Raw genomic sequence first — 112,046 nt, forward strand, 5'->3', positions numbered from 1 at the left:
TGGCGCGACGCGCTGCTTGCCGACTTGGCCTATGAGGCGGAACGCCTGCCCGGGCGGCGGCTCGCGTCGATCTTCTTCGGCGGCGGCACCCCCTCGCTGATGCCGCCGGCAACCGTCGCCGCCATCATCGAAGCGGCGACGAGCGCCTGGCCGGCCGAGCCCGGCATCGAGATCACGCTGGAGGCGAACCCCTCGTCGGTGGAGGCAGCCCGCTTCGCGGACCTCGCCGCGGCCGGCGTCAACCGCGTGTCGCTGGGGCTCCAGGCGCTGGACGACGAGGCGCTCGCCTTTCTCGGCCGCGCGCACGGCGTGGACGAGGGCCTCGCCGCGCTCGCGACCGCACAGCGCCATTTCGGGCGGGTGAGCTTCGACCTCATCTATGCGCGGCCGGGCCAGAGCCTTGGGGAGTGGGAGGCGGAGCTGGACCGCGCGCTCGGCTTCAGGACCGAGCACCTGTCGCTCTACCAGCTGACGATCGAGCCGGGCACGCGCTTCGCCACGCTCGCGGCCAAGGGCGCGCTGACGCTGCCGGACGAGGACTTGGCGGCGGACCTGTGGGAGACCACCCAGGCACGCACAGCTGCCGCCGGGCTACCGCTCTACGAGGTGTCGAACCACGCGCGGCCGGGGGCGGAGAGCCGCCACAACCTCACCTACTGGCGCTACCGCGACTATGCGGGCGTCGGCCCCGGCGCCCACGGGCGCCGCGAGGGCATCGCGACCTTCCGCCGCAAGAAGCCGGAGAACTGGCTGTCCGCGGTCGCGCGCAACGGCCACGGGGCCGAGAGCGAAGTCGCGCTCGCCCCGGCCGAGCGCGTGACGGAGGCGCTGGTGATGGGGCTGCGCATGCGCGAGGGCATCGACCTGGCCCGCGTCGCGGCGCTGGGCGGAACGACCATCGACCAAGTGGTCGACCTGAAGGCGGTCGAACGCCTCGCAACCCAGGGCCTAGTGTCGCACGACGGCGACCGGCTGGCGCTCACCCCCGCAGGCATGCCGCTGCTCGATGCGGTGCTGCGGGAAGTGGCGCGGGGCTAGCTACCGCCACCCCGTACCCCGGCAAAGGCCGGGGCCCAGGTGGGAAGGTGGTCGTGATGTTCGGGACCCGTTCCACCTGCCCCGCAACTGGGCCCCGGGCTGCGCCGGGGTACCCAGCTTCCGCAGGCCTACTCGAACGAACGCGGCGCCGGAGAAACCGTGGCGGTGGTGCCGCCCCGCACTTCCTGCACCTCCAGCGCGCGCTCGGCGATGCCGTCGCGGCCGAAGCGGAAGGCGCCGTCGAGGCCGGCAAAGCCACCGCTGTCGGTCAGCTTGGCCTCGGGGAAGCGGTCGCCCACCTTCCACTCGCGCGCGATGCGGATGGTGAGCAGCACCGAGTCGTAGCCCAGACTCGACAGGCGGTACGGCGCGGTGCCGAAGCGCGCCCGGTACTTGGTGGCGTACTGGCGATAGAGCCCGTCGGAGACGCTCGCGAACCAGGCGCCGTTGAGCGCCGCGTTGCTGCCCACCGCGGAATCGGTGTTCCACAGCTCCGTGCCCAGTACCCGCGCGGTTGCCGCCTCGCGGCGCAGCAGCGGCACCGCGGTCGCGGCCGTGCCGGCGGCATCGGCGATCAGCACCGCCTGATAGGGCGAGTTCTTGGGCAGGCGGGTGACCGCGGCGGCGATGCCGCCGTTGCCGCGGTTGTAGGTCTGGAGCGACACGACCTGCCCGCCCGCGCTCTCGACCGCGCGCAGGAAGGCGGTGGAGGCGCGCTGGCCATAGACGCCGGTCGGCACCAGCCCTGCAAAGCTGGTGATGCCGGTCTGCTTGGCATAGTCGACGACGCGGCTGATCGACTGCGACGGCGAATAGCCCATCACATAGGCACCGTTGCCCGCGACGGTGATGTCGTTGGAATAGCTCAGCACCGGCACGCCCGCGCGCTTGGCGATCGGCGCCACCGCGCGCACGTCCTCGGACAGGAGCGGCCCCAGGATCAGGCGATTGCCCTCCGCAAGCGCGCGCTGCGCCGCCGCCGCCGCGCCGGTCGCGGTGTCATAGGTGGTGATCCGCACCTGCTCGCTGCGCGAATCGAGCAGCGCGAGCTGGGTGGCGTTGGCGAGGCTCTGGCCCACGCCCGCATTGGGGCCGGTGAGCGGCACCAGCAGCGCGACGCGGTGGCGCTGCTTGTCCTCCGGGATCCCCGGCTGGACCGTTTCCGGGCCGGTGCCCTGCGTCGGCTGCTCCTTGGGCGGCGGCGGCGCGCGGTCCGGCACACCCCGCGGTACCAGCGTCTGGCACCCCGCCAGCAGCAGCGCTCCCGCGACGGCCGCCGTGCGGATCAATCGACGCGTCCATTGCGGTACGGTTGCCGCCTCTGCCATGACATTCCCCTGATGAACGCACCACTATCCCCCGGCCTCTACATCGTCGCGACCCCGATCGGCAATCTCGGCGACCTTTCCCCCCGCGCGGCGGCGGTCTTGTCCTCCGCCGACGTGATCGCGGTGGAGGACAGCCGCGTCACCGCCGGCCTGCTCCGCCACATCGGCACCAAGCGGCCGATGGTGCCGTATCACGATCACAACGCCGAAGGCGTCCGGCCCGGCCTGGTCGCGCGCATGGGGCACGAGGCGGTCGCCTTGGTGTCCGACGCGGGCACGCCGCTGATCTCCGACCCCGGCTACAAGCTGGTGCGCGATGCCCGCGCGGCAGGCCATCTGGTGGTGACGGTGCCGGGACCGTGCGCCGCCATCTCCGCGCTGACGCTCGCGGGGCTGCCGACCGACCGCTTCTTCTACCTCGGCTTCCTGCCGCCCAAGCAGCATGCCCGTGCCGAGGCGATCGCCGAGATCGCGGCGGTGCGCGCGACGCTCGTGCTCTACGAAAGCGGCCCGCGCCTCGCCGCAACCCTCGCGGCCCTCGCCGAGGGGCTCGGCGACCGCGAAGCCGCGGTCGCGCGCGAGATCACCAAGAAGTTCGAGGAATGCGTGACCGGCACGCTCTCCCAGCTCGCCGAACGCTATGCCGAGGCCCCGCCCAAGGGGGAGATCGTGATCGTCGTCGCACCCCCCGGCGAGGCACCCCCGGCCGACGCGGACACCGCCGATGCCGCGCTTCTCGAAGCCCTCGGCCGCCTCCCCGTCTCCAAGGCTGCGGGCGAGGTCGCCAAGAAGCTCGGGCTCGACCGCAAGCTACTCTACGCGCGGGCGATGGAACTGAAGGGCCAATGAGGGACCGCCGCGCGGCCGAGGCGCAGGGCCGCGCGGGCGAGCGCTGGGCCGCCTGGTACCTGCGGCTAAAGGGCTGGCGGATTCTTGACCGGCGGGTCCGCACGCGCGCCGGCGAGATCGACCTGGTCGCCCGACGCGGATCGGTGGTGGCGTTCGTGGAGGTCAAGGCGCGCGGGAACGCAGCGGCACTCGACCTCGCCATCGACGAGCGGCGGTTGCAGCGCGTGGCGGCGGCCGCAGAGATGCTGATGCCCCGCTATGCCGGGCCGGGCGACGATATCCGCATCGACGTGGTGCTGGTCGCGCGCGGGGTGCCGGTGCGGCATATCGAGAACGCGTGGATCGGGTGAGGTGCCTCCCCCTCTTCGTCCCACAACAACCCGTTTGTCTCGAGTAGGGATCGAGCTTGTCGAGAGCCCGTATCGAGAGAGCCACAACGACCGACCTCTCGATACGCCGTCTCGACAAGCTCGACGGCTACTCGAGGCGAACGGGATTTGTGGCGGTCGCTCGCGAGAAGCAGTCGGACCCGTGACAATCCCCGCCCCCGCGCCTACCTCCCGCGGGCAACAAGGAGTTCCCGCATGCCGCTGACCGTCGCCGTCCAGATGGATCCGCTCCATTCGATCAACATCGCAGGCGACTCGAGCTTCGCGCTGATGCTGGCGGCACAGGCGCGCGGGCATCGGCTTTTCCACTATGCGGCAGAGGACCTGAACTACCAGGCCGGCCGCGTCTGGACGCGCGCGCATCCGGTCACGGTGCAGCGTGTCGAGGGCAACCACTTCAGCTTCGGCGATCCGGTGAAGCTCGACCTGGGCGAAGACACGGACGTGGTGCTGATGCGCCAGGACCCGCCCTTCGACCTCGGCTACATCACCGCCACTCACCTGCTCGACCGCATCACCGATCGCACGCTGGTGGTGAACGATCCCGCCAACGTCCGCAACGCGCCCGAAAAGCTGTGGGTGCTCGACTATGCGCACTTCATGCCGCCGACGCTGGTCACGCGATCGGTCGAGGAAGCGCGGCTGTTCCTCGCCGAGCATCGCTCGATCGTGGTGAAGCCGCTCCACGGCAACGGCGGCAAGGCGATCTTCAAGATCGACGAAGACGGGCAGAACCTCTCCTCGCTGATCGAGGTGTTCAACACCGCCTATCGCGAGCCGCACATGGTGCAGGCCTTCCTCGCGGAGATCGTGGAAGGCGACAAGCGCATCGTGCTGGTGGACGGCGAGGTGGCAGGCGCGATCAACCGCATGCCGGGCGAAGGCGAGATCCGCTCCAACCTGGCGGTCGGCGGGTCGGCGGCGAAGACCGAACTCACGGAGCGCGAGCGCGAAATCTGCGCGGAACTCGGCCCGGAGCTCCGGCGCCGCGGGCTGCTATTCGTCGGCATCGACGTGATCGGCGGCAAGTGGCTGACCGAGATCAACGTCACCTCCCCCACCGGCATCGTCGCGATCGACCGCTTCAACGGCACCGACACCGGCGCGATGATCTGGGACGCGATCGAGCGGCGGGTAGCGGAACGCGGCTGAGCTTGGCCCCCGCCCCGCGTTCCGCGCGTTAGCCGCGCCATGACCGACTTCATCCTCGATGCGATCGCCTGGGGCGGGTACCTCGGCATCGCCCTCTTGATGGCGCTGGAAAACGTCGTCCCGCCGGTTCCGTCCGAAGTGATCATGGGGCTGGGCGGCATGGCCGTCGCACGCGGCACCATGTCGATGGCGCCGCTGGTGCTGTGGGGCACGGTCGGATCGGTTGCGGGCAACTACTTCTGGTACGCGCTCGGCCGGCGCTTCGGCTACCTCGGCCTCAAGCCCTTCGTCGACCGCTGGGGCCGCTGGCTGACGCTGGAGTGGGAGGATGTGGAGAAGCTCCAGCGCTTCTTTTATTCACGCGGCGCCTGGGTGGTGTTCGTGTTCCGCTTCCTGCCCACCTTCCGCACCATGGTGTCGCTGCCCGCCGGCATGGCCTGCATGCCGCACTGGCGCTTCATCCTGGCGACCTTCACCGGCAGCGCGATCTGGAACGCGGTGCTCGCCTGGGCCGGGCTCTACTTCGGCTCCAACTTTCGCGAGCTGGAGCAATATGTCGGCCCAGTGACCATCGCCCTCTCCGTCATCATCGTGGTCGGCTATGTCTATCGCGTCGTCACCTGGAAGCCCCGCGCCGAGCGGTGATGCTCCTTCCCGTGTTCCCGCACAGGCGGGAACCCAGGGCCGAGCAAGCCACGGCTGGCCGTAACCATCGTCCCGTGCGCATCAACCTTTTCCGTTCATCTCGAGTAGGGATCGAGCTTGTCGAGAGCCCGTATCGAGAGAGCCGCAACAACCGGTCTCTCGATACGCCGTCTCGACAAGCTCGACGGCACCTCGAGACGAACGGCGAGGTGACGGATGAGACGTTCGCGCACGATCACGCCCGCGGGTGGGCGTTGCGATAGACGTCGAGCAGATGCGCGGCATCCACCGCCGTATAGACCTGGGTCGAACTCAGGCTCGCGTGTCCCAGCAGTTCCTGCAGCGCGCGCAGGTCCGCGCCGCGGCCGAGCAGATGGGTGGCAAAGCTGTGCCGCAGCGCATGCGGCGTCGTGCGGTCGCCCAGCCCCAGCCGCACCCGCGCCGCCCGCACCGACCGGCGCACGACGCCTGCCGCCAGCGGGCCCCCTTTGGCGCCGCGGAACAGCTCGGCATCGCGCGCCGTGCCCCAGGGGTTGAGCCGTACATAGGCGTCGATCGCGTCGCGCACCGGCGGCAGCAGCGGCACCATCCGAGTCTTGGCGCGCTTGCCGGTGACGGCGATCGCCTCGCCCAGCGGCAGCACCGCCCCGGTCAGCCCCAGCGCCTCGCCGATGCGCAGCCCGGCACCGTACAGCAGCAGCAGCACCGCCCAGTCCCGCGCGGCGATCCACGGCTCGGCCGCGTCCTCCGACACGTCCTCTGCCAGGGCGATCGCCTCGTCGGGCGAGATCGGGCGCGGCACGCCCTTTTTCACGCGCGGCCCCTTCACCCGCGGCAGCGACGCGCCCTCCCCGCCCACCCAGGCGAGAAAACCGCGCACCGCCGACAGCTCGCGCGCGGCCGAGGCGTTGCCCAGCCCCTCGCCCCGGCGATGCGCCAGGAAGGCACGCAGGTCGGTCGCGGAGAGCGCCTTCAGCTCCGCCTCGCCGACCGGCCCGCCCAGGTGGCCCCGCAGGAACGCCAGCAGCCGCTCGGCCGTCGCCTGGTACGCGCGCACCGTATGCGCAGAGCGGCGGCGATCCCGCGCCAGGTGGCGACCGTAGCGCAGCGGCAGCGGCTCGATGCCCGTCTCTTCCCCCGCTTCCACCTGCCAACCCCCAAGAAAAGTTACGGAAAATCAACTCCGCCGCGCTAGCCGTGGCGAATGCCGGAGCGTTTGTACAATGCTGCGCGCGAAATCGCGATCTCGCCGGCGGAGCTCCAGACGCTGCTTGCCGCAGCGCCGGACGCCGCCTTCGAAATGGTCGCGAAGGTCGCCCGGGAACTGATCGCCGCCCCCATCGCTGCGGTGAACCTGATCGAGGGCGACCGCTTCTGGGTAAAGGCAGGCTATGGCATGCCGAAACAGCCGCTGCCCCGCGCCGAGGCGTTCTGCGACGTGACGGTCGACAGCGATGCCCCGCTGGTGGTGGACGACGCGACGACCGACCCGCGCTTCCGCAGCCTGGCGGTGGTGACCGCGGCCGATCCGGTCCGCTTCTATGCCGGGGTGCCGCTGCACGTCACGGATCGCGTGCGCCAGGTGACGGAGGCGGTCGGCACGCTGTGCATCATGGACGTGATCCCGCGCTCGCTGCCGCCCGGCGCGCTCGCCGTCCTGCGCCAGCTCGGCGACATCCTCGAAAAGGTGATCGAGGCGGAGGTGGCGACGGCAGGCGCCGTGGCGATCGCCCGCACCGCCGCGGAACAGAGCCTGCAACTGCGCCGTCATGACCTGACCTTCCGCCAGGCCGAACGCCTCGCCCGCATCGGCTCCTGGTGGTTCTCGCTGGAAACCGACGAGACCCTGTGGTCGGAAGGCATGTACCGGATCTACGAGCTGCCGGCGAACACCGCCCTCTCCGTGGACGAGGCGATCGGCTTCTTCAGCGGCATCAGCCGGCCGGACCTGGCGGCCTTGGTCGAGAAGACGACGCAGACGGGCGAGCCGTTCACGCTGGAACTGGATTTCGTCACCGCCAAGGGCAACCACCGGCGCGTCCGATCGATCGCGCATGTCGAGTTCGAGGAGGGGCGCGCCACCGGCGTCAGCGGGGTGATGCAGGACATCACCGAGCATTGGCTGCTGGAGGAAAAGCTCCGCCGCTCTGCCGACACCGATTCCCTGACCGGCATCGCCAACCGGAGCGCGTTCAACCGTGCCCTGTCCGAAGCGATCGAGCGCGCGCGCAGCACCCAGGTGCCGTTTGCCCTGATGCTGATCGACCTGGACGAGTTCAAGGGGATCAACGACACCCATGGCCATGTCGTCGGCGACGACATGCTGCGCGCGGTCGGCGCACGCCTGCGCGATCCGATGCTGGGCGACAGCCTCGCCGCATGGCTCGGCGGCGACGAGTTCGCGCTGATCGTGACCGATCCGGCTCTCTATGCGGATCTGCCGGGCGTCGCCGGGCGGCTGCTGGAACAGCTGCGCCAGCCGGTGGAGACCGCGGCGGGCGTGCTGCCGATCTCCGCCACCATCGGCTATGCCCGATTCGAGGACTGCCCCGAAACCGCCCGTGGCTTCATCCATTGCGCCGACAAGGCGCTCTACGAGGCCAAGCGCGAGCGGCGCGGCTCCGCCCGCGGCTATCGCACCTTCGGCCGCCGCGGCAGCGACCAGCCGGCGGGCTGACGCACCGGCGATTCCCAATCGCGGGCAGCGTCCCTATCTAGGGACCCTCCATGACTTCCTCCCGCGTCCGTGTCCTTGTCCTCAACGCCGCCCTCGGCCCCCTCGACTATCGCGTGCCGCACGGCATGACGGTCGAGCCGGGCTCGATCGTGATCGCGCCGCTCGGCCCCCGTCAGCTGCTGGCGGTGGTTTGGGAGCCGGAGCGGCTGCCCTGCGAGGAAGTGGGCGACAATCGCCTGCGCCCGCTGCTGGGGGTGGTGGACGCGCCGCCGATCCCGGCGCCCCTGCGGCGGCTGATCGAGTGGACCGCCGACTATTATCTCGCGGCCCCCGCCTCGGTGCTGCGCATGGCGCTGTCCTCCACCTCTGCGCTGGAGGGGGCGAAGCTCGCCACCGAGTATCGCGCCACCGGCCAGGTGCCGGACCGGCTCACCCCGCAGCGCCAGCAGGCGCTGGAGCGGATCGGCGACCGCCAGGGGCTGGTGCGCGAGCTCGCCACCATGGCCGACGTGTCGGAGGCGGTGGTGCGCGGGCTGGTGAAGGCCGGCGCGATCGAGGCGGTGAGCGTCGACATCGACGTGCCCTATCCGATTCCCGACCCGGCGTACGGCGTGCCGGTGCTGTCCGAACAGCAGGCCGAGGTCGCGGGCGTGCTGTGCGACGCGGTCGCGACCCAGCCGTTCCGGCCCTTCCTGCTCGACGGCGTCACTGGCTCCGGCAAGACCGAGGTCTATTTCGAGGCGATCGCCGCCGCCATCGCTGCGGGCAAGCAGAGCCTGGTGCTCCTGCCCGAAATCGCGCTCACCGAACCCTTCCTCAAGCGCTTCCACGCCCGCTTCGGCTGCGAGCCGGTGGCGTGGCATTCGGACCTGCGTTCCACCCAGCGGCGGCGTGCGTGGCGAGCGATCGCCACCGGCCAGGCGCTGGTGACGGTGGGCGCCCGCTCGGCGCTGTTCCTGCCCTATGCCAATCTGGGGCTGATCGTCGTCGACGAGGCGCACGAGACCAGCTTCAAGCAGGAGGAAGGCGTCCACTATCACGCGCGCGACGTGGCGGTGATGCGCGGGCTGTTCGAACGCTGCCCGGTGGTGCTCGCCTCCGCCACCCCCGCGATCGAGACGCGTCACCAGGTCGCACTCGGCCGCTATACGGAGCTCAAGCTCCCCGGCCGCTACGGCAAGGCGGAGCTGCCGGCGATCGAGCCGATCGACCTGATCGAGGAGCCGCCGATCCGCGGCCGCTGGATCGCGCCCAAGCTGGTCAACGCGATCGACGAGACGCTGGCCCGCGGCGAGCAGACGCTCTTGTTCCTCAACCGGCGCGGCTACGCGCCGCTGACCCTGTGCCGGTCGTGCGGGCATCGCTTCCAATGCCCCAACTGCACCGCCTGGATGGTCGAGCACCGGCTGATCCACCGATTGTCCTGCCACCACTGCGGCCACATGATCCCGACCCCGCGCAAGTGCCCGGAGTGCGACGCGGAAGATGCGCTGGTCGCCTGCGGCCCCGGCGTGGAGCGCATCGCCGACGAGGCCGCCGCGCTGTTCCCGGACGCGCGCATCGCCATCGTCACCTCCGACACGCTCTGGTCCCCCGCCAAGGCCGCCGAGTTCGTCAACCGGATGGAGGCGGGTGATATCGACCTGGTGGTCGGCACACAGCTGGTGACCAAGGGCTATCACTTCCCCAACCTGACGCTGGTCGGCGTGATCGACGCGGACCTGGGCCTCGCCGGCGGCGACCTGCGCGCGGCCGAGCGCACCTTCCAGCAGATCATGCAGGTCGCCGGGCGCGCCGGGCGCGGCGAGAAGCCGGGACACGTCTTCATCCAGACGACCGCCCCCGACGCGGCGGTGATGCGCGCTTTGGTGTCGGGCGATGCCGAGAGCTTCTACGCCGCCGAGACCGAGGCGCGGCAGGAGGCGGAGGTACCGCCCTTCGGCCGCTATGCCGCGATCATCGTCTCGTCGGAGGACAAGGACGCCGCCAATGACGCCGCCCGCCGCATCGGCCGCGCCGCGCCCGAGGTGGAGGGCATGCACGTCTTCGGCCCCGCCCCCGCCCCATTGGCGATGCTGCGCGGCCGCCACCGCTTCCGCCTGCTGGTCCATGCCCGCCGACAGCTCGACGTGCAGGACGTGATCCGCGACTGGCTGGGCAGCGTCGAATGGTCGAGCAAGGTGCGCGTCGCGGTGGACGTGGACCCGTATAACTTCCTCTAGGAGCGCCCCTGCCCCGTCACGACGACGATCAGGTCGTGACGCGGACTGACGGCAAGCGCTCCTTGAAGACTCCCCTCCCTGCAAGGGAGGGGCTGGGGGTGGGTGCGAGCACAAGCGAGCCTCGACGCTCGAAACAAAAGCGACGGCCGAGGCATCGAGCCTCGTCCGCCGCTGGACCCACCCCCGCCCCCTCCCTTGCAGGGAGGGGAGTCAAGGTTGGCTATCGATGACCCCGGGCGTCTGGCACTTGATCCAACACTATGGTCCGTAGGCTCACGACCCAGGAGGATGGCGACCGGAAGGCCGCGCCATGCCCCCCCACACCCCGCTTGAACCCCGCCGCGCTTTCCCCGAAACAGGCGCCGGTTTCTTCTGGGGGCAAGGCCGCGTGGCGCGACTGCTGTTGATGCTGGGATTTCTGGTCGCGTGGGCAGTCCCCGCGCAGGCCGACGATATTTCCGCCGCCGGCCGGGGCGTAGTCCGCGTCGTCACCATCGCCGTGGTCGACGATGAGGTCGTGGGCTTCGGCCACGGCAGCGGCTTTGCCGTCGGCCCCGACCGGATCGTCACCAACGCGCATGTGGTCGAACTCGCCGGCCGCTACGAGGGCAATGTCGTGATCGGCGTCGTGCCCTCCGAAGGCGACAAGTCCTACCAGGGCCGGCTGATCGCCCTCGACCAGGAACGCGACTTGGCGCTGATCGAGGTGCAGGGCCTGAAGCTGCCGCCGCTCGCGCTCTACAACGGCCCGATCGGCGAGGGCGAGGCGACGGTCGCGCTCGGCTATCCCGGCAACGTCGACTTGGCGACCGCGCAGTCCGCCTCCGACTATATCCTGCCGCTGTCGCCCGTGCGCTCGGAGGGCGTGTTCTCCGGCCTGCGCCGCCTCGGCACCACCGGCGTGCTGCTCCACACCGCCAGCATCGCGCGCGGCAATTCGGGCGGCCCGCTGCTCGATCGCTGCGGCCGCGTGCTGGGCGTCAACTCGGCGCTGACCCGCGGCGACGACGGCGACGCGAGCTTCGGCTTCGCGATCGCCGGCAGCGAACTCGCCGGCTTCCTGCGCGAGGCCGGGCAGTCGGCAACGTTGGTCGGCACCAACTGCATCAGCATGGAGGAACTGCTGGCGCAGGATCGCGCCGCCGCCGCCGATGCCGCACAGCAGGACGCCGCCCGCGCCCGCACCGCCGCCGAACGCGCCGCCGCCGAACGCGCGATCGCGATCGAAAGCGCCCGCGAACGCAACGAGGCCACGCGCGAGAACTTCATGGCCGGCGCCGCAGTGCTGCTCGTCCTGGCGGGGCTCGCCGCGGGGGGCGCGGGGCTGATGGCGACGCGCGGCAAGCGGCGTGAGGCGATCTGGGCCGGGGCCGGCGGCGGCGTGCTGCTGCTGGGCGCGGTCGTGCTGTTCCTGGTCCGCCCGTCCTTCGACCCGGATTCGGTGCCAGAGCCGACCAAAACGACGAGCGCCGCCAACGGCCTTACCGGCAAGCTCCTGTGCACGCTGGTGCCGGAGCGCAGCCGCGTCACCGTCTCCGCCACGCCTGAAGTGGCGATGGACTGGCAGGCGAACGGCTGCATGAACGGCCGCACCCAATATGCCGAGGCGCCGAACAGCGGCTGGGAGCGCATCCTGGTGCCCGACGACGAGCAGACCGTCTCGGTGCTCCGCTACGAGCCGGCGACCGGCACCTACATCAACACCCGCTACATGCTGGGCGCCGATCGCATGGCGGAGGCGCGGCGGCTGCGCGAGGGCGTCGCGCTGAAGCAGTGCGCCGGCGAGAGCGCGGGCCGCGCCAATCTGGCGACGCAACAGGCGGCGATCCGCGGCGCGCTGCCGCCGCTGCCCAACGAGCGCCTGGTCTATCAATGCCATCCGGCACGGGGGACGAACTGATGCTGCGCAACCTGACGCTCACCACCACGCTGCTCCTCGCGAGCGTCGCGCTTCCGGCACAGGATGCGCCGCCGCTCGCCATCCCCGTCGCCGCCGCACCCTCGCTCGGGACCACCAACGCCGGCCGGCTGCTGGTGTTCGCCACGGCCGCAGAGCCCGGCGCCAAGCCCGAGGAGGCGATCGACGTCTCCCCCTTCTCCCCCAACGCCACCTATGTCGCGGCGCGCGAGGTGAGCGACCTCCGCCCCGGCACCCCGGCGCTGGTGGACACCAACACCGACGCCTATCCCGCCGCCTTCTCCACCCTGCCGCCCGGCACCTACCGGGTGCAGGCGCTGCTCGATCGCGACCATAGCTACAACTACAGCGGCCGCGATGGCGGCGACCTCTTGTCCCCGGTGGTGACGGTGACGCTGCCCGGCCCCGTGCCGACGCTGCTGCTCGACCATGTCGAGCCCGCAGCCGACGACACGGCGATGCTCGCCCGCCTCCCCGCCGAACGCCGCAAGCCGCTGGAGGCGGCGCTCGCGCGGGTTGAGCCGGTCGAGGTGCACAGCCCGCTCCTCACCCGCTTCTGGGGCCGGCCGACCAGCATCCAGGGCTGGGTGGCGCTCCCGCCCGGCTATGCCGAGGGCAAGACGACCTACCCCACCGTCTATTCGGACGGCGGCTTCGGCAGCACGCTGGCGTCCGCGCGGATGAGCGCTGCGAGCATGACGGCGATGATGGCCAAGGGCGACGCCCCGCCGATGATCTGGGTCTATCTCGACCATCACATCGCCACCGGCACCCATGAGTTCGCCGATTCGGTGAACAACGGCCCCGTCGGCCAGGCGCTGGTGGAAGAGGTGATCCCGGCGCTCGAGCAACGCTACTGGATGGATGCGCGGCCGAGCGGCCGGTTCCTGACCGGGCACAGCTCCGGCGGCTGGTCGACGCTGTGGCTGCAGGTCGCCTACCCGAAGACGTTCGGCGGCAGCTGGCCGACTGCGCCGGACCCGGCCGACTTCCACGACTTCACCAACGTGAACCTCTACGAAGACGCCAATTTCTATGCCGGCGCCGATGGCAAGGACCATCCGCTGGTGCGCAAGGACGGCAAGGTCGTCGCCACCCTGCGCCAGTTTGGACGGCTGGAGCAGGTGCTCGGCCCCTATGGCGGCCAGTTCGCGAGCTTCGAATGGGTGTTCTCGCCCAAGGGCGCGGACGGGCGCCCGCTGCCGGTGTTCGACCGCGCGACCGGCGCGATCGACAAGCAGGTCGTCGCCTATTGGCGCGACCATTATGACGTCGCGCACATCGTCGCGCGCGACTGGCAGACGCTGAAGCCGGACTTGGACGGCAAGATCCACCTGACGGTGGGCACCGCCGACACCTTCTATCTCGACGGCCCTGCCCGCCGGCTGAAGGCGGTGCTCGACGGGCTGGGCGCGAAGTCCTCGTTCCGCTTCGTGCCCGGCAAGGACCACGGCAATCTCTATGAGGCGGACGGCGACCGCGCCGCCCTCACCAAGCAGATCGCGCGCGAAATGTATGCCGTCGCCAGGCCCGACCGTGCCCAGCGCTGAGGACGGCATCCGCTTCCACGCAGGCGAGCTCGACTCCGCGGACGTCCAGGCGCTGCTCGCGGCCCATCTCGCGGGCATGCACGCGCAGTCCCCGCCCGGCTCCGTGCACGCCCTCCCTCTGGAGGGGCTGCGGCGAGCGGACGTGACCTTCTTCTCCGCGCGCGACGCGGACGGGCAGCTGCTCGGCGTCGGCGCGCTGCGCGAACTCGATGCCGGCCACGGCGAGATCAAGTCGATGCGCACCGTCGACGGCGTCCGCAACCGCGGTGTCGGCGCTGCGGTGCTCGGCCAACTCCTCCGCGTCGCCCGCGAGCGCGGCTACACGCGGGTGAGCCTGGAGACCGGGACGCCCGAGGGCTTCGCGCCCGCACGCCGGCTCTACGAACGGCACGGCTTCACCCGTTGCCCGCCGTTCGCCGACTATCGCGAGGACCCGTTCAGCTGCTGCATGACGCTGGAACTGAACGGGCCCGCCGCCTGACTCACCCGCCGTTGGCGCGAAACAGCTCCAGCGTGCGCTCTCGGGCGAGCTTAGCCGCTTCCGGGGAATAATCGTCGCGCCGGTCGGAGTTGAAGCCGTGACCGGCGTCATAGATGTAGATCGCCGCGTTCGCCGGCTCGGCCGCGGCCAGCGCCTCGACGCCCTCGACCGGGATGCCGTGGTCGTGGCGGCCGAAGTGGGCGATCGTCGGCACCTTGGGCGCTTCCTTCGATTCGGGCACCAGCCGGCCGTAATAGCTCGACACCGCCGCCAGCCCTTCGACCCGCGCCGCCGCAAGCCACGCGACCGACCCGCCGTAGCAATAGCCGACGGCGAACACCGGCCCCTTGGGGCGGAGCGCGTCGACGCACACCTGCACGTCCGCGACCGAGGTCTCGATCGGATGGATGTCGCGCGACAGCTCGATGCCGCGCTGCAGCCCCTCCCCACCATAGGCTGCCTCGAAACCGGGTGCTTCGCGGTCGAACAGCGCGGGTGCCAGCACCTCATAGCCGTCCGCGGCAAAGCCCTCGCATAGGTCGCGGATATGGTCGGTGATGCCGAAGATCTCCTGCACCAGCACGAGGCCACCGCGCCGCTCGCCCTGGGGCTCGGCGTGATAGACCCCGATCTCGGCGCCGTCCGCCATCGTCATCCGGATCATGCTGCCATTCATCTGTCATTTCCTCTGGCTAGGGATCGCCCCGCAGGCTTTTCTTGTCAGGCGGGGCCGGATCGGTCCACCGCTGCCGTTTCTTTGGGCATCCGCGCAACGGAAACGGGCGCGTGACTTGCATCCTGAGCCCCCCTTTGCTAACCGCGCGCCAGCCATTCAGGGGGGCGTTTATCCGGCACTGCCCTGTTCCCCATGGCATAAGCGCCTTCTTGGACAAGTTGGGATAGGGATCGCGTGGAGACTTCCGGCGGCAATATAAGCGGTGGCATCCAGGCGAGCCTGGCAGGCCGCTACGCGACCGCGCTCTTCGAACTGGCGCGCGACGACCAGTCGATCGCGACGGTCGAACAGAGCCTGGGCGGCGTGCGCCAGGCGCTGAACGAATCGGACGAATTCCGCGCGCTGGTCGCGAGCCCGCTGGTGGCGCGCGACGCCGCGACCAAGGCGATCGAGGCGGTGGCGGATTCGATCGGCGTCGATCCCACCACCAAGCGCTTCCTGGGCGTGCTCGCCCAGAACCGCCGGTTGAAGGAACTGCCCGCGGTGATCCGCGCGTTCCGGGCGCTGGCGGCAAACCATCGCGGCGAGGTGACCGCAGAGGTCGCCTCCGCCCACACGCTTACCGACGATCAGGTCGATGCGCTGAAGCAGCAGCTTCGTGCCCGCGTCGGCCGCGACGTCTCCGTCGACCTGAAGGTCGATCCCTCGCTCCTGGGCGGGCTGGTCGTGAAGATCGGCAGCCTGATGATCGACAGCTCGATCAAGACCCGTCTGAACACTCTCGCGCACGCGATGAAAGGCTGAACATGGATATCCGCGCCGCAGAAATCTCCAAGGTCATCCGCGACCAGATCGCGTCGTTCGGCACCGAGGCACAGGTCTCCGAGACCGGCACCGTGCTGTCGGTCGGCGACGGCATCGCGCGCATCTACGGCCTGGACAACGTCCAGGCGGGTGAGATGGTCGAGTTCGCCAACGGCATCCAGGGCATGGCGCTCAACCTCGAAGCCGACAACGTCGGCGTCGTGATCTTCGGCTCGGACGCCGAAATCCGCGAGGGCGACACCGTCCGCCGCACCGGCACCATCGTGGACGTGCCGGTCGGCAAGGGCCTGCTCGGCCGCGTGGTCGACGGCCTCGGCAACCCGATCGACGGCAAGGGCCCGATCGTCGCCGAGAAGCGCAGCCGCGTCGAGGTGAAGGCACCGGGCATCATCCCGCGCCAGTCGGTCAGCGAGCCGATGCAGTCGGGCCTGAAGGCCATCGACGCCCTCGTGCCGGTCGGCCGCGGCCAGCGCGAGCTGATCATCGGTGACCGCCAGACCGGCAAGTCGGCCGTCGCGATCGACACCTTCATCAACCAGAAGGAAGTCAACAAGGGCACCGACGAGTCGAAGAAGCTCTACTGCGTCTATGTCGCGGTGGGCCAGAAGCGCTCGACCGTGGCGCAGCTCGTCCGCACGCTCGAAGAGAATGGCGCGATGGAATATTCCATCGTCATCGCCGCGACCGCGTCCGAGCCGGCCCCGCTCCAGTTCCTCGCCCCCTACACGGGCGCCGCGATGGGCGAGTATTTCCGCGACAACGGCATGCACGCGCTGATCGTGTTCGACGATCTGTCGAAGCAGGCCGTCGCCTATCGCCAGATGTCGCTGCTGCTGCGCCGCCCGCCGGGCCGCGAAGCCTATCCCGGCGACGTGTTCTACCTGCACAGCCGCCTGCTCGAGCGCGCGGCCAAGATGTCGGACGCGATGGGCGGCGGTTCGCTGACCGCGCTGCCGATCATCGAGACGCAGGCGGGCGACGTGTCGGCCTATATCCCGACCAACGTGATCTCGATCACCGACGGCCAGATCTTCCTCGAGACCGACCTGTTCTTCGCGGGCATCCGTCCGGCGATCAACGTCGGCCTCTCGGTCAGCCGCGTCGGCTCGGCCGCGCAGACCAAGGCGATGAAGAAGGTCGCGGGCTCGATCAAGCTCGAGCTGGCGCAGTATCGCGAGATGGCCGCGTTCGCGCAGTTCGGCTCGGACCTCGACGCCTCGACCCAGAAGCTGCTCAACCGCGGCGCGCGCCTGACGGAACTGCTCAAGCAGGCCCAGTTCTCGCCGATGCCGTTCGAGGAGCAGGTCGCCTCGATCTTCGCCGGCACCCAGGGCTATCTGGACACCGTGCCGGTCGGCGACGTCGTCCGCTTCGAGCAGGCGATGCTGTCGGACCTGCGCGCCAACCACTCGGGCGTGCTCGCCAAGATCCGCGACACCAAGGATCTGGGCGACGAGGCGAAGTCGGGCCTGAAGGCAGCGCTCGACAGCTTCGCCAAGACGTTCGCGTAAGACGCAGTGTCGTACCCCGTCTTCGCCGAAATTCCGGTAAAGCCGGAGTATCTCGATGACGCGATCGCCGCTGTGCGCGGCATCGTGTCGGAGACGCTTGCCGAGGACGGGTGCGAACAGTTCCTCCTGCATCGTGCAGCGGACGGATCGGCTCGCCTGTTCATCTACGAACGCTGGCGTGATCGCGCCGCGTTCGAGTTTCACCATGCTCAGCCGTACACGCTGTCCGTCTACAAGTCCTATGAGACTTGGCTGGCGGGTCCGGTTACGATCACTGAGTTGACGGACGCAAACTGACCCATGGCTTCGCTCAAAGCACTCAAGGTTCGGATCAACTCGGTCAAATCGACCCAGAAGATCACCAAGGCGATGAAGATGGTCGCCGCCGCCAAGCTGCGCCGTGCGCAGGAGGCGGCCGAGGCCGGCCGCCCCTATGCCGAGCGGCTCGAGGCGGTGGTGTCGAGCCTCGCCTCGCGCGTCGCAATCGGTGAGGGCAGCCCCAAGCTGCTCGCCGGGACCGGCCGCGACCAGGTGCACCTGTTCGTCGTCGCCACCTCCGACAAGGGGCTGGCCGGCGCGTTCAACAGCAACATCGCCCGCCTCGCCCGTCGCCGCGCGCTGGAGCTCCAGGCCCAGGGCAAGACGGTCAAGTTCTACACCATCGGCCGCAAGGGCCGCGCGGTGCTCGCCCGCCAGTTCCGCGACGGCTTCATCCACGCGATCGAGCCGGGCGATCTCGGCAAGCTCGGCTTTGCGGACGCGCGCGGCTATGCCGACGACCTGATCGCCCGCTATGAGGCCGGCGAGTTCGACGTCGCGCACCTGTTCTACGCGACCTTCAAGTCGGTGCTGACGCAGGAGCCGACCGAGCAGCAGCTGATCCCCGTGGCGATCCCCGCCGCGACGGAAGCGACCGGCGCCGCCGATGCGGTGGTCGAGTATGAGCCCGACGAGGAACACATCCTCGCCGATCTGCTCCCGTCCAACGTCGCGGTGCAGCTGTTCCGCGCGATGCGCGAGAATGCCGCGTCCGAGCAGGGCTCCAAGATGACCGCGATGGACAACGCCACGCGCAACGCAGGTGACCTGATCAAGCGCCTGTCGATCCAGTACAACCGTGCCCGCCAAGCCGCGATCACGACCGAGCTGGTCGAGATCATTTCCGGCGCGGAAGCGCTCTAAGTTCCGAAGGCAAGGAAGAAACAATGGCCACCGCCGCAGAGACTTTCGCCCCCGTGGCGACCACCAACAACGTCGGCCGCATCAGCCAGGTGATCGGCGCGGTCGTCGACGTGAGCTTCGACGGCGCGCTGCCGGCGATCCTCTCCGCACTGGAGACGGACAACAACGGCAACCGCCTGGTGCTGGAAGTCGCCCAGCACCTGGGTGAGAACACCGTCCGCACGATCGCGATGGACGCGACCGACGGCCTGACCCGCGGCCAGACCGTGACCGACACCGGCTCGCAGATCCGCGTGCCCGTCGGCCCGAAGACGCTCGGCCGCATCCTCAACGTCATCGGCGAGCCGATCGACGAGCGTGGCCCGGTCAACGCCGAGGTCACCGCGCCGATCCACGCCAAGGCGCCCGAGTTCGTCGAGCAGTCGACCGAGAGCGCGATCCTGGTCACCGGCATCAAGGTCATCGACCTGCTCGCGCCCTACGCCAAGGGCGGCAAGATCGGCCTGTTCGGCGGCGCGGGCGTCGGCAAGACCGTGCTCATCCAGGAGTTGATCAACAACATCGCCAAGGGCCATGGCGGCACCTCGGTGTTCGCAGGCGTCGGCGAGCGTACCCGTGAGGGCAACGACCTCTACCACGAGTTCCTGGACGCAGGCGTCATCGCCAAGGACGCGGACGGCAACCCGACGTCCGAGGGTTCGAAGGTCGCGCTGGTCTATGGCCAGATGAACGAGCCGCCGGGCGCCCGCGCACGCGTCGCGCTGTCGGGCCTGACCATCGCGGAATATTTCCGCGACCAGGAAGGCCAGGACGTGCTGTTCTTCGTCGACAACATCTTCCGCTTCACCCAGGCGGGCGCGGAAGTGTCGGCACTGCTGGGCCGCATTCCGTCGGCGGTGGGCTACCAGCCGACCCTGTCGACCGACATGGGCGCCCTCCAGGAGCGCATCACCTCGACCAACAAGGGCTCGATCACCTCGGTGCAGGCCGTGTACGTCCCCGCGGACGATCTTACCGACCCGGCGCCGGCGACCTCGTTCGCCCACCTGGACGCGACCACCGTGCTCAACCGCGCGATCTCGGAACTCGGCATCTATCCGGCGGTGGACCCGCTGGACTCGACCAGCCGCGTGCTCGAGCCGCGCGTCGTCGGCCAGGAGCATTACGAGACCGCCCGCGCCGTCCAGGCGATCCTGCAGAAGTACAAGTCGCTGCAGGACATCATCGCGATCCTGGGCATGGACGAGCTGTCGGAAGAGGATAAGCTGACGGTCGCCCGCGCCCGCAAGATCCAGCGCTTCCTGTCGCAGCCGTTCCACGTCGCAGAGGTGTTCACCGGCATCCCGGGCGCCTTCGTGCAGATCGAAGACACGATCCGCTCGTTCAAGGCGGTCGTGAACGGCGAGTACGACCATCTGCCGGAAGCGGCCTTCTACATGGTCGGCGGCATCGACGACGTGGTCGCCAAGGCCGCGAAGATGGCGCAGGACGCGTAAAGCAACCCACCCCTCCCCTTCAGGGGAGGGGCTTAGGATGAAAAGATGCTGCACTTCGAACTCGTCACCCCCGAAAAGCTCGTCCGCTCGGAGGAGGTCCACATGGTGGTGGTGCCCGGCACCGAGGGCGACTTCGGCGTGCTGGAGGGGCATGCCCCCTTCATGTCGACGATCCGCGAGGGTGCGCTCCAGATCTTCCGCACCGCCGGTGGCGAGCCGGAGACGCTGGCGATCCACGGCGGCTTCGCCGAGGTCAACGACCGCGGCCTGACCGTGCTGGCCGAGCGCGCCGGCTGATCGATCGCTTCCGAAGGTCGGATAGCGGCCCGCCCTGCCCCGGTTCTTCCGGCGGCGCGGCGGGCCGGTTTCGTTTCGGGCCGCCCGCCCGAACCGGCATTAGGCAATTGTCAAAGCTTGCGCGTTATCCTGACGGTACCGGGAAATCCCCGAGGTTGAGGACGTAGCAAGTGAGTGCATTCGGTCGACGCAATCATCTCGGCGCTCCTGCCGGGCGCCCGCAGTTCGGCGTCGCCCGCCCCATGCAGGGGGAAAGCACCCTCGCCCGTCCCGCCGATACTGATGGCGCCGGCCAGTTCCCGCCCATCGCCGACATCCCCCTGCCCGGCAGCGAATCGACCCCGCTTGCCGCGCCGCCCATCGACATGCCGAGCGTCCACGCCGACGCTATGCAGCGCCTGGCCGACCGTCAGGCCGCGTCCGGAGAGGCCGGCACCAGCCGGGTCGAGGGCTTCGAAAGCTCGATCCACCGCATCAAGGAACAGGTGCTTCCGCGCCTGCTGGAGCGCGTCGACCCGGAAGCGGCCGCGACCCTCAGCAAGGACGAGCTGGCCGAGGAATTCCGCCCGATCATCGGCGAGGTGCTGGCCGAGCTGAAGCTCACCCTCAACCGCCGCGAGCAGTTCGCGCTGGAAAAGGTGCTGGTCGACGAGCTGCTCGGTCTGGGCCCGCTCGAGGAGCTGCTGGCCGACCCCGCGATCAGCGACATCATGGTCAACGGCCCCGACCAGACGTTCGTTGAGCGCAAGGGCAAGCTGGAGCTCGCCAACATCGCCTTCCGCGACGAGGAGCATCTGTTCCAGATCGCGCAGCGCATCTGCAACTCGGTCGGCCGCCGCGTCGACCAGACCACGCCGCTCGCCGACGCCCGCCTGAAGGACGGCAGCCGCGTCAACGTGATCGTGCCGCCGCTCAGCCTCAAGGGCACGGCGATCTCGATCCGCAAGTTCTCGGCCAAGCCGATCACGCTCGACATGATGGCCGGCTTCGGCTCGATGAGCCCGAAGATGGCGACCGCGCTCAAGATCGCGGGTGCCAGCCGCTTCAACATCGTCATCTCGGGCGGCACCGGCTCGGGCAAGACGACGATGCTCAATGCGCTCTCGAAGATGATCGACCCGGGCGAGCGCGTGCTGACGATCGAGGACGCGGCCGAGCTTCGCCTGCAGCAGCCGCACTGGCTGCCGCTGGAAACCCGCCCGCCCAACCTGGAGGGTCAGGGCGAGATCACGATTCGCGACCTGGTGAAGAACGCGCTGCGTATGCGTCCGGACCGCATCATCCTGGGCGAAATCCGCGGCGCCGAGTGTTTCGACCTGCTCGCCGCCATGAACACCGGCCACGACGGCTCGATGGCGACGCTCCACTCCAACTCCCCGCGCGAATGCCTGGCGCGTATGGAGAACATGGTGATGATGTCGGACATCAAGGTGCCCAAGGAAGCGATCAGCCGTCAGATCGCCGACTCGGTCGACCTGATCGTCCAGGTGAAGCGCCTGCGCGACGGCTCCCGCCGCGTCACCAACATCACCGAGGTGATCGGCATGGAAGGCCCGGTGATCGTGACCCAGGAGCTGTTCAAGTTCGAATATCTGGACGAATCCGCCGACGGCAAGATCATCGGCGAGTATCGCTCCATGGGTCTGCGCCCCTACACGCTCGACAAGGCCAAGCAGTACGGGTTCGACCAGGCGCTGCTGGAGGCCTGCCTCTAGGCGGCGGGCTGGCGCGACTCGCGGAGGCTTCCTAGGCTGCCGCGATGCGCATCGCGCTCGCCCTCCTGGCCGCGGCCCTGGCCGTGTCCCCCGTCCCCGCCGCCCAGGCGCCCCGCACGGCCGCGGAGACGCTGGCGAAGGACAGCGCCGAGCGCTGGGTACCGTTCGAACTCACCCCCGCCAACCACATCCGCTTCGCGATGAAGATCGAGGGGCGGCCGGCGAGCGCCCTGCTCGACACCGGCGTCACCCACTCGATCCTGGACACCGGCTTCGCCCGCACCGCCCGGCTGAAGACCGAGGCGCGGGGCACCGCGGCCGCGATCGGCGGCGACCTGCCGCTCAGCTGGGCAAAGGTCGCGCGGCTGTCGCTGGGCGGGCTGCGCAGCACCGAGCGGCCGATGGCGCTCCTCGACCTGTCGCAGGTGCAGACTGGCGACGGCCGTCCGGTGGATGCGCTGATCGGCGCCGACCTGCTCGGCCCCCATGCGATCGACATCGATTTCGCGAGCCGCCGCTTCCGCCTGCTGCCGAGTGGCGCCGCGCCTTTCCCCGGCGACCGCGCGCCGCTGTCGCGCAACCCCGAGGGGCTCTATGTGACCCAGGCCCGGCTCGGTCGCGCGTCGCTCCGCCCGGTGATGATCGACACCGGCGACGGCACCAGCGTCAGCGTCACGCGCGCCCAATGGCGGACCGCCCGCCTGCCCCAGCGCCCGCTCACCTCCACCATCTCCTATGGCCTCGCCGGCCCAGTCGAGGCGGGCCTCACCGTCACCGACGCGCTGCGACTCGGCGACGCCCCCGCGGCCGAGGTCGAGCTGCGGATCGAGGGCAAGGACTTCGCCGATCGCACCGGCATCCCCAGCCGCATCGGCGTGGGTTTCCTCCAGCGCTTCCGCGTCCTGCTAGACCCAGGCGCCGGCCACCTCGCTCTGGCCCCGATCGAGGGCACCGCCGCCGGCCCGCCCCGCTCCACCAGCGGGCTCCTGCTCGGCTATGAACACAACCGGCTGAGCGTCCTCCACGTCATGCGCGGCAGCCCCGCGGCCCGGGCGGGCTGGCGCCGGGGCGAGGAGATCTGCCAGGTCGACGGCGCCCCCATCCGCGAAACCGCCCCCGGCGCCGCCGATCTCGCCTGGGCCGCCGACACCCCCGGCCGCAAGCTCCGCCTAGGCCTCTGCGACGGCACCGACCGAACCCTCACGCTGGCGAAGTTCTACTAGGTGGGCGGAAGCGCCCGCCTGCCCTTCGACACTCAATCACTGCCGAGCGAACGAAGAAGCCCGGTCACCCGCCCGCCCCCCACCTCCGTCATCCCGGCCAAGGCCGGGATCCATCGAGCCCCACGCGCACGCGGCGAGATGGACCCCAGCATCTCCCTGAGGTGACGAAAGTAAACGACCGGCGGCTGGAAGCGCCCAAAGTCAGTCGTTCAGGCCAGCACTCATGTCGCCCGAAGCGGTCAGTCGTTCATTTCCGCGCTTCGTATGCTTCCAGTAGCGGCCACAGGCTCGCGGAGTCCGCGCGCTGCTCAACCGCGTTGCGAAGAGCGTAGAACTCATCGTCACTCTTGATGTGGCCCCGGCGAACTACGCGCTGCACCAGCTTAGAGAACCTTGCGCGCACTTCCGACAGTGTTGGTAAGCCCAATTGCGAAAGCTCGTGGTTGCACGCGGTCACGTCGCTGGCAGACCAGTCACTAGTGAACTCCACAAGGTCGCCAATCGCCATACCTAGGCCGCCGCGCGCCTTGGCGGGGGTCTTCACCGCCATTCTATCAAGCACGGCTACGGGGTGAGTATCCCGGGTGAGAAAGTCCGAGGGAAAAACCTTGGGGACCATGTGGCTGAACCAGGATCGCAGGCGCGCGTATTCGGAGGGGTCAATCCGCATAGCCGTTATGCTGACAGCGTCGAGCCTTTGCCGCAACGGCAGCTTTCCACGCGTCGAGCGCGCTAAGCGGCTGGACTGCTTCCCACCCACGTTCGGACGCCGCGCTCTCAACGCACGGCCAGGCGTTTCACCACCTCAAGAACCCTCCGCCGCCCCTTCACATGCCGCCAGGGCAACCGCCGCTAACTGGTCCGCGTGGGGCTCGTCGGAAGGCTCCGCCCAGATGCGCAGACCGGCGATCAGGGACGGGTGCGCGCAGAGTGCGGCTGCCTCCAGCATCGGGATCACCACAGACTTCCCGCGCAGGCCCTGCTGCACGAGCGGAAGTGCCAGCGGCACATCGCGCAGGGCGATCCCCAGCACCGCCTCGCCGCGGACCACCTCGTCCGCATCTTCCGCAGCGCAAAGCAGGGCCTCGCGCACTTCCGAACCGTCGACTGCCTCCTGAGCAAGCAGGAAGGTCGCCCAATCCCGGTTCGACGGGTCTGCGTCCTGCGTCATCGCGATCAGCTGGCGCAGGTTCGCATCGGCCCACTCGCTTCCGGAGAGCGGCACCTCCTCGGCGACGATGGCCTTGAGGAAGTCCGATTCGGGCTCATACCGGGTGCTCACCCCGTGAGCGCGAGCGCGCCCAGGATGACCGCGCACAGGATTGCGGCCATCTGGATGCCGGGCCAGGGCATCACCCCCACCCGGTCCAGGTCGGCGCGGCGCGCACGTCGCGCGTCGGCGACCCCGCTGGCCACCGCCACTGCCGCCAGCGCGGCCGCTCCGCTCCAAAGTCCCACTTGCATCCGCCGCGCTTAGCCGCACAACATCCCCGCGTCACCTTTTGGAAGGTCGTTCCGATGCGCCCGATGCTGCCGATCCTCGCCCTTACCGCCGCGGCGGTTCCCCTGGCGGCAACCGCCGTCGCCCGCCCTGAGACGCCCAAGCAGGCGCTTGCCGCCGCGATCGCCGCGCCCACGCGCACGCCCGCCAACGTCGCGCGCGACAAGTATCGCCACCCGGCAGAGACGCTCGCCTTCTTCGGCGTGAAGCCTTCCGACACGGTGGTGGAGGTCTGGCCGGGCGGCGGCTGGTACACCGAGATCCTCGCCCCCTATCTGGCGCGCACCGGCACCTATTATGCCGCCGCCCCGCTGCCGAACGGCGCCAAGGGCGTGCAGGCGCTCCAGGCGAAGGACGCCGCGCGCTATGCCAAGGTGCGGATCGCAGGCTTACCGGCCAAACCCGGCGACGCGACCGTGCCCGACGGCAGCGCCGACGTGGTGCTCACTTTCCGCAACGTCCACAACTGGCGCTTCGGCGGCGCGGACCAGGCGCAGGCGATGTTCGACGCCATGTTCCGCATGCTGAAGCCCGGCGGCACGCTGGGCGTGGTCGAGCACCGCCTGCCCGAGGCGCGCGACGGCGCCGCCGAGGAGAAGAGCGGCTACATGAAGGAAAGCTCGGTGATCGGCTTCGCCACCAAGGCGGGGTTCAAGCTGGCCGGCCGGTCGGAGGTGAACGCCAACCCGCGCGACACCGCCGATTGGCCGCAGGGCGTGTGGACGCTGCCGCCGAGCTATCGGCTGGGCGACACCGATCGCGCCAAATATGCCGCGATCGGCGAGAGCGACCGCATGACGCTGCGCTTCGTCAAGCCGCGGTAACCCTCAGAGCTGCACAAGCGCCACATACTGCCGTCCCCCCGCGCAGGCGGGGGGGTCCAGGGCCGCGCAGAACAACCGCTCGCGGTGGCTGGGACCCTGGACTCCTGCCTTCGCAGGAGCACGGCGGAGCCCCGGGGCCGGCCGCCTGACGCGCCGCACCCCCGGGGCCCCCCGCTCACTTGGCCAGCTTGTCGACCTTTTCCTGCAAGCGGGCGAGTTCTGCGCGCAGCGCCTGCATCTCGCCCTCGCCGCCCTCGTTCGCGGTAGGCGCCGGGACGCTGCTGTCGTTGGCGGCCCCGGTCTTGAACGCCGCGGTCGCCGCCTCGAACATCGCCATGTTGCGCTTGGCGATCTCGGCGAAGGGCGTGTTGGCGAACGGCGAATTGGCGAACGCGCCCTCCACCGCCGACTTGAACTGCTCCTGGTTGCGGCGGAAGCTGTCCATCGACGCTTCCAGATAGCCCGGCACCATCGCCTGCATCGAATCGCCATAGAGCGCGATCAGCTGGCGCAGGAAGCTCACCGGCAGCATCGTCTGCCCGCGGCTTTCCTCCTCCATGATGATCTGGGTGAGGACATTGTGGGTGATGTCGTCGTCCGACTTGGCGTCGACCACCTTGAAGTCGCGACCCTCGCGAGTCATCGCCGCGAGATGGTCCAGCGTGATGTAGGACGAAGTCTCGGTATTGTAGAGACGCCGGTTGGCGTATTTCTTGATGATGACGGGCCCGCCATCCGACACAGTCTTTTTCATGCAGAACCCCTGAAATGTCTGACTCGACAATATCACCCTTTTCTGCCGCGCTGCAACGCGGGCCGCGTCCGCTGCCGCTCTTCCTGGAAATGCTGCAGTCGGAGACGGCGGACGCCCCGGATCGCCGCGCCGCAGCACTGGCGGGCCTCCGCGCGTTCCAGCAGGCGCCGCGCCCCCCGCGTCCGCCGGCGCCTGCGGTGCTGGCACGGTGCGGACGGGCGACGCTGCACGATTACGGCCAGGGTGCCGCGCCCGGCCGGCCGGTGGTGTTCGTCCCCTCGCTCATCAACCCGCCCTTCGTGCTGGATCTCGCGCCGGACAATTCGCTGCTGCGCTGGCTGGCGGGCCAGGGGATGCGCCCGCTGCTGGTCGACTGGGGCACGCCCGCGCCCGCCGATCGCGACCAGGACATCGACGCGCATGTGACCGGGCTGCTGCTGCCGCTGCTCGATGCGCTGCCCGAGCCGCCGGTGCTGGTCGGCTATTGCCTGGGCGGCACGCTTGCGCTCGCGGCCGCCACGCTCCGGCCGGTGGCGGGGATCGCGCTGATCGCCGCGCCCTGGCACTTCGCCGGCTTCGGCACCGGCGCGCGCGCGCGCATCGCCGCGCTGTGGCAGGCGGTCGAGCCGACCTGCGCGGCGCTCGGGCTGGTGCCGATGGAGGTGCTGCAATCCGGCTTCTGGCGGCTCGACCCCGCCCGTACCGTCGCCAAGTTCGAGGCGTTCGGCACGCTCGATCCCGGCAGCGCCAAGGCGCAGGCCTTTGTCGCGCTGGAAGACTGGGCCAATGCGGGGGCACCGCTCACCTATGCGGCCGGGCGCCAGCTGTTCGAGGGCTTCTTCGGCGACGACCTGCCCGGCAGCGGCCGCTGGCAGCCGGGCGGCCGCCCGGTCGCGCCCGGCGCGCTCGCCTGCCCGGCGATCGACTTCGTGGCGCAGGGCGACCGCATCGTGCCCGCACGAAGCGCCGCCGGCCTGCCCGACCACCACCCCGTCGCCGCGGGCCATGTCGGCATGGTGGTGGGCAGCCGCGCGCCCGCGCTGCTCTGGCAGCCACTCGCCGACTGGATAAGCCGGGTTCCCGCGACTAGATAGGCGCAAAGCGCCGCGCGAGGGCGGCCGCACTGAGAGGATTTTGCCGCATGACCGAGATCGTGATCGCCGCCGCCAAGCGAACCCCGGTCGGCAGCTTCCTGGGCGCGTTCGCCACCACGCCCGCCCACGAACTCGGCCGTCAGGCGATCGAGGCCGCGCTCGCGCAGGCCGGCGTCGCGCCGGAAGACGTGTCGGAGGTGATCCTGGGCCAGGTGCTCACCGCCGCGCAGGGGCAGAACCCCGCACGCCAGGCGTCGATGGCCGCCGGCATCCCCAAGGAAGTGCCCGCCTGGGGCGTGAACCAGGTCTGCGGCTCGGGTCTGCGCACCGTTGCCCTCGCCTATCAGGCGATCCTGACCGGCGACGCCTCGATCGTGGTCGCGGGCGGCCAGGAGAGCATGTCCCTGTCCGCCCACGCCCAGGCGCTGCGTGCCGGCTCCAAGATGGGCGACGTCGCGCTGGTCGACACCATGATCAAGGACGGCCTGACCGACGTCTTCAACGGCTATCACATGGGTATCACCGCCGAGAATCTGGCCGCGCAGTACGAAGTCAGCCGCCAGGATCAGGACACATTCGCCGTCCGCTCGCAGAACCTGGCCGAACAGGCGCGCAGCGAGGGCCGGTTCAAGGACGAGATCGCCCCGGTGACGGTGAAGGGCCGCAAGGGCGACACCATCGTCGCCGACGACGAATATATCCGTGCCGGCGCCACGCTGGATGCGGTGTCGGGCCTGCGCCCGGCGTTCAAGAAGGACGGCACCGTCACCGCCGGCAACGCCAGCGGCATCAACGACGGCGCCGCAGCCCTGGTGGTGATGTCCGCCGACGAGGCGAAGCGCCGCGGCATCACGCCGCTCGCGACGATTCGCAGCTGGGCCTCCGCCGGCGTCGACCCGTCGATCATGGGCATCGGCCCCGTCCCCGCATCGCGTCGCGCGCTCGAAAAGGCGGGCTGGACCGTCGAGGACCTCGACCTGATCGAGGCGAACGAGGCGTTCGCGGCGCAGGCGCTCGCCGTCGGCAAGGACATGGGCTGGGACGCGGACAAGGTGAACGTGAACGGCGGCGCGATCGCGATCGGCCACCCGATCGGCGCCTCGGGCGCGCGCGTGCTCACCACGCTGCTCTACGCGATGCAGACTCGTGACGCGAAGAAGGGACTCGCCACCCTGTGCATCGGCGGCGGCATGGGCATCGCGATGTGCGTCGAGCGACCGTAGTCGCTTGGCGTAAATAACACGATCATCGCCGGCAATAGTCTTTTGTTACAAGAATGTTGCCGGTGCGACACACAGCGCGCCGTTAATCGCACGTACAGACAGGCAAGCCTTGCCAAGGCGGCCGGTGTTCCCTTTGCTCTCCCCAATCTGGCACTTCAGCTAGAGACCATGGGGCATGTAAATGAACATCTGCAGATTACTCTCCGCAACCGCGCTTGCGTCGCTGAGCGTTGCGGTGCCGGGGATTGCATGGGCGCAGGACGCGTCGGAAAACCCGGCTGGCATCGCCGGTCCTAGCGAGAGCACTCAGGAAGAGGCTCCTGCAGAGGGGCAGTCGATCATCGTCACTGGGTCTCGTATCGCGTCGCCGAACCTGCAATCGGTCACCCCGATCCTGAGCGTGACCGCTGAAGAACTGCGTCAGACGGGCCAGGTCTCGATCGGCGACACGCTGAACGACCTGCCGGCGCTCAACAGCACCTTCAGCCAGTCAAACTCGACCCGCTTCCTGGGCACGGCCGGCCTGAGCCTGCTCGACCTGCGCGGCCTCGGCACGGTGCGCACGCTGACCCTGGTAAACGGGCGCCGTCACGTCGGAAGCGACATTCTCAGCAACGCCACCTCGGTGGACGTCAACACCATTCCGTCGGACCTGATCGAGCGCGTCGACACGGTCACCGGGGGCAACTCGGCGATTTACGGTTCCGACGCGATCGCGGGCGTCGTCAACTTTGTCCTCAAGAACGACTATGAGGGCCTCGGCCTCCGCGCCCAAGGCGGCATCAGCGAGCACGGCGACGCCGGCGCCTACTCGGCCAGCCTGGTTGCCGGCAAGAACTTCGCCGAAGGTCGCGGCAACATCGCCGTAAACCTTGAATATGCGCGTCAGAACGACTTCTACGCCTCGGATCGCAAGTCCTACCGCACGGTCAACTCGTTCCTGACGGTGGACACCGATCCTGCCGGTTCGATCAATGGCAGCGACGGCATTCCCGATCGCATTCTCTATCGCGATGTGCGATCGACTGCGGTCTCGAGTGGTGGCCTGATCCTGTTCGGTCCGGGCGGCAACAATCGTTGCGGAACCGATCCGTTGGGCGTGGGCTATACCTGCTCCTATTTCTTCCAGCCCGATGGCAGCCTTGTTCCTCAGACGGGCGCACGCGCGGGCCTGGCACCGAATGGTTCGTTCGTTGGCGGTAACGGCGAAACCCTGCGGGAAGGCAAGCTGGTCCAGTTGCTGCCGCAGCTCGATCGTTATGCAGCCAACCTGATCGGTCACTTCGACGTTTCGGATGCGTTCATCCCCTTCATCGAAGCCAAGTACGTCCGCACCAACGTGGTCGGCACGGGCACCAGCGGCCCCGCTTTCTACCAGGGCAACACGATCGACGGCTTCTACGAGCGCCCGCGCCTCGACAATCCGTATCTGTCGGCATCGGCACGGGCCACGGTGACGGAGCAGCTTCTGCTCGGCGGTACCAACCCGTACACGCGCGCGCCGCTCACGGATGCCGAACGCGCGGCCATCGCCGACGGTTCGTTCCGCTTCGCGGTTCGTCGCAACTTGATGGATCTCGGCAACCGCACTGAGGAGTCGCGGCGCGAGACCTATCGCTTCGTCGGCGGCTTCCGCGGCACCTTCAACGATGACTGGAACTATGAAGTCTCGGCCAACTATGGCGAGTTCAAGGAGCGCACGCGGGTTCTGGGCAACCTGAACACCCAGCGCTTCCTGCTGGCCGCGGATGCGGTTCGTGATCCGGCAACCGGCAACATCGTCTGCGGCTCGCAGCTCGACCCGACCCGGGCGTACGACGACTTCGGTGGCAACCCCGACGTTTTGGCGGCGGACATCGCGGCTTGCCAGCCGCTTAACCCGTTCGGCGCTGGTAACATCTCCCAGGCGGCGCGCGACTACATGGTGAGCGACACCACCTCGGTAGGTAAGATCACGCAGTTCGTCGGTTCTGCGTTCCTTTCGGGTGACTCCAGCCAGTGGTTCGAACTGCCGGGTGGCCCGGTCGGCTTCGCCGTCGGTGCCGAATACCGCCGCGAAACCGCGAGCTTCCGTGCGGATCCCCTCGTCCAGGCGGGCTACACCTTCTACAACGCGCTCACGCCCTATGACTTCCCCGACTATGAGGTGAAGGAAGCCTATGGCGAGCTTCGCTTGCCGCTTCTGCGGGACCTGCCGCTGGTTCGCGACCTGACGATCTCCGCATCGGGCCGCGTCAGCGATTACAGCCGCGGATCGGCCGGAACGGTGTTCGCGTACAGCGTCGGCGGCGAATGGTCGCCGATCGACGACGTGCGTTTCCGCGCGAACTACTCGCGCTCGGTGCGTGCTCCGAACCTGACCGAACTCTACTCGTCGGTCGGCCAGAATTTCGCCCCGGGCTTCGTCGACCCCTGCTCCGCCCGCAACATCGCGACCGGTTCCGAGAACCGTGCAGCGAACTGCGCCGCAGCCGGACGCCCCGCCAACTATGACTATGTCTACCAGTCCTCGCTGGACTTCCTGAGCGGCGGCAACCCCAACCTCAAGGAAGAGACCTCCGACAGCTACACCTATGGTGTCGTGGTCCAGCCGACCTTCGCGCGAGGCCTTTCGCTGTCGGTCGACTACTACAACATCAAGGTCAACGACGTGATCACGTCGCCGTCGGCCCAGCAGATCGCGAATGCCTGCTACGACGCATCGGATCTGGACAACCAATTCTGCGGCCTGATCCAGCGCGCGGGTCCTGACGGCGGTCCGAACGGCGAAATCCCGTTCCAGATCCTGGAAGGCACGCTCCAGGCGACCCTGCTGAACTATGCGGCTCTGCAGGTCCGCGGCATCGATACCGAGATCGCGTATCGCACCCGGTTCGGCGAGAACAACTCGGTCGGCGCGAGGTTCGTCTGGACTCACCAGCTTGAGAACAGCGAGTTCCTGGATCCGACCGACCCGGGTCGCGCAAACCGCTTGCTGAGCGAGCTCGGTTATCCGAAGGACGCGTTCAACTTCGACCTGGATCTCAGCTTCGATAAGTTCTTTGTGAACTATCAGGCACGCTATCTGGGCAAGATGACGTTCGGCGCGTACGAGGACACGAACTCGCTGCAGGGTCGCCCCCCGCAGAACGAGGACTATGCGACCGTAGTCAACTATCCGGACGTGGTTTACATGGACGTCCGCCTCGGCCTCAACGTGACCGAGGAGTCCATGTTCTACTTCGGCGTCGACAACTTCACCGATCGCCTGCCGCCGCTCTATGCGACCGGCACTGCGGAAGGCAGCGGCATCTACAACAACCGCGGTCGCTACTTCTACGCGGGCGTGTCGGCAAGGTTCTGATCTTGTCACATTGTTGAATGCGGGGGAGCCGGTAGGAAACTACCGGCTCCTTTGCTATTCATGAATGATGACGAAGGTCGAACCGCATCCAGCGCACATCGACAGGTTGCTCGAGGCGGGGCGCACGGGAGAGGCGATCGCCGCCACGGAACGTGCCGCCGCCAGCGGTGACAAGGAGGCGCTGTTTCGGCTCGCGCTGTGGCACCTGATCGGGGAGATCCTTCCCCGCGATCTTGCCAGGGCGCGCCAGCTTCTCCGCAAGGCGCGCGAAGCGGGGCATGTCGAGGCCGCGCACATGGAGATCGCGCTCACCGTCACCGGGAGCGGCGCGCAGGCCGACTGGAGCACCGGATGCATGCTCCTGCAGAAGCTCTCCAGTATCGACGCAGCGGCCGCGCACCAGGCGCAGCTTCTGACCGCAATGCGCCTGGACGCGTTCGGTGTGCCGAAAACGCTTCCGAAAGCAGAAGTGCTTTCGGCCAGCCCCAGGGTGACCCTCTTTCGCGACTTCCTTACGGAGGCCGAATGCGCGCACATCGCGGCGACAAGCGCGCCGCTTCTGGAACCCTCGCTCGTCGTCGACCCTGCGAGCGGCCGCCAGATGCCGCACCCGATCCGCACGTCCGATGGCGCCTTGATCGGGCCGACGCGGGAGGATCCGGTCATCAGAGCCATCAATCTGCGGATCGCGGCCATCAGTCAGACCGACGTCGCGCAGGGCGAGGCGCTAACGATCCTTCGATATCGGCCGGGCCAGCAGTATCGCCTGCATCTCGACACGCTACCGCACACGCGTAACCAGCGTGTAAAAACGGTGCTGGTCTATCTCAACGGCGGTTTCGCAGGAGGGGAGACCCAGTTTCCCTCGATCGGCCTGACCGTGGCGCCCCGTGGAGGCGATGCGCTGGTCTTCGACAACGTTACCGAGGACGGACGACCCGACGTCCGTACCAAACACGCTGGCCTGCCGGTCCGAGCGGGAGCCAAATGGCTGGCGACCCGCTGGATCAGGGCGCGTTCCTTCGATCCGTGGCGCGGCCCCGAAGTCCCGCTATAGCCACTCGCGCGCGTACCGCTTCCCCATCCCGGTCAGCAGTTCATATTGCGACCGGCCGGATGCCGCCGCGGCGCGTTCCAGCGCATAGTCGATCGTCAGCCAGTCGCCCTCGGCGACGTCTGCGCCCGTCACATCGACGATCAGCAGGTCCATCGACACCCGCCCGCGCACCGGGCAGGCGGTGTCGCCCGCGAACACCGTCCCCGTGTCCGAGAACCCGCGGCCGTATCCGTCGGCATAGCCGATGTTGAGCACCGCCAGTTCCTGGTCGGCCGGCGCCACATAGGTCGCGTTGTAGCCCGCCGCCTCGCCGGCCCGCATGCGCCGCCGCTGGAGCACCTGCGCCTCCGGATACACCACCTGCCGGATCACGCCCTCGGCCGCCGGGCACGGAATGCCGCCATAGAGCGCCAGGCCCGGCCGGGTCAGGTCGAAGCGATAGTCGCCGCCCAGGAAGATGCCCGCGCTGTTGGCAAGGCTATAGCGCCTGGCCGGCACCCGCGCCGCGACTGCGGCGAAGCGCACGCGCTGCTCCGCGTTCATCGGGTGGTCTTCGTCCGCGCAGGCGAGGTGGCTGACGAGCGTCTCGATCTCCAGGCCCTCGAACACCGCGCCCGGCACATCCCAGCGCACGCCCAGCCGGTTCATGCCGGTGTCCACCATCACGTCGCACGGCCCACCGCCGCTGTCGCGCCAGCGCGCGATCTGGCGCTCCGTGTTGAGCACCGGCCGCACATGCGGCCAGCGGCGTGCCCCGGCGAGGTCCTCCTCGCGCAGGCCGTGCAGCACCGACACCGCGGGCGCGACGTCGGCGATCACCTCCGCCTCTGCCCAGGTGGCGACGAAGAAGTCGCGGCAGCCCGCCTCGGCCAGCCGGCGCACCACCTCGCGCGAACCCAGGCCATAGCCGTCGGCCTTTACGGCGGCTCCGCAGGCGGCCGGGCCGCTGCGCTCGGCAAGGGCCTGCCAGTTGTGGACGAGCGCGGCGCCATCGAGCCGCAGGCGAAGAGGGGCATCGGTCACGCGACGCGGCCTAGCGCCTGGGCCGCCGGGCGTCGAGGGCAGCCCGCCCCACCTGCTTGCGTTTACGCAAAGCAGCGTTGCGGCGGCTGCGCTTGCGCTGCAGTGCAGCATCACCCATTTGCGCGACAATGGCTTCCTCCCCTTCTGCTTCCACGCGCGGCGTCGCGCTGGTGCACCTCGCCCTCGCCACCGGCGGCTTCGCGATCGGCACGACCGAGTTCGCGGCCATGAGCCTGGTGCCGCTGTTCGCCCCCGGCCTCGGCATCACCGAGCCGGTCGCCGGCCACGTCATCAGCGCCTATGCGCTGGGCGTGGTGGTCGGCGCGCCGCTCGTTGCCGTCCTCGGCGCGCGCATGTCGCGCTTCGCGCTGCTGATCGCGCTGATGGGCTCGTTCGCGCTGTTCAACGGGCTGAGCGCACTGGCGCCCACCTATGGCTGGATGCTGGTCTTCCGCTTCCTGAGCGGCCTGCCGCACGGCGCCTATTTCGGCGCGGCCTCGCTGGTCGCGGCCTCGCTGGTGCCCTCGGAGAAGCGCACCCAGGCGGTCGGGCGCGTGATGCTGGGACTGACGGTCGCCACCATCCTGGGCGTGCCGGCCGCAAATGCGCTCGGGCAGACGGTCGGCTGGCGCTGGGGCTTCGGCGTGGTCGCGGTGCTGGCGCTCGGCACCGTCGCACTGCTGGTGGCGCTCGCCCCGCGCGACAAGGCAGATCGCACCGCCAGCCCGCTTGCCGAGTTGCGCGCGCTTGCCCGCCCGCAAGTGTGGCTGACGCTCGGCATCGGCGCGGTCGGGTTCGGCGGCATGTTCTGCGTCTACACCTATGTCGCCTCCACCCTGCTGGAGGTGACGCGCGTCTCCGCCGCGACGGTGCCGGTGGTGCTGGCGGTGTTCGGCACCGGCATGACCGCGGGCAATTTGATCGTGCCGCGCTTCGCCGATCGCGCGCTGATGCCGACGGTCGCTTTCACGCTGCTGTGGAGCGCCGCCATGCTGGCGCTCTACACCTTTGCCGCTGCGTCCTTGTGGACGATCGTCCCGTGCGTGTTCCTGATCGGCCTGGGTGGTGCGCTCGGCACCGTGCTGCAGACCCGGCTGATGGACGTGGCGGGCGAGGCGCAGAGCCTGGCCGCAGCCCTCAACCACTCGGCGCTCAACCTCGCCAACGCGATTGGGCCCTGGGTGGGTGGCATGGCGATCGCCGCCGGCTGGGGCTGGGAGTCGACCGGCGCGATCGGCGCGGTGCTGGCGCTCGCCGGCCTGCCGATTTGGGCGGTCTCGGTGGCGCTGGAGCGCAAGCGCACGGCGGTGTTGCAGCCGGCCTAAGCGTACTCCCGCGCAGGCGGGACCTCTGCGAAACCACGGACCGTGCTCCTGCGAAGGCAGGAGCCCAGGGTTCCAGGCACCGCAAGTCGTTGGTCTGCTTGGCCCTGGATTCCTGCCTGCGCAGGAATACGGGTGTGACCAAAGAACGGCGGCCGCTGTCTCGCAAGTCAGGCGCAGGCGGGAGTCCAAGGCCACAGACGCCATCGCCTGCGGCTCCTGGGCTCCCGCCTTCGCGGGAGCACGGTTCCGAGCGGCGACGTCAGTCCAGGTTCGGCCGCAGCCAGCGCTCCGCCTGTTCGACGCTCACCCCGCGGCGCCGGGCATAATCCTCCAGCTGGTCCCGCCCGATGCGGGCCACCCCGAAATACTGGCTGTCCGGGTGGCCGAAGTAGAAGCCGGACACCGCCGCGGTCGGCAGCATGGCGAAGCTCTCCGTCAGCACCAGCCCGGCGCGTTCGCCGGCGTTCAGCATGTCGAACAGCATCGGCTTCAGGCTGTGCTCCGGGCACGCCGGATAGCCCGGCGCCGGGCGGATGCCGCGATACTGCTCGCGCACCAGCGCCTCGTTGGTCAGCTGCTCGTCGGGCGCATAGCCCCACAGGGTCGTGCGGACATGCTGGTGCAGCCGCTCGGCAAATGCCTCGGCCAGGCGATCCGCCAGCGCCTTCAGCAGGATGTCGTTGTAATCGTCGTGCGCCGCCTTGAAGCGGGCAATGTGCGGGTCGATGCCGTGGATGCCGACCGCAAAGCCGCCAAACCAGTCGCCGGCCGGATCTATGAAGTCGGCCAGGCACATGTTCGCCCGCCCTTCGCGCTTGGCGATCTGCTGGCGCAGCATCGGCAGGCGCACGCTCGCCTCGTTGGCCGGATTGAGGTCCGGCGTGTGCAGGTCGGCCGGGAAGTGCGCGCCGTCCGGGCTCACCTGGTCGTCGCTATGGCGGGTGCGCACCACGATGTCGTCGCCGTCGCGGTGGCACGGCCACAGGCCCGCGACGCCGCGGGCGGTCAGCCACTTCTCGGCGATGATGGTGTCGAGCATCTTCTGCGCGTCTTCGTAGAGGCCGCGCGCGCTTTCCCCCACGATCTCGTCGTCGAGGATCGCCGGGAAATTGCCGGCCAGTTCCCAGGCGCGGAAGAACGGCGTCCAGTCGATGTAGCCGCGCAGGTCGGTGAGATCCCAGTCGTCGAACTGGTGGATGCCGGGCTGCGCAGGAGCCGCGGGCTTCTGCGCGAAGTCGGCGACGAAGCCGGCGGCGCGGGCGTCGGCGATCGGCAGCAGCGCGCTCTGCCCCTTGCCCTCGCGCGCGGCGCGGACGGCGGCATAGTCGGCCGCGACCTTCTCGACATAATCGTCGCGCTGGGTGTCGCTCACCAGCGTCGTCGCCACGCCCACCGCCCGGCTGGCGTCGAGCACATGCACCACCGGCCCGTCATAGGCGGGCGCAATGCGCAGCGCCGTGTGCACCTTCGACGTGGTCGCGCCGCCGATCAGCAGCGGCATCACCATCTTGGCGCGCTTCATCTCCTCGGCCACCGTCACCATCTCGTCGAGCGAGGGGGTGATGAGGCCCGACAGGCCGATCATGTCGGCGTCGTTCTCGTTCGCCGCCTCCAGGATCTTCGACCACGGCACCATCACGCCCAGGTCGACCACCTCGAAGCCGTTGCACTGGAGCACCACGCCGACGATGTTCTTGCCGATGTCGTGGACGTCGCCCTTAACGGTCGCCATCACGACCTTGCCCTTGCCCTTCGAACCCGGTTCCTTGGCGGCCTCGATGAACGGCAGCAGGTGCGCCACCGCCTTCTTCATCACGCGGGCGGACTTCACCACCTGCGGCAGGAACATCTTGCCCGATCCGAACAGGTCGCCGACCACGTTCATGCCGTCCATCAGCGGACCCTCGATCACCTCGATCGGCCGTGCGAACAGCTGGCGCGCCTCTTCGGTGTCGTCGACGACATGCGCGTCGATGCCCTTCACCAGCGCATGTTCCAGCCGCTTGGCGACCTCCCAGCTGCGCCACTCCGCCGCCTGCTTCTCCGCCACCGCATCGGTGCCGCGGAAGCGCTCGGCAAGCGCCACCAGCCGCTCGCCCGCATCCGGATCGCGGTTGAGGATCACGTCCTCGCATGCCGTGCGCAGCTCCGGCTCGATCTGGTCGTAGACCTCGAGCTGGCCTGCGTTGACGATCGCCATGTCCATGCCGGCCGGGATCGCGTGGTAGAGGAACACGGAGTGCATCGCCTTGCGCACCGGCTCGTTGCCGCGGAACGAGAAGGAGAGGTTCGACAGGCCGCCCGAGATATGGACGTGTGGGCAGCGCGCCTTGATCTCGCGGCACGCCTCGATGAAGTCGACGCCGTAGTTGTTGTGCTCCTCGATGCCCGTCGCCACCGCGAAGACGTTGGGATCGAAGATGATGTCCTCAGGGGGGAAGCCGATGCCGACCAGCAGCTTGTAGGCGCGCTCGCAGATCTCGACCTTGCGGTCCTTGGTGTCCGCCTGGCCGACCTCGTCGAACGCCATCACCACCACGGCGGCGCCATAGGCCATGCACTTGCGGGCGTGCTCGAGGAAGAGCTCTTCCCCTTCCTTCATGCTGATCGAGTTCACGATCGGCTTTCCGGACACGCACTTCAGCCCCGCCTCGATCACGTCCCACTTCGAGCTGTCGACCATCACCGGGATGCGGGCGATGTCCGGCTCGGCCTGGATCAGCTTCAGGAAGGTCGTCATGGCGTGGTGCGCGTCGAGCAGCCCCTCGTCCATGTTGACGTCCAGCACCTGCGCGCCGGCCTCCACCTGCTGGAGCGCGACCTCGATCGCGGCAGCATAGTCGCCGTTCATGATCAGCTTCTTGAAGCGCGCGGAGCCGGTAACGTTGGTGCGCTCGCCGATGTTGACGAAGCTGGTGGAGGAGGCGGTGGCGTTCATCTGTCTTCTTCTTGATCCTCCCCGGTACGGGGAGGGGGACCAGCGAAGCTGGTGGAGGGGGGTTGCCGCAGGGAGCCCGCTCGCGGAGAGCCCCCTCCACCACGCCCTTCGGGCGCGGTCCCCCTCCCCGTTCCGGGGAGGATTAGCGTTACGCTGCCATGGTGAACGGCTCGAGCCCGGCAAGCCGCGTCCGCACTTCCGGGGTCGGGATCTTGCGCGGCGGCAGTTCGCGCACCGCCTCGGCAATCGCCTGGATGTGTGCGGGGGTCGACCCACAGCAACCGCCCAGCACATTGACCTGGCCGTTCTCCGCCCAGTCGCGCACCAGCCCGGCGGTCGTCTCCGGCGCCTCGTCATAGGCGCCGAGCTCGTTGGGGAGGCCGGCGTTGGGATAGACCATGATCAGCGTGTCGCAGATCTGCGACAGCGTCTTCACATGCGGCCGCAGCTGCTCCGCCCCAAACGAGCAATTGAGCCCGATGGTGAGCGGCCGCGCATGGCGCACCGCATGCCAGAACGCCTCGACCGTATGCCCCGACAGGTTACGGCCCGACAGGTCGGTCAGCGTCATCGACAGCATGATCGGCAGGTCGCGGCCAAGCGCATTGCCCGCCTCGATCGCCGCCATGATCCCCGCCTTGGCGTTCAACGTATCGAACACCGTCTCAATCAGCACGAAGTCCGCGCCGCCCTCGACCAGCGCGTCGATCTGCTCGCGATACACGTCCTTCAGGTAATCGAAGTCGATCTCGCGGAAGCCGGGATCGTTGACGTCGGGGCTCAGCGACAGCGTCTTGTTGGTCGGCCCGATCGCGCCGGCGACGAAGCGCGGGCGGCCATCCTTGGCCTGGAACTCGTCGGCGATGCGGCGCGCGAGCTTCGCGCTCTCGACATTGATCTCGCGCACCAGATGCTCGGCGCCATAATCGGCCTGGCTGATCCGGTTGGCGGAGAAGGTGTTGGTCTCGGCGATGTCGGCCCCGGCCTCGAAATAGGCGCGATGGATCGACTCCGGCACCTCGGGCTTGGTCAGCGCCAGGATGTCGTTATTGCCCTTCTGGTCATGGCTGAGGCCGAGGGTGCCGGCATAATCGGCTTCCGACAGCTTCCAGTTCTGGATCTCGGTCCCGAACGCGCCGTCGGTGATCAGCACGCGCTTGGCGGCCTCGGCCAGCAGGGTTTCGCGGGGAGTCATGCCTTCAACCTTCTCTCGTCGCCCTGAACCTGGTTCGGGGCCCATCTATCCGCACGTGTCGCCGTCGCCTGCTGCACGATGGATGCCGAAACAACTTCGGCATGCCGTGCGAAGCGGCGAAGCGCCTTACGCCGCCACCGCGCCCGCCGCCTTGTTCGGCCGCAGCCCGAGCAGGTGGCAGATCGCATAGCTCAGTTCGGCGCGGTTGAGCGTGTAGAAGTGGAAGTGGCGCACGTCGCCGGCATAGAGCCGGCGGCACATCTCCGCCGCGATCGTCGCCGCCACCAGCTGGCGCGAGGCGGGATGGTCGTCCAGCCCCTCGAACAGCCGGTCCATCCAGTCCGGAATCGCCGCCCCGCACATGCCCGCGAACTTGCGCGTCTGGGCGACGTTCGAAACGGGCAGGATCCCCGGCACGATCTCGGCCGAAATGCCCGCCGCGGTCGCGGCGTCACGGAAGCGGAAAAACGCCTCGGGCGTGAAGAAGAATTGGGTGATCGCCCGCGTCGCGCCCGCGTCGAGCTTGCGCTTCAGATTGTCCAGGTCCTCCACCTTCGTGCCCGAATCCGGATGGCACTCGGGATAGGCGGCGACCGAGATCTCGAACGGGTGCAGCTTCTTGAGGCCCGCGACCAGCTCGGCGGCATTGGCATAGCCCTCGCCATGCGCCTGGAACTTCTGGCCCGCCACCGGCGGATCGCCGCGAAGTGCCACGATGTGGCGCACGCCCGCTGCCCAATATTCCTCGGCCACCTGGTCGATCTCGTCGCGGCTCGCCTCGACACAGGTCAGGTGCGCAGCAGCCGCCAGGCTGGTCTCGCGCTGGATCCGCGCGACGGTCGCGTGGGTGCGCTCGCGCGTCGACCCGCCTGCGCCATAGGTGACGGAAACGAAGCGCGGGCCGAGCGGCTCCAGCGTGCGCACCGCCTCCCACAGCGTTTCTTCCATCTTCGCCGACTTGGGCGGGAAGAACTCGAACGACACCGCGGCGTCGCCCGCCATGTCCGCGAACAGCGGCGCATCGAGCGCGCGGCGCGCTTCCTCGAGCTGGTTCACCGAAATCGTCATGCCGCCTGCTTCTCCACCCGGGTGGCGCCGGTTTTCCGCGCCAGCCACAGCTTCACCGTCAGTTCGCCGCCTTCCAGCGTCTCCGTCTGCACGGGCGCGAGCCCGGCCGCGGCGAACCAGCCGAGCATCTGCTCGTCCGAAAATCCAAGTCGCGCATGCGCGTCGCGCGTGCGCAGGTCCTCGCGCTCGTGCGGCGCGAAATCGACGATCAGCAACCGCCCTCCGCTCGCCAGCACGCGCGCCGCTTCCGCGATCACGGCACCGGGGTGCTGCGCGAAATGCAGCACATGGTGCAGGATCGCGGCGTCCGCATCGTCGTCCGACAGCGGCAGCCGGTAGAAATCGGCCTGGCGCAGCTCCGCCTTGTCGAGCCCCTGCTCGGAGAGCTTGGCACGCGCCAGCCGCAGCATTTCCGAGCTGCGGTCGACGCCCAGCGCATGCGCCGCCTGAGGCGCGAACAGCTCCAGCATTCGGCCGGTACCGGTGCCGATGTCGACCAGCGTCCCGATCGGCTGCGCACCCAGCGCCCGCGCGCACGCTGCCTCGACCTCGCTTTCGGCCACGTGCAGCGATCGGATCGCGTCCCATTCGCCGGCATGTGCCTCGAACCAGGCGGCGGCCGCCTGCGCGCGATCGGCGCGCACCGCCGCGAGCCGCGCGGTGTCGGCCAGCGTCCAGGGATCGCCCTCGCCCGTCCAGGCATCGATCGCGGCGAGCACCGGCGCGATCCGCGCCTCCTCGCCCAGCGCCACGAACACCCAGCTGCCTTCCTTGCGCCGCTCGGCGAGGCCTGCGTCGACCAGGATCTTCACATGCCGCGACACGCGCGGCTGGCTCTGCCCCAGCACCTGCGCCAGCTCGCCCACCGACAGCTCCATCGAGCGCAGCAGCGCCACGATGCGCAGCCGGGTCGCGTCCGCAAGCGCGCGAAAGATGTCGAGGGCGGGAGCCATGCGCCGTGATATAAAGATTTCTTTATATGGGGTCAACGCCGCGCCACGGCTTGCACGCGCCCGTTGCGGCAGGGAAACAACCCTGCCCGCGGTGCGTTCGCGCCGCGGATGATTTCAGGGTCAAGGAAAGAGGAACCCCCGATGAAGAAGGCCATTCTGCTTCCGATCGCCGCCGCCGCGTTCGCACTCTCCGCCTGCAGCGACAAGGCGCAGAACGAGACCAGCGAGGCCGCCGATTCCATCGCCGCAGACGCCAACGCCACGATGGGCGAGGCCGTCGACGACGTCGAGGCGGCCAGCGACCGCGCCTTTGACGCCGCGGAGAACGGCATCGACCGCGCCGGCGCCGCGATCGGCAACGCTGCCGACGATGCGGGTCGCGCGATCGACCGTGGCACGCGCGAGACAGGCGAGCATCTGGAGCACGCCGGCAACGACCTCCAGCACTGACGCGATGCGGTTCCTCGTCCTCCTGCTCGCCCCGCTGGCGCTCGCCGGCTGCGGCGGGCCGGAGGACGCGGCGCCTGGCGCGATCCGACCGGACGAGGCGCGCGCCCTCAACGAAGCGGCCGAGATGCTCGGCCCCAACAGCGTGAGCGCCGCCGCGCTCGCCGCCGACAACCAGATGGACAGGCCATGACCCCTCGCCCCCTCGGCCCCACCGATCTCGAGACCCCGCCGCTGGTGCTGGGCGGCAACGTCTTCGGCTGGACCGCCGACAAGGACACGAGCTTCCGCGTCCTCGACGCCTTTGTGGAGCGCGGCGGGCGGATGATCGACACCGCCGACGTCTATTCCGCCTGGGTCGGCGGCCACCAGGGCGGCGAGTCCGAGACCGTGATCGGCGAGTGGCTGCGCGCCACCGGCAAGCGCGACCAGGTGCTGCTCGCGACCAAGGTCGGCATGTTGCCGGGCGAAGGCGGGGAAAAGCTCGCCCCCGCGCGGATCGCCGCTGCGGTCGAAGCGTCGCTCCAGCGGCTCGGCACCGATCGCATCGACGTCTATTTCGCCCACCAGGACGACGAGGCGGTTCCCCAGGAGGACTATCTCGCCGCCTTCGCCCGGCTGGTCGAGGCCGGCAAGGTGCGCGTCCTCGGCGCGTCCAACTTCCACGCGATGCGGCTGAAGTCGGCGATCGACATCGCCGTGCGCGAGGCGCTGCCGCTGATCCACGTGTTCCAGCCCGAATACAACCTCGTCAGCCGCCACCGCTTCGAGGGCGAGCTCCAGAACCTGTGCATCGAGCACAACATCGCGGTGACGCCCTATTACGGGCTCGCCTCGGGCTTCCTCACCGGCAAGTATCGCAGTCGCGACGACCTGTCGAAGAGCGTACGCGGCCGCGGCATGGCCGAACTGCTGGAGGGCAAGGGCGCCGCGGTGCTTTCGGCGATGGACGCGGTCGCCGCCGAGACCGGCGCCACCCTCGCCCAGATCGCGCTCGCCTGGCTCGCCGCCCAGCCCGGCGTCACCGCCCCGATCGCCAGCGCGACCAGCGTCGAGCAGGTCGAGGAACTGACCGGCTCCTGGGACCTGGACCTCAGCAAGGACCAGCTCGAGCGCCTCACCAACGCCGGCGCCTGACGGCCTCCGTAGCCAACCGCATCCCCGCGCAGGCGAGGCCTCTACGAAACCCCTGACCGTGCTCCTGCGAAGGCAGGAGCCCAGGGCCCCAAGCACCGCAAGTCGTTGGTCTGCTTGACCCTGGATTCCTGCCCGCGCAGGAATACGGGTGTGGCCAAGGGACGGCGGTGCCAATTTCGCAGTATCCCCGCACAGGCGGGGATCCAGGGCCCAGCAGAACAACGGCAGCGCCCGGGAGCCTTGCCGCCGAGGACTGCGGAGCGGGACTGGCCGGGAAATTCCAGGTCATGAACCCATCAGTGAACGCCTCTAAATCGAGCGCGGAGCCGCAGGGCAGAGCGCCTCTCCCCAACCCCACCGCGATGGAGAGAGATGGAATCGGTGCTATCCTGCCCGAATGAAGAATGCCCTCCGCTCCGTCGTCGCACATCCTCGTACCGCGGCGACCCTATTCAGCGCCCTCCTGATCGCGCAGTCCTGCCCTGCAGCCGCGACTTCCTGCGACAGGACAGCCATCGCCGCGATGTCAAATGAGGAGGCGGCCGAGACGATCCTCGACGGCAGCGTGCGGGTCGGATTCGGTTTCGTACGCGAAAGCGAAAGCGGGCCAGACATTCGACGGCAGGAGGTGGACATCGTGCTACCGCTGAAAGGGCGGGCTGGGATCGTCCTTTTGGAACCTGAATCGATTAACCGGGCCAGGAAAGTGGACGGGTTTTTTCGCTGGTTTCCGTACGGCCCGAACGAGTTTCGTCTGTTCGCCCTAGCTTCCTCGGCCGGTGGCGCCGCAGTGCCAAAGTGCCTTGCGGCAATCATCACCTCGAAGCCCGCGCCGGACCTCTACAAGGCCATCGTCGCCGCGTCGAAAAGGCAGAAGTGAGCCTAGAGGACGGCACCCGTCGGTCCGCCAGTCTACCGCTATTCGATTTCTGCCGCGTCTTCAGCATCCTGGCGGAGAGCGTCTCCGCCGCTAAGTTCGGACTGCCGTCGGGCATGCCCCGCCTCGGTGGGGCAAGCGCCGCACGGTACTAGGCGTCGCGCTTTCCTCCCCTATAATGACGCAATGGCCAGCCTACCCGACCCAAGCTCCCCATCTTCGTCCGCCGGCGCGTCGGAGCCGTTGATCACCGGCCCCGTTCCGCCGGAGCTTCAGGAGAGCGTGGCACGTCACCAGGCCCATCTTCTGGCGCTGGTGGAGAGCCTGCGGGCCGCCGGCGTGGGGGAAGAGATCATCGAGGCGAGCGTCTCGCAGCTGCTCGACAGCTACCGTAGCGAGCTCACGGCGGCGATTCGCGCCCTGGTCCGGGAGCGGTCCGGTGACTGAGCCGAAGCTGGCAGACGACGAAGGCCGGCTCGCCGCACTCGGACGGTTGCAGATCCTCGAGACGCCGCCCGAGCAGCCGTTCGAGAAGATCGTCACCCTGGTGCGGACCGTCCTTGCCGTCCCGATCGCCACCGTCTCCCTCGTCGACCGGGATCGCCAGTGGTTCAAGGCGCAGCGCGGCCTGGAGGTTCAGGAAACCGCCCGGTCGATTTCGATCTGCACGTACACGATCCAGCAGGCCGAGCCGCTCATCATCGAAGACACGCATCTCGACGCGCGCTTCGCCGGAAACCCGCTGGTGCAAGGGGGTCCGCGCATCCGCAGCTACGCGGGTGTCCCGCTCCGGACGTCGGAGGGCTATAATGTGGGCTCGCTGTGCGCGATGGACACGAAGCCGCGCCGCTTCAGCCCCGCCGACATCGCGATCCTGAGCAACTTCGCCAACATCGTCAGCGACGAGATGGAGTTGCGCCTGATTGCGAGCACGGACTTTCTGACCGGCGCCCTGAGCCGTCGGGGGTTCGAAGAACAGCTCGGCCGCGAAATCGCCCGGCACAGGCGCTATCACCGGCCGAGCTCGCTCGCGATCGTGGACATCGATCACTTCAAGACGATCAACGACAGCTTCGGACATCCTGCGGGCGATGACGTTCTGCGACAGATGGGCCAGCTGATCGCGAAGGTGCTTCGCCCGGCCGACGTCTACGGGCGTCTGGGCGGAGAGGAGTTCGGCGTGCTCCTGCCCGAGACCGGCGCGGCAGACGCCTTCGTCGCGGCGGAACGGCTGCGCGAAGCCATCCAGAACCACCGTTTCGAGATGCCGGGAGGACACCGCATCTCGGTAACCGCCAGCGTTGGCGTCGCGGAATGTGGCGAGATGGAAGAGCCCAAGGCCTGGCTCTCCCGAGCCGACAAGCATCTGTACGAGGCAAAGACGAGCGGCCGGAATTGCACCCGCATGGCGCCGTCGGACGCATCCGCACGCGCCTGATCGCTTCGGGGCGCGAGGGGCGCCGGTCCCGGCGCTCCCCTGCCTCCTGGAGACGCCCTGAGCCGGAGGCGGATGGACGGCCAGCGCTGGAACACCGAGGGTGGCTGCACGGCCGTGTGTTGATCGGACCCAGCGCCGTCCAGCGCCACATTACCGCCGCGGCTGTTCAGCAGTGCGTGCCAGCAGCCGAGGACGCTCCGGGGCACCGTCGGAGTATCGCTCGGCGGCACGGCTCCTGAGTCCGGGCATTCGGCGGAGGAGGGCGGAGGTTCTCTCCTCACTGGGATAGCCGGAAACTGGTGGAAAGCGGAACGACTGCTTCTGGATCCCAGTCGTAGGTAAGGCGACTACGCTCGAACGAGCGCGAACCCCTCTTCCATCTCCATCATGTCGCCTTCATCGCGAAGTTCTCTAGACAACTCGTTGGTAAGAACCACGCCGCTGACGGTTATCCGCGACCAGTCCGGGTAGTGCTCTTGGACGTTCCAGATAGACCGGAGTATGGCCTCATGCCCGATCTCCCTGCCTTCCGGGGTGAATATCGCGCTGCCAGCATCAAGATCGGACTGCTTCTTGAACCACCGGCGATTTTCGTCACTCTCCACGATCCAAACCGCGCCTGCTTTTTGACCTTGGAACGCGGGTTCGAAGATGATCGAGATTTCCATCCGGGCGATCTGCGCGACGGGAGGGCGGTTCGCAATGGCAGGTGTTGAGCCGGTGGAACGCCTAAATCTCTCTGCCCATTCTATGGTTGTTATAGCCAAGAGCCCAATCACTAGGCACGCGAACATCAACTTCTCTAGCGCGGGCCCGAGTTCGATCACTCTCCAATATGAGGCGGCCAGCGCTACGGTGACCAGGAGGCTCGCCAGTCCTATCACTCGCCGAGCCGAACCCATACTCCGCCCCTTCATGTTGGTTGCCGCAGTATGAGCTAGCTGAATCAACGTCCGCAAGTGGCGTTTGCAGCCGTTCCGGTTTGGGTGCCGCCGGGTAAGCCTCGGGGGGTGGGGGCTCTTGACCCGAGCTGTCTCCGGCGCCTGCGAGAGCTCGGCGTACAACGCCTCCGCGTCGGATGTTTGAACGGAAGGCAGACGTGATCCGCCCCCGGCGCTAGCGGAGGAGAAAGAACACCACCACAAGCACGAGAGCCAAGCCTGCTATCACGCGCTCGAAGGGGAGCGACACACCCTCTCGCCTCCCCTTCGACGGAGGTACGCCGCCACCATTGCGCCGCTGCAGGTCTTGCCGATGCATCTCTGCAAGGAGGATCCCGGGATCACCGTGCGGCTCCCTCCGGCCCGGCGATCCGTAAAGCAGAGGCACCTCCGTCAGGAGATCCTTCTCCAGACCCTCCGCCGCTTCCTTTCGCCTCTTCAGATCCGCGGCGAAATCCTCCGGGTTCTCGAACGATCCGTTCATGAGGTCTTGGCCCCCTGCCCTCAGGCCAGCACCGGATCCGGCAGCGCCTCGAACGCCGGCTTCGCCAGCAGATAGCCCTGCACCAGCTCGATGCCGAGCGCGCGCACCGCGTCCAGCTCGCCGCGCGTCTCGATCCCCTCGGCGATCACCGTCACGCCCAGCCTGCGGCACAGCCCCACCATCGCGTCCACGATCACCCGGCGCGGCTCGCTCGCGTCCAGGCCGCGCAGCAGCGCCATGTCGAGCTTGATGACGTCGGGCTGGAACCGCGCGAGCAGCCCGAGCCCGGCATAGCCCGCGCCGAAATCGTCCAGCGCGGTCGTGAACCCCATCTCGCGATAGCTTTCGACGATATCCAGCACATGCGCCGGATCGGCCATCTTCTCGTCCTCGGTGAACTCGAACATCAGCCGGTCGGTCGGAAGGCCGGTCGCCTGCGCGGTCCGCAGCGTCAGCTGGATGCAGGCCTTGGGCGAATAGACGGCGTTCGGCAGGAAGTTGATCGACAGCCGCGCCCCCGTCTCCAGCAGGCCAGCCGCCACTGCACCCTCGATCGCCGCCACCCGGCACTGCTGGTCAAAGGCATAGCGGTTCTCCGGCGTCACCCGCGCCAGCACGCTCGCAGCGGACTCCCCCTCGGCCCCGCGCACCAGCGCCTCATAGGCCCAGGGGCGCCCCGTGCGCAGGTCGACGATCGGCTGGAATGCCATCGAGATGGGAAAATCGAGCGCCCGTCCGTCGCGGCAGGCACCGCATCCGCGGGAAGGCGTATCGGTCATGCATCCCCAATAGCATCAAAGTGTTAGCAACTTGTGTCGGTCAGTCCCCGGCAAAGGCGAAGGGCGTCACCCCGCCCTCGCGCTCCTGGACCAGCAGCGCGTGTCCCGCCGGCGGCGCCGAGCGCTGGCCGCAGTCGCGCCGCGTGCAGGCGCGACAGCCAAGGCCGATGCCCACCGCCTCGCCGCCCAGCTCGGTGCCCCGCGCCGCCGCCCAGCCGCGCGCCTGGTCGGTCCCCAGCAGCAGCGCGATCGCATAGCGCGCGCGCACCCCCGCCACCTCGCCCACCGCCGGGTGGACGACGTGCGCCCAGCTGAACCAGCGGCTGCCGTCCTCCAGCTCGACCAGCTGGGTCACCGCCGCATCGGTGCGGGCGAACGCCTCGAACGCGCTCCACAGCGGGCAGAGCCCGGCGGCGTCCGCCACCGGCGATCCGCTCATCCCGGCAAAGCGCTTCGACACCTGCCCGGCCCGATCGATCCGCAAGAGGCAAAAGGCGAGCCCCCGTGCGCCCACCCGGCCCAGCGTGGTCAGCCGATGCGCCACCTGCTCGAACGACGTGCCAAACCGCCGCGCGAGCAGCGGCACGTCATAGCCGGTCGCCTCGCACGCGCGCAGGAATCGGGCGTAGGGCATGGTCACGGCCGCCGCGAAATAGCCCAGCAGGTGGCGGCGATAGAGCCGCTCCGCCGCCCGATCGGTAAAGCCGGCGCCGCGCACCAGCGCCTCCACCGGCACCCGCGCCTCGCCCTGCCCGATCTGCCGCGCGAGCAGCTGCAGGCGCTGCGCCGGCCCCAGCAGCTCCGACAGCTGCAACTGCCGCGCGTGAAGGTCCAGGCGATAGAGCCGGTCGGGCAGCACCTCGGCCGGCAGCACCCGCACCGAAAGCTGGTGGCGCACCCGCAGCCGCTCGGCGAGCGCGGCGCCAAGGTCCGCTGCCGACTGCCGCAGCTCGTCGGCCACGCCCTCGGCGAGTTCGTCCAGTTCGGCGAAATGGTTGCGCCACCGCTCCACTTCGCGCCGCACCAGCACCTGCGGGTCGTCCGCGGCAGGTGCGGCTCCGGGGGCACCCGCCGCGCCGCCCAGCCGGTCGAACACGCGCGCGAACGCCTCCGCCCCGCCAGGCGCGCTCGCCAGCCACTCGGCGACTTCATGGCGGTCGATCTCCAGGTCCGCGAACATCGGGTCAGCCAGCCGCCGCCGCAGCGCATCCACCCCGCCCGCCGGCTCGCCGCTGGTCAGCGTGCGCGGATCGAAGTCGAACCGCTCGGCCAGCCGCACCAGCAATGCCGCCGACAAGGGACGCTGGTTGCGCTCCACGAGGTTGAGGTAGCTGGGCGAAATGCCGAGCAGTTCGGCCATCGCCGCCTGGGTGAGCCCAGCCTGCCGCCGCACCCGACGGACCGCATGTCCCGCCAGCAGCTTGCGCTCCGCCATCCCACTCCTTCCCGGCATCGTCTGTGAAGACTTTACAGCATCACTGCTTCCGGGGCGAGCGTTTCCACTCCATGACCCCTTTTGTAGCGCGCGCGTGCTTCTGAAAGGCGCAGTCGTAGGGCAAGGAAGTCCGGCAACTTCAGGGTGCAGCTGTAAAGGACATGACAAGGTCGTGTCGCCGGCAGCGGACCTTGCCGTCCGGCACCCCGATCACCGTCTCGGCCGGGCCTAGAGCCCCGCCCACCCGTTCCTGGGGAGGAAAGGTGCCCGCCGGAGTCTCTCCGGCGGGCATTTTCATGTGTGAGGCGCGGCATGGCAGCCGCGTATCCCTGGGGCAGGAAGGCACCCAAGGCTCAGCAGAGCAACCTAGGCCACGCTTCAACAACCCTGGGCTCCTGCCTACAGGAGCACGACGAAGGGCAACGTGAGCGACCTGGCGCAGCCCCGCCATCAGCGGGAGGAGCCGCGCAACCGCGGCCCCTCCCCCGAAGGATCAGCCGTCGACCATGCCGCCGGCCGCCAGCACCGCCAGCGTCACCAGCTCGCTCGCGGTCGACGTCATCGGCGCGATCTGCACCGGCTTTTCCATGCCGATCAGCATCGGGCCGATCATGTCGTCGCCGCCCAGTTCGCGCAGCAGCTTGGCCGAGATGTTGGCCGACTGCAGACCCGGCATGATCAGCACGTTGGCCGGGCCCGACAGGCGCGCGAACGGATAGTTCGCCAGCTGGCGCGGGTTGAGCGCGACGTCGGGCGTCATCTCGCCCTCATATTCGAAGCTCACCTCGCGCTTGTCGAGCACGCCGACGGCCCCGCGAAGCTGCTCCAGCCACTTGCCCTCGGGGTTGCCGAAGTTGGCGTAGCTCAGGAACGCGACCCGCGGCTCGTGGCCCATGCGACGCGCGACCTGCGCGGTCGCTTCGGCGATGTCGGCCAGCTCCTCGGAGTTCGGACGCTCGTTGACCGTCGTGTCGGCGATGAACACCGTGTGGCTCTGCCCCACCAGCACGTGGATGCCGAACGGCGTGCGGCCTTCCTTGGGATCGATCACGCGGCGCAGCTCGCGGATCGTCTGCGCATAGGTGCGCGTGACGCCCGTGATCATCGCATCGCCCTCGCCCAGCTGCAGCAGCAGTGCGCCGAAGATGTTGCGATCCTGGTTCACCATCCGCTCGCAATCGCGACGCAGATAGCCGCGGCGCTGGAGGCGCGCGTAGAGGAAGTCGACCATCTGCGGCACCAGCGGCGAATGGCGGCTGTTGTGGACTTCGTAGGTCTCCGGGTCCGTGACACCCAGCGCGCGCAGGCGATCGTACACGTCGTCGCGGCCCACCAGCACCGGCGTGCCATAACCGCCCTCGCGGAAGTTGATCGCGGCGCGCAGCACCACCTCTTCCTCGCCCTCGGCAAAGATGACGCGCTTCGGGTGCGCCTTGGCGCCCTCATAGGCGAGGCTGAGCACCGAGGTGGTCGGATTGAGCCGGCCGCGCAGCGTGTGGCGATAGGCGTCCATGTCCAGGATCGGCTTGGTCGCCACGCCCGACTCCATCGCCGCCTGGGCGACGGCGGCGGGCACCAGCTCCATCAGCCGCGGATCGAACGGCGCCGGGATGATGTATTCCGGGCCGAAGCTGTGCTTGACGCCATAGGCGGCCGCGACTTCCTCGGGCACCTGCTGGCGCGCGAGCTTGGCGATCGCCTTTGCGGCGGCGACCTTCATCGCGTCGTTGATCGTGGTCGCGCGCACGTCGAGCGCGCCGCGGAAGATGAACGGGAAGCCCAGCACGTTGTTGACCTGGTTCGGATAGTCCGAACGGCCGGTGGCGATGATCACGTCCGGGCGCGCGGCCTTGGCCTCGGGCGGGGTGATCTCCGGATCCGGGTTCGCCATCGCGAACACGATCGGGTTCGGCGCCATCTTCTTGAGCAGCTCGGCCGGCAGTGCGTTCGCCGCCGACAGCCCCATGAACACGTCGGCGCCGTCCAGCGCCTCGGCGAGCGTGCGCTTGTCGGTGGCGACGGCATGCGCCGACTTCCACTGGTTCATGCCGGCTTCGCGGCCCTGGTAGAGCACGCCGTCCAGGTCGACCATCAGCAGGTTTTCCTGCTTGACGCCCATCACCTTCACCAGGTCTGCGCAGGCGAGTGCGGCCGCACCCGCGCCGTTCATCACCACCTTGGTCTCGGCGATGTCGCGCTTGGTCAGGTACAGCGCGTTGATCAGGCCAGCGGCGGCGATGATGGCGGTGCCGTGCTGGTCGTCATGGAACACCGGGATGTTCATGCGTTCGCGCAGGGTCTGCTCGATGATGAAGCATTCCGGGGACTTGATGTCCTCCAGGTTGATGCCGCCAAAGGTCGGCTCCATCAGCTCGACCGCGTCGATGAAGCGATCGACGTCCTCGGTCTTCAGCTCGATGTCGATCGAATCGACGTCGGCGAAGCGCTTGAACAGCACCGACTTGCCTTCCATCACCGGCTTGGACGCGAGCGCGCCCAGGTTGCCGAGGCCAAGGATCGCGGTGCCGTTGGAGATCACCGCGACCAGGTTGCCCTTGGCGGTATAGTCATAGGCGGTGGCAGGGTCGGCCGCGATCGCGCGCACCGGCACGGCGACGCCCGGCGAATAGGCGAGCGCCAAGTCGCGCTGCGTCGACATCGGCTTCGACGCGATGATCTCGATCTTTCCCGGGCGCCCCTCCGAATGGAACAGCAGCGCCTCGCGCTCGGAGAATTGGACGTTCGATTCTTCTGCCATCTGCAACCTTCCCGCACTGATGGCTCTGCCCTTAGGACGCATCCTCGCCTCCGTCACCCCACCGCAGCGGGCATGACGCCGGTCGCTTCTTCGGCTACCCACGCGCGCATGCCTGCCGTTCCAGCCCCGACCCCGATGATGGCGCAATATCTCGCGCTCAAGGCCGAAGCCGCCGACTGCCTGCTGTTCTACCGCATGGGCGACTTTTTTGAACTGTTTCACGACGACGCTAAAATCGCTGCGGCCGTGCTCGACATCGCGCTCACCGCGCGCGGCGAGCATGAGGGCGCCAAGATCCCGATGTGCGGCGTGCCGATCCATGCCGCCGAGGGGTACCTGGCGCGGCTGATCAAGGCCGGGCACCGTGTCGCCATCGCCGAGCAGGTCGAGACGCCCGAGGAAGCCAAGAAACGCGGCGGCTCCAAGGCGCTGGTCGCGCGCGCGATCGTGCGCGTGGTCACCGCCGGCACGCTAACCGAGGAAGCGCTGCTCGACGCGCGCGCCGCCAACTGGTGTGTGGCGGTGGGCGAGGCGGGCGGCGAGGTCGCGATCGCCGCCGCCGACGTCTCCACCGGCCGCTTCGAGCTGATCGAGACGGACGCGCATGCGCTCGCCGCCACCATCGCCCGGCTCGCCCCTGCCGAGGTGGTCGCCTCCGAGTCTTCCGCCTTTGCCGAGATCGCAACCAGTCTGCGTCCCCGGATCGACTTCGACAGCGCCGCCGGGGAGGCGCGGCTGAAGGCGCTGTTCGGGGTCGCCACACTCGACGGCTTCGGCAGCTTCGGCCGCGCCGGGCTCGCCGCGGCCGGCGGGCTGGTCGCCTATCTCGACCATACCGCGCGCGGCAGCCTCCCCTTCCTCCGCCCGCCCCTGGTGTCGCGCAACGACCAGTGCATGGCCGTCGACGCCGCCACCCGCGAGAGCCTGGAGCTCACCCGCACCACCTCCGGCACCCGCAGCGGCAGCCTGCTCGACGCCGTGGACCGCACCGTCACGGGTGCCGGCGCACGCCTGCTCGGTGCCGACATCGCCGCGCCGCTGATGGACCGTGCCGCAATCGAGGCGCGGCTCGACGCCGTCACCCGCTTCCACGACGATCCCGGCCTGCGCGACGGCGTGCGCTCCGCCCTGCGCGCGCTTCCCGACGTTGGCCGCGCGCTCGGCCGCATCGCCGCCGGCCGCGGCTCCCCGCGCGACCTGGGGCAGCTGCGCGACGGCCTGGACGGTGCCCGCACGCTCGGCGACCGCCTCGAACAGCTCGCCGACGCGCCGCCGCTGCTTGGCCGGCTGGTGCCGGCGCTGCGCGGCCACGGTGCGCTGGTCGAGCTGCTCACCCGCGCGCTCGTCCCTTCACCGCCGATCGACGCCGCCAACGGCGGCTATATCGCCGAAGGCTATGACGCCGCCCTCGACGATCTGCGCGCCACCGGCGCCGGCGGCCGCCGCGCCATCGCCGCGCTGGAGGCGGAGTTCCGCACCCGCACCGGCGTCAACGCGCTCAAGATCCGCCACAACGGCGTGCTCGGCTATCATATCGAGGTGCCGGCCCGCGCCGCCGACGCGCTGATGAAGGCCGACAGCGGCTTCACCCACCGCCAGACGCTCGCCGGCTGCGTGCGCTTCAACGCGCCCGAACTCCATGACGTGGCATTGAAGGTCACCCAGGCGGGCGCCCATGCGCTCGCCGCCGAGGCCGCACATCTGGAGGAACTGACCGGCCAGGTGCTTGCAACCCGCGAGGCGATCGCCGCCACTGCCGACGCCCTCGCCCGCATCGACGTCGCCGCCGGCCTCGCCGAGCGCGCGGCCGAGGGCGGCTGGGCACGCCCCGACCTGGTCGACCACGCCTGCCTGGAGATCGAGGGCGGCCGCCACCCGGTGGTCGAAGCCGCCGTCGCCAAGGCCGGCGGCCGCTTCGTTGCCAACGACTGCCGCCTGTCGGAGGACAATCGCCTGTGGCTGGTGACCGGCCCCAACATGGGCGGCAAGTCGACCTTCCTGCGCCAGAACGCGCTGATCGCAGTGCTGGCCCAGGCGGGCAGCTACGTCCCCGCCACCCGCGCCACGCTCGGCCTGGTCGACCGGCTGTTCAGCCGCGTCGGCGCCTCGGACAATCTCGCGCGCGGCCGCTCTACCTTCATGGTCGAGATGGTCGAGACCGCCGCCATTCTGGCGCAGGCGACCCCGCGCAGCTTCGTGATCCTGGATGAAGTCGGCCGCGGCACCTCCACCTACGACGGCCTCGCCATCGCCTGGGCGGTGGTGGAGGCGATCCACGAGGACAACCGCTGCCGCTGCCTGTTCGCGACCCATTATCACGAGCTCACCCGCCTGGCGGAACGCTGCGAGGCGCTGAGCCTGCACCACGTGCGTGCGCGCGAGTGGAAGGGGGACCTTGTGCTCCTCCACGAACTGGGCGAGGGCCCGGCCGACCGCAGCTACGGCCTGGCGGTGGCCCGGCTCGCGGGGCTTCCGCCCGCCACGGTCGCCCGCGCGAAAGCGGTGCTCGCCAAGCTCGAGGCGGGTCGCCAGAAGACCGGCGGGCTTGCCGCCGGGCTCGACGACCTGCCGCTGTTCGCCGCCTTCCAACCGGCCGAGGAGGAAAAGCCCGATGCGCTGCGCAGCGAACTCGCCACGCTGGACCTCGACTCCCTCACCCCGCGCGCAGCGCTCGACGCGCTCTACCGGCTGAAGGATCTCGCCCGCGCCTAGCGGGCGGTCAGGGCCGCCCCAGCGCCGCGATCGCGCGCGGCCGGAGGCGCTCCACCGCCGCCGCATGGATGCCGGGCGCGGTCGCCAGCACGCCGAACGCCTGCGCGCGCGGCGTGTTGAAGCGCAGCGGCTTGCCGAGCGAGTCGGTCACGGTCGCGCCGGCCTCGCGCAGCAGCAGCACCGCCGCGGCCACGTCCCATTCATTGCCCCAGCGGAAGGTCGCGAGCAGGTCCGCCTCGCCCGCCGCCACCATCGCCATGCGCAGCGCGATCGAATTGGGCTTGGCCACGGCCACGAGGTCGCGGTCCGCCTTGGGCAGCGCGTCCACCGGCGTGCGCGCGCCCGCGATCCGGGCGATGTCGCTCGCCGTCAGCCGCACGCCGTTGCGCCACGCGCCCTCGCCCGCCGCCGCGCGCCAGCGCTCGTGCCGCGCCGGGGCATCGAGCACGCCCAGCACCGGCTGCCCATCCTCCACCAGCGCCACCGACACCGACCAGCCCGGCCGCCCGCGGATATAGTCGCGGGTGCCGTCGATCGGATCGACGATCCACACCCGCCGCTTGGCAAGCCGGACGGGATCGTCGGCCGATTCCTCCGACAGCCAGCCCGCGTCCGGCAGCAGCGCGCTCAGCCGCTCGCGCAGCAGCGCGTCCACCGCCAGGTCGATCTCGCACACCGGGTTCCCCGGCGCCTTTTCCCAGCGCTCGAAGTCGGTCGCCGCGCGCCCATGCGCCAGCGTCGCCGCTTCGGCAGCGATCGCCGCCAGTTCGTCGAGCAGCGTGTCAGCCACCCGCCACCGTCATCCCGTCGATCCGGATCGTCGGCACGTTCACGCCATAGCGGAATTCCAGGTCGCTCGCCGGCACCAGGCCCGCGAACATCTGGCGCAGGTTGCCCGCGATGGTGATCTCCGCGACCGGGCGGGTGATTGCGCCCTTCTCGATCAGGAAGCCGGCGGCGCCGCGGCTATAGTCGCCCGTCACGCCGTTCACGCCATGCCCGATCAGTTCGGTCACCAGCACGCCGTGCTCGATCTCGCCGATCAGCGCCTCGCGCGTGATGCGCCCCGCTTCCATGTAGAGGTTGCTGGTGCCCACGCCCGGCCCGCCGCCGATCCCGCGGGTGGCATGGCCGGTCGGCTCCAGCCCCAGCTGCCGCGCCGAGGCGCTGTCCAGCAGCCAGCTCTGCAGCACGCCGCTCTCGACGATCGCAAGCGGCGAGACCGGCAGCCCCTCGCCGTCGAACGGCCGTGAGCGCAGGCCGCGCGGCCGGTGCGGATCGTCGCGGATGGTGACGCCCGGCCCGAACACCGCCGTCCCGAGCGCCTCGCGCAGGAAGCTGGTGCCGCGGGCCACGCCCGGCCCCGCGATCGCGCCGGTCAGATGGCCGAGCAGGCTCGACCCCACCCGCGGATCGAACACCACCGGCATCGCACCCGACGCAATCCGCGCCGGATCGAGCCGCGCCACCGCACGCTCGCCCGCCAGGCGCCCGATCGCCTCCGGCGCCTCCAGCGACGCGCGATGGCGCGCGCTGTGGTGCGCATAGTCGCGCTGCATGCCCGATCCGGTACCCGCCAGCACGCTTGCCGAGACGCCGTGGCTGGTGACGGCGTAGCTGCCGGCAAAGCCGTGGCTGGTGGCCAGCGCCACCACCGCGCGGCTGGCACTCGCACTGCCGCCCTCGGAGTTGGTGACGCCAGCCACGCCGCGCGCCGCATCCTCGGCCGCCAGCGCCTGCGCCTTCAGCGCCTCGGGCGAGACCTCGCCGCCGTCGTCGAGGTCGAGCAGCGGGGCGGTGCCCTTCATCAGCCGATCGGCCGGCGCCAGCCCGGCCCAGGCGTCCTCGGGCGCCAGCCGCGCCATCGCCACCACCCGCTCGGCCACCGCGTCCAGCGCCGCGTCCGACAGGTCGGAGGTGGCGACGCTCGCCGAACGCTTGCCGACGAAGACGCGCAGGCCCAGCTCGCCGCCCTCGGATCGGCCGACGTCCTCCAGCGCGCCCAGGCGCACGGAGACGGAAAGCGCCGTGTCGGCGATCAGGATGGCGTCGGCGGCATCGGCGCCACGGGCGCGGGCTCGGTCGATCGCCTGCGCGGCACGGGCTTGCGCCTGTTCGGGGGTCAGCATGGCCGCGACTTAGGGAGCCGGGGCCCCAAGGTCAAAGCCGCGGCGGCGATTCAGGCCGCCGTCCCCACCACCAGGCAGGCCAGGAACATCAGCAGCCCCGCGTCGCGATTGCTGCGGAACCGCGCCAGCGTGTTGTGCCCGTCCTGCGGCGAAAGCGTCGCCACCTGCCACAACAGGTGCAGCGCCATTGGCAGCAGCGCCACGAGCGCGAGCGGCGTCGGGAACACCTGCCAGAAGGCGCCCGCCCAGCACAGCAGCGACACCAGGTACAGGCCTGCGACGCCGGGCCGAACCTTCGCCCCCATCGCCCGTGCCGACGAACGCACGCCCACCAGCGCATCGTCCTCCACGTCCTGCAGGGCATAGATGGTGTCGTAGCCGATCACCCAGGTGATCGATCCCGCATAGAGCAGCAGCATCGGCACGATGCTGCCGTGGGTCACCTCCACCCAGCCGACCGGCGCCGCCCAGCTGAACACGATCCCAAGCCACGCCTGCGGCCACCAGGTGATCCGTTTCATGAAGGGATAGGCAGCGACCAGCACGATGCTGGAGACGGCGACGATCGCGGCCGCCAGCCTCAGCTGCACCAGCACCAGCAGCCCGACCGCGCACAGGATCAGCAGCCAGGCCCAGGCCGCCTTCAGCGACACCGCCCCGCTCGCCAGCGGCCGGCTGCGCGTGCGCGCCACCTGCCGGTCGAGGTCGCGGTCGACGATGTCGTTGTAGACGCAGCCCGCGCCCCGCATCGCGATGCTGCCGAGCAGGAACCACGCGATCATGTCCCAGCGCGCGATCCCCTGGCCCGCCAGCGCGATCGCCCAGGCGCCGGGCCAGAACAGCAGCCACCAGCCGATCGGGCGGTCGAAGCGCGCCAGCAAGGCGAACGGCCGCAGCCCCGCCGGCAGCCGCCCGACGAGCCCGCGATGCTCGCTGTCGGGAACGATCTCGGTCGCCGCCGTCATCGCGTGCCGCCCCTCGCCTGGGGAACGTGGCGGAAGGAGCTTGAGTGCCGGCGCGGCTGCAACAGAAGAATCGGGGATGTCATGCGGCCTGCTGCCACAGATGGACGGAGCTTGGACAGCCCGTGTGCGTGGTCGCCCGGGAAACTCCCGCGCGCTTCCCGCGTTGCCCGAGCTCACCGACTACATTATTTACTGTTTACGTGCTTGAAGGCCCTGGACGGCGCCACAAAGCGAGCGCCGAATCCCAGGAGACGCAAGATCAGGTCGAACAAGCTGCTCCCCTTCAAGGGGTTCTGGCGTGCGGTCTCCGCCAGCCTGACCGCCCGCGTTCTGATGGTGGGCATGCTGCTGATCGGCCTCCTCGCGCTGGTCGGCTTCGTGGCGTTCGGCCGCGTCGTCGACCTGACGCTGGTGCGGCTCGGGTCGGGCTTTGCCGAGCGGCAGGTACTCTATGATCGGGCACGCGGCCTCGGCACGCTGCAGCGGGATGTCGCGCTTGCCGAAACGAACGCGCGTTCGGAAGCGCTCATCGGCTGGCTGCGCGACGAGGGCAATCCCGCAAAGCGCCGCGCCGCCATCGCCGAGCTGCGCCGCGTCGTGCAGCTGTCGGCGGGCGGCACCTTCTTCGTGGGCTCCGCCGCCTCGCGCCAATATTTCTACGAGGAGCCCGGCAGCCGCTATTCGGCCGACCGCCCGCGCCTCACCGTGCAGCCGGGCAACAACCGCGACCGCTGGTTCTTCGAGGCGCTGTCCCGCCCGCGCGACTGCCACCTGAACGTCGACGCGGACGATCTCGCCAAGCGCACGCGCGTGTTCGTCAACTGCGTGATCCGCTTCGAGGGCAAGGCACTGGGCGTCACCGGGACCGCCGTCGACCTTTCCTCCTTCGTGCACGAGGCGCTGGCCGACACCCAGGCCGGCGTCTCCACCTTCTTCGTCGACCACGACGGGGCCGTGCAGGCGCATCGCGATCCGAGCAAGGTCGACCGCTATTCCGACCCCAACCGCAAGCATCCGCCCACCGTCTTCGCCATGCTGAGCAACGCCGACGATCGCGCCCGGCTGCACGCGATGATGGCGGACGTCGCCTCGGGCCGCGCGTCCGCGCGGTCCAGCTTCCTGGAGATGGGCGGCGAACGCGTGCTGGTCGGCGTCGGTTATCTGAACGGGCTCGACTGGTACAATGTGACGGTCATGGACACCGATGCCATGGTGGACCGCCGCCTGTTCGGCCCGCTCGCCGCGCTGATCGTGCTGATGCTGGTGATCGGCGGCGCGCTCGCCGTCGTCCTGTTCAAGCGCGTGGTGCTCGATCCGCTCCGCCAGCTCGAGATGAGCGTGATCGAGGCGGAACGCGGCAACTTTCAACCCGCCGAGCAGCTCGACTCCGACCGCAACGACGAGATCGGGCGCCTGTCGCGCCGGTTCGCGGCAATGGCACGCGCGGTCGCCGAACACACCCGCTCGCTCGAAGCGCGGGTGCGAGAGCGGACGATCGAGCTGGAACGGCTCGCCAACCGCGATTCGGCGACCGGCGTCGCCAACCGCCGCGGCTTCGTGGCGGCGTTCGATGCGGTGCAGCGTCAGCGCGGCGCGGGCTCGGTCGGGCTGCTGCTGATCGACGTCGACCATTTCAAGCAGATCAACGACCGCTTCGGCCATGTCGCGGGCGATGCCGTGGTGGCGGAGATCGCGCACCGCATCCAGGCAGCACTCCGCCCCACGGACCTGTGCGGCCGCTGGGGAGGCGACGAATTCATCGTGCTCTTGCCCGGCCTCGGCGCTGATCCGCTGGAAACCGTCTCGGACCGGCTGGTCGCGGCCGTCTGCGCGGCGCCCGTCGTGCTGGGGGATGGCGCGCGCGTCCCGATCACGCTCAGCGTCGGCGCCTATTGCGTGACGCCCGGCGACACGATCGACACCGCGACCGATCGCGCGGACGCCGCCATGTACCAGGCGAAGAAGGAGGGGCGCGACCGCGTCATCGTCGCCGACGATTGCCCGGTGACGTGACGAAGCCGCCCGCTTCGCCTAACACCCGGTCCATGCCCGCAACCCCCGCCTGGCCGCCGCAGTCCACCCCGCGCCTGTTCCTGGAAGCGACGATCGCACCCGATGCCGCGATCCGCATCGACGGACCGCAGGCGCATTATCTGCTGTCGGTGCTGCGGGCGAAGCCGGGCGATCCGGTCAAGCTGTTCGACGACCGGACCGGCGAGTGGCTCGCGACCGTCGCCCATGCCGGCAAGCGTGACCTCACCCTCCAGGTCACCGACCTGCTGCGCCCGCGTGAGCCGGTGCCCGACCTGTGGCTCTGCGCCGCCCCGCTCAAGAAGGGGCGCATCGACTGGACGGTGGAAAAGGCGTGTGAGCTGGGCGTGGCGCGCATCGTCCCGGTGCTCACCCGCCGCACCGTGGTCGACCGGCTCAACCTCGACCGGCTGCGCGCGCATGCGATCGAGGCGGCCGAGCAGTGCGACCGCACCGCCCTTCCCGAGCTGGCCGAGCCGGTGAAGCTCGCCGCGCTGCTGCGCGACTGGCCCGCCGAGCGCGCGCTGTTCTTCGCCGACGAGACCGGCGGCGCCCCGGCGTCTGCGACCATGGCGCAGCACCGCGGCCCCGGCGCCGTGCTGATCGGGCCGGAGGGCGGCTTCGACGCGGAGGAGCGCGAGGCGATCCGCGCGCTGCCCCAGGCCTACGGCGTCACGCTCGGCCCCCGCATCCTGCGCGCGGAGACAGCGGCGGCCGCCGCGATCAGCGTCTGGATGGCCAGCGCCGGCGACTGGTAACGTACGGCATCAAAACGGCGCTGGCGCCGCACCGCGGCACCGCCTATGGGCGCAGCCCATGAGCACCAAGACCGTTTCGGACACCAGCGCAGCGGTCATCGAGACCCGCGACCAGCTGATCGGCTATTTCGCAGGCGGCGAGAAGCCCGCGGAACGCTGGCGCATCGGCACGGAGCACGAGAAGTTCGTGTTCCGCACCAGCGACCATCGCGCCCCCAGCTATGACGAGCCCGGCGGCATCCGCGACCTGCTGCTGGCGCTGACCGAGTTCGGCTGGACGCCGATCGAGGAGAACGGCAAGGTCATCGCGCTCGCCGGCAAGGACGGCACCGTCAGCCTGGAGCCCGCCGGCCAGCTCGAACTCTCGGGCGCCCCGCTCGAGAACCTGCACCAGACCTGCGGAGAGACCGGCCGCCACCTGCAACAGGTGAAGGCCGTCGGCGAGAAGCTGGGCCTGGGCTTCCTGGGTCTGGGCATGTGGCCGGACAAGACCCGTGCCGAGCTGCCGATCATGCCCAAGGGCCGCTACGCCATCATGCTCAACCACATGCCGCGCGTCGGCAGCATGGGGCTCGACATGATGCTGCGCACCTGCACCATCCAGGTGAACCTCGACTATGCTTCCGAAGCGGACATGGTGCAGAAGTTCCGCGTCGGCCTGGCGCTCCAGCCGCTCGCAACCGCACTGTTCGCGAACTCGCCGTTCACCGAAGGCAAGCCCAACGGCATGCTTTCCTATCGCAGCCACATCTGGTCGGACACCGATCCGCACCGCACCGGCATGCTGCCCTTCGTGTTCGAGGACGGCTTCGGCTACGAACGCTATGCCGACTATGCGCTCGATGTGCCGATGTACTTCGTCTACCGCGACGGCAAGTATATCGACGCGGCCGGCCTCTCCTTCCGCGACTTCCTGAAGGGTGAGCTCTCCGTCCTCCCCGGCGAGCTGCCGACGATGGACGACTGGGCCGACCATCTCTCCACCGCCTTCCCCGAAGTGCGACTCAAGACCTTCCTGGAGATGCGCGGCGCCGATGGCGGTCCCTGGGGCCGGATCTGCGCGCTCCCGGCGCTGTGGGTCGGCCTCCTCTACGACCAGGGCGCGCTCGATGCCGCCTGGGACCTCGTCAACGACTGGAGCCTGGAGACCCGCCAGGCGCTCCGCGACTCGGTGCCGCGCCTCGGCCTCGACGCGCCGCTCGGGACCAAGGGCGGCACGCTGCGCGACATCGCCCGGCAGGTGCTCGACATCGCCGGTGCCGGCCTCAAGGCGCGCGGCCGCCTCGACGCGGCCGGCGACGACGAGACCGGCTTCCTCACCCCGTTGCGCGATGTCGTGCGCGACGGCCGGGTACCCGCGCAGCAGCTGCTCGACCGCTACGGCAGCAGCTGGGACGGCGACGTCACGCGGGTGTACGACGAACTGACGTTCTGACCGCGACTTCATGACCGTTCCCGTGCTCCTGCGAAAGCAGGAGCCCAGAGCCACACAGCACAGCGCCTGTTACCCTGGGCTCCTGCGTAGGCAGGAGCACGGCACCGCTAGCCGCGCAGCCATTTGAAGAACCGCGGCACCACCCCGTGCCGCCCCATCCAGTCATAATATGCCCGGTAGTCGGGATCGGCGAGCAGGTGCCGCTCCTCGGTGCGCGCGCGCCAGTAATAGACGCCGCTCACCAGCCCCAGGATCGCGGTGTTGCGGAACGCGTCCAGCCAGTTGCCGGTCGTCACCAGCATCGGCCAGCTCACCAGCCACCAGAACAGGTTCTTCGACAGATAGGCCGGGTGGCGGCTCCAGGCGTACGGCCCGTTGGTGATGATCCCGCGATTGGTGAGGTTGGAGAAGCGCAGGCCGAACGCCACCGTCGCCCACGCATAGACGAACGTCAGCGCCACCAGCGCCGCGCCGATCGCCGCGAGGATCACCGGATGCCCCGCGAACCAGTGCGTCCACTCGGCCCCTCCCGGATGATAGTCGAGCGGGCCACCGTCGCCCATCAGCACGAACGGGGGGTAGCAGATCAGCGCCGCCGCCCAGCCGGCCGCATAGGGATTGGCCGAGCGGATGTGCGTGTCGATCGGCCGCAGCGCCAGGATATAGCCGCAGGTCGCAAACGCCACGTCCACCAGGAACATGAAGGTGATCAGCCACTGTGCCAGCGCTACGGGATCGTGCAGCACCGTGGCCGTGTCGGCGGCGACGAACTCGCGGAAGCCGCCCGGCACGATCCCCAGCATGAACGCCAGGAAGAACGCCTTCACCGCCCAGGCGCGCAGATGGTCGAAGATCGCCTCGCGCTCGATCGGCTCGTCCAGATGCATCAGCCAGGCGCCGAACGCCCAGCAGCCGTCGCGCGGCGCCACCAGGTGGCGGTCGATCCACAGCACATAGGGGATCGACAGCACGAACAGCACCGGCGCCGCATAGCCGAAGCACCACATGGCAAAGGCGAAGCCGCCGTCCCAATAGAAGCGCCCGGTCGCATAGAGCAGCGCGATCCCCACCCAGGTCGCCCACAGCCCCGCCAGCTTGGTGATGCTGACGTCCAGCGTCGCCCGCCACGGCCGCGGGTTCGCCCAGTCGATCCCGGTCGAAGGGTTGCGATGCACCTTGTCCACCAGCACCGACCAGGCGAGCATCGGCAGCCCGCAGGCGACGAGGCTCACCAGCGCCGCATAGGGCCCGTCCATGCCGTAGTGGCGCGCGATCGCGACCCAGGCGAGCAGCCCGGCCATGCCGGCGAGGCCGGTGCCCGTGCTCACCGCCGATCGCGGGCGCGGATCGGCGGCGGTCGCGGTGTCGGCAGCGGGCACGAGCGTGGAGGCCATGCCCGACCCTAGCCGCCGCACCCGGCGGATCGAAGCCGGAATCGTGTCCCGCCTTGCGACAGGCTGGACGCCCGCTGCGATATGTCGTTACACGACACCATCTCACCTCGACGAAAGGCCGTCATGTTTCGCACCCCTGCGTTCGCCGCCCTGTTGCTCGCTTCTGCCGTTCCCGCCCATGCGCAGCTGAACCCCGCCGGCAATACCCTGCCGCAGCCGGTGCCCTTCACCGACACGATCCCGGCCCCGCGCGACATCGACTATCCCGGCACCCTCCTGCTGGAGGTCGACGCGACCGACATCCAGCGCGGCATCTTCAACGTGAAGGAGACCATTCCGGTCGCCGGGGCGGGCCACATGGTGCTGCTGTTCCCGAAGTGGCTGCCGGGCGCGCACAGCCCGCGCGGTGAGATCGAGAAGCTCGCCGGCCTGGTGATCCGCGCCAATGGCAAGGTGGTGCCCTGGACCCGCGATCCGGTCGACGTGTTCGCCTTCCACATCGACGTGCCCGCCGGTACCAAGAAGCTCGACGTCAGCTTCCAGTTCCTGTCGGCGACCGCCGGTGATCAGGGCCGCATCGTCATGGCGCCCTCGATGCTGAACCTCCAGTGGAACTCGGTGAGCCTCTACCCGGCCGGCTATTTCACCCGCCGCATCCCGATCCAGGCGACCGCCAAATATCCGGCGGGCTGGAGTGCGGCGGCAGGCCTGCCGGCGACCAACAACGGCTCGATCTATTCCTACCAGCGCACCAGCTACGAAACGCTGGTCGACTCCCCCACCTTTGCCGGCAAACACTATCGCCAGTGGGCGCTGTCGCCGCGCGTCGACCTCAACGTCTTCGCCGACAGCCCTGAAGAGCTCGCCGCCACGCCCGAGCAGATCGACGCGCACAAGCGCCTCGTCGAGCAGGCGACCCGCGCGTTCGGCGCCCAGCACTACGACAAGTACGAGTTCCTGCTGGCGATCACCGATACCATGGGCGGCATCGGCCTGGAGCATCACCGCAGCTCCGAAAACGGCGTGAAGCCGGGCTATTTCACCAAGTGGAACGACGGTGCCGGCAGCCGCAACCTGCTCCCGCACGAATTCAGCCACAGCTGGGACGGCAAGTTCCGCCGTGGTGCGGACCTGTGGACGCCCGACTATCGCACGCCCATGCGCAACTCGCTGCTGTGGGTCTATGAAGGCCAGACCCAGTTCTGGGGCTATGTGCTCCAGGCACGCTCGGGCATCGTCACCAAGCAGGACACGCTGGACGCCTATGCCGCGATCGCAGCCAGCCTCGACACCCGCCGTGCGCGCGAATGGCGCCCGCTGGTGGACACCACCAACGACCCCATCATCTCGGCGCGCCGGCCCAAGGGCTGGACCAGCTGGCAGCGCTCGGAGGATTATTACAACGAGGGCCTGCTGATCTGGATGGAGGTGGACTCGATCCTCCGCCAGCAGTCGGGCGGCGCCAAGAGCATCGACGACTTCGCCCGTGCCTTCTTCGGCGTGCGCGACGGCGACTGGGGCGTCCTCACCTACACGCTGGACGACGTGGTGCAGACGCTGAACGGCATCCAGCCCTATGACTGGGCCGGCTTCCTCAACAGCCGCGTCAACGGCGTGTCGGAGCGCGCGCCGCTCGCCGGCTTCACCAACAACGGCTATCGCCTGGTCTACAGCGACCAGCCGACCCCTTATTTCGTCAACAACGACCGCACCCGCGAGCAGGCTGATCTCAGCTATTCGCTGGGCCTCGTCACCGGCAAGTCGGGCTCGGTCAACTCGGTCGCCTGGGGCAGCCCGGCGTTCGACGCGGGGCTCACCGTCGACAGCAGCATCGTCGCGGTGAACGGCGAAAGCTACAGCGCCGATCGCCTCAAGGCCGCGGTCACCGCGTCCAAGGGCAATCGCACGCCCATCCGCCTGCTGGTCAAGAACGGCGACAAGCTGCGCGAGGTGGCAATCGACTATCACGATGGCCTGCGCTATCCGCGGCTGGAAAAGACCGGACAGGGTGAGACGGGCCTCGATCGCCTGCTCGCCGCCAAGTAAAAGGGACAACACGACATGCGGATCGACATGGTGCCGGTGGGCAAGAACCCGCCGGAAGACCTGAACGTCATCATCGAGGTGCCGACCGGCGGCGAGCCGGTGAAGTATGAGTTCGACAAGGCGTCGGGTGCGCTGTTCGTCGATCGCATCCTGCACACCCCGATGCGCTATCCGGCGAACTACGGCTTCGTGCCGCACACGCTGTCGCCGGACGGCGATCCGCTCGACGCGCTGGTCGTGTCGCGCACGCCGTTCATCCCGGGCTGCGTCGTGCGCGCGCGTCCGATCGCGGTGCTGAACCTGGAAGACGAAGCCGGCGGCGACGAGAAGCTCGTCTGCGTGCCGGTGGACTCGACCTTCCCCTATTACACCAAGGTCGGCGGCCGCGCCGATCTGCCGGAGATCGTGTTCCAGCAGATCGAGCACTTCTTCACCCACTACAAGGACCTGGAGAAGCAGAAGTGGGTGCGCGTCGGCACCTGGGGCGACGCCGACGAGGCGGCACGCATCACCCTGGAGGCGATCGAGCGCTACAACGCCGCCAAGGACCGTGGCGAGGAACCGCTCGACCACGACGTGCCCGGCCGCGACTAAGCGCTGAGCGACACGTAATCCGGACCCCGTCGGCACCCAGGTGCCGGCGGGGTTCGTCGTTTCAGCGCTTGTTCTTGCGCTTCGGCTTCGGCGCCCGCGCCCCAGCCGCCAGCGCGAGCCCGGCCCACTCCCGCATCGCGTCCGCATCGTCATAGACGTCGTCGGGCGCACGCCGGTAGTTCATCGATCCGGTGGTGCCGTCGCCCTTGGCATAGGTGAAGCGCGCGCAGTCGGCCGCGTCCCAGGCCGCGTCGCTCTCGGCATCCGCCTTGAACCAGAGCCCGTCGTCGCCGGCGATCGCAAAGATGGTGCCGTCGCAATAGAGCGTCGCCCCGCCCATCATCCGCCGCGACGTGACGGTGCCGATCGGCGCCAGCGCCTCCGCCACCCATTCGATCAGCCCTGCGTCGACGCCCATGCGGCCCTCTCTCTGTATCGTGGACTCATAAAGGCTGTCCGTCCGGACGCCAGATGCGGACAACCAGCCTCGCCAGCCCCTTAACGGAAACGAAGCTCCTGGCGCTGTAACACCTGCGAGGTGAGACTCGCGACCATCACGAACTGGGCGTATGGGACCACAGTGGCGCTCGCCCTGCTTTCTGGCGGCACCATGCTGCTCGCCTCCCAGGCGCAGAACGAGGAGCGAGCGGCTGTCGCGCAGCGATATGCGCTGGATCAGGCAAGCTCGAAGGTGGCGATGCTGGAAGCCAGTCTCAGCGGCCGGGCTCGCCAGTTCGTCGTCACCGGCACCGCCGCGGATCTTGCCGCGTACGAGCGCGGCAGGAGCGAACTTCGCACGATCGAACATCGCATACGCCGCGTGCAGGATGTCGGCGCGGGTCCCGACGAGCTCCAGGCTCTCAAGGATGCCCTCGGGGTGCTCGATGACTTGCAGGACGAGCAGCAAGCCGCAGTCGCAGCGCGCCTGAAGGGGGACAAGGCCACCGCGGTCGAGATCCTGTTCAGCCCGAATTATGAGCAGGAACTGGATCGGGCAAACAGCCTGTTCGAGCGCTTTCAATATCGGTTGGACCAGCGGACCGAAACGGAAGTGGCCGGGGCCACGAAGGTCGCCAGGATCTGGCGTACCGTTTCGGAGGTCGTGCTGGCGATCACCGCACTCCTGTTCCTGTGCGTCCTCTTCTTCATCTTCAAGCGGCGGGTGCTGCACCCCGTCGTGAAGCTGAGCGATGTTGTGAAGCGACTTGCCGCACAGGACTATGCGGCCGTGCCTCCGAACCTGGAGCAGATCGACGAGATCGGCGACATGGCGCAGGCGATCGGGATCTTCCGGGACAACGGCCTGGAACGGCTGAGATTGGAAGAAGAACAGAACGCGGACCGGAACATGCGGGACCTGCTGTCCCGCATGACGCAGCGGATGCAGGCAAGCGATACTCTCGACGATCTCAAGGACGTGATCGAGCGCTTCACCCCGCAGATCGCTCTGGGATACGCCGGCAGGCTCTACATCCTCGACAAGCCGCGCCAGGCAATGGTGGAGATATGCTCCTGGCTTGACCCCGTGCATTCACGAACGGAATTTTCGCCGCTTTCCTGCTGGGCGTTGCGGCGCGGCTTGCCGCACCGGACGGGCGGCCAAAATGTCGACGTTCCTTGTGATCACCTGCAGGCCGGAGGCGACGACGAGGCAGACTTCATCTGTCTGCCACTCACGGCCCAGCGCGAGATCCTGGGCCTGCTTTACCTCGAACGTCGCGGCGATGCCCAGCAGGCGCCGACGCGATCAGACGTGTATCTGACGATGCTGGCCGAGAACATCGGCTTGGCCGTCGCCAACCTGCGCCTCAGGGATGCATTACGGGAAATGGCCATGGCGGACCCGCTCACCGGGCTCGCCAATCGGCGTCACCTGGACGCGGTGCTCGGCCTGGAGTTGGCGGCTGGGGAGCGTCCGCTGAGCTGCCTCATGATGGACGTCGATCATTTCAAGCGGATCAACGACAGCTTCGGTCACGATGCCGGAGATGCCGTGCTGCGCGAGGTGGGCGCTACCCTCAAGGGATCGAGCCGGGAGGGCGCGCTGGCCTTCCGGTTCGGGGGAGAGGAGTTCCTGCTCCTGCTGCCCGGCCTTTCGCTGGACCAGGCCCGCGAGCGGGCCGAGGAGGTCCGCGGGCGCATCGCTGCGATGCGGATCGAGCATGAGGGCAAGGACCTGGGGACAATCACCGCATCGTTCGGCGTCTCCAGCACTCCAGAGGTGTGCGGCGCCGACAAGCTCGTGCAGACGGCCGATGCAGCGCTTCTGCGAGCCAAGGCTGCCGGTCGCAACCGCGTCGTTGCAGCCGACCGGAGGCAAGAGCACGCCGTCGCCTGAGTCCCGAACAAGCGCAGGAAGAAGCAACAGCCTGACCGCAATCCGCGGCCGCTTTTCCCCCGACAGTCGCCAGGCGTACCGCCCCCGAACGTCTGATGGGGAGACTCAGGTTCGGTAGGTTCGCCGCGCCTTGAACCCGAAGCCGCGCGAATGGCAGGAAACTCCCGTAGGTGCTCTAAAGCGGCGGGCCGTAATCCACCGATCCCGGACTCTCCGCGCACAATCCGGAAGCGATCACGTCCCGGTCCACGGCCTGGAGGGTCAGCTCCCGGCCAGCCGCGCCAGCGCCTCGCCCGAAACGCGATAAATCCGCCATGGCATCGGCTCGGCGCCGAGACTCCGGTAGAAGCCGGCGGCGGCGGCGTTGGTGTCGCTCACCGCCCATTCGACCCGCGTGCACCCGCCCGCGACGCCGACCGCCGCGACATGGGCGAGCAGCGCCCGGCCCGCGCCGGAGCCGCGCGCTTCGGGCGCGACGTACAGGTCTTCCAGGTACAGCCCGTTCCAGCCGCTCCAGGTCGAATGCTTGTGAAAGAACAGCGCGGCGCCCACCGCCCGTTCGTCCTGCTCGGCGATCGCCGCCTCGACCCCGCGCTCCTCGAGCGCCCGGCGCAGCAGCGCCTCGGTCGCGACCAGCTTGTCCTCGGCGTCCTCGTGGCGCGCCAGATCGCGCACGAAGCCGAAGATCAGCCCCGCATCGTCCGGAGTGGCGGTTCGGATTGCGATCATGCGCCTGCCTCGCTCTGGGAAACCGGGGCGGCGCCGCGCACCGCCACCAGGCAGCCGCCGACGATCAGCAGCGCACCCGCGACGGTGAACGGCGACACCCGCTCGTCGAATACGAGGTAACCGAGCAGCGCCGCCCAGACAAAGGCGGTGTATTCGACCGGTGCCAGCACCTGCGCCTCCGCCCGGCCATAGGACCAGGCGAGCAGCAGCGCGGAGATCGACCCCAGGATCGCCGAGCCGACGATCGGCACCAGCTGGTCGGTCGCCGGCCACGTCGCCAGCCAGGGTGCTCCCAGCGCCAGCAGCACGCCGATCACCAGGCTGGTGAACAGCGTCACCTCCAGCGGGTCGGCGAGCTGCGCCTGCTGGCGCAGCAGGATCAGGCTATAGGCATAGAGCACCGACGCGACCACGATCGCGAGCGCGCCCAGCACCACATCCACCGAGGCGCCCGCCTGCGCCTGCCCCAGCGCGATCACCAGCACGCCCACGGCTGCCACCACCGATCCCAGGATCGCGGCACGCCGGATCCGCTCGCCCAGCAGCGCCGCCGCCAGGAACAGCGCGATCAGCGGCGACAGAAAGGTGAGCGCCACCCCCTGCGCCATCGGCACGCGCACCAGCCCCCAGAAGAACAGCAGCACCGACAGCCCCGCCGCCAGCCCGCGCAGCACGTGCAGCCGGAGCGCCTTGCGCTCGGGCCAGCGCTGCCGCCGCGCCACGAACACCGTGCCGGTGAGCAGCACGCCCGCGACCGAGCGCCACAGGACGGCGCTATACGCACCGCTCGCGATGCTCAGCCCCTTCATCAGGGCGTCCATGCACGAATAGATGGCGATGCCCGCCGATGCCGCGGCAAAGGCGACGGCGGGCGAGGTATGGGTGCGGGTCATGGCCGCGTCGATGCGCAGCAAACGCCCGCCGCGTCCAGCCGCCTACTCCGCCGCCTGCTCCAGCGCCGCGGCCTGCGCCTCGATCTCGGCGGCCTTGGCCTCGACCAGCCGGACGATGTGGTCGACCATGTCCGCGTCCTCGACATGATGGTCGGTGACGCCCGACAGATAGACCATGTGGCGGCCGTTGCCGCCGCCGGTGATGCCGATGTCGGTCTCGCGCGCCTCGCCCGGGCCGTTGACGACGCAGCCGAGCACCGACAGCGACATCGGCGTGCGGATGTGCTGCAGCCGCTCCTCCAGCTTCTGGACGGTGCGGATCACGTCGAAGCCCTGGCGCGCGCACGACGGGCACGACACGACGCGCACGCCGCGGTTGCGGATGCCCAGCGCCTTCAGGATCTCGAAGCCGACGCGCACTTCTTCCTCGGGCTCGGCCGACAGCGACACGCGGATGGTGTCGCCGATCCCGAACCACAGCAGCGATCCGATGCCGATCGAAGATTTGACCGTACCGCCGATCAGCCCGCCCGCCTCGGTGATGCCTAAGTGCAGCGGGCAGTCGGTCGCTTCGGCCAGCCCCTGATAGGCCGCGACCGCCAGGAACACGTCCGACGCCTTCACCGCGACCTTGTATTCGTGGAAGTCGTGATCCTGGAGCAGCTTGATATGGTCGAGCGCGCTTTCGACCAGCGCTTCGGGACAAGGCTCGCCGTATTTCTCCAGCAGGACCTTCTCCAGGCTGCCGGCGTTGACGCCGATCCGGATCGCGCAGCCATTGGCCTTGGCGGCGCGAACCACCTCCGCCACGCGCTCGGACGAGCCGATGTTGCCCGGGTTGATGCGCAGGCACGCGGCACCTGCGTCCGCGGCTTCCAGCGCGCGCTTGTAGTGGAAATGGATGTCCGCGACGATCGGCACCCGCGAGGCGCGCACGATCTGCTTGAGCGCCGCGGTCGATTCCACGTCGGGGCAGGACACGCGGATGATGTCGACGCCCGCTTCCTCGCACCGGCGGATCTGGTCCACGGTCGCGCGCACGTCCGGCGTCGGCGTGTTGGTCATCGTCTGCACCGTCACCGGGGCATCGCCGCCGACGGGCACGTTGCCGACCATGATCTGGCGGCTCGGACGGCGGACGATATCGCGCCAGGGGCGGACGGACATGAGGATCTTCTCGCAGAGGCTGTCGGGGCTCCCCCCATATAGACGCGCAGTGTGGCAGGCGGAAGGCGCGCCGGACGCGGTGGCATGCACCGCCCCTTCTGCTACACCGCGCGCTCCTTCTGGAGCCGCACGATGCGCCTAGCCCTGTTGATCGGAGCCCTGTTGATGTCCTCTCCCGCCGCCGCCGAGCAGAAGCCCACCTGGACGCTGGTGATCCACGGCGGCGCCGGCTCGATCGAGCGCGCGCGCATGACCCCGGAGCGCGAGGCCGCCGCCCGCGCCGGCCTCGACGCCGCGCTCGCCGCCGGCGAAGCCGTGCTCGCCAAGGGCGGCAGCGCGGTCGATGCGGTCGAAGCGGCGATCCACGTGCTGGAGGACGATCCCAGCTTCAACGCGGGCCGCGGCGCCGTCTTCACCTATGAAGGCACCAATGAGCTCGACGCCGCGATCATGGACGGCTCGACCCGTGCCGCCGGCGCCGTCGCGGGCGTCACCCGCACCCGCCACCCCGTCAGCCTCGCCCGCGCGGTGATGGACAACAGCCCGCACGTCCTCCTCGCCGGCAAGGGCGCCGACATCTTCTCGACCGAACAGGGGCTGGAGCAGGTCGACCCCAGCTGGTTCGCGACCGACGAGCGCCGCCGCCAGCTCGACGAGCTCAAGGCCAAGAAGCTCGGCTGGTTCGACGTCGACATGAAATACGGCACCGTGGGCGCGGTCGCGCGCGACCAGGCCGGCCATGTCGCCGCCGCCACCTCGACCGGCGGCGTCACCGGCAAGCGCTGGGGCCGGGTCGGCGATTCGCCGCTGATCGGCGCCGGCACCTATGCCGACGACCGCGCCTGCGCCGTCTCCGCCACCGGTGCCGGCGAGTTCTTCATCCGCGAGGGCGTCGCGCACGAGATCTGCGCCCGCATCCGCTTCAAGGGCGAGACCCTGCAAGCCGCCGCCGACACGGTGATGGCGGAAACCCTGGCGCTGGGCGGCACCGGCGGCGTCATCGTCACCGGCCCGAATGGCGAGGCGACGTGGAGCTTCAACACCCCCGGCATGTACCGCGGCAAGGTCACGTCCGGCACGAAGCGCATCGTCGCGATCTACGGCGACGAGGGCTGATCGCCCGTCCCGGCCGCCCTTGCCGCGGCGGCCGGGACGCCCACATGAAGCGGCATGGAAGCGTTCCGCAGCACCCCGGCCGAGCGCGCCCGCGGCGCCGTCGCGGCCGTGGCCGTGTCGCTGGGCCTCGGCGCCGCGCTGGTTGCGGGCCTCTCCGTCGACGTGCGCCGGCTTGCCGAGCGCGCCCCCAGCGTTTTCGGCATCCTCCCCGCCCCCGAACCCGAGCCGACCCCGCCCGTCCGCTCCCGCCCCAAGCGCGAGGTCCACGAGGCGCCCAAGCGCGCCACCGCGCCCCGGCCAGAGGGTGCCGCCTCCCCCGCCAACCTGCGCGGCAAGGCGACCGAGATCGTCGCCCCGCCGGTGCCGATCGTCCTCCAGCCGCCGCCGCTGGTCACCGCCGAGATCGCCGGCACCGGCAGCCAGGCGAACACCGGCGCCGCCCCGATCAGGGGCCCCGGCACCGGCAGCGGCGGCGTGGGGAACGGCACCGGCAGCGGCGCGGGCGGGGATGGCGACGGCGGCGGCGGTGGTGGCGCAGGCGAGACCCCGCCCCGCTGGCGCCGCGGCCAGCTGCGCGATTCCGACTATCCCTCCGCCCTCACCCAAGCCGGGATCGGCGGCACGGTGGGCGTCCGCTACGTGGTCGAGACCAACGGCCGCGTCGGCCGCTGCGACGTCACCGATTCCAGCGGCAGCGCCCAGCTCGACGCGCTCACCTGCCGCCTGATCCAGCAGCGCTTCCGCTTCGATCCCTCCCGCGATGCCGAGGGCCGGCCGGTTGCCTCGACCATCGTCGAGAACCACGAATGGATCCCTGAGCCCGGCGAGGGATCGGACGAACGCTGACGGTTCGGCAAAACCGCCGAGTCCCACCCTCCCCCAGCCCTCGCGTTTCGCCTAAGGGACCGGCCATGATTCGCCGCCTCCTCTTCGCGCTCGCCCTCGTCTTCGTCGCCTCACCCGCCCAGGCCTATTGGGAATATGGGCATGAGAGCGTCGCCGCGATCGCCTATCGCAACGTCTCCCCCGCCACCCGCGCGAAGATCGACGCGCTGCTGCGCCAGCAGAAGCTGCTGGAGACGCCTACCTGCCCCGCCCGCACGGTCGAGGAGGCGAGCGTCTGGGCCGACTGCGTGAAGCCGCTGGGCGAGCGGTTCAGCTACGCCTTTTCCTGGCACTATCAGAACGTCGACGTGTGCAAGCCGTTCGATCTCAAGTCGGCCTGCAAGGACGGCAATTGCGTCTCGGCGCAGATCACCCGCGACATGAAGCTGCTCCAGGACCCCAAGGTCCCGGTCCGCGAGCGGGTGCAGGCGCTGGTGTTCCTGATCCACTTCGTCGGCGACCTGCACATGCCGCTCCACGCCGGCGACCGCGGCGATCTGGGCGGCAACCGCGTCAAGGCCCGCTACGGCATCTACGGGCCGGATCGCTTCAACCTCCACAGCGTCTGGGACGGCCCGCTCACCGAGCGCGCGGTCTCCACTCCGCCGTCGATCTTCCGCACCTACACCGCCCAGGAACGCTCGATGCTCGCCGGCGGCAGCGTCGAGGACTGGAGCCGCCAGAGCTGGGAGATCAGCCGCGACTATGCCTATGCCAGCGCCTTCGGCGGCGATGCCTGCGGGCCGGTGCCGGAAGGCCGGGTGACGCTCGACCAGGCGACCATCGACCGGCTCCTGCCCGTCGCCAAGCTTCAGGTCGAGCGCGGCGGCCTGCGCCTCGCGCGGCTGCTCGACGAGGCGCTCGGCTGAACCACCCGTCCGGATCCCGTTCCACCAACGGGCGTTCTTCTCTCCCATGGCGGCTGCCGCACCGGTGGAACGGCTGGCCGCTGTGGGCCTCGGTGGCTTCACCTTCCGTTCAGGCGGGGGGACGCCTTTGAAAGGCCCGTTTCACGGGGCTCTTCGGGCGGCGCAGGGAGCGCCGACCGGTCCTTAAAGGGAGGATGAAGATGCGTATCCGTTCCATGATTCTCTTGGCCGCAGGCGCTGCGTCGCTCGCCGCCTGTTCCAAGGACCCGCCTGTCGCCACCACCCCGCCGCCGCCGCCGGGCGCGGTTTCGGGTAGCGTCGCTGCCGATCGCGACGGCGACGGCATCATCGACGGCTATTACACCTCGGACGGCATCTATCACCCGCTCGCGCCGCCGGCGCCGCCGCCCCCGCCGCCGCCGCCGCCCACCCCGCGGGGAGAACGCGGCTGATCCGTCTCGACCGGGGGATGCGGCACTGCCGCATCCCCGCCATTCTGCTTCTGATCGCCACCGCCGGGACCGGGCTCGCCCCGACCTGGGACGCGCGCGCCTATGCCCAGGCAAAGAAATCCGCGCCCGCCCGGAAATCCGCCGCAAGGAAGCCGGCACCCAAAAAGGCGACGGCAAAGCCCGCGCCCAGCGAGCCGCAGGCGACCCCCGCCACCCGCGCCGTCGCGGTGCAGATCCGCGAGCAGGCCGGCGGCAAGGTCAAGGGCTTCTACGCCGATCGCGGCTTCTGGCCGATCTGGGCGACGAGCGGCCGGCTGGGTCCGGAGGCCGACGCCTTTGTCGACATGGTCGAGACCGCCGACCTTGATGGCCTGCGCCCCAACAGCTACGGGCCGGATGCGCTGCGCAAGGCGGTGGCCGCGGCGCGCAGCGGCGATCCCGTCGCCGTCGCCCAGGCCGAACTCGCGCTCTCTCGCGCGCTTGCCGACTATGTGGCGGACGTCCGCCGCCCGCGCGAAACGGGCATGACCTACCTCGATGACGAGGTGAAGCCCCGCAAGCTCAAGGCCGAGAACGTGCTGCGCGCGGCCGTCCTCACCAAGTCGTTCGCAAGCTACATCCGCGACATGGGCTGGATGAGCCCGCACTACGTGCGCCTGCGCACGCTGCTGGCGACCCCGGGCCTGTCCCCGGACGACCGCGCGCGCCTGCGCATCAACCTCGATCGCGCGCGCCTGCTGCCCGGCGCCTGGACGCGCCATATCGTCGTCGATGCCGCGTCGGCACGCCTCTATTTCTACCAGGGCGGCAAGCAGGTCGGCACCATGCGCGTCGTCGTCGGCACGCCGCAGACGCAGACGCCGATGCTCGCCGGCATGGTCCGCTACGCGATCCTCAACCCCTATTGGAACGTGCCGACCGACCTCGTCCAAAAGAAGATCGCGCCCAAGGTGCTCGCCGGCCAGTCGCTCACCGCCATGCGGTTCGAGGCGCTGTCCGACTGGAGCGAGAACGCCACCAGGCTCGATCCCAAGGCGATCGACTGGCACGCCGTTGCCGCCGGCCAGCAGGAAGTGCGCGTGCGCCAACTGCCCGGCCCCGCCAACTCGATGGGCCGCGTCAAGTTCATGTTCCCCAACGACCTCGGCATCTACCTGCACGACACCAACGAGAAGGCGCTGATGAAGAAGCCCGCCCGGCACTTCAGCAACGGCTGCGTGCGGCTGGAGGATGCGCCGACGCTGGGCAAATGGCTGCTCGGCAAGCCGATCACCACCGTCGCCAAGAAGCCGGAACAGGCCGCCCCCCTGCCCCAGGCGGTGCCCGTCTACCTCACCTATTTCACCGCCACCGCCGCCCCCAGGGGCGTCGCCTTCCTCCCCGACGTCTACGGCCGCGAGACCCGCGGCTGACGGCGGAGGCGACGGGCGGGTTCGCCGCCCGCACGCCGATCGCCCGACCTGCTAATCCGCCACACCAGCCGCGCGACCCGTTAGGTCCGTGGCAACTTCCGCCTGCCATCCCTTCGCCATGAGCAATCGCTTCCCTCATTTGCGGCAGGCGCAGGCCGATCGCGGCTCCTTTGGCTCGCGCCGCGCCTCGGCACGTCGGTCCGGCTACCCGGCGGTCGTCGCCCTGGGGTGTGTTCTGGTATTCGCCGCGACCTGGATCGCCACCCCAAACCTACAGCGGTTGTGGGCACAGACCTCCACACCCAAGCCGCCTGCGGTGAAGGCGACAGTGCAGGACCCCGAAGCGGCCGAGCGCTCCGTCTACTTCAGCGGCTGCAGCGAGGCGCGCGCCGCAGGCGCCGCGCCCATACACCGCGGCTCCCCCGGCTATCGCCCGGAGATGGACGGGGACGGCGATGGGGTCGCCTGTGAAAACTACAGCGGATTCCGCGGCAGCGAAGGCGGCTACAGGCTCCCCCGCCTCCGCCGCCGCCACTGATCCGCAAGCCCCGCTTTCCGAAACGAGGACGCCGCCCCACAGCCCCCGCAAGTCTTCGTTGACGCTTTCTCCGTACAGCACGTCCGCTCTTGAAGGCGCGATGGGCAGAACGGGAGCGCGGCTTGCGGCGCAGCGGCGATATCGGACGAGTTTGGGAAACACGGGGAGCGTGCGCTCGCGCACTCGGCTCCAGGCCAACGCTCCTGCTGCTCGCGATCCTTGCGGCCGCGGCGTTGCTGCGCCTCGGCACCGCCGATCATTCCCTATGGTATGACGAGCTCGCCTCCGTCGAGTTCGCCCGCCAGCCCATCCATCGCCTGTGGAGCGCGTGGATGGTGCGGGAAACCAACCCACCGTTGTTCTACTCGCTCTTGGCGGGAAGCATGGCCCTGTTCGGGGACAGCGACATTGCGCTCCGGCTGCTGCCGATCGCCATCGGCCTCACGGGGATCTGGGCGGCGTTTCTGCTCGGCCGCACGCTGGATGGCCCACGCGCGGCGCTGCTGGCCGCGATGCTGCTCGCGCTCTCGGCCCAGCATGTCGATTTCAGCCAGCAAGTCCGGGCATATGGCCTGGCGCACACGGCAGTGCTCTTCGCCTGCCTCGGCATGGTGCTCTACCTTCGGCGCCGCTCCACCGCGGGGCTGGTCCTCTACGCGGCAGCTACGCTTACGGCCCTGTACGCGCATACCACGCTGGCGCTCTTCGCCGGGCTTGCGGCCGTCACCATGCTCTGGCTGCTCCGGGACGACCGCCGCGCGCAGCGGGACTGGCTCGTGGCGAATGCCGGCGTGCTCGCGCTGTGGAGCTGGTGGGCGGCGATCACGCTTCGCCAGCTCGCCATGCCCGTCACCAACATCGCCTGGATCGCAGCGCCCTCCTTCCGCGAAGCGATCGACATGACGGCGGTCGCGTATCTGCCGATGTACCTGCGCGCAGCGGGTCCGGTCGGCACTGCCCAGCTCCTCGGGCTCTTCGCAGGGCTGGGCGCCTGGGTGGTGCGGGCACGCCGGCCCGACCTCACGCTCCTCGCGGTGCTGGTCGCCGGCGCACCGCTGCTGCTGTTCGCCATCACCCAGCGCGTCCCGATCTTCCTGCCGCGCACCTTGAGCTGGGCAAGCAGCCCGGCGCTGGTCCTGCTCTCGGTCGCGGTCGTCCAGATCCGGTCGCGCCTGGTCGCCGCAGCGACCGTGGCGGTATTGCTCGCCTCCAGCGCGATCGGGCTCGCGGCTTGGCTGCCGGACCGGGAGCGCGATCAATGGCGCCAGACGGCTGCCGCAGTCGAGCGCCTGCATCCCCTGCCGGTGTTCGCAGGCGACGACGCCGTGGCGCTGGCGATGCTGAAATACCGCGCCTCGCCGGCTTCGGGCTTCACCCCCATCGTGGTCCAGGCGCCGTGGCGGGAGCGCTGGGCCGCGGGCCTCTACTCCGGCCCGCATCTCTCACCGGCGGCAGCACGGCGGCTGATCCGGATGCGCGGCTGTGCGGTCGCGATCGGCTGGGGGCCGATGTATCCGCCGATCCTGGAGGGCGCCGCCACGCAACGCATCGGCCCGCCGGATCGCCAGCCGGAGGTGCTGCTCGTGCAGTTCCCCGGCGGCCGTGGATGTTCCCGCTGATCCCCTGACGGCGGTGCAGCGCCGGGCTTAGCCCAGCGCCGACTTCAGCTTGGCGAAGAAGCCCTGGCTCTCGGGGCATTCCTCGCCCGTCTCGGTCTCGCGGAATGCTTCCAGGAGCTCGCGCTGCTTGGCCGACAGCCGCGTCGGCGTCTCCACCTCGACGCGCACCACCAGGTCGCCGAAGCCGCGGCCCTGCAGCACCGGCATGCCGGCCCCGCGCTGGCGCAGCTCGCGGCCGGACTGGATGCCGGCCGGGATGCGGATCGTGCGCACGTCGCCGTCGAGCCCCGGGATCTCGATCTCGCCGCCCAGCGCCGCGGTCGTGAAGCTGATCGGTGCGCGCGCGTAGAGCGTCGTGCCCTCGCGCTCGAACAGCGGGTGCCGCTTCACGTGCATGAAGATGTAGAGGTCGCCCGCCGGCGCCCCGCGTGCGCCCGCCTCGCCCTCGCCGGTCAGGCGGATGCGCGTGCCCTCGTCGACGCCCGGCGGCACGTTGACCGACAGCGTCTTGGTCTGCTCCACCCGGCCCTCGCCGTGGCAGGCCGGGCACGGATCGCTGATCACCTGGCCCGCGCCATGGCAGGTCGGGCAGGCGCGCTCGACCACGAAGAAGCCCTGCTGCGCGCGCACCTTGCCGTGGCCGGCGCAGGTCGTGCAGGTCTTGGCGCTCGTCCCGGGCTTGGCACCCGTGCCGCCGCAGGGGGCGCAGGCGCTGGACACGTCGACCGTGATCTCGGTCGCCTTGCCATGGAACGCCTCGTCGAGCGTGATCTCCATGTCGTAGCGCAGGTCGGCACCCCGGCGCGGTCCCGCACGCCCGCCGCCGCGGCCGCCCATGAACTCGCCGAACACGCTTTCGAAGATGTCGGAAAAGCCGCCGAAGTCCTGCGGGCCGGCGCCGCCGCCCCCGCCCTGGCGGAACGCGGCATGGCCATAGCGGTCGTAGGCCGCGCGCTTCTGCGGGTCCTTCAGCACCTCATAGGCTTCGGACACGGCCTTGAACTTGGCCTCCGAATCCTTGCACCCGGCGTTGCGGTCCGGGTGATACTGCATCGCGAGCTTGCGATAGGCGGACTTGAGCGTCGCGCCATCGGCGGTGCGCTCGCATCCGAGCAGTTCGTAATAGTCGACTTCGGTGCTCATGCCGCTTCCATCTGCCGCCGCTCGCAGCACCCGGGGGTGTGCATCGCGTCGGCCGTCCCCCGGGCGCAGGCCGCGGTCCAGGGCCACCCGCGGCGCCGTGTGTTGCTCTCGTCCCCAGCTCGCGCCGGCTCCGAATCAAACGCCGGGTCGCCCCCTGCCCCTCCGCTCCCGAAGGACCGGCGGAAGCGGAGACGACCCGGCAGCGTCTTACTTCTTGCTGTCGTCGACTTCGGAGAATTCCGCGTCGACCACATCGTCGTCCTGAGCGGCAGCACCGCCCTCGGCACCCGGCGAAGCCTCGGCCTGCTGCTGCTTCTCGTAGATCGCCTGGCCCAGCTTCATCGCGACCTGGGCGAGCTCCTGCGCCTTGGTGGTCATCTGGTCGGCGTCGCCGCTTTCCACTGCCGCCTTGGTCTCGGCGATCTTGCCCTCGATCTCGCTCTTCAGGCTCGCGTCGACCTTGTCGCCATTGTCGGCCAGCTGGCGCTCGGTGGTGTGCACCAGGCTCTCGGCGTTGTTCTTCGCCTCGGCCGCCGCACGGCGCTTCTTGTCCTCCTCGGCGAACTGCTCGGCGTCGCGCACCATCTGGTCGATGTCGCTGTCCGAGAGACCACCCGAAGCCTGGATGCGGATCTGCTGCTCCTTGCCCGTGCCCTTGTCCTTGGCAGAGACGTTGACGATGCCGTTCGCGTCGATGTCGAAAGTGACCTCGATCTGCGGCACGCCGCGCGGCGCCGGCGGAATGCCGACCAGGTCGAACTGGCCCAGCATCTTGTTGTCCGCCGCCATCTCGCGCTCGCCCTGGAACACGCGGATGGTGACCGCCTGCTGGTTGTCGTCGGCCGTCGAATAGACCTGCGACTTCTTGGTCGGGATCGTCGTGTTGCGGTCGATCATCTTGGTCATGATGCCGCCCAGCGTCTCGATGCCCAGCGACAGCGGGGTCACGTCGAGCAGCAGCACGTCCTTGACGTCACCCTGCAGCACGCCGGCCTGGATCGCGGCACCGATCGCCACGACCTCGTCCGGGTTGACGCCGGTGTGCGGCTCCTTGCCGAAGAAGTCCTTCACGACCTGGCGCACCTTGGGCATGCGGGTCATGCCGCCGACCATCACGACCTCGTCGATCGCGCTCGCCTTCACGCCCGCATCGGCCATCGCCTTGCGGCACGGCTCCAGCGTGCGCTGGATGAGATCATCGACCAGCCGCTCCAGGTCGGCGCGGTTGATCGTCTTCACCAGGTGCTTCGGCCCGTTCTGGTCCGCGGTGATGAAGGGTAGGTTGACCTCGGTCGACTGTGCCGAGGACAGCTCGATCTTCGCCTTCTCGGCCGCTTCCTTCAGCCGCTGCAGCGCCAGCTTGTCCTTGGTGAGGTCGATCCCTTCCGCCTTCTTGAACTCGTCCGCCAGGAACTGCACGACCTTGGAGTCGAAGTCCTCGCCGCCCAGGAAGGTGTCGCCGTTGGTGGCCTTCACCTCGAACACGCCGTCGCCGATCTCCAGGATCGAGATGTCGAACGTGCCGCCGCCCAGGTCATAGACCGCGATGGTCTTGTTGTTGTCCTTGTCCAGGCCATAGGCGAGCGCCGCCGCGGTCGGCTCGTTGATGATGCGCAGCACTTCCAGGCCGGCGATCTTGCCCGCGTCCTTGGTCGCCTGGCGCTGGGCGTCGTTGAAGTACGCCGGCACCGTGATCACGGCCTGCGTCACCGTCTCGCCCAGATAGCTCTCGGCGGTTTCCTTCATCTTCTGGAGCGTGAAGGCGCTGATCTGCGAAGGCGAATATTCCTCGCCGCCCGCCTTCACCCACGCGTCGCCGTTGGGGCCGCGTGCGATGCTGTAGGGCACCAGCTCGGTGTCCTTCTTGGTGACGGGATCGTCGAAGCGGCGGCCGATCAGGCGCTTCACCGCAAAGATCGTGTTGTCGGGGTTGGTGACCGCCTGGCGCTTGGCCGGCTGGCCGATCAGTCGCTCCCCATCCTTGGCGAACGCGACGATCGACGGCGTGGTGCGCGCACCTTCCGCATTCTCGATCACCTTGGGGCTGCCGCCTTCCATCACTGCGACGCAGCTGTTGGTGGTGCCCAGATCGATCCCGATTACTTTAGCCATATTCCCTCGTAGGCCCCCGGCTCGTGTCAAACCATCGAAACACGCCCCCGTGACTGGGCGACGCGTCGTTACGCTGGGGCATATAGGTGGGGTTCCGCTTGCCGCAAGATTGCGTGGAACCTATCCGTTTCGCGAGAGTGAACCGGCCGCGCCCGCCGCCCGGCCCAAGGGGGAAACCACCATGTCCGCCACCACCGCCGCCGCCCTCGCCCGCCCCGCCCGCCTGGGCCTCCCGGCGCTCCGGCTGCCGGCCCTCCCCCGGCCGTTCCTCCCCCTCTTCGCCCTCTCCCTGCTCGCCGGCTGCGGCACCGCCGCCGAAGCCCCCGCCGAGCCCCAGGCGCAAAAGGCCTGGGTCCGCCTCCCCGCCGTCCCCGGCCGCCCGGCGGCCGGCTATCTGACGCTGGTCGGCGGCAACAAGGATGCGACGCTGGTCGCCGTCACCACGCCCGCCGCCGCCCGCACCGAGCTGCACGAGACCATGAAGATGGACGCCCCCGGCGCGCCCGACCACGCCGGCCACGAGGCGATGGCAGGCATGTCCGGCGCCACCACCATGCGCCCCGTCAAGGCGCTGCCCCTCCCCGCCGGCCAGACGGTGAAGCTTGCCCCCGGCGGCCTCCACCTGATGCTGTTCGACATGGACGCGAAGGTGGCGCCCGGCGCAAGCGTGCCGCTGCGGCTGGCGTTCGCGGACGGGCGGACGCTGGAGACGCAGGCGAAGGCGGTCGCGGCCGGGGATGCGGGGGTGGAATGAGGGGGCCACCCTCACTCTAATTCCGTTCAAGCATGTTCTTTAACGTTGCGCCCTCATCAAGCGTCAAAAAGGAAGCCGGAGCACTATCCTTCGCAGTAGTCCTTTAGCCCAGGCAGTGACCGCCAGAATAAGTATGCGGATTCGAGGGCGTCACCTCCAAGGAAAGTGGGAGGAGGAATGGCCGTACGTTGAGCAAGGGGGGTTGCTCGCACCGCGCGCTCGTAGCACTTTCGAGCGATCTGGAGAGCGAGTTTTCCCCTAAGCCAACGGAGCATCTCTTCAGGTTTGAAAGATCTAGCTCTTTTCAAGAGATCGACACGCGAGATCGGCTTTGTGATTTTAAGCGTTTTGACAGCCGTTTCCAACACACCCGTGCGACGGGGACTCTCGCGATTAGTGAGGTCGAAGAGTTTGTCGATACCAACATCGTCAAATTGAGGATGCTCACCGTTCGATCGAATCTCACACATGAACGCGCAATAGGGCCTAATGTCCTTCGCCATACTTCGAAAAAGTTGCCAGTAACGATCGACAAACGCGCGCCGATGCCCCGGCGTAAGCTGCCCCGTGGAGAACTTCGCAACATTATATTCTACAAAGTCAGGATTAACCAAGTAGGACTCGATGCTGTACCATTCAGTTTTCCAGACTCCTGGATGAACAAACCCTAGGTAATCGTCGAAGTCTTTATCGCAAAGGTATCTAAATAGCGGCGGATTAACCCAGCTGTACTCCTCAACGGCTTTTTTGAACTTTAGGAGACACGGCTTGCCCCCGCAATCGAGCAGGCGAATCTCGGGTCCGCCTAACGCCGATTTTAGGAAGTCATAATAGAATGCTCTGTCCGCCACCCCCTCAATGGCTATAAGATAATCCCATTCCTCATAGCCCGACGTGAGTATTTCCAAAAGCAAGCCATTTGTATTACTCTGCTCGGCGAGCAAATCTTCAACATAATCAGTCATCGGCAGCCACTCGCAGACGCCTCACATCGACAACACTGCTTCTAAGGTTATTATCAAATACAAAGGGGCTATGAGTGACTGACACAATGTGTGCGCAACTTTCAGTGCGAATCAAATCCGGAAGAAATCTCTTCTGCCAAGGCACTGACAAAGATAGTTCCGGCTCGTCGATCATAAGGATGAAATCGCGTTGCCCGGAGAGTAGAAGATAGGCAAATATCGAAACTATTTGTTTTTCGCCCGAGGATAGTTTGTCCAAGGGGACATCCATATCGTCGTCTGCATAACTCCTGATAACTATTTGATGGCCGTTAAGCAACGCCCGCTTGCCGGGCTTGAGATAGCTGCTGACTAGATCTACAAACAAGCGAAGCGGATGCTCACGATCTTTTACTAGCATGTGGGCAGCGAGTAGTTTTTCAACAAACATGCCAAGAAATCTGGATTCAGCCGTTGGCTGTCCACTCTGACGCTTTCTCAAATCGTCAATTCTTTTACGAAAGCTCTCCCTATCAGCAGAAGTGAAAAGCTTATCGTCCAAGCTATTTTTGAATTCTTCGAAGTCGTCGTCTGGCATTCTTCTCAAATTTGAAAGAGAGTACTTTTTTATTTTTCCAGTCACGATATCGCGAATGTACTCCTGCGACGCAGTCTCAGAAGCCAACCTTCTGTAGTCGCGAATGTCCGACGTGTAGCCGTCAACGATCTGCTGAATGTCACCCATGCCGAAACCGGCGATCTCTTTGAAACCAGCCCCGGCGCGAGGTGCCATATGCCCTTCTTCAATCCGAGTCCGGATCCGGCTTTCTATGTCTGGAAATATAGATTTGATGTCTTTTTCAATGCGACGGTACGTTGGCAGGTATAATATCTCGCCAAGGTTTAATGCCGTTACCTCCGCGTCTATTTCATAAGCTCTTCTTGTAAACCCCAGCTCGGTTTGCACGTAGCGGCGAAAACTCGCCAGCTGATCGACGGCAAAGCCACTGATAGAGGAGAGGCGCTCACGCTCCTCTCGCGTCAATGAGGTAAGCGTGGCCGGTAGGCCGCCTTGTTATTGCGGCCGGCTCTTCTGGTAGGCGAGCTTGCCAGCATGGCGGCGGATGGCGATGGCGGCGACGGCGCGCCGGGTGAAGCGTTCGTCGATGTCGTCAGGGTTGTAAGGGCCGCCATACCAGTTGCGCAGTCGGTCGTGTTCCTCGTGAGTGGGGTCGCCCATGGCGTCGAGGAACATCTCGTATCCGGGCAAGCCACCGACATCCTCGGGTGGACAGCGCCGTTCGCCGGCGACGAAGCGCGGGTATTTGACGTCAGGCTCGCCGGGGCCGACCGTTTCCACGGTGATGGTGTGCCGCCAGTCGTCGCCCATGTCGTAGGTGTAGACGAGTTCTTTCATGCCCCGGTCGAGGAGGGCGGCGAGCTTCACGTTCTTGGCGGCCGCCATGCCGCTTTCCGACCACATCGGGTCCGGCACGCCGTAGCGGTGGTCGCCGGCCTCGAAGTGCCAGAGATGACAGTTCTCCCAGCCCATCGCAGCCTGGACGACATCGTGGAGCATCTTGAGGCTGGCGGTGACCGGCACGTCGACCCGGCGCCAGATGGCGGGTTCGATGTTGTCCAGGACGAGGTGCAGGCGGGCAACGGTTTCGGCGCTCATGCCGCCAGCCTGGCAGGTTCGCGAGCCCAGTTCCACGGCATGAGCTCGTCCCAGCGGCTGGCGGGCCAGTCGTCGGCGACCCTGGCGATGACGTCGGCGATGTACGCCTGCGGGTCAACGCTGTTGGCCTTGCAGGTCTGGATGACGGTGTAGATCGCGGCGGCACGCTCGCCGCCCGCCCTGGAGCCGGCGAACAGCCAGTTGCGGCGACCAACGGCGACGCCGCGCAGGGCACGCTCGGCGATGTTGTTGTCGATCTCCAGGCGGCCGTCGTCGAGGAAGCGGCACAGTGCCGGCCAGCGTTTGGTGCCATAGGCGATGGCCTTGGCCATATCGGACTTGGGCGACAGGCGACGAAGGGCAGCGTCGAGCACCTCGCGCAAGGCGCCGACCAACGGCTTGGTTCGGTCCTGTCGCACTCGGTGCCGGACATCCGGTGGCTGGTCGCGCACCTCGGCTTCGACGGCATAGAGCGCGCCGAAGCGCTGGAGGATGTCGGTGGTCAGCGGCGTGGGGATGCGCTCGTGCAGGTCGAACACCTTGCGCCGGTAATGCGCCCAGCACGCTACCTCGGTGACACCGCTGCGGTACAGCCCGTCATAACCGGCATAGGCATCGGCCTGGAGGAAGCCGCGGAAGCCGGCGAGATGCGTCTGCGGGTGCGCGGCGGTCCGGTCGGGTGTGAAGCGATACCAGGTCGCGGGCGGCGCCGTGCTGCCGGACGCGCGGTCATCGGCCGCGTATACCCACAGCCGCCCGGTCGCGGTCTTGCCTCGGCCCGGGTCGAGCACCGGCACCGGCGTGTCGTCCGCATGGATCTTGTCTGCGGTCAAGACAGCATCACGGATACGGCTGACGACCGGGTCGAGCAGGACTGCGGCCTGCCCGGTCCAGCCGGCAAGGGTGGAGCGGTCGATGTCGAGGCCCTGCGCCGCCATCATCTCGGCCTGACGATAGAGCGGCAGATGGTGGTCGAACTTGGAAACGACGACATGCGCCAGCGTGGCGAAGGTCGCCTTGCCCCGCGCCACGGCGCTGACCGGCGCGGGTGCCTGCACGATTTTCTCGCAAGCCCGGCAGCTATATTTGGGGCGAACGTTGCGCACGACCCGCCAGTGGACCGGCATGACGTCGAGCATCTCGTGCGTATCCACGCCCAAGCGACGCAACATGCCGCCACAGTCCGGGCAGGTGCAGGCACCAGATGCCGGCTCATGGACTACTTCCTCGCGCGGCAAGTGGTCCGGCAGGCTGCGGACCGGTGCCGGTCGCGGCGCTACTTCGGGTGCCGCAGTCTCGACTGCGGAAACATCGCGCTCGGTTTCCAGCTCTTCCAGTGCCAGTTCGAGCTGCTCGACCTCGCGGCCCAGCTTCTCGGATGAGGCGCCGAACTGCATCCGCCGCAGCCAGGCAATCTGCCCGCGCAGGGTGTCGATGAGCAGGTCGCGGGCGACGAGCGCGGCATTGGCCCGGGCGAGCGAAGCCTCCAGCGCGGCGATCCGCGCGATGACATCAGCTGAGGAAACGGGCGCTTCCGACACCAGGATTGCATAGCAGATCGCATGCCGACGGGCGAGCAAAAGCCACGCGAAACCGCCGTTTTCAGCCCGCCAGTGTCGGCACGAACGTGCGCTCGGGCCGGCGCCAGTCGATGCCCTCCAGCAGCATCGACAGCTGCGCCGGCGTCAGCGTCACCGCGCCGGTCGCGGTCACCGGCCAGACGAAGCGGCCCCGGTCCAGCCGCTTCGAGAACAGGCACAGCCCCTGGCCATCGAACCACAGCAGCTTGACCAGATGACCGCGTTTGCCCCGGAACGCGAACAGCGCGCCGGAATGCGGATCCTCGCGCAGCACCTGCTGGACCAGCACCGCCAGCCCATCGAAGCCCTTGCGCATGTCGGTCACGCCGCAGGCCAGGAACACTCGCGTCGGCAACGGCGTCGGACTCACCTCAGCACCGACAGCACCCGCGCCAGCGCGCCGGCGTCCACCGAGCCGTCCACGCTCACCCGCACGCCACCCGCCAATTCGATGCAGATGAGGCCGGGCGTGGATGTCGCCGGCTGTGGTGCAGGAACCTCAGCCACACACACCTCGGCGAATGTTGGCAGCGCGGGCGCTATGCCGCCCAGCTTGCCCAGCCGCGCCTGCTTGCGCCACGTATACACCAGCCCGCTCGATATCTCGCGCCGCTCAAGAACATCGCGAACCCGGACGCCAGGCCGGAACGCCTCGGCCAGGATCTCCAGCTTCTCCTCGTCCGACCAACTCCGCCGGCCCGACACCCGGCCGACCACCTCCACGGACCCGAAAACTTCCCGCACCGCTATCGCCCTCGTCAAAGGCGACAAACATCCCAGCTACGGCAAAACGGGCAAGGCGGCCCGCAGGCCACGCTTACTCAATGAGTTCTTGTATAGAAGGTCGAGAGCACCTCGCTCTTGCACACGTGCAATGATACGATCGGAATTCATCCTCTTTGTCGGGACTGCGTCAAAGGTAAGCAGATCAGCCTTAGTTAAAGACGTCTCGCCTTTTGAATGAAAGAGTGTGAGAGTATCGAATTCAAATTCATTTAGCCGCTGCCACTGTCGACTTACGAAAAGATAAAACAGGCTCAGGAAAGTGCTCTTACCCGTCCCGTTCGGACCGACAATTATCGAGGCAGGCGGCGTTAGATCGAGACGGTAGCTCCGCGAACCGAGTATGCCAGTCGCCGCAAAGCCCCGAAGCTCCGCTCTCGGTTTTTCATCTGTCACATCCCCACCCCAAAGTTCCCTTGAAGACTACTTGTAGATGGCAGGGCAAGGCGAGCTTATGCAAGTATCATCGCAAAAAGGGCTTACCGTGAGAGGGCGAACGCAAGGAGTACAAACCTCCTTGCACTCCGCAGCGGCCGCGAAAAACAAAGGAGGTGAACCGAAGGCGAGCCGTCCTGTGACTAATCCGTTGGTTACAATGCGTCGCAGGCTTCACCATCCTGAGACAGGAAAGAACCGTATGGCACCGCCGCCCCCCCCCACCCTCGCAACCGCCGCCCCCGCTTCCTATCTCCCGCATCTGGCATCCCGCACAGAACGGAAGTAGAACGCCCTCCATGAGTCTGACCCACATCTCCGTCCGCGGCGCGCGGGAACACAACCTCAAGGGCGTCGACATCGACATCCCGCGCGATACGCTGACGGTGATCACCGGCCTGTCGGGATCGGGCAAGTCCTCCCTCGCCTTCGACACCATCTATGCAGAGGGGCAGCGCCGCTACGTGGAGTCGCTCTCCGCCTATGCGCGCCAGTTCCTGGAGATGATGCAGAAGCCCGATGTCGAGCATATCGAGGGGCTCTCCCCCGCGATCTCGATCGAGCAGAAGACGACCAGCCGCAATCCCCGCTCCACGGTCGCCACCGTGACGGAGATCTACGATTACATGCGCCTGCTGTGGGCGCGGATCGGCATCCCCTATTCGCCCGCGACCGGCCTGCCGATCGCGGCGCAGACCGTCAGCCAGATGGTCGATCGCGTGCTGGCGCTGCCCGAGGGCACCCGCCTGCTGCTGCTCGCCCCCGTCGTGCGCGGCCGCAAGGGCGAGTATCGCAAGGAACTCGCCGAGTGGCAGAAGGCCGGCTTCCAGCGCGTCCGCATCGACGGCGAGGTCCATCTGATCGAGGACGCGCCCGCGCTCGACAAGAAGTACAAGCACGACATCGAGGTGGTGGTCGACCGGCTCGTGACCGGCGGCGACATCGCCACGCGCCTGGCGGACAGCTTCGAGACCGCGCTGAAGCTCGCCGACGGCCTCGCCTATGTCGACCTGGTCGACGCGGTGGTGCCGGGGCGCGAGGATGAGGCGCAGGCAGGCGGCAACATGAAGAAGGCCGGCATCCCGGCCAACCGCATCGTCTTTTCCGAACGCTTCGCCTGCCCCGTCTCCGGCTTCACCATTGCCGAGATCGAGCCGCGGCTGTTCTCGTTCAACGCGCCCCAGGGCGCCTGCCCGGCCTGCGACGGCCTGGGCGAAAAGCTCGAGTTCGACGCCGACCTCGTCGTCCCCAACCACGATCTCACGATCAAGAAGGGCGCGATCGTCCCCTGGGCCAAGTCCAACCCGCCCTCGCCCTATTACATGCAGGTGCTGGGCAGCCTCGCGCGCGAGTTCGGCTTCAGCCTCGACACCGCGTGGAAGGACCTGCCGGGCGAGGTGCAACTCGTCATCCTCCACGGCACCGCCGGCAAGCCCGTCACCCTCACCTTCGTCGACGGCAAGAAGTCGTACGACGTGAAGAAGCCGTTCGAGGGCGTGATCGGCAACCTCAACCGCCGCATGCTCCAGACCGAGAGCGCCTGGATGCGCGAGGAGCTTTCGAAGTACCAGGCCAGCCACCCCTGCGAGACCTGCGGCGGCGCGCGCCTCAAGCCAGAGGCGCTGGCGGTGAAGGTCGCGGGCGAGGACATCGCCCACGCCACCCATCTCTCGGTGGTGGACGCGCTCGCCTGGTTCCAGGCGCTCCCCGCCAAGCTCAACGACCAGCACCGCGCCATCTCTGCCGCGATCCTGAAGGAGATCGACGAGCGCCTCGGCTTCCTCAACAACGTCGGGCTCGACTATCTCAACCTCGACCGCACCTCCGGCACGCTGTCGGGCGGCGAGAGCCAGCGCATCCGCCTCGCCAGCCAGATCGGCAGCGGCCTCTCCGGCGTCCTCTACGTCCTCGACGAGCCCAGCATCGGGCTCCACCAGCGCGACAACGACATGCTGCTCGCGACGCTCCGGCGCCTGCGCGACCTCGGCAACACCGTGCTGGTGGTCGAGCATGACGAGGATGCGATCCGCACCGCCGACTATGTGATCGACATGGGGCCGGGCGCCGGCGTCCACGGCGGCGAGGTCGTCGCCCAGGGCACGCTGTCCGAAGTGCTCGCGACCAAGGGCTCCGTCACCGCCGACTATCTCAACGGCACCCGCGAAGTCCCGCTGCCGGACAAGCGCCGCAAGGGCACCGGCAAGAAGCTCACCGTCCACAACGCCACCGCCAACAACCTGACGGGCGTCACCGCCTCGATCCCGCTCGGCACCTTCACCTGCATCACCGGCGTCTCGGGCTCGGGCAAGTCGAGCTTCACCATCGACACGCTCTTCGCCGCCGCCGCCCGCCAGCTCAACGGCGCGCGCGTGCTGGCGGGCAAGCACGACAAGATCACCGGCCTCCAGCACCTCGACAAGGTCATCGACATCGACCAGTCGCCGATCGGCCGCACCCCGCGCTCGAACCCGGCCACCTACACCGGCGCCTTCACCCAGATCCGCGACTGGTTCGCCGGCCTCCCCGAAGCGCAGGCGCGCGGCTACAAGCCCGGCCGCTTCTCCTTCAACGTCAAGGGCGGCCGGTGCGAGGCGTGCCAGGGCGACGGCGTGCTCAAGATCGAGATGCACTTCCTCCCCGACGTCTATGTCGAGTGCGACGTCTGCCACGGCGCCCGCTACAACCGCGAGACGCTGGAGGTGAAGTTCAAGGGCAAGTCCATCGCCGACGTGCTCGACATGACGGTCGAGGACGCGCACGAGTTCTTCAAGGCGGTGCCCCCGATCCGCGACAAGATGGCGATGCTCGCCGAAGTCGGCCTCGGCTACGTCAAGGTCGGCCAGCAGGCGACGACGCTGTCGGGCGGCGAGGCGCAGCGCGTCAAGCTCGCCAAGGAGCTCGCCCGCCGTGCCACCGGCAACACCCTCTACATCCTCGACGAGCCCACCACCGGCCTTCATTTCGAGGACGTGCGCAAGCTCCTGGAAGTGCTCCACGCGCTGGTCGAGCAGGGCAACACCGTGGTCGTGATCGAGCACAACCTGGACGTCATCAAGACCGCCGACTGGATCCTGGACCTGGGTCCGGAGGGCGGCGTCAAGGGCGGCGAGATCGTCGCCGAAGGCACGCCCGAGCAGGTGGCCAAGGAACCGCGCAGCTACACGGGCAAGTATCTCGCGCCGTTGCTGAAGCGGCGGAAGGTGGCGCAGGCGGCGGAGTGAAGGACTGCGGCCAACAGTCTTCATGCCGAACACGAAGTAGAGTGAAGACTAGACAGCGATCAGGAGGACTGTAAGTTGCCTCGGTGACCCCACCTCAACCTACGAGAACTCTTACCAAACGGGCGCGCTTCGCCGACTGGCTAAGTCGGTTTGGGCTGCCGCCGCTTACGCTTGCTACGGCCATCTCGGGGGCGTTCCTGACCTACGATTGGGCAGAAGCGGCCAAGAGCCACCCCGGCTCGTCGACCTTTCTAATGGTAATGAGCGATTGGATTGGCCCGACGTTCTTTTCTGTTGCCATTCTAAGCTTTCTAGTCACTCTTATTCAGTCTGTCCTGCGGCCATCAATAAAGAGCTTGCAAAGCAAAGTTGATCTTGTGGGCGAGAGCTTACGCACATTGTGCGACGGACTAATGACCGATCTGGCGTCTAAGCTTGCGATATCTCACAAAGACGATTCTAGAGCATCCCTATACGTCCATGATGGTAACAGTCATTTTGTGTTGATTGGTAGATACTCACCAAATCCGGTACTCAGAAAGCCCGGCAGACCCTTCTACCCGGATGATCAGGGCTGCATAGCCAAAGGGTGGCAGCAAGGCTGGTCATTTGAGAACACGCTTGGGAACGGTGCAAACTACACGAGGAACACTGAAGCACGTTATGGCATTCCGACAGCCGACATCGTCAGGTTTGCTATGAAGTCAAAGCTTCTCGGGGCTCACCGAGTAGATTCCAACGGCGAGCCGATTGCAGTGGTTCTCGTCGAGTCGATGAGACAGGATAGATTCGATGAACAGGCGCTAGAGGCTGCGCTTTCACAGTTTTCGACTGATTATGCCCCAATGCTGAAGGCATTTAGAGCATATGCTCCCACGCCCTCAATTGCGAAAGCGAGCGGCTTATGACGTCAAGGTTAGAGGATGTCATCGCATACATAGCGAAGCACTACCCATATAAGGAAGAGCTTTCGAACGCACGCGTCACCAAGATGGTGTATTTGGCGGACTGGCTAAGTTTAATCAATGGGAAGCCATCCGTCTCTTCCATAGATTGGTACTTCGACAACTACGGTCCGTTCGTTTGGGACATCAAACGGTGCGTCGAAAACAGCGACACCTTGAACCTTCGTCGCACCAGCACCGTTTTCGGGAACAAGAAAGAAGTAGTTGAGCTAAATAACGACAACTACACTCCAGTCGTCGATAACGATACGAAGTGGGCTATAGACCACATTATATCTGAGACAAAAAAGCTCAATTGGGCAGATTTCATACGCCTGGTATACTCAACCTATCCGGTAGCCAGCTCTCAGAAGTATACCGTTTTAGATCTTCCCACTTTAGCTCAGGAGTATGTTGCTAGTCCGCAAAAGTAACTCTCCCGCCACCAGCAACAGCGATACGCACGAGGTCGGCCGTGGGTCGATGCGTCATTCCTCGCAGTCGGATCTGACCACCTCCACTATTTGCACAAGCCGCAATCCTCATGAGATCGGCAGCGTCTCGGAAGGTTGCATTCATATCCAGCCCTCCCCCGGCGGCGGCTATCCGCATCAGATCTGATGTAGACCTATGTTCCATCCCGTCTACCTCCGCTTCTTTCAACTTGAAGGCCAGCACACTCGTGTGGCGACTAGTCCGTTGAGGAACGAATCGAGCTAAGCATCCAGCCTATATAAAGTAGCGATCTACAGGCGAGGTAGCCAACGTGTGTACTCAACGTGTTAATGACGCGGCTTGAAGGTTGTAGCTTCGTCTACAACCCCACAGCCTTCCGTAACGCCTCGTTCATCCGCCCCTGCCACCCCGGCCCCTCGGCCCGAAACTTCTCGATGACGTCCGGGTCCAGCCGCAGCGTCACCTGCTGCTTGGCCCGGTCACGCGACGGCGGGCGGCCGCGCACCACGCCGTTCGGCCCGAGATAGCCCGTCGCCGGCCGGATCACCTTGTCGCCGATGCGAAACTCGGCGACCTCCATCATCTCGTCGGTCAGTTCTGGGGCGTCGTCCGCCGGATCAAGCCAGCCAGCCCCGGTATTTGGTGACTTCGCGGTCATTGGCCTTCCTCATCGATATGATGCGACGCCCAGTCGGAGTCGCGGTCCAGATCACCGCCACCAGCCGCTCGTTCAGCAGCCCATAGGTGGCGAAACGCCGTTCCGGATAGGCGAAGCGATCATCCTCGAACTCGATCACAGGCCCATCGAACACCCGCGCCGCATCCAGAAAGTCCAACCCGCGCTCGCGCAGCGTCGCCTCGCGCTTTGCGGGATCGAAATGGATCTCCACTGCCGCCCCTTTATGTAGCTACAAAAAGCCTCGGGTTCAACGCGGCCGGGCACTCAGCCCGCCTCCCATCCGCAGGCTGCGCCCGTCCGCCCTTACCGGCAAGCGGTTTCGCAGCCACTCTTGAACCAACCTACCCTACACCCCACATCCAACCTCAGGCGCTGACCCGTTCCGCATCCGGAACTTTCGCGCCGCTTCCGCCTTATTCCCCCATGCCCCGCCGCACGCCGGCGGGACGCGAGAATGGCGGCTGCCGTCCATCCGGACGGCGTCTCTTTGGAACAACAACAGGAACATCATGAACTTCATTCAATCGATTCAGCAGACCCAGATTACCTCGCCGTCGAACCAGGCGTTCGCGGCCTTCGTGCCGCTCCATCGCCGCCTCTTCCCGGTCGACCAGTGCCCGCGCGACATCGCGCGCCGCGCGGTCCGCGAAGTGCTCGGCTGAGCATCTGAACTGCATGCGCCGCGGCAAAGCCGCGGCGTCGGTCGGCGCCCGCAGCGCCGCCGTCCGGCCCTCGCCCTGGCAAGCCTCGCGCGCAGCTTCGCTGCGCTCTCGGGGGCGGGGCTCTGAACTGCATGCGCCGCGGCAAAGCCGCGGCGTCGGTCGGCGCCCGTAGCGCCGCCGTCCGGGCGTGCTGTCGACGCTCGTCATAGCTTCGCTACGCCTCGCACAGCACGCTGTCCTACAACCCCCGACTTGCGATAGATGGCCGGTCCGCCTGTTGAAGGAGGACGCCCATGCACCGCCCCCAGCCGTCGCCCGCCCCGCTCCCCATGCTGTCGCGCACCGTCCGCGACGCCATCGACCTCGACGATCCCGCTACCCGCGCCTGGTCGGACCACCTCGACGCCGGCCGCATCGGCACCCGCGTGCCCCCGCAGCCCGGCGCCCGCGAAGCCGCCGAGCGCACCGCCGCCCTGTTCCGCCGGCTTGGCCAGGCCGCGCGATGAGCGCCGCCGACGCGCCCGAGGCGATCCTCGACACCCCCGAAGCCACCTCGCGCTTCCGCCACGACGGCTGGACGCCCGAACGCCAGCGCCGCTTCCTCGAATGCGTGGCCGAAGGGCACACGGTCGAGAACGCCTGCCGCATCGTCGACCTGTCCGTCGCCTCCGCCTATGCGCTGCGCCGTCGCGCGGCCGGCGCCGGCTTCGCGCTCGGCTGGCACGCCGCCAACCTGCTCGCCCGCGAACGCGTCGCCGACACGCTCCTCGCCCGCGCCCTCTATGGCCAGACCGAGACCGGCACCCGCCCCGATGGCGGCACCTGGACGCGCCACCGCTACGACAACGGCCTCGCCACGCGCCTGCTCGCCCGGCTCGATGCCCAGGCCGACGCGCCCGCCTCCGGCCCCGCCCATCACGCCGCGCGCATCGTCGCGCAGGAGTTCGACGGCTTCTTCGATCTGCTCGGCCGCGACGCCGGCCCCGCGCGCGCCGCGCTGTTCCTCGCCAACCGCGCCGAACAGGCGGCGGACGTTGAGCCGGTCGTCGCCCTCGCCCGCGCCGATCGCTTCCTCCAGGCCGGCGCCGGCCTCGCGAGCGAGATCGACGTCTCCGACTGCGATCCCGCCCACCGCGCCGAATGGACCGCGGACCAGTGGCGCCGCGCCGAGGCCGCCGGCCTGCTGCGCGTCGCCATCCCCGAGCCCGAAGTTGCGCCACCCCCGCCCGAGCCTCAACTTCCTCAACTTCCGCCCGAGCCGGAGCCGGCAGCGCCCGCCCAGGCCGCGGACCCGGTCTGGTGGTGCGACATCCACGAGCAATGGCGCACCCGCTTCCCGCCGCCGCCGGGCTTCGATGGCGACTGCTTCGGCCGCTACGGAGACGCGGACTATGAACGCGAACTCGACATGGAGGAGGTGGAGCAGCTGCGCATCCATGAGCAGGAGAAGTTCGCGCCGGATCACGCCGCACGCGACGCCTGGTTCGGCGCGCTCCTCGACGGCAGCGGCCCGCCCCGCTCGCCGCGTGCCGCCGCGCCCGAAGCGCCGCTTCCCGACCCAGCCGCCTGCGATCCGGTCCCGCGCGCGCCCTGGAACCCCGCCGCCTGGCCGATGACCATCCCGATCCTCAGCGACGACGATTACCTCAGCGAGGAGGACAGGGCCGCGATCGCGGAATTGGACGCCATGGCCGTGCTAGATGCCCAGACGGCGCGCGATGCCGCCGCGGCGCCCGCTCCGGACGACATGCCACCTCCGCACGACGGGCGGGATGAACCAGCCCGGCCCCCGCTCGTTAATCCAGGTGAACCTCATCACGGGACGAGAGCATGAGCATCTTCGGCAAGATCAAGACGGCCATCTTCGGCAAGGACGGCGGCCCCTTCGGCGACAACTACTTCGGCCAGAAGGATCGCGCAGAGGCGGCGGCGGCCAAGAACGGCACCGTCACCCAGACCAAGACCGTCCCCGTCCACATCCCCGATCCGGTGCCCGGCGCCGCCACCCCGCCGCAGACCACCGCTGCCGAGCCGACCAGCGGCCAGCCGGTCGATGTCGAGGCGGTGCTGAAGGCGCGCGAGGCCGCACACCCCGGCCTCAACTGGCGTACCTCGATCGTCGATCTGATGAAGCTGCTCGATCTCGACGCCAGCCTCGATAACCGCAAGGAGCTCGCCACCGAGCTCGGCTACACCGGCGCCAAGGACGGCTCGGCCGAAATGAACATCTGGCTGCACAAGGCGGTGATGCGCGAGCTCGCGGCGAACGGCGGCACCGTGCCCGCCGACCTGCGCGACTGACCCGGCCGGCTCCCCTTCGCCGGGGAGCCGCCCCTGACGAAGGAGACCGACCATGGATGCCAGGAAACTCAGCCTCGGGCTCGGCGTGTTCAGCCTTGCGCTGGGCGCAGCCGAGCTGCTCGGCGCCCGGCGCATCGCCCGCACCCTCGATGCCGACGGCCACGAAGGGCTGGTCCGCGCGTTCGGCGCGCGCGAAGTCGCCGCCGGCGTCGGCCTGCTCCAGGCGCCCGCCCATTCGGCCCGCATGTGGAACCGGGTCGTCGGCGACGCGATGGACCTGACCGCGCTCGGCCTCGCCGCGGCCAAGAGCCCGCGCAACCGCGCGATCTGGGGCGCCGTCGCCTTTGTGGTGGGCGCAACCGCGATCGACACCATCACCGCGCTCGGGCTGGAGGCGAACGGCAGCAAGACGCTCCCCGCCCGCCTCGGTCGCGGCGGCACGGGCGGCGCTGACGACACCAGCACCGCCGGCGCCTGACGCCGGGCTCCCGCGCCCCGGGCCTCCTGCTAGAGCGGGAGCCGGGGCGCCGGGCGACCGACCCGCCCCCGGCTCCAACCGGAACCCCGCTCCCGCCCCGGCGGTTGGAGCGCGCAGAACCGAACTCAGGAAGGATCTTCATGGCCCAGGCCCCCGCTACTCGTCGCCGCACCGCGGCCGCTCCCGCCCGCTCCCGGCTGATGACGGCCGGCATCGGCCTGCTGGGCGTGGCGCTCGGGCTTGGCGGCTGGCTGCTCGCGCGTCAGCAGCGCGATGCCCGCGCCGGCGATGTCGGCACCGGCGAGCACGTCCCGGTCGATCTCGCCCTCGACAAGCCGCACCCCGGCCCCAAGGATCGCGCGCCGGAGGCGTTCCGCCCCGATCCGACCGCGCCGGTCCCCGCCGGCGAGCGCGATGCGCTGCGGCCCGCTACGGGTCCGGCGCCCTCGCTCGTCCAGGATCGGGGCAGCATGCGCAGCCAGACCGGCAGCAGCAACGCCTGACGCCTAGGGCTTGCCGCACTGCGGCGCCGCCTCCGCTCGGAGGCGGTACCGCTCCCACACAGGGCCGGTCGTTACGGTTCCGGCGGGTCGTTTCGGGTAATGCTGCGACACAGCAGCCGCGTGTTTTGTTATCTCCTTACGCTTGACGGGGCGTATCCCATGGGCGAAGCAACCCGCGCTATGAAACGCTCCCTGCTCCCCACTGCCGCTGCGGCCCTCGCGCTTTCTCTTCTCGCGGGCTGCGAACAGAAGACCGAGACCGTCGACGCCCGTGCGCCGGACCCGATGGCCTCCCAGCTCGCCAACGCCGCTCCGGTCGAACTGCCGCCGGCGGTGAAGGCGACCAGCACCTTCCGCTGCAAGGACAACACGCTCGTCTACGTCGACTTCTTCGCGGGCGACAAGCTGGCCAACCTGCGCACCGAAAAGGGCGGCACCGCCGTCTCGCTCAAGGCCGAAAAGGCCGGCGATCCGCTCAAGGCCGATGGCTACAGCCTGACCGGCGACGCCAAGTCGATCACCCTCACCCAGCCGGGCAAGCCGGCGCAGAGCTGCAAGGCCTGATCCAACTTTCTTCGAGTCGGTTCCGAAGGGTCGGTGGCATGTGCCGCCGGCCCTTTTCCTTTGGGTCTCCAACCGGCTAGTCTTGCCCCATGGCCCCGTCCGTGCCCCTCGATCCCCAGACGGTGCTGCGCGCCTATGCCATGGGGGTCTTCCCCATGGCCGACCATCGCGATGCCGACTCGGTCTTCTGGGTCGAGCCGCGGCGCCGCGGCATCCTGCCGCTCGACGGCTTCCACTGCTCCCGCTCGCTTCGAAAAACGCTCGCCGCCGATCGCTTCCGCGTCACCGTCGACCAGGCGTTTGGGGATATCCTGCAGCTCTGCGCCGAAACCGCCCCGGACCGCCCAGAAACCTGGATCAGCGGCCCGATCGAAGACGTGTTCCTGCGCCTTCACGCGCTGGGCTTCGCCCATTCGGTCGAATGCTGGGCCGGCGATCGCCTCGTCGGCGGCCTGTACGGCCTGGCGCTCGGCCGCGCCTTCTTCGGCGAAAGCATGGTCAGCCGCGCCACCGACGCATCCAAGGTCGCGCTCGCCTGGCTCGTCGCCCGGCTCCGGGTCGGCGGCTTCACGCTTCTGGACTGCCAGTTTCAAACCGACCACCTCGCCACCCTGGGCGTCGTGGAGGTCGACCGAGCCGATTACTCGGTGCTGTTGGCCGCCGCGCTTGGCTCAGGAGCAGCCGGTCCCGATGGTGCCGCGCCCGCCGAGTCGCCGCCCGACTTCTTCGCGCTCGACCGGCTGCCACCTGGGCTCGGCACGGACACCGTGTCCGGCCCGGTTTCAGGGAAGCGCATCGTGCAGCTCTTGGGCCATACGTCGTAGATCGGGTGCTGTACCACGTTCAGCGCCGGCCGCTCCTTGAACAACCAGCCCGAGAAGGGGCGCCGCCAGCGCCCGTCCGCGCCGCGGACGTCGAGCTGCACGAACGCGCCGGTATATTGCTCCTGCTCCCACGGCGCCGTGCGCTCGCAGGCGCGCAGACGGACCACGGCATCGCCGATCCGCCGCGCCTCGCCCGGCTTCATGGTCAGCTCGCGGGTTTCCCCGTTCCGCTTGTTCAGGAAGCCGATGATCGCGACCCGCTCCGCCATCGGCGTCGCGCCAGGCACCGCGACCGCGTCGCCGCTCGCCACGCTCACGACATCCGCTGCGGGCGCCGCACCGTCAGCCGCGTCGAAAGCAACCGCCTCCGGATCGGGAGCACCGTCCCCCCGCTCAGCGCTTGGGCGCAGGTAAAGCCAGGCTCCGACCGCGACCAGCACCGCCAGTACCAGCCCGATCAGGGCCAGGCGGCGATTCACGCGTCGGGGCTCCACGCCTCGTAATCACCCGTTGCGCGAATGCGCTGGCCGCCCTGATCCAACGCGCCCGGCGGCCGCCACGCAAGCGGCGTGCCGGTGTGGTTGCCCTCCGGCGGCTTTTCCCAGGTACGGACCGGCGGAAGCGCCTCGCTCGGCAGGCCGTCGATCTGGTGGTGCAGCCAGCTGAACCACTCGGGCGGCACGAGGCTCGCGTCGTTGTTGCCCGCATAGATCACCCAGCGGCGCGGTTGGCCGTTCGTGTCGGAGCCGCCCTCGTAATAGACGTTGCCGAACGAATCGGTGCCCACCTTCTTCCTGCCGCGCAGTGCAAGCGTGGTGCCGATGGTGGCGCCTTCCCACCAGGTGAAGATCGATTTGAGCATGCCCATGCGCTGCCGCTTACCCCTGCCCGCGCCCGCCAGCAACCAGCTTCGAACGTCCCACGGGGCGAAAGCGGGCGATCCGGCCATCTTTACTTGGCCGCGACGTCCTTCCAGCGCACCTTGTCCCCCTCGGCGATGCCGAGTTCGGCGGCACGACCGCCGCGGATTTCCAGCACTGCGCTGACCGGCTCACGCGACGATACCGGCGCTTCGGAAAACGGAATGGTGTTCTCGGCAAGCGTCGCCACCGTCCCGTCCGCACGGATGAACAGAATGTCGAGCGGCGAAGGCGTGTTCTTCATCCAGAAGCTTGCCGCGCGCGGCGCCCCGCCGCCGGCCGGATAGGGCGCGAACAACATGCCACCGTCCTGCGGGATATTGGTGCGGTACATCAGGCCGTCGGCCTGCTCCTTTTCGGTGCGGGCGACTTCCACGTCGAACCGGTGCGCGCCGCCAGCACTTTCGATGGTGACCTCGGTCCGGGGCAACACGCTCGCCGCGTTGCTCGCCTCATTGCCGTTGCTCGTGCACGCACCGCACAGCGCCATCGCCGCTGCGACCAGCGCCGCCCGCACACCCTTGCTGATCACGCTTCCGCCCTCTCGACAACCACGGCGAGCAACCCGCGCTCGCCTTCCACCACCCGTGCGCGCATCGGCTGGTCGGGCTCGAGTTCCTCGATACCACCGCGCCGCAGGGTTTCCATATGGACGAACACGTCGGCGCCGTCGCTTGCACGCAACAGGAAGCCATAGCCCTTGAGCCGGTTGAACCATTTGACGGCGACGGGCTCGAACGCTCCGGCCGAAGCGATCAGGTCGACGCGCTCGCTTCGACCGCTGGCGCGCGGCCGCTGTTCTTCCACTGCTTGGGACAGGTCGATCGAGAGCACTTCGCGTGCCTGCATGCCGCGCTGTCGCCACGTGGCCAGACATTCGACCCGTGCGCCTTCCGGCAAGGTCCGCCTGCCGTGCGGCTGAAGCACGGAGAAGTGCACCAGCACGTCCCCATGTTCCGGATCGTCCGCGACGATGAAGCCGAAGCCCCGTGTCACGTCGAACCATTTGACGACGCCGGACACGGCAACGGCCGCATCGGCAACGCCGGCTCCCCTCTCTTGATCTTCGCGCGTCTCGCCTTCGCGGTCGAGCGGTGCGCGCTGCGGTTCCGCACGCATCTATATTGTTCCCCCGGCTCGAAGGCCTATCACAGCTCCCAGCCGGATGGCGACGTTTTGTTTCGGTTTTCCTCGTCCAGAAGAAATCCCGTGTCCTCTCCCGGCGTGAGGCGCACGATCCGCCATGCGATCGCCGGCGCGTGCCCGGCCCGAACCATCGCGGCCACCTGCTTCCGCACGAGGTCCGGCGCCGCAGGCGACGGCGAAAACGGCCCTATTTTCCGACGTTTGGCGAAGCTCAGTGCGCTCTCCGCCGCCTCATCGGCGCTGGCCCCCGCGACTTCCTCGATGTCGTCGGCCTCGACACCCGCGTGCCGCAGAGCCTCCTCGACCCGACGCGCGCCCAGCCCCCGCCGCCCCATTGCGGCAGCCTTGTTCTCCGCAAAAACGCGGTCGTCGACATAGCGTAGCTCGGCCATGCGTTCCGCCAGCGAATCGACCGCCGGCGCTTCTGCACCTTCCCAGCCGCGCTCGCGCAGCTTACGGGCAAGATACTGGCGCAGCCGTGCGCGGGTGGTCGCGTACCGCTCGACATAGCGCAACGCCAACCGCTCGAGCGCCGCTGCGTCGAGCGGCTTAGGCGAGGCGGTGGGGCGGCGGGCGTAGGACATACGCCATGTTTGTGCCACACTGGGCAGTGATTTTGAACGGGATTGCCGTGACGCCAGGCCGTCGCGCGTTCGCGCGCTGGATGGCGGGCCGTCGCCGCAGGGAGGACGCTTTTTGACGATGAACACCGATATGGAAGCAACGGCACCGGGTGGCACACCCACGACCGATACGCTGCCGCGCCGTTTTGCCGACTTCGATACGCTGGGTGAGGCGCTGGATTACGCAGCCTCCGGCGTCCGGGGGCTGAACTTCCATGATGCGCGCGGTACGCTGATCCGTGCCTACCCCTATTCCGAGCTGCGCCAAGACGCGCTGGCCCAGGCACGCCGCCTGATCGCCGCCGGCGTTTGCCCAGAGGACCGCATCGCCCTTGTGGCCGAGACCGGCGCCGAGTTTGCGAGCCTGTTCTTCGGCGTGGTCTATGCAGGCGCCTGGCCGGTTCCGCTGCCGCTGCCCACCTCCTTCGGTGGCCGCGAGGCCTACGTCGAGCAGTTGCGCGTCCAGCTTTCGAGCTGCGACCCCAAGATGCTGATCTTCCCGCCCGAGCTCGCGCAGATGGCCGGTGAAGCGGCGCGCATCGCCGGCGTCGAAGGGATCGACTGGTCCGAGTTCGCGACCCGCGAGGCGCCCGAAGCCGAGCTGCCGACCGCCAAGGGCGACGACATCGCCTATCTGCAATATTCGAGCGGCTCGACGCGCTTCCCGCATGGCGTCGCCATCACGCACCATGCGCTGCTCAACAACCTGGCCGCGCACAGCCACGGCATGAAGCTGGTCGGCACCGACCGCTGTGTCTCCTGGCTGCCCTGGTACCACGACATGGGCCTTGTCGGCTGCTTCCTGTCGCCGGTCGCGAACCAGGTGTCGACCGACTATCTCAAGACCGAGGATTTCGCGCGGCGCCCGCTCGCCTGGCTCGACCTCATCAGCCGCAACACCGGCACCACCCTCTCCTACTCGCCGACCTTCGGCTACGACATCTGCGCGCGCCGCATGTCGTCGCAGACCAAGGCGTCGGACCGCTTCGATCTGTCGCGCTGGCGCGTGGCAGGCAATGGTGCCGACATGATCCGCCCGGACGTGATGCAGAGCTTCGTCGATGCGTTCGGCGACGCAGGCTTCCAGGCCTCCGCCTTCCTGCCCAGCTACGGCCTTGCGGAGGCGACGCTGGCGGTCTCGATCATGCCGCCGGGCGAAGGCATCCAGGTCGAGCTGGTCGAGGAGACCGAGCTCTCGGGCGGGGACCGCCACGGTGATCGCCCGCAGCGATTCCGCGCGATCGTCAACTGCGGCAAGCCGGTGCGCGACATGACTGTCGAGATCCGCGAGGAGGACGGCACCCCGCTGCCCGAGCGCGCGATCGGCAAGGTCTGGTGCAAGGGCCCGTCGGTCATGGTCGGCTACTTCCGGGACGAGGCCGCGACCGAGGCGTGCATGGCCGATGGTTGGCTCGACACCGGCGACATGGGCTACATGTCGGACGGCTATGTCTACATCGTGGGCCGGGCCAAGGACATGATCATCGTCAACGGCCGCAACCACTGGCCGCAGGACATCGAATGGGCGGTCGAGCAGCTGCCCGGCTTCAAGGCCGGCGACATCGCCGCTTTTGCGATCACCACTCCCGGAGGCGAGGAGACGCCCGCGGTGCTGGTGCAGTGTCGCGCGTCGGACGATGCCGAGCGCCAGCGCCTGCGGGAAGAGATCCGCGAGCGCGTCCGCGCCGTCACCGGCATGAACTGCGTGATCGAACTGGTGCCGCCGCGCACGCTGCCGCGCACCAGCTCGGGCAAGCTCAGCCGCGCAAAGGCCCGTAACCTGTACCTGAACGGCGAGATCAAGCCCTACGACATCGCCGCCTGAGTTCCCGGCTGCCCCTCGCGGGAGCCGGCGCCCGGTGCATCCCGCTCGTTTTTGCATGCCGAGGGCCCTTGCCCCCGGCGGAAACGGCGGATACAGGGCGGGGCAATAGGAGTGTAGCTCAGTTGGTAGAGCATCGGTCTCCAAAACCGAGGGCCGTGGGTTCGAGTCCCTCCACTCCTGCCAGCACCTGCCGTCGCCTCGCCTGAGGCGGCGGCAAGGTCTCCCTTCAGCAGCATGATGCGACCACGCTCGCCCGACCACCGCTGCTTTGCCGCCTCAGGCGGGCGCACTATCCCTCGACCGCTTGCCTGCCCTTTGCGGGCCGCCTAGGAAACCCGCGCCTGGCGCGACCGCGACGGGTTTCCGGCACGCCTTCCGGCATGTCGCCTGCCTTTTTCCAGGACCTGTCGATGTTTCGCGCGCTCTACGACTGGACGCTTCGCCTCGCCAACCATCGCCACGCCGTTCGCAGCCTGGCGGTGGTGTCGTTTTGCGAAAGCTCCTTCTTCCCCATCCCGCCCGACGTGGTGCTCGTTCCGGTGGTGCTGCAGCATCGCGAGCGCGCCTATCGGATCGCCGCGATCTGCACGATCGCGTCCGTGCTCGGCGGTGCGTTTGGCTATGCGATCGGCTATTTCCTGTGGGACAGCCTGGGCCAGTGGCTGATCCACCTCTACGGGCTTGAGGACAAGGCACACGAGTTCCAGGCCTGGTACGCGCAGTGGGGCGCGGCGATCATCCTGATCAAGGGCCTCACCCCGATCCCGTTCAAGCTGGTGACGATCGCCAGCGGCCTGGCCAAGTTCAACTTCGCTGCCTTCATGGCCGCGGCGCTGGTCACCCGCGCCTTCCGCTTCTTCCTGATCGCCTTCCTGCTCAAGCGCTACGGCGCTCCCGTGCAGGCGTTCATCGAACGTCGTCTGAACCTGATCGGCATCGCCGTGCTGGTGGCACTGGTCGGCGGTTTCCTCGCGGTGGGGCTCCTCTGACAGCAGGGAAGAGGCCCCTGCGGGCCCTTCCCATCCATCGCTTGCACCGTGCAGGCTTCGTCGCTAGATACCAGACCCAATCCGACAGCGTGGATGGCCTGCGCCGGTTCCTTCGGAAAGGAACCGGGCAGCGGACCCTTGCCCCGCGGTTGGTGACGCACAAGACTTTCAGGTGAAACAGTGGCGAAGACATCTCCGGCAGAGTTCATCCGCCAGGTCCAGACCGAGACCAAGAAGGTCACGTGGCCGACGCGCCGCGAAACGGTCATGACGGCGGTCATGGTGGTCATCATGGCAACGCTGCTGGGCGTCTTCTTCTTCGCGGTGGACTCGGCGTTCGACGCGATCGTGAAGATGCTGCTGAGCCTGGCCGCCTAAAGGATACTGCATGTCGCGCTGGTACATCATCCACGCCTATTCGGGTTTCGAGAACAAGGTTCGCGACCAGATCCTGGCCGACGCCACCCGCCTCGGGCTCGACCGGCTGGTCGAATCGGTCGAGGTGCCGGTGGAGACCGTGACGGAGGTTCGTCGCGGCAAGAAGGTGCAGTCGGAGCGCAAGTTCTTTCCGGGCTATGTCCTCGCCAAGCTCGACATGAACGACGACGTCTATCACCTGGTGAAGAACACGCCCAAGGTGACGGGCTTCCTGGGTTCGTCGGGCAAGCCGCAGCCGATCAGCGAGGCCGAGGCCGCGCGCATCCTGAACACCAAGCAGGAAGCCGCCGCTGCTCCCAAGCAGAAGATCAAGGTCGATTTCGAGATCGGCGATTCGGTGAAGGTGCTCGACGGCCCATTCGCCAGCTTCAACGGGCTGGTCGAGGAACTCGACTTCGACAAGTCGAAGGTCAAGGTGTCGGTGTCGATCTTCGGTCGCGCCACGCCTGTGGAACTGGACTTCGAGCAGGTCGAGCGCAGCAAGTAAGCTTCGCACGATCGCACTACGCGGTCGCGTCCTCACCGTACGAACAAGAAAGGCCGGAGCTTCATGCTCCGGCCTTTCTTTTGCGTCACCAGCCTGCGCTCAACGGACCTGCGCCTACGCGACGCTGGTGGCCGCGAGCCACGCCTCCGCCTTGTCGAGCGCCCACTGGTCGTCGACGTCGATCCAGTCGAGATCGCTGCAATCGGTCACCCGTGCCTCGCCGTCGCGGGCAAGGGCGCGCATCCCTTCCGTCAGCGAGGGCGCCGCGAGCGTCCGTAGCGAGGCGAACAGCCCCGCCCCCACCGCAAACACGCCCGTGTCGAAGCAGTCGTAGGGATGCAGCCCCTTGCCGATCGCGACGATGTGCTCGCCCGCCGTGTGCACGCGCGTCACGTCGTCCAGGTCGATCCAGTCGCTGTCGAGCCGCCGGTCGATCCCCAAGCGAGCGCCGGTGGTCGCCTCGCCCGTCTCCGCCATCCGTCGATAGAGCGCCGGGTCGACAAGATGATCGCACATGGCGAGCAAGGCCGGCGCGCCGGCAACATGCCGCTCTGCCGCCAACACGGACACGCCATTCGGCTGACGATAATCCTCGACCCGCACCGTCTCGACGGCGAGCGGCCAAGCCCGCCCGCCGAGATGAGATTCGATCTGCTCGGCACCATAGCCGAGCACGACCACGACGCGCGCCATGCCTGCCTCCGCCAGCCCCGCAATCGCGTGATCCACCAGGGGGCGGCCCCCGACGGTACACAAGGGCTTGAACGGCGCTGCGGAACGCAGCCGGCTTCCTTCACCGGCTGCCAGCAGGATGGCGGTATCGATCACCTCAATGGGCCGCGACGAACGCTTCCACCGCCTGCTGGGCGAGGTCGTCGGTCATCTGCGTGCGCGGATGCTTGCAGAAATAGGCGGAGGCGCCGTCGATCGGACCGGCGAGGCCGCGGTCCTTCGCCAGCTTGGCGCAGCGGATCATGTCGATCGCGACGCCGGCGCTGTTCGGGCTGTCCTCGACCGAAAGACGCAGTTCGAGGTTCATCGGCACGCCGCCGAACATCGAGCCTTCCATGCGCAGGAAGCAGATCTTGTTGTCGTTCTGCCACGGCACATAGTCGGACGGGCCGATGTGGACGTTGTCCTCCTCGAGCCGCTCGGCTGCGACCGACTGCACTGCCTCGGTCTTGGAGATCTTCTTGGACTCCAGGCGGCGATGATTCGACATGTTGAGGAAGTCGGTGTTGCCGCCGGTGTTGAGCTGGTAGGTCCGCTCCAGCTTCACGCCGCGCTTGGCGAACAGGTCGGTGAGCACGCGGTGCACGATGGTCGCGCCGAGCTGCGCCTTGATGTCGTCGCCGACGATCGGCACTCCCGCATCCTCGAACCGCTTCGCCCATTCCGGGTTGCTGGCGATGAAGACCGGGATGTTGTTCACGAATGCGACGCCCGCTTCGATCGCGCATTCCGCGTAGAATTCGGTCGCAGCCTGCGACCCCACCGGCAGATAGTTCATCAGCACGTCGGTGTTGGTCGCGCGGAGCGCTGCGACGACCTCTTCCTTCGTCGGCTCCTTCGCGTCGGCGAGGAGGAAGGTGCGGTCGTCCTTGTACTCGGACATGTGCTCGGCGACGCCGTCCAGCACCTTGCCCATCTGAACGATCGCGCCGGTCGGCTCGACTTCGGCACAGAAGATGGCGGTGCAGTTCGGCTTGGCGAAGATCGCTTCCGCCACATCCTTGCCGACCTTGCGCTGGTCGACGTCCCAGGCGGCCACGACCTTGATGTCGCTCGGCCGGTAGCCGCCAAGGTCCCAATGCATCAGGCCCGTCCGCTCGTTGGCGCCGTCGCGATAGTGGGAAAGTCCCTGAACGAGGGAGCTGGCGCAGTTACCGACGCCGACGACTGCGATGTTGATGCTCGGCATTACTTCTTCACGTCCTTCGACTGGATGATTGGAATAGAGGAAAAGGCGCGCTCCACCGGAGACGCGCTGCGGGCTAGTCGGGCCTCGACGCTGCGATGCCAGATCAACCCGATAATCAGAACAAGGGTGAGCGGTCCGATCTCGAACCACCAGAACAGCCGCGGATCGCCCGCCAGACACGCGACGAAGATCGCTCCGATCCGCGTGTTGGCAGTCAGCAACCGCATCAACCGCATCGGCTTGGCCGCCTGCTGGCCATAGACAGCCGCAAGCCGCGCGGCGTCGCTCCTGTTGCGGAGGGCGTCGTCAAACGGACGGGCGAACCGATCGACCGTCCCGGCAATGCGGTCGTAGAACCGGACAAGCGGGTTGCGACTGGGTTGCGGGGGCGCCGAGGCCAATCCTTTGCACCGGCGGTGGAAGCGCGCGCGCTCGCCTTCGTAGAGGTTGGATTGCAGCGCGTGCGCGACACCTGCTGCAATGGCCAACAACCAGCCTTCGAGCGTGCCGATCGACGAGGCGAGAACCAGGTAGATCAGAATGAAGACGCCATGATCGCACAGGCCGTCGAGTGCCCGGCCCAGCGGGCTAGCCGTGCCGGTGGCCCTCGCGATCATGCCGTCGAGTCCGTCCGCGATCAGCCAAGTGACCGACAGCACCGATCCCGCCACGACGAACGGCCAATGTTCCCAGCGGCCGAAGGCAAGAGCGGCCAAGACGCCGAGCGTCAGCCCCCCGACCGACACGGCGTTCGCCGAGATTCCCCGTGCGATGAACCAGGGCAGCAGCATCCGCCCCGCCGGGTGTATGACCCACAGGTTGGTAGGATCCTCGATCCGGCGATCGCGTGACTGGTCCGGTGGAGGGGGGGTCATCGAAATGTCACGTACAGGTGCATCGGCCTTTCCAGCAAGCAGTTTGCGACGAGGCATCAAGCACTCAAGCCTTGAAGTGGGCGCGGCCACGCAGCTGGGCATGAATACTGGAGGGTTTTGCAGGCCGCTTTCGACATCGCTGCCGGATCCGCACCATTCGCATGCGAGACTCTGCGGGAGATTGGTCTAAAGGGCTCCCTCTCCGGTCGCGACGGTCGCGACCCAAGACGGACTAGACATGGCAGGGTACAAGACTCCCAATTTCTCCGAACGTGCAGCCGCATCGCGTGCCGCCAAGCAGACGGCGCTCGAAAAGCTCCGCAACAAGCCCGCCGCGGATCCGGCGACCATCGCGGCGCGCGAGGCGACCCAGGCAGCCCGCAAGGCTGCCGCGGCCGAGCGTCGTGCCGAGCGCCTGAAGGCCGCCGAGGCCGAGAGGGCAGCCAAGCTGGCCGAGGCGGAGGCAGCCCGTGCCGCCCAGGCACCTGCTGCGCCCAAGCCCCAGAAGACGGCGGAAGAGCTGAAAGCCGCTCGCGACGCCCGCTACGCTGCGCGCAAAGCCCGCAAACGGTGACTCCGCGCGAGCTGATCGGAGTCGCCGAGGTCCCGGGAGGGCCGCCGCTGCGGCTAGTCCGCCGCGGCAGCGACTTCATGATCCTGCTCGAACGCAATGAGTTGATGAGCAGCCGCATGCGCGGATCCGAGGTGGCGCTGGGCACGATGACCTGCGATCGACTCGGGACGCGCCCGGCACCGCGGCTGCTGATCGGCGGCTATGGCATGGGCTTCACGCTGCGTGCAGTGCTCGGCCTGGTGGGTCCCGAGGCCCAAGTGACCGTTGCCGAACTGGTGCCCGGCATCATCGAATGGGCGCGCGGCCCGATGGCGGAACTCGCCCAGGGATGTCTGGACGATCCGCGCGTCACCATCCGGATAGGCGACGTAGGCTCGGCAATCGGCGAGGCTGCAGCAGGCCCCGAGCGCTATGACGCGATCCTGCTGGACGTCGACAATGGTCCGGACGGTCTTACCCGGCAAGAGAATGACGGCCTGTACACGGCGCGCGGGCTGGCGCGGGCGCGGGCAGCGCTACGACCGGGCGGCATCCTCGCCGTGTGGTCGGCCGCGCCCGATCCGGCATTCGCACGGCGACTTGCCCAGGCGGGCTTTGCCGTCGACGAGGTCCGCGTCCGCGCCCGGGAGAATGGCAAGGGACCGATGCACGTCATCTGGTTCGCACGGGTCTGAGGCTCCGGCACGGCCAATTGCCTTTCGCCCCGGCTTCGGCTATGCGCGCGCCTTCCAACGTCATGCGTGGAAAACTTGCGGGAGGCGTCTGTCCATCGGACGGCCGATCGAACCGCTAAACTTGAAACGGGCGAGGTCGCCAGACCCTGCCCCGCTACAGAGTGAGAAACATGGCAAAGAAGATCACCGGCTATATCAAGCTGCAGGTTGCAGCTGGTGCCGCCAACCCGTCGCCGCCGATCGGCCCGGCGCTGGGTCAGCGCGGCGTGAACATCATGGAATTCTGCAAGGCGTTCAACGCGCAGACCGGCGACGTAGAGAAGGGTACCCCCCTCCCCACCGTCATCACCGTCTATGCCGACCGCTCCTTCTCGTTCGAGACTAAAACGCCGCCGGCGACCTACCTTCTCAAGAAGGCAGCGAACCTGAAGTCGGGCTCCAAGGAGCCGGGCAAGGTGACCGCGGGTTCGATCAAGCGTTCGCAGGTGGCCGACATCGCCACCGCGAAGATGAAGGACCTGAACGCCAACGACATCGAGGCAGCGACCAAGATCATCGAAGGCTCCGCCCGCGCGATGGGCCTCGAAGTGGTGGAGGGCTGAGATCATGGCCAAGCTGACCAAGAAGCAGAAGACCTGGACGATCGACAGCGAGAAGCTGCACGGCGTTGACGAAGCGATCGCGCTGGTGAAGTCCAACGCGACCTCCAAGTTCGACGAGACCGTCGAAGTCGCGCTGAACCTGGGCGTCGATCCGCGCCACGCCGACCAGATGGTCCGCGGCGTCGTGACCCTGCCCAAGGGCACCGGCAAGACGGTGCGCGTGGGCGTGTTCGCCCGCGGCGCCAAGGCTGACGAAGCCACGGCAGCCGGTGCGGACGTCGTCGGCGCCGAGGACCTGATGGAAGCGATCCAGGGCGGCAAGATCGACTTCGATCGCTGCATCGCCACCCCGGACATGATGGGCCTGGTCGGCCGCCTCGGTAAGGTGCTGGGTCCCAAGGGCCTGATGCCGAACCCGAAGCTCGGCACCGTGACCATGAACGTCGCAGCCGCCGTGGAAGCCGCCAAGGGCGGTCAGGTCGAGTATCGCGTCGAGAAGGCCGGCATCATCCATTCCGGCATCGGCAAGGCGAGCTTCTCGGCCGAGGACCTGCGCGAGAACTTCGACGCGCTGGTCGATGCGGTCGTCAAGGCTAAGCCGTCGGGCGCCAAGGGCAAGTACCTCAAGAAGGTCGCGCTCTCGTCGTCGATGGGCCCGGGCGTGCGGGTGGACGTGGCGGAAGTCGCCACCGCCTGATCCCTTCGGGACTCGAGACAAACGGAAAGGGGCCGGGAGCGATCCCAGCCCTTTTTGTTTGTGCGGCCGGGAGGATCTGCGGGACGGCACTATTTACCTTTGTTTACATAGTGTTGCCCGTAGACAACACCCTGCATGTTTTTGCAGCAATGCTGCGCAGCATGTTGTTCTTCGTGCGGGAGGGGTGTCTCACGTCTAGCTGGCGCAGCCGAGTAACGGGCAGCCGTGTAGACAGAGGGTTTCACATGACACGCGTATTTGTACGGAAGGCAGTCCTCGGGCTGACGGCCTCCACCATCGCATTGGCTCTCGCTGGCAGCGCTGCTGCGCAGACCACCACCCCGGCCGACGCGGAGTCGGCCTCCACCGACCAGAACCAGATCGGCGCTCCCCAGACCGAGGTTCCGGCTCCCGCGCTCGAGGATACGGGCGGCGAAGTCATCGTTACCGGCTCGCGCATTTCCCGCCCGACGCTCAACTCGCCGATTCCGGTAACCAGCGTGACTGCGGCGGACCTGACTCGCACGGGCGCAGTCGTCGTCGGCGACGTTCTGAACGACCTGCCGTCGCTGCGCTCGACCTACAGTCAGGCGAACTCGACTCAGTACATCGGCACTTCGGGCGTCAACTTCCTCGACCTTCGGGGCCTCGGCGTCACCCGCACGCTGGTGCTGGTCAACGGCCGCCGTCACATTACCGGATCGGAAGGCGACTTCCTAGTCGACACCAACACCATTCCAACCGACCTGCTCGACCGGGTGGACGTAGTCACGGGTGGCAGCTCGGCCGTGTACGGTTCCGACGCGATGGCCGGCGTGGTCAACTTCGTGCTCAAGCGGAACTTCGACGGCATCACGCTAAACGCACAGGGCGGCCTCAGTGATGAGGGGGACCGCGGCACCTATCGCGTATCGGGCACGTTCGGAAAGAACTTCGCCGAGGGTCGCGGCAACATCGCGCTTGCACTTGAGTATAACCGTCAGAACCTGCTGACCTACAGCGACCGTCCGGATCTCACCGGCGCCTTCACGGGCCGCCGCCAGTTCCAGCTGGTCGACAGCCCGGCTGCCGACAACGACACCCCCAACCGCACCTATCTGAACCGTGTTCGCAGCTTCGGCTATGACAACGGCGGCAACTTCATTGCGTACAGCGGCGCGGGCATCGGGACGTGCGGCAACGGCGTGACCATGGCGTGCCTGCCGAACGGCTATCCGCGCGTGTTCGGCTTCAACACCGACGGTTCGCTGCGCGAGTACAACTACGGCCAGGACTTCCGTCCTGCCGGCTCGAACAACAACAATGGCGGCGACGGCGCGATCCTCAACGACCGCGGCACACTCAACCCGTCGTTGAAGCGCTATGTCGCGAACCTGCTTGGTCACTACGACGTGTCGGAGGGATTTAAGCCGTTCTTCGAAGCCAAGTTCGTCCGAGTGGAGAGCTTCAACCAGGGCACGCCGACCTTCGCCCAGGGTGGCGAGCAGGGCCTGGTTGCAGATACCGATGATGACGGGAACGATATTCTCCGCCCCGCAAATTCGGGCTTCGCGCGCCAGTCGATCGGCATCCCGATCTCGCTCGACAACCCGTATCTGCAGCCCGGCGCAGCGGCGACGATCCGCTCGATGCTGCCGGCAGGTGCGACCTTCTTCCGTCTGAACCGGAACAACAACGACTTCGGCACGCGCGACGAATATGACCGCCGCGACACCTATCGCATCGTCGTCGGCGCCGAAGGTACGTTCAACGAGGACTGGAAGTACGATTTCTCGGTCAACTATGGCGAGTTCCGTAGTCGTTCGACCTTCTATAACAACCGCATCAATCAGAACTTCTACAACGCGGTCGACGCGGTGCGGAACGGTGCGGGCGAGATCGTCTGCCGGATCAACCAGGCGTCGGTCACCGACCCGAACTGCGTGCCGCTCAACGTCCTTGGCGAAGGTGCGCCGAGCCAGGCGGCGCTGAACTACATCAACACCAACTCGACTCGCACGGGCAAGGCCACCGAATTCGACATCAATGCGAACGTCGTCGGCGACAGCTCGCAGCTGTTCGAACTGCCGGGTGGTCCAGTTCGCTTCGCCTTGGGCGCAGAATATCGGCGCGAAACCGCGTCCTATGCCTATGACGAGCTCGTGAGCAGCGGCGCGACTTTCCTGAACGCCATCCCGCCGTTCAACCCGCCGTCCTTCGAAGTGAAGGAAGCCTATGGCGAGATTGAACTGCCGGTTCTACGCGACATGGCATTTGCAGAGGAACTGACCGCAACCGGCGCCGTGCGCGTCGCCGACTACAAGGGCTCGACGGGGACCGTCTGGGCCTACAACGTGGGCGGCATCTACGCACCAGTCCGCGACA

Annotated in this window: 107 protein-coding genes, 1 tRNA gene and 1 pseudogene (2 of these 109 cut by a window edge); 66 read left to right on the plus strand and 43 right to left on the minus strand. The window is 68.3% G+C overall.

All coding sequences use genetic code 11. From position 1 onward, the window contains the following. On the plus strand, positions 1 to 1,038 hold the 3' portion of the coding sequence (gene hemW / locus EDF69_RS15495) for a radical SAM family heme chaperone HemW (protein ID WP_132883067.1). Its footprint begins 126 nt before the window's first position; the window shows 1,038 of its 1,164 coding nt (coding positions 127-1,164); the start codon falls outside the window, past its left edge; its stop codon occupies positions 1,036 to 1,038. A 128-nt stretch (positions 1,039 to 1,166) separates the two neighbouring features. Here hemW and EDF69_RS15500 read toward each other — a convergent pair whose 3' ends face one another. After that, positions 1,167 to 2,366: a penicillin-binding protein activator gene (locus EDF69_RS15500; RefSeq protein ID WP_132883066.1), complete on the minus strand. Its 1,200-nt coding sequence runs from the start codon at positions 2,364 to 2,366 to the stop codon at positions 1,167 to 1,169. 12 nt (positions 2,367 to 2,378) lie between these two features. Here EDF69_RS15500 and rsmI point away from each other — a divergent pair, with 12 nt between their 5' ends. From rsmI to EDF69_RS15520, 4 genes are all read left to right on the plus strand, one after another. Then, a complete protein-coding gene (rsmI, locus tag EDF69_RS15505) occupies positions 2,379 to 3,215 on the plus strand; it encodes a 16S rRNA (cytidine(1402)-2'-O)-methyltransferase (RefSeq protein WP_132883065.1) in 837 nt (278 codons plus the stop codon). Further along, positions 3,212 to 3,565, plus strand: coding sequence for a YraN family protein (locus EDF69_RS15510; RefSeq protein ID WP_132883064.1), 354 nt, complete (start codon positions 3,212 to 3,214; stop codon positions 3,563 to 3,565). The genes rsmI and EDF69_RS15510 overlap by 4 nt, the downstream gene beginning before the upstream one ends. A gap of 234 nt (positions 3,566 to 3,799) precedes the next feature. Next, positions 3,800 to 4,756: a glutathione synthase gene (gene gshB / locus EDF69_RS15515; protein WP_132883063.1), complete on the plus strand. Its 957-nt coding sequence runs from the start codon at positions 3,800 to 3,802 to the stop codon at positions 4,754 to 4,756. Between the two features lie 39 nt (positions 4,757 to 4,795). Next, positions 4,796 to 5,401 carry a DedA family protein gene (locus EDF69_RS15520; protein WP_132883062.1) on the plus strand — a complete coding sequence of 202 codons (606 nt, stop codon included), beginning with the start codon at positions 4,796 to 4,798 and terminating at the stop codon, positions 5,399 to 5,401. A gap of 235 nt (positions 5,402 to 5,636) precedes the next feature. Here EDF69_RS15520 and EDF69_RS15525 read toward each other — a convergent pair whose 3' ends face one another. After that, positions 5,637 to 6,548, minus strand: coding sequence for a tyrosine recombinase XerC (locus EDF69_RS15525; protein WP_339538641.1), 912 nt, complete (start codon positions 6,546 to 6,548; stop codon positions 5,637 to 5,639). A gap of 57 nt (positions 6,549 to 6,605) precedes the next feature. Here EDF69_RS15525 and EDF69_RS15530 point away from each other — a divergent pair, with 57 nt between their 5' ends. The 5 genes from EDF69_RS15530 (at position 6,606) to EDF69_RS15550 (ending at position 14,249) form a co-directional block, all read left to right on the plus strand. Further along, positions 6,606 to 8,078: a diguanylate cyclase domain-containing protein gene (locus EDF69_RS15530; RefSeq protein ID WP_132883061.1), complete on the plus strand. Its 1,473-nt coding sequence runs from the start codon at positions 6,606 to 6,608 to the stop codon at positions 8,076 to 8,078. Between the two features lie 50 nt (positions 8,079 to 8,128). Then, on the plus strand, positions 8,129 to 10,300 hold the full coding sequence (locus tag EDF69_RS15535; RefSeq protein ID WP_132883060.1) for a primosomal protein N': 2,172 nt from the start codon (positions 8,129 to 8,131) through the stop codon (positions 10,298 to 10,300). Positions 10,301 to 10,688: 388 nt separating this feature from the next. Next, the gene (locus EDF69_RS15540) at positions 10,689 to 12,200 is read left to right on the plus strand and encodes a trypsin-like peptidase domain-containing protein (RefSeq protein ID WP_132883059.1); all 1,512 of its coding nucleotides are present in this window, start codon (positions 10,689 to 10,691) and stop codon (positions 12,198 to 12,200) included. Further along, entirely contained in the window at positions 12,200 to 13,768 is a 1,569-nt protein-coding gene (locus EDF69_RS15545; protein ID WP_132883058.1) for an alpha/beta hydrolase, read from the plus strand. The genes EDF69_RS15540 and EDF69_RS15545 overlap by 1 nt, the downstream gene beginning before the upstream one ends. Further along, the gene (locus EDF69_RS15550; protein ID WP_339538654.1) at positions 13,755 to 14,249 is read left to right on the plus strand and encodes a GNAT family N-acetyltransferase; all 495 of its coding nucleotides are present in this window, start codon (positions 13,755 to 13,757) and stop codon (positions 14,247 to 14,249) included. Before EDF69_RS15545 ends, EDF69_RS15550 begins: the two co-directional genes overlap by 14 nt. A gap of 1 nt (position 14,250) precedes the next feature. Here the strand turns inward: EDF69_RS15550 and EDF69_RS15555 are convergent, their stop codons facing one another. Beyond that, a complete protein-coding gene (locus tag EDF69_RS15555; RefSeq protein ID WP_132883056.1) occupies positions 14,251 to 14,925 on the minus strand; it encodes a dienelactone hydrolase family protein in 675 nt (224 codons plus the stop codon). A 255-nt stretch (positions 14,926 to 15,180) separates the two neighbouring features. On the opposite strand from EDF69_RS15555, the gene EDF69_RS15560 reads away from it, so the two are divergent. From EDF69_RS15560 to EDF69_RS15595, 8 genes are all read left to right on the plus strand, one after another. Then, positions 15,181 to 15,729, plus strand: a complete 549-nt coding sequence (locus tag EDF69_RS15560) for a F0F1 ATP synthase subunit delta (protein WP_125961636.1) — start codon at positions 15,181 to 15,183, stop codon at positions 15,727 to 15,729. A 2-nt stretch (positions 15,730 to 15,731) separates the two neighbouring features. Beyond that, positions 15,732 to 17,261, plus strand: a complete 1,530-nt coding sequence (gene atpA / locus EDF69_RS15565; protein ID WP_132883055.1) for a F0F1 ATP synthase subunit alpha — start codon at positions 15,732 to 15,734, stop codon at positions 17,259 to 17,261. A 6-nt stretch (positions 17,262 to 17,267) separates the two neighbouring features. Further along, entirely contained in the window at positions 17,268 to 17,558 is a 291-nt protein-coding gene (locus tag EDF69_RS15570; RefSeq protein ID WP_132883054.1) for an antibiotic biosynthesis monooxygenase, read from the plus strand. 3 nt (positions 17,559 to 17,561) lie between these two features. Further along, positions 17,562 to 18,443: a F0F1 ATP synthase subunit gamma gene (locus EDF69_RS15575; protein WP_132883053.1), complete on the plus strand. Its 882-nt coding sequence runs from the start codon at positions 17,562 to 17,564 to the stop codon at positions 18,441 to 18,443. A gap of 23 nt (positions 18,444 to 18,466) precedes the next feature. Next, complete coding sequence (atpD, locus tag EDF69_RS15580) at positions 18,467 to 19,939, plus strand: F0F1 ATP synthase subunit beta (RefSeq protein WP_129340096.1); 1,473 nt, start codon at positions 18,467 to 18,469, stop codon at positions 19,937 to 19,939. Between the two features lie 45 nt (positions 19,940 to 19,984). Next, on the plus strand, positions 19,985 to 20,236 hold the full coding sequence (locus EDF69_RS15585) for an ATP synthase F1 subunit epsilon (RefSeq protein ID WP_125961575.1): 252 nt from the start codon (positions 19,985 to 19,987) through the stop codon (positions 20,234 to 20,236). A 170-nt stretch (positions 20,237 to 20,406) separates the two neighbouring features. Next, positions 20,407 to 21,951, plus strand: a complete 1,545-nt coding sequence (locus tag EDF69_RS15590) for an ATPase, T2SS/T4P/T4SS family (protein WP_204991402.1) — start codon at positions 20,407 to 20,409, stop codon at positions 21,949 to 21,951. 44 nt (positions 21,952 to 21,995) lie between these two features. After that, positions 21,996 to 23,174: a retropepsin-like aspartic protease gene (locus EDF69_RS15595; protein ID WP_132883052.1), complete on the plus strand. Its 1,179-nt coding sequence runs from the start codon at positions 21,996 to 21,998 to the stop codon at positions 23,172 to 23,174. 247 nt (positions 23,175 to 23,421) lie between these two features. Here EDF69_RS15595 and EDF69_RS15600 read toward each other — a convergent pair whose 3' ends face one another. From EDF69_RS15600 to EDF69_RS15610, 3 genes are all read right to left on the minus strand, one after another. Next, positions 23,422 to 23,844 (minus strand): hypothetical protein, encoded by a 423-nt coding sequence (locus EDF69_RS15600; protein WP_132883051.1) that lies wholly within the window; start codon positions 23,842 to 23,844, stop codon positions 23,422 to 23,424. A 135-nt stretch (positions 23,845 to 23,979) separates the two neighbouring features. Then, positions 23,980 to 24,456: a lyase gene (locus EDF69_RS15605; protein ID WP_132883050.1), complete on the minus strand. Its 477-nt coding sequence runs from the start codon at positions 24,454 to 24,456 to the stop codon at positions 23,980 to 23,982. Beyond that, entirely contained in the window at positions 24,453 to 24,632 is a 180-nt protein-coding gene (locus EDF69_RS15610; protein WP_425336659.1) for a hypothetical protein, read from the minus strand. Before EDF69_RS15610 ends, EDF69_RS15605 begins: the two co-directional genes overlap by 4 nt. 60 nt (positions 24,633 to 24,692) lie before the next feature. Between EDF69_RS15610 and EDF69_RS15615 the strand changes: the two genes are divergently transcribed. Further along, the gene (locus tag EDF69_RS15615) at positions 24,693 to 25,499 is read left to right on the plus strand and encodes a class I SAM-dependent methyltransferase (RefSeq protein WP_132883049.1); all 807 of its coding nucleotides are present in this window, start codon (positions 24,693 to 24,695) and stop codon (positions 25,497 to 25,499) included. Between the two features lie 175 nt (positions 25,500 to 25,674). Here EDF69_RS15615 and phaR read toward each other — a convergent pair whose 3' ends face one another. After that, the gene (gene phaR / locus EDF69_RS15620) at positions 25,675 to 26,253 is read right to left on the minus strand and encodes a polyhydroxyalkanoate synthesis repressor PhaR (protein WP_125961570.1); all 579 of its coding nucleotides are present in this window, start codon (positions 26,251 to 26,253) and stop codon (positions 25,675 to 25,677) included. A gap of 14 nt (positions 26,254 to 26,267) precedes the next feature. Between phaR and EDF69_RS15625 the strand changes: the two genes are divergently transcribed. From EDF69_RS15625 to EDF69_RS15640, 4 genes are all read left to right on the plus strand, one after another. Then, positions 26,268 to 27,347 carry an alpha/beta hydrolase gene (locus EDF69_RS15625; protein WP_132883048.1) on the plus strand — a complete coding sequence of 360 codons (1,080 nt, stop codon included), beginning with the start codon at positions 26,268 to 26,270 and terminating at the stop codon, positions 27,345 to 27,347. 47 nt (positions 27,348 to 27,394) lie between these two features. After that, entirely contained in the window at positions 27,395 to 28,570 is a 1,176-nt protein-coding gene (locus tag EDF69_RS15630) for an acetyl-CoA C-acetyltransferase (RefSeq protein ID WP_132883047.1), read from the plus strand. Between the two features lie 181 nt (positions 28,571 to 28,751). Then, complete coding sequence (locus tag EDF69_RS15635; RefSeq protein ID WP_132883046.1) at positions 28,752 to 31,913, plus strand: TonB-dependent receptor domain-containing protein; 3,162 nt, start codon at positions 28,752 to 28,754, stop codon at positions 31,911 to 31,913. 64 nt (positions 31,914 to 31,977) lie between these two features. Continuing rightward, on the plus strand, positions 31,978 to 32,970 hold the full coding sequence (locus tag EDF69_RS15640) for a 2OG-Fe(II) oxygenase (protein ID WP_239555524.1): 993 nt from the start codon (positions 31,978 to 31,980) through the stop codon (positions 32,968 to 32,970). On the opposite strand, the gene alr is transcribed toward EDF69_RS15640, so the two are convergent. Next, a complete protein-coding gene (alr, locus tag EDF69_RS15645; RefSeq protein WP_132883045.1) occupies positions 32,965 to 33,993 on the minus strand; it encodes an alanine racemase in 1,029 nt (342 codons plus the stop codon). The genes EDF69_RS15640 and alr overlap by 6 nt on opposite strands. Before the next feature lie 128 nt (positions 33,994 to 34,121). Between alr and EDF69_RS15650 the strand changes: the two genes are divergently transcribed. Further along, positions 34,122 to 35,318, plus strand: coding sequence for an MFS transporter (locus EDF69_RS15650; protein ID WP_132883044.1), 1,197 nt, complete (start codon positions 34,122 to 34,124; stop codon positions 35,316 to 35,318). A 259-nt stretch (positions 35,319 to 35,577) separates the two neighbouring features. Here the strand turns inward: EDF69_RS15650 and metH are convergent, their stop codons facing one another. From metH to EDF69_RS15670, 4 genes are all read right to left on the minus strand, one after another. Then, positions 35,578 to 38,256 carry a methionine synthase gene (metH, locus tag EDF69_RS15655; protein ID WP_132883043.1) on the minus strand — a complete coding sequence of 893 codons (2,679 nt, stop codon included), beginning with the start codon at positions 38,254 to 38,256 and terminating at the stop codon, positions 35,578 to 35,580. 148 nt (positions 38,257 to 38,404) lie between these two features. Then, positions 38,405 to 39,451: a homocysteine S-methyltransferase family protein gene (locus tag EDF69_RS15660; protein WP_132883042.1), complete on the minus strand. Its 1,047-nt coding sequence runs from the start codon at positions 39,449 to 39,451 to the stop codon at positions 38,405 to 38,407. A gap of 126 nt (positions 39,452 to 39,577) precedes the next feature. Continuing rightward, the gene (gene metF / locus EDF69_RS15665; RefSeq protein ID WP_132883041.1) at positions 39,578 to 40,519 is read right to left on the minus strand and encodes a methylenetetrahydrofolate reductase [NAD(P)H]; all 942 of its coding nucleotides are present in this window, start codon (positions 40,517 to 40,519) and stop codon (positions 39,578 to 39,580) included. After that, entirely contained in the window at positions 40,516 to 41,472 is a 957-nt protein-coding gene (locus EDF69_RS15670; protein ID WP_132883040.1) for an ArsR/SmtB family transcription factor, read from the minus strand. Before EDF69_RS15670 ends, metF begins: the two co-directional genes overlap by 4 nt. Positions 41,473 to 41,613: 141 nt before the next feature. Between EDF69_RS15670 and EDF69_RS15675 the strand changes: the two genes are divergently transcribed. The 6 genes from EDF69_RS15675 to EDF69_RS15700 all read left to right on the plus strand — a co-directional run bounded on the left by EDF69_RS15675 (position 41,614) and on the right by EDF69_RS15700 (position 45,371). After that, positions 41,614 to 41,922 carry a hypothetical protein gene (locus EDF69_RS15675; protein ID WP_204991403.1) on the plus strand — a complete coding sequence of 103 codons (309 nt, stop codon included), beginning with the start codon at positions 41,614 to 41,616 and terminating at the stop codon, positions 41,920 to 41,922. A gap of 4 nt (positions 41,923 to 41,926) precedes the next feature. Further along, positions 41,927 to 42,112 carry a hypothetical protein gene (locus EDF69_RS15680; RefSeq protein WP_132883039.1) on the plus strand — a complete coding sequence of 62 codons (186 nt, stop codon included), beginning with the start codon at positions 41,927 to 41,929 and terminating at the stop codon, positions 42,110 to 42,112. Continuing rightward, positions 42,109 to 43,056, plus strand: a complete 948-nt coding sequence (locus EDF69_RS15685; protein ID WP_132883038.1) for an aldo/keto reductase — start codon at positions 42,109 to 42,111, stop codon at positions 43,054 to 43,056. Before EDF69_RS15680 ends, EDF69_RS15685 begins: the two co-directional genes overlap by 4 nt. 397 nt (positions 43,057 to 43,453) lie before the next feature. Then, positions 43,454 to 43,936, plus strand: a complete 483-nt coding sequence (locus tag EDF69_RS15690) for a hypothetical protein (RefSeq protein ID WP_132883037.1) — start codon at positions 43,454 to 43,456, stop codon at positions 43,934 to 43,936. Between the two features lie 279 nt (positions 43,937 to 44,215). Continuing rightward, a complete protein-coding gene (locus EDF69_RS15695) occupies positions 44,216 to 44,380 on the plus strand; it encodes a hypothetical protein (protein WP_165890003.1) in 165 nt (54 codons plus the stop codon). Continuing rightward, positions 44,373 to 45,371, plus strand: a complete 999-nt coding sequence (locus tag EDF69_RS15700) for a diguanylate cyclase (protein WP_132883036.1) — start codon at positions 44,373 to 44,375, stop codon at positions 45,369 to 45,371. Before EDF69_RS15695 ends, EDF69_RS15700 begins: the two co-directional genes overlap by 8 nt. A gap of 347 nt (positions 45,372 to 45,718) precedes the next feature. Here EDF69_RS15700 and EDF69_RS15705 read toward each other — a convergent pair whose 3' ends face one another. The 5 genes from EDF69_RS15705 to EDF69_RS15725 form a co-directional block, all read right to left on the minus strand. Continuing rightward, on the minus strand, positions 45,719 to 46,039 hold the full coding sequence (locus EDF69_RS15705) for a hypothetical protein (RefSeq protein ID WP_132883035.1): 321 nt from the start codon (positions 46,037 to 46,039) through the stop codon (positions 45,719 to 45,721). Positions 46,040 to 46,487: 448 nt separating this feature from the next. Then, complete coding sequence (locus EDF69_RS15710) at positions 46,488 to 46,796, minus strand: hypothetical protein (protein WP_132883034.1); 309 nt, start codon at positions 46,794 to 46,796, stop codon at positions 46,488 to 46,490. A gap of 20 nt (positions 46,797 to 46,816) precedes the next feature. Then, entirely contained in the window at positions 46,817 to 47,575 is a 759-nt protein-coding gene (locus EDF69_RS15715; protein ID WP_446740995.1) for an EAL domain-containing protein, read from the minus strand. Positions 47,576 to 47,615: 40 nt separating this feature from the next. Next, on the minus strand, positions 47,616 to 49,010 hold the full coding sequence (locus EDF69_RS15720; RefSeq protein WP_132883033.1) for a helix-turn-helix domain-containing protein: 1,395 nt from the start codon (positions 49,008 to 49,010) through the stop codon (positions 47,616 to 47,618). Between the two features lie 493 nt (positions 49,011 to 49,503). Beyond that, positions 49,504 to 51,768 (minus strand): NADP-dependent malic enzyme, encoded by a 2,265-nt coding sequence (locus EDF69_RS15725; RefSeq protein WP_132883032.1) that lies wholly within the window; start codon positions 51,766 to 51,768, stop codon positions 49,504 to 49,506. A 135-nt stretch (positions 51,769 to 51,903) separates the two neighbouring features. Between EDF69_RS15725 and mutS the strand changes: the two genes are divergently transcribed. Further along, a complete protein-coding gene (gene mutS, locus EDF69_RS15730) occupies positions 51,904 to 54,480 on the plus strand; it encodes a DNA mismatch repair protein MutS (protein WP_132883151.1) in 2,577 nt (858 codons plus the stop codon). Positions 54,481 to 54,487: 7 nt separating this feature from the next. On the opposite strand, the gene EDF69_RS15735 is transcribed toward mutS, so the two are convergent. The 3 genes from EDF69_RS15735 to ubiA are packed head-to-tail and all read right to left on the minus strand — an operon-like array spanning position 54,488 to position 57,574. Further along, positions 54,488 to 55,270 (minus strand): inositol monophosphatase family protein, encoded by a 783-nt coding sequence (locus EDF69_RS15735; protein WP_132883031.1) that lies wholly within the window; start codon positions 55,268 to 55,270, stop codon positions 54,488 to 54,490. Continuing rightward, entirely contained in the window at positions 55,263 to 56,609 is a 1,347-nt protein-coding gene (locus EDF69_RS15740) for a TldD/PmbA family protein (RefSeq protein ID WP_132883030.1), read from the minus strand. The genes EDF69_RS15735 and EDF69_RS15740 overlap by 8 nt, the downstream gene beginning before the upstream one ends. A 50-nt stretch (positions 56,610 to 56,659) precedes the next feature. Further along, positions 56,660 to 57,574 (minus strand): 4-hydroxybenzoate octaprenyltransferase, encoded by a 915-nt coding sequence (gene ubiA / locus EDF69_RS15745; RefSeq protein WP_132883029.1) that lies wholly within the window; start codon positions 57,572 to 57,574, stop codon positions 56,660 to 56,662. 333 nt (positions 57,575 to 57,907) lie between these two features. Between ubiA and EDF69_RS15750 the strand changes: the two genes are divergently transcribed. The 3 genes from EDF69_RS15750 to EDF69_RS15760 are packed head-to-tail and all read left to right on the plus strand — an operon-like array spanning position 57,908 to position 61,798. Further along, positions 57,908 to 59,587: a GGDEF domain-containing protein gene (locus EDF69_RS15750; protein WP_165890002.1), complete on the plus strand. Its 1,680-nt coding sequence runs from the start codon at positions 57,908 to 57,910 to the stop codon at positions 59,585 to 59,587. A 32-nt stretch (positions 59,588 to 59,619) separates the two neighbouring features. Then, on the plus strand, positions 59,620 to 60,363 hold the full coding sequence (locus tag EDF69_RS15755; protein WP_132883027.1) for a 16S rRNA (uracil(1498)-N(3))-methyltransferase: 744 nt from the start codon (positions 59,620 to 59,622) through the stop codon (positions 60,361 to 60,363). Positions 60,364 to 60,421: 58 nt separating this feature from the next. Further along, on the plus strand, positions 60,422 to 61,798 hold the full coding sequence (locus tag EDF69_RS15760; protein ID WP_132883026.1) for a glutamate--cysteine ligase: 1,377 nt from the start codon (positions 60,422 to 60,424) through the stop codon (positions 61,796 to 61,798). A 107-nt stretch (positions 61,799 to 61,905) separates the two neighbouring features. Here the strand turns inward: EDF69_RS15760 and EDF69_RS15765 are convergent, their stop codons facing one another. Beyond that, the gene (locus tag EDF69_RS15765; RefSeq protein ID WP_165890001.1) at positions 61,906 to 63,192 is read right to left on the minus strand and encodes a methyltransferase family protein; all 1,287 of its coding nucleotides are present in this window, start codon (positions 63,190 to 63,192) and stop codon (positions 61,906 to 61,908) included. Positions 63,193 to 63,315: 123 nt separating this feature from the next. On the opposite strand from EDF69_RS15765, the gene EDF69_RS15770 reads away from it, so the two are divergent. After that, positions 63,316 to 65,238 carry a M61 family metallopeptidase gene (locus EDF69_RS15770; protein ID WP_132883025.1) on the plus strand — a complete coding sequence of 641 codons (1,923 nt, stop codon included), beginning with the start codon at positions 63,316 to 63,318 and terminating at the stop codon, positions 65,236 to 65,238. Between the two features lie 15 nt (positions 65,239 to 65,253). After that, on the plus strand, positions 65,254 to 65,832 hold the full coding sequence (gene ppa, locus EDF69_RS15775) for an inorganic diphosphatase (protein WP_132883024.1): 579 nt from the start codon (positions 65,254 to 65,256) through the stop codon (positions 65,830 to 65,832). Between the two features lie 61 nt (positions 65,833 to 65,893). Here the strand turns inward: ppa and EDF69_RS15780 are convergent, their stop codons facing one another. Further along, positions 65,894 to 66,250, minus strand: a complete 357-nt coding sequence (locus EDF69_RS15780; RefSeq protein WP_132883023.1) for a TfoX/Sxy family protein — start codon at positions 66,248 to 66,250, stop codon at positions 65,894 to 65,896. Positions 66,251 to 66,370: 120 nt separating this feature from the next. Between EDF69_RS15780 and EDF69_RS15785 the strand changes: the two genes are divergently transcribed. Beyond that, positions 66,371 to 68,170: a diguanylate cyclase gene (locus EDF69_RS15785; RefSeq protein ID WP_132883022.1), complete on the plus strand. Its 1,800-nt coding sequence runs from the start codon at positions 66,371 to 66,373 to the stop codon at positions 68,168 to 68,170. A gap of 261 nt (positions 68,171 to 68,431) precedes the next feature. Here EDF69_RS15785 and EDF69_RS15790 read toward each other — a convergent pair whose 3' ends face one another. From EDF69_RS15790 to ispG, 3 genes are read right to left on the minus strand one after another with little or no spacing between them, the layout of a single operon-like run. Continuing rightward, a complete protein-coding gene (locus EDF69_RS15790) occupies positions 68,432 to 68,899 on the minus strand; it encodes a GNAT family N-acetyltransferase (RefSeq protein ID WP_132883021.1) in 468 nt (155 codons plus the stop codon). Next, positions 68,896 to 69,792, minus strand: coding sequence for a DMT family transporter (locus tag EDF69_RS15795; RefSeq protein ID WP_132883020.1), 897 nt, complete (start codon positions 69,790 to 69,792; stop codon positions 68,896 to 68,898). Before EDF69_RS15795 ends, EDF69_RS15790 begins: the two co-directional genes overlap by 4 nt. Positions 69,793 to 69,834: 42 nt before the next feature. Then, complete coding sequence (gene ispG / locus EDF69_RS15800) at positions 69,835 to 70,959, minus strand: flavodoxin-dependent (E)-4-hydroxy-3-methylbut-2-enyl-diphosphate synthase (protein WP_132883019.1); 1,125 nt, start codon at positions 70,957 to 70,959, stop codon at positions 69,835 to 69,837. A gap of 165 nt (positions 70,960 to 71,124) precedes the next feature. Between ispG and EDF69_RS15805 the strand changes: the two genes are divergently transcribed. From EDF69_RS15805 to EDF69_RS15835, 7 genes are all read left to right on the plus strand, one after another. Continuing rightward, positions 71,125 to 72,075, plus strand: a complete 951-nt coding sequence (locus tag EDF69_RS15805; RefSeq protein WP_132883149.1) for an isoaspartyl peptidase/L-asparaginase family protein — start codon at positions 71,125 to 71,127, stop codon at positions 72,073 to 72,075. Positions 72,076 to 72,129: 54 nt separating this feature from the next. Continuing rightward, positions 72,130 to 72,921: a TonB family protein gene (locus tag EDF69_RS15810; RefSeq protein ID WP_132883018.1), complete on the plus strand. Its 792-nt coding sequence runs from the start codon at positions 72,130 to 72,132 to the stop codon at positions 72,919 to 72,921. A gap of 65 nt (positions 72,922 to 72,986) precedes the next feature. Next, entirely contained in the window at positions 72,987 to 73,829 is an 843-nt protein-coding gene (locus tag EDF69_RS15815; RefSeq protein ID WP_132883017.1) for a S1/P1 nuclease, read from the plus strand. 200 nt (positions 73,830 to 74,029) lie between these two features. After that, a complete protein-coding gene (locus EDF69_RS15820) occupies positions 74,030 to 74,281 on the plus strand; it encodes a hypothetical protein (protein ID WP_125962493.1) in 252 nt (83 codons plus the stop codon). Positions 74,282 to 74,298: 17 nt separating this feature from the next. After that, complete coding sequence (locus tag EDF69_RS15825) at positions 74,299 to 75,693, plus strand: L,D-transpeptidase family protein (RefSeq protein ID WP_132883016.1); 1,395 nt, start codon at positions 74,299 to 74,301, stop codon at positions 75,691 to 75,693. Between the two features lie 118 nt (positions 75,694 to 75,811). Beyond that, a complete protein-coding gene (locus tag EDF69_RS15830) occupies positions 75,812 to 76,231 on the plus strand; it encodes an excalibur calcium-binding domain-containing protein (RefSeq protein WP_132883015.1) in 420 nt (139 codons plus the stop codon). Positions 76,232 to 76,464: 233 nt separating this feature from the next. Next, positions 76,465 to 77,850, plus strand: coding sequence for a glycosyltransferase family 39 protein (locus EDF69_RS15835; RefSeq protein ID WP_132883014.1), 1,386 nt, complete (start codon positions 76,465 to 76,467; stop codon positions 77,848 to 77,850). A 27-nt stretch (positions 77,851 to 77,877) separates the two neighbouring features. Here EDF69_RS15835 and dnaJ read toward each other — a convergent pair whose 3' ends face one another. Then, entirely contained in the window at positions 77,878 to 78,993 is a 1,116-nt protein-coding gene (gene dnaJ / locus EDF69_RS15840) for a molecular chaperone DnaJ (RefSeq protein WP_132883013.1), read from the minus strand. A 207-nt stretch (positions 78,994 to 79,200) separates the two neighbouring features. After that, positions 79,201 to 81,105, minus strand: a complete 1,905-nt coding sequence (gene dnaK / locus EDF69_RS15845; RefSeq protein ID WP_132883012.1) for a molecular chaperone DnaK — start codon at positions 81,103 to 81,105, stop codon at positions 79,201 to 79,203. Between the two features lie 181 nt (positions 81,106 to 81,286). On the opposite strand from dnaK, the gene EDF69_RS15850 reads away from it, so the two are divergent. Beyond that, entirely contained in the window at positions 81,287 to 81,859 is a 573-nt protein-coding gene (locus tag EDF69_RS15850; RefSeq protein WP_132883011.1) for a copper chaperone PCu(A)C, read from the plus strand. Between the two features lie 83 nt (positions 81,860 to 81,942). Here EDF69_RS15850 and EDF69_RS15855 read toward each other — a convergent pair whose 3' ends face one another. The 6 genes from EDF69_RS15855 to tnpA form a co-directional block, all read right to left on the minus strand. Continuing rightward, on the minus strand, positions 81,943 to 82,824 hold the full coding sequence (locus tag EDF69_RS15855) for a hypothetical protein (protein WP_132883010.1): 882 nt from the start codon (positions 82,822 to 82,824) through the stop codon (positions 81,943 to 81,945). Next, entirely contained in the window at positions 82,817 to 83,770 is a 954-nt protein-coding gene (locus EDF69_RS19700; RefSeq protein WP_132883009.1) for an AAA family ATPase, read from the minus strand. Before EDF69_RS19700 ends, EDF69_RS15855 begins: the two co-directional genes overlap by 8 nt. Positions 83,771 to 83,878: 108 nt before the next feature. Further along, positions 83,879 to 84,481, minus strand: a complete 603-nt coding sequence (locus tag EDF69_RS15865; RefSeq protein WP_132884633.1) for a plasmid pRiA4b ORF-3 family protein — start codon at positions 84,479 to 84,481, stop codon at positions 83,879 to 83,881. Then, positions 84,478 to 86,040, minus strand: coding sequence for an IS66 family transposase (gene tnpC, locus EDF69_RS15870; protein WP_425336666.1), 1,563 nt, complete (start codon positions 86,038 to 86,040; stop codon positions 84,478 to 84,480). Before tnpC ends, EDF69_RS15865 begins: the two co-directional genes overlap by 4 nt. 43 nt (positions 86,041 to 86,083) lie before the next feature. Next, a complete protein-coding gene (gene tnpB, locus EDF69_RS15875) occupies positions 86,084 to 86,431 on the minus strand; it encodes an IS66 family insertion sequence element accessory protein TnpB (RefSeq protein WP_304537245.1) in 348 nt (115 codons plus the stop codon). Further along, the gene (gene tnpA / locus EDF69_RS15880) at positions 86,428 to 86,805 is read right to left on the minus strand and encodes an IS66-like element accessory protein TnpA (protein ID WP_339537905.1); all 378 of its coding nucleotides are present in this window, start codon (positions 86,803 to 86,805) and stop codon (positions 86,428 to 86,430) included. Before tnpA ends, tnpB begins: the two co-directional genes overlap by 4 nt. A gap of 773 nt (positions 86,806 to 87,578) precedes the next feature. On the opposite strand from tnpA, the gene uvrA reads away from it, so the two are divergent. The 3 genes from uvrA (at position 87,579) to EDF69_RS19965 (ending at position 91,878) form a co-directional block, all read left to right on the plus strand. Next, positions 87,579 to 90,500 carry an excinuclease ABC subunit UvrA gene (gene uvrA / locus EDF69_RS15885; RefSeq protein ID WP_132883497.1) on the plus strand — a complete coding sequence of 974 codons (2,922 nt, stop codon included), beginning with the start codon at positions 87,579 to 87,581 and terminating at the stop codon, positions 90,498 to 90,500. Positions 90,501 to 90,760: 260 nt separating this feature from the next. Further along, entirely contained in the window at positions 90,761 to 91,408 is a 648-nt protein-coding gene (locus EDF69_RS15890) for a hypothetical protein (RefSeq protein ID WP_165890023.1), read from the plus strand. 83 nt (positions 91,409 to 91,491) lie between these two features. After that, positions 91,492 to 91,878 carry a Panacea domain-containing protein gene (locus EDF69_RS19965; RefSeq protein WP_204991404.1) on the plus strand — a complete coding sequence of 129 codons (387 nt, stop codon included), beginning with the start codon at positions 91,492 to 91,494 and terminating at the stop codon, positions 91,876 to 91,878. Between the two features lie 380 nt (positions 91,879 to 92,258). Here the strand turns inward: EDF69_RS19965 and EDF69_RS15900 are convergent, their stop codons facing one another. Both EDF69_RS15900 and EDF69_RS15905 read right to left on the minus strand, forming a co-directional pair. Beyond that, a complete protein-coding gene (locus tag EDF69_RS15900) occupies positions 92,259 to 92,558 on the minus strand; it encodes a BrnA antitoxin family protein (RefSeq protein WP_132883494.1) in 300 nt (99 codons plus the stop codon). Then, complete coding sequence (locus EDF69_RS15905; RefSeq protein WP_132883493.1) at positions 92,518 to 92,790, minus strand: BrnT family toxin; 273 nt, start codon at positions 92,788 to 92,790, stop codon at positions 92,518 to 92,520. Before EDF69_RS15905 ends, EDF69_RS15900 begins: the two co-directional genes overlap by 41 nt. 298 nt (positions 92,791 to 93,088) lie before the next feature. Here EDF69_RS15905 and EDF69_RS15910 point away from each other — a divergent pair, with 298 nt between their 5' ends. The 8 genes from EDF69_RS15910 to aat all read left to right on the plus strand — a co-directional run bounded on the left by EDF69_RS15910 (position 93,089) and on the right by aat (position 97,911). After that, positions 93,089 to 93,241 carry a hypothetical protein gene (locus EDF69_RS15910; protein ID WP_164521262.1) on the plus strand — a complete coding sequence of 51 codons (153 nt, stop codon included), beginning with the start codon at positions 93,089 to 93,091 and terminating at the stop codon, positions 93,239 to 93,241. Positions 93,242 to 93,534: 293 nt separating this feature from the next. Continuing rightward, positions 93,535 to 93,747, plus strand: coding sequence for a hypothetical protein (locus EDF69_RS15915; RefSeq protein WP_132883492.1), 213 nt, complete (start codon positions 93,535 to 93,537; stop codon positions 93,745 to 93,747). After that, on the plus strand, positions 93,744 to 95,075 hold the full coding sequence (locus tag EDF69_RS15920; protein WP_132883491.1) for a hypothetical protein: 1,332 nt from the start codon (positions 93,744 to 93,746) through the stop codon (positions 95,073 to 95,075). Before EDF69_RS15915 ends, EDF69_RS15920 begins: the two co-directional genes overlap by 4 nt. Further along, positions 95,072 to 95,542: a DUF3597 domain-containing protein gene (locus tag EDF69_RS15925; RefSeq protein WP_132883490.1), complete on the plus strand. Its 471-nt coding sequence runs from the start codon at positions 95,072 to 95,074 to the stop codon at positions 95,540 to 95,542. Before EDF69_RS15920 ends, EDF69_RS15925 begins: the two co-directional genes overlap by 4 nt. 52 nt (positions 95,543 to 95,594) lie before the next feature. After that, positions 95,595 to 96,020, plus strand: a complete 426-nt coding sequence (locus tag EDF69_RS15930; RefSeq protein WP_132883489.1) for a hypothetical protein — start codon at positions 95,595 to 95,597, stop codon at positions 96,018 to 96,020. A gap of 140 nt (positions 96,021 to 96,160) precedes the next feature. After that, on the plus strand, positions 96,161 to 96,523 hold the full coding sequence (locus EDF69_RS15935) for a hypothetical protein (protein WP_239555527.1): 363 nt from the start codon (positions 96,161 to 96,163) through the stop codon (positions 96,521 to 96,523). Positions 96,524 to 96,703: 180 nt separating this feature from the next. Continuing rightward, positions 96,704 to 97,087: a hypothetical protein gene (locus tag EDF69_RS15940; RefSeq protein ID WP_132883488.1), complete on the plus strand. Its 384-nt coding sequence runs from the start codon at positions 96,704 to 96,706 to the stop codon at positions 97,085 to 97,087. A gap of 89 nt (positions 97,088 to 97,176) precedes the next feature. Beyond that, the gene (aat, locus tag EDF69_RS15945; protein WP_132883487.1) at positions 97,177 to 97,911 is read left to right on the plus strand and encodes a leucyl/phenylalanyl-tRNA--protein transferase; all 735 of its coding nucleotides are present in this window, start codon (positions 97,177 to 97,179) and stop codon (positions 97,909 to 97,911) included. A 35-nt stretch (positions 97,912 to 97,946) separates the two neighbouring features. Here aat and EDF69_RS19705 read toward each other — a convergent pair. The 5 genes and pseudogenes from EDF69_RS19705 to EDF69_RS15970 form a co-directional block, all read right to left on the minus strand. Next, positions 97,947 to 98,180 (minus strand): annotated as a pseudogene (locus EDF69_RS19705) (DUF2155 domain-containing protein); the annotation flags it as partial. Positions 98,181 to 98,386: 206 nt separating this feature from the next. After that, complete coding sequence (locus EDF69_RS15955) at positions 98,387 to 98,779, minus strand: NADH:ubiquinone oxidoreductase subunit NDUFA12 (RefSeq protein WP_132883486.1); 393 nt, start codon at positions 98,777 to 98,779, stop codon at positions 98,387 to 98,389. Between the two features lie 83 nt (positions 98,780 to 98,862). Beyond that, positions 98,863 to 99,321 carry a DUF192 domain-containing protein gene (locus tag EDF69_RS15960; protein WP_132883519.1) on the minus strand — a complete coding sequence of 153 codons (459 nt, stop codon included), beginning with the start codon at positions 99,319 to 99,321 and terminating at the stop codon, positions 98,863 to 98,865. Positions 99,322 to 99,359: 38 nt separating this feature from the next. Beyond that, positions 99,360 to 99,950 carry a cold-shock protein gene (locus EDF69_RS15965; protein WP_125960781.1) on the minus strand — a complete coding sequence of 197 codons (591 nt, stop codon included), beginning with the start codon at positions 99,948 to 99,950 and terminating at the stop codon, positions 99,360 to 99,362. 29 nt (positions 99,951 to 99,979) lie between these two features. After that, positions 99,980 to 100,561 carry a regulatory protein RecX gene (locus EDF69_RS15970; protein WP_132883485.1) on the minus strand — a complete coding sequence of 194 codons (582 nt, stop codon included), beginning with the start codon at positions 100,559 to 100,561 and terminating at the stop codon, positions 99,980 to 99,982. Between the two features lie 118 nt (positions 100,562 to 100,679). Here EDF69_RS15970 and EDF69_RS15975 point away from each other — a divergent pair, with 118 nt between their 5' ends. The 5 genes from EDF69_RS15975 (at position 100,680) to nusG (ending at position 104,339) form a co-directional block, all read left to right on the plus strand. Further along, on the plus strand, positions 100,680 to 102,425 hold the full coding sequence (locus EDF69_RS15975) for a fatty acyl-AMP ligase (protein WP_132883484.1): 1,746 nt from the start codon (positions 100,680 to 100,682) through the stop codon (positions 102,423 to 102,425). A 107-nt stretch (positions 102,426 to 102,532) separates the two neighbouring features. Next, a tRNA-Trp gene (locus tag EDF69_RS15980) sits at positions 102,533 to 102,608 on the plus strand. Between the two features lie 197 nt (positions 102,609 to 102,805). Further along, positions 102,806 to 103,414 (plus strand): YqaA family protein, encoded by a 609-nt coding sequence (locus EDF69_RS15985; RefSeq protein WP_239434792.1) that lies wholly within the window; start codon positions 102,806 to 102,808, stop codon positions 103,412 to 103,414. Positions 103,415 to 103,594: 180 nt separating this feature from the next. Beyond that, complete coding sequence (secE, locus tag EDF69_RS15990; protein ID WP_125960778.1) at positions 103,595 to 103,792, plus strand: preprotein translocase subunit SecE; 198 nt, start codon at positions 103,595 to 103,597, stop codon at positions 103,790 to 103,792. 10 nt (positions 103,793 to 103,802) lie between these two features. Further along, complete coding sequence (gene nusG / locus EDF69_RS15995; RefSeq protein ID WP_125960777.1) at positions 103,803 to 104,339, plus strand: transcription termination/antitermination protein NusG; 537 nt, start codon at positions 103,803 to 103,805, stop codon at positions 104,337 to 104,339. A gap of 114 nt (positions 104,340 to 104,453) precedes the next feature. Here the strand turns inward: nusG and EDF69_RS16000 are convergent, their stop codons facing one another. Genes EDF69_RS16000 through EDF69_RS16010 form a run of 3 tightly spaced genes read right to left on the minus strand, consistent with a single transcriptional unit; the run spans position 104,454 to position 107,225 of the window. Further along, positions 104,454 to 105,167: an NTP transferase domain-containing protein gene (locus EDF69_RS16000; RefSeq protein ID WP_132883483.1), complete on the minus strand. Its 714-nt coding sequence runs from the start codon at positions 105,165 to 105,167 to the stop codon at positions 104,454 to 104,456. A gap of 1 nt (position 105,168) precedes the next feature. Beyond that, positions 105,169 to 106,260, minus strand: a complete 1,092-nt coding sequence (locus EDF69_RS16005; RefSeq protein ID WP_125960775.1) for an inositol-3-phosphate synthase — start codon at positions 106,258 to 106,260, stop codon at positions 105,169 to 105,171. Then, the gene (locus EDF69_RS16010; RefSeq protein WP_339538681.1) at positions 106,260 to 107,225 is read right to left on the minus strand and encodes a CDP-alcohol phosphatidyltransferase family protein; all 966 of its coding nucleotides are present in this window, start codon (positions 107,223 to 107,225) and stop codon (positions 106,260 to 106,262) included. The genes EDF69_RS16005 and EDF69_RS16010 overlap by 1 nt, the downstream gene beginning before the upstream one ends. Positions 107,226 to 107,373: 148 nt before the next feature. Between EDF69_RS16010 and EDF69_RS16015 the strand changes: the two genes are divergently transcribed. The 5 genes from EDF69_RS16015 to EDF69_RS16035 form a co-directional block, all read left to right on the plus strand. Further along, complete coding sequence (locus EDF69_RS16015; RefSeq protein ID WP_132883482.1) at positions 107,374 to 107,709, plus strand: DUF6481 family protein; 336 nt, start codon at positions 107,374 to 107,376, stop codon at positions 107,707 to 107,709. Beyond that, positions 107,706 to 108,383, plus strand: coding sequence for a spermidine synthase (locus EDF69_RS16020; protein ID WP_132883481.1), 678 nt, complete (start codon positions 107,706 to 107,708; stop codon positions 108,381 to 108,383). Before EDF69_RS16015 ends, EDF69_RS16020 begins: the two co-directional genes overlap by 4 nt. 170 nt (positions 108,384 to 108,553) lie before the next feature. Next, positions 108,554 to 108,985 (plus strand): 50S ribosomal protein L11, encoded by a 432-nt coding sequence (gene rplK, locus EDF69_RS16025; protein WP_125960771.1) that lies wholly within the window; start codon positions 108,554 to 108,556, stop codon positions 108,983 to 108,985. 4 nt (positions 108,986 to 108,989) lie between these two features. Next, on the plus strand, positions 108,990 to 109,682 hold the full coding sequence (gene rplA / locus EDF69_RS16030) for a 50S ribosomal protein L1 (RefSeq protein WP_125960770.1): 693 nt from the start codon (positions 108,990 to 108,992) through the stop codon (positions 109,680 to 109,682). Between the two features lie 245 nt (positions 109,683 to 109,927). Next, positions 109,928 to 112,046, plus strand: the 5' portion of a protein-coding gene (locus EDF69_RS16035) for a TonB-dependent receptor domain-containing protein (RefSeq protein WP_132883480.1). The gene runs 1,007 nt beyond the window's last position; 2,119 of the gene's 3,126 nt are visible here — the first part of the coding sequence; the start codon lies at positions 109,928 to 109,930; its stop codon lies beyond the right edge, outside the window.

This window comes from Sphingomonas sp. JUb134 (genome assembly GCF_004341505.2).
Lineage (GTDB): Bacteria > Pseudomonadota > Alphaproteobacteria > Sphingomonadales > Sphingomonadaceae > Sphingomonas.

Excerpts from the sequence above, each read along its gene's own strand:
- EDF69_RS15500 (WP_132883066.1), bottom strand. The coding sequence starts at position 2,366 with ATGGCAGAGGCGGCAACCGTACCGCAATGGACGCGTCGATTGATCCGC.
- rsmI (WP_132883065.1), top strand. The coding sequence starts at position 2,379 with ATGAACGCACCACTATCCCCCGGCCTCTACATCGTCGCGACCCCGATC.
- EDF69_RS15510 (WP_132883064.1), top strand. The coding sequence starts at position 3,212 with ATGAGGGACCGCCGCGCGGCCGAGGCGCAGGGCCGCGCGGGCGAGCGC.
- gshB (WP_132883063.1), top strand. The coding sequence starts at position 3,800 with ATGCCGCTGACCGTCGCCGTCCAGATGGATCCGCTCCATTCGATCAAC.
- EDF69_RS15520 (WP_132883062.1), top strand. The coding sequence starts at position 4,796 with ATGACCGACTTCATCCTCGATGCGATCGCCTGGGGCGGGTACCTCGGC.
- EDF69_RS15530 (WP_132883061.1), top strand. The coding sequence starts at position 6,606 with ATGCCGGAGCGTTTGTACAATGCTGCGCGCGAAATCGCGATCTCGCCG.
- EDF69_RS15535 (WP_132883060.1), top strand. The coding sequence starts at position 8,129 with ATGACTTCCTCCCGCGTCCGTGTCCTTGTCCTCAACGCCGCCCTCGGC.
- EDF69_RS15545 (WP_132883058.1), top strand. The coding sequence starts at position 12,200 with ATGCTGCGCAACCTGACGCTCACCACCACGCTGCTCCTCGCGAGCGTC.
- EDF69_RS15555 (WP_132883056.1), bottom strand. The coding sequence starts at position 14,925 with ATGAATGGCAGCATGATCCGGATGACGATGGCGGACGGCGCCGAGATC.
- atpA (WP_132883055.1), top strand. The coding sequence starts at position 15,732 with ATGGATATCCGCGCCGCAGAAATCTCCAAGGTCATCCGCGACCAGATC.
- EDF69_RS15575 (WP_132883053.1), top strand. The coding sequence starts at position 17,562 with ATGGCTTCGCTCAAAGCACTCAAGGTTCGGATCAACTCGGTCAAATCG.
- atpD (WP_129340096.1), top strand. The coding sequence starts at position 18,467 with ATGGCCACCGCCGCAGAGACTTTCGCCCCCGTGGCGACCACCAACAAC.
- EDF69_RS15585 (WP_125961575.1), top strand. The coding sequence starts at position 19,985 with ATGCTGCACTTCGAACTCGTCACCCCCGAAAAGCTCGTCCGCTCGGAG.
- EDF69_RS15595 (WP_132883052.1), top strand. The coding sequence starts at position 21,996 with ATGCGCATCGCGCTCGCCCTCCTGGCCGCGGCCCTGGCCGTGTCCCCC.
- EDF69_RS15600 (WP_132883051.1), bottom strand. The coding sequence starts at position 23,844 with ATGCGGATTGACCCCTCCGAATACGCGCGCCTGCGATCCTGGTTCAGC.
- EDF69_RS15615 (WP_132883049.1), top strand. The coding sequence starts at position 24,693 with ATGCGCCCGATGCTGCCGATCCTCGCCCTTACCGCCGCGGCGGTTCCC.
- phaR (WP_125961570.1), bottom strand. The coding sequence starts at position 26,253 with ATGAAAAAGACTGTGTCGGATGGCGGGCCCGTCATCATCAAGAAATAC.
- EDF69_RS15625 (WP_132883048.1), top strand. The coding sequence starts at position 26,268 with ATGTCTGACTCGACAATATCACCCTTTTCTGCCGCGCTGCAACGCGGG.
- EDF69_RS15630 (WP_132883047.1), top strand. The coding sequence starts at position 27,395 with ATGACCGAGATCGTGATCGCCGCCGCCAAGCGAACCCCGGTCGGCAGC.
- EDF69_RS15635 (WP_132883046.1), top strand. The coding sequence starts at position 28,752 with ATGAACATCTGCAGATTACTCTCCGCAACCGCGCTTGCGTCGCTGAGC.
- EDF69_RS15640 (WP_239555524.1), top strand. The coding sequence starts at position 31,978 with ATGATGACGAAGGTCGAACCGCATCCAGCGCACATCGACAGGTTGCTC.
- EDF69_RS15650 (WP_132883044.1), top strand. The coding sequence starts at position 34,122 with ATGGCTTCCTCCCCTTCTGCTTCCACGCGCGGCGTCGCGCTGGTGCAC.
- metH (WP_132883043.1), bottom strand. The coding sequence starts at position 38,256 with ATGAACGCCACCGCCTCCTCCACCAGCTTCGTCAACATCGGCGAGCGC.
- EDF69_RS15660 (WP_132883042.1), bottom strand. The coding sequence starts at position 39,451 with ATGACTCCCCGCGAAACCCTGCTGGCCGAGGCCGCCAAGCGCGTGCTG.
- metF (WP_132883041.1), bottom strand. The coding sequence starts at position 40,519 with ATGACGATTTCGGTGAACCAGCTCGAGGAAGCGCGCCGCGCGCTCGAT.
- EDF69_RS15670 (WP_132883040.1), bottom strand. The coding sequence starts at position 41,472 with ATGGCTCCCGCCCTCGACATCTTTCGCGCGCTTGCGGACGCGACCCGG.
- EDF69_RS15675 (WP_204991403.1), top strand. The coding sequence starts at position 41,614 with ATGAAGAAGGCCATTCTGCTTCCGATCGCCGCCGCCGCGTTCGCACTC.
- EDF69_RS15680 (WP_132883039.1), top strand. The coding sequence starts at position 41,927 with ATGCGGTTCCTCGTCCTCCTGCTCGCCCCGCTGGCGCTCGCCGGCTGC.
- EDF69_RS15685 (WP_132883038.1), top strand. The coding sequence starts at position 42,109 with ATGACCCCTCGCCCCCTCGGCCCCACCGATCTCGAGACCCCGCCGCTG.
- EDF69_RS15690 (WP_132883037.1), top strand. The coding sequence starts at position 43,454 with ATGAAGAATGCCCTCCGCTCCGTCGTCGCACATCCTCGTACCGCGGCG.
- EDF69_RS15705 (WP_132883035.1), bottom strand. The coding sequence starts at position 46,039 with ATGGAAATCTCGATCATCTTCGAACCCGCGTTCCAAGGTCAAAAAGCA.
- EDF69_RS15710 (WP_132883034.1), bottom strand. The coding sequence starts at position 46,796 with ATGAACGGATCGTTCGAGAACCCGGAGGATTTCGCCGCGGATCTGAAG.
- EDF69_RS15715 (WP_446740995.1), bottom strand. The coding sequence starts at position 47,575 with ATGACCGATACGCCTTCCCGCGGATGCGGTGCCTGCCGCGACGGACGG.
- EDF69_RS15720 (WP_132883033.1), bottom strand. The coding sequence starts at position 49,010 with ATGGCGGAGCGCAAGCTGCTGGCGGGACATGCGGTCCGTCGGGTGCGG.
- EDF69_RS15725 (WP_132883032.1), bottom strand. The coding sequence starts at position 51,768 with ATGGCAGAAGAATCGAACGTCCAATTCTCCGAGCGCGAGGCGCTGCTG.
- mutS (WP_132883151.1), top strand. The coding sequence starts at position 51,904 with ATGATGGCGCAATATCTCGCGCTCAAGGCCGAAGCCGCCGACTGCCTG.
- EDF69_RS15740 (WP_132883030.1), bottom strand. The coding sequence starts at position 56,609 with ATGCTGACCCCCGAACAGGCGCAAGCCCGTGCCGCGCAGGCGATCGAC.
- ubiA (WP_132883029.1), bottom strand. The coding sequence starts at position 57,574 with ATGACGGCGGCGACCGAGATCGTTCCCGACAGCGAGCATCGCGGGCTC.
- EDF69_RS15750 (WP_165890002.1), top strand. The coding sequence starts at position 57,908 with ATGGTGGGCATGCTGCTGATCGGCCTCCTCGCGCTGGTCGGCTTCGTG.
- EDF69_RS15755 (WP_132883027.1), top strand. The coding sequence starts at position 59,620 with ATGCCCGCAACCCCCGCCTGGCCGCCGCAGTCCACCCCGCGCCTGTTC.
- EDF69_RS15760 (WP_132883026.1), top strand. The coding sequence starts at position 60,422 with ATGAGCACCAAGACCGTTTCGGACACCAGCGCAGCGGTCATCGAGACC.
- EDF69_RS15765 (WP_165890001.1), bottom strand. The coding sequence starts at position 63,192 with ATGGCCTCCACGCTCGTGCCCGCTGCCGACACCGCGACCGCCGCCGAT.
- EDF69_RS15770 (WP_132883025.1), top strand. The coding sequence starts at position 63,316 with ATGTTTCGCACCCCTGCGTTCGCCGCCCTGTTGCTCGCTTCTGCCGTT.
- ppa (WP_132883024.1), top strand. The coding sequence starts at position 65,254 with ATGCGGATCGACATGGTGCCGGTGGGCAAGAACCCGCCGGAAGACCTG.
- EDF69_RS15780 (WP_132883023.1), bottom strand. The coding sequence starts at position 66,250 with ATGGGCGTCGACGCAGGGCTGATCGAATGGGTGGCGGAGGCGCTGGCG.
- EDF69_RS15790 (WP_132883021.1), bottom strand. The coding sequence starts at position 68,899 with ATGATCGCAATCCGAACCGCCACTCCGGACGATGCGGGGCTGATCTTC.
- EDF69_RS15795 (WP_132883020.1), bottom strand. The coding sequence starts at position 69,792 with ATGACCCGCACCCATACCTCGCCCGCCGTCGCCTTTGCCGCGGCATCG.
- ispG (WP_132883019.1), bottom strand. The coding sequence starts at position 70,959 with ATGTCCGTCCGCCCCTGGCGCGATATCGTCCGCCGTCCGAGCCGCCAG.
- EDF69_RS15805 (WP_132883149.1), top strand. The coding sequence starts at position 71,125 with ATGTCCTCTCCCGCCGCCGCCGAGCAGAAGCCCACCTGGACGCTGGTG.
- EDF69_RS15810 (WP_132883018.1), top strand. The coding sequence starts at position 72,130 with ATGGAAGCGTTCCGCAGCACCCCGGCCGAGCGCGCCCGCGGCGCCGTC.
- EDF69_RS15815 (WP_132883017.1), top strand. The coding sequence starts at position 72,987 with ATGATTCGCCGCCTCCTCTTCGCGCTCGCCCTCGTCTTCGTCGCCTCA.
- EDF69_RS15820 (WP_125962493.1), top strand. The coding sequence starts at position 74,030 with ATGCGTATCCGTTCCATGATTCTCTTGGCCGCAGGCGCTGCGTCGCTC.
- EDF69_RS15825 (WP_132883016.1), top strand. The coding sequence starts at position 74,299 with ATGCGGCACTGCCGCATCCCCGCCATTCTGCTTCTGATCGCCACCGCC.
- EDF69_RS15830 (WP_132883015.1), top strand. The coding sequence starts at position 75,812 with ATGAGCAATCGCTTCCCTCATTTGCGGCAGGCGCAGGCCGATCGCGGC.
- dnaJ (WP_132883013.1), bottom strand. The coding sequence starts at position 78,993 with ATGAGCACCGAAGTCGACTATTACGAACTGCTCGGATGCGAGCGCACC.
- dnaK (WP_132883012.1), bottom strand. The coding sequence starts at position 81,105 with ATGGCTAAAGTAATCGGGATCGATCTGGGCACCACCAACAGCTGCGTC.
- EDF69_RS15850 (WP_132883011.1), top strand. The coding sequence starts at position 81,287 with ATGTCCGCCACCACCGCCGCCGCCCTCGCCCGCCCCGCCCGCCTGGGC.
- EDF69_RS15855 (WP_132883010.1), bottom strand. The coding sequence starts at position 82,824 with ATGACTGATTATGTTGAAGATTTGCTCGCCGAGCAGAGTAATACAAAT.
- EDF69_RS15865 (WP_132884633.1), bottom strand. The coding sequence starts at position 84,481 with ATGAGCGCCGAAACCGTTGCCCGCCTGCACCTCGTCCTGGACAACATC.
- uvrA (WP_132883497.1), top strand. The coding sequence starts at position 87,579 with ATGAGTCTGACCCACATCTCCGTCCGCGGCGCGCGGGAACACAACCTC.
- EDF69_RS15890 (WP_165890023.1), top strand. The coding sequence starts at position 90,761 with ATGAGCGATTGGATTGGCCCGACGTTCTTTTCTGTTGCCATTCTAAGC.
- EDF69_RS19965 (WP_204991404.1), top strand. The coding sequence starts at position 91,492 with ATGGTGTATTTGGCGGACTGGCTAAGTTTAATCAATGGGAAGCCATCC.
- EDF69_RS15900 (WP_132883494.1), bottom strand. The coding sequence starts at position 92,558 with ATGACCGCGAAGTCACCAAATACCGGGGCTGGCTGGCTTGATCCGGCG.
- EDF69_RS15910 (WP_164521262.1), top strand. The coding sequence starts at position 93,089 with ATGAACTTCATTCAATCGATTCAGCAGACCCAGATTACCTCGCCGTCG.
- EDF69_RS15915 (WP_132883492.1), top strand. The coding sequence starts at position 93,535 with ATGCACCGCCCCCAGCCGTCGCCCGCCCCGCTCCCCATGCTGTCGCGC.
- EDF69_RS15920 (WP_132883491.1), top strand. The coding sequence starts at position 93,744 with ATGAGCGCCGCCGACGCGCCCGAGGCGATCCTCGACACCCCCGAAGCC.
- EDF69_RS15925 (WP_132883490.1), top strand. The coding sequence starts at position 95,072 with ATGAGCATCTTCGGCAAGATCAAGACGGCCATCTTCGGCAAGGACGGC.
- EDF69_RS15930 (WP_132883489.1), top strand. The coding sequence starts at position 95,595 with ATGGATGCCAGGAAACTCAGCCTCGGGCTCGGCGTGTTCAGCCTTGCG.
- EDF69_RS15935 (WP_239555527.1), top strand. The coding sequence starts at position 96,161 with ATGGCCCAGGCCCCCGCTACTCGTCGCCGCACCGCGGCCGCTCCCGCC.
- EDF69_RS15940 (WP_132883488.1), top strand. The coding sequence starts at position 96,704 with ATGAAACGCTCCCTGCTCCCCACTGCCGCTGCGGCCCTCGCGCTTTCT.
- aat (WP_132883487.1), top strand. The coding sequence starts at position 97,177 with ATGGCCCCGTCCGTGCCCCTCGATCCCCAGACGGTGCTGCGCGCCTAT.
- EDF69_RS15955 (WP_132883486.1), bottom strand. The coding sequence starts at position 98,779 with ATGGGCATGCTCAAATCGATCTTCACCTGGTGGGAAGGCGCCACCATC.
- EDF69_RS15960 (WP_132883519.1), bottom strand. The coding sequence starts at position 99,321 with ATGGCGCTGTGCGGTGCGTGCACGAGCAACGGCAATGAGGCGAGCAAC.
- EDF69_RS15965 (WP_125960781.1), bottom strand. The coding sequence starts at position 99,950 with ATGCGTGCGGAACCGCAGCGCGCACCGCTCGACCGCGAAGGCGAGACG.
- EDF69_RS15970 (WP_132883485.1), bottom strand. The coding sequence starts at position 100,561 with ATGTCCTACGCCCGCCGCCCCACCGCCTCGCCTAAGCCGCTCGACGCA.
- EDF69_RS15975 (WP_132883484.1), top strand. The coding sequence starts at position 100,680 with ATGAACACCGATATGGAAGCAACGGCACCGGGTGGCACACCCACGACC.
- EDF69_RS15985 (WP_239434792.1), top strand. The coding sequence starts at position 102,806 with ATGTCGCCTGCCTTTTTCCAGGACCTGTCGATGTTTCGCGCGCTCTAC.
- nusG (WP_125960777.1), top strand. The coding sequence starts at position 103,803 with ATGTCGCGCTGGTACATCATCCACGCCTATTCGGGTTTCGAGAACAAG.
- EDF69_RS16005 (WP_125960775.1), bottom strand. The coding sequence starts at position 106,260 with ATGCCGAGCATCAACATCGCAGTCGTCGGCGTCGGTAACTGCGCCAGC.
- EDF69_RS16015 (WP_132883482.1), top strand. The coding sequence starts at position 107,374 with ATGGCAGGGTACAAGACTCCCAATTTCTCCGAACGTGCAGCCGCATCG.
- rplK (WP_125960771.1), top strand. The coding sequence starts at position 108,554 with ATGGCAAAGAAGATCACCGGCTATATCAAGCTGCAGGTTGCAGCTGGT.
- rplA (WP_125960770.1), top strand. The coding sequence starts at position 108,990 with ATGGCCAAGCTGACCAAGAAGCAGAAGACCTGGACGATCGACAGCGAG.